The sequence below is a fragment of the Stenotrophomonas sp. WED208 genome, assembly GCF_040984485.1.
GTDB lineage: Bacteria > Pseudomonadota > Gammaproteobacteria > Xanthomonadales > Xanthomonadaceae > Stenotrophomonas > Stenotrophomonas riyadhensis.
This window is the reverse complement of record NZ_JAZARB010000001.1, coordinates 171663-285794: the sequence shown is the minus strand read 5'-3', so window position 1 is coordinate 285794 and position 114132 is coordinate 171663. Positions and strand designations below refer to the sequence as shown.

The window sequence follows — 114132 nt, the reverse complement described above, 5'->3', positions numbered from 1 at the left end:
TGGGCGTTGCCCTTGATCGGGTACACCGTGTCGCCCACCACGAAATCGCTGTCGTAGTACGAACGGGCCACGGCCACGCCCTGGTAGAACTGCAGGTGGTCGGTCAGGTCGGCGGTGATGCCGAGGTCAGCACCGATCACGTGCATCTTCGGCATCAATCGCACGGTGTTGATCTGCGCGAACTGGGTACCGATGGCGGCCGACAGCAGACGGTTGCGGATGTCGTTGTAGAACACGTCGCCGGTGATCGTCAGCCGGTCGAAGCGATGCGATGCGCCGACGGTCAGGTTCCAGTTCTTCTCCGGGCGCAGCGTGCCGGCCACGCGGTCGAACTCCTCCTGGTCGGTGATGGTCCACGCCGAGGCGGTGTAGCCGATGTTGCCGCGCTGGGCCACGCGGTAGCCGTTCATGGTGTTGGCCAGGTCGATGAAGGCATCGGTGGATTCGGTCGGGCTCCAGAACAGCGAGACGTGCGGCAGGAAGTTGCTTTTCGCGCGCAGCGTTCCGTTCACCGGCCGGTCCTTGGCATCACCCAGGCCGCCACCGCTGGTGCGGAAGTCCACGGCCTTGAAGCCGACACCCAGCTTCAGCGTGTCGTTCAACACGATGTCGTCCTGCAGGTAGAACTGGCGCGAGCGGGTCACCCAGCTCGATGCGTTGTCGGTCTTGAACGCGGGGCCATACACATCGAACGGACCGGTGGCCTTCAGCGGCGGGCCCTCGCCCAGCAGCGGCTGCTGGTACCACTCGGTCTTGGCCGCGGCCTTGCTCTTCTCCTGCCAGAAGCCGGCGGTGAAGGTGTGCGCGCCGGTCTCGAACTGCAGGTTGAACATGCCACCCAGCCGATTCACACGCGGCGTCTGCACCTGTTCGGAGAACGGTGCGCCGTTTGGCGACGGCACGGTCGGGTCGGTGAGCGTGGCCTGGGTGTGGCTGTTGGCGTTGTACAGCTGCACGTTGCCGCTCAGCGCCGGGGTGATCTGGAAACGGTGGTTGATCGACGACACGCGATCGCGGGTGATCTGGCCGGTGTCGTACGGGATCAGTTCGGACAGCTCACCGCAGGTGTAGGCGCCGCAGGATTTGTCCGCATTCTCCGGCGAGGCCACGTACCAGGCCCACGCATAATCGGGATAGAAGATGTCGGCCTTCCAGCCCAGCTTGCGGATCATGTCGAAGGAGATGTTGTTGTAGCCCCAGACCTTGGCCTTGCTGTCGGACAGGAACACGGTGAAGTCACCCCAGGCGACATCCTGCTGCAGCTTCAGGTCGCCGCGCAGGAAGTTCTGGGTGCCCTCGCCCTGGTACTTGTCGGCAGACACACGCTGCAGGTCGACCAGCACTTTCGGGCCATGCTCGCCGAGCTGGCCAGTCTGCCCGGACACGGTGGTGACCAGCGTGTTGTTGCTGCCCACGCCCTGTTTCACGCGCAGGCTGGGTGTGTCCTGCAGCTCGCGCAGGCGGTATTCCAGGCTGCCGCCGTTGACGCTGCTGGAGAACACGCTGACCGGTGCGCCACCGGGGCTGACCGTGATCGCGCCGATGCCATCGGGCACGCCCACGTTCACCACGCTGGTGCCGGTGAGCGAGAGGAAGCCGTTGTCGTTCAGCGGCACGCCCTCGAAGGTGATGCCCATTTCGTTCATGCGGAAGCCGCGCACGAACAGGCTCGTGGCCGAGATATCCAGGCCAAGCCCGTCGGTGGCGGTGTAGCTGGCGCCCGGTACCTGCTTCAGCATGGCCAGACCGTTGTTGCCGGTGACCATCGCGTCGAGGTCTTCGGCCTTGATGACGTAGCGGTTTGGACCAACCACCTGGGTGGGCGCAACGGCCGCGCCGCGCGGCGTGGCGATGACCTGCAGCGCATTCAAGGTGGTGGGGGTGTCATGCGCTGCGTCGTGAGTCTCGGCGGCATACGCAGGTGCGGCGATGGCCGCGATGATGGCCAAGGCGAGGCGCGTCGTGGGTGGGGTGTTCATGGGCAGATCCAGGTGCAGGGAGAGAGCGGCGCAGGCGCACGCCCGGCGCGTTGCAGCACCGGTGTCGGCGCCCTGGCTGGCGATGCGATTGCGTTTGGGGAGTGACGGCGCGGGGCGCGCCGGTCAGCAGACGAAGGCGATCATCTGCCGTGGGATTTGGTGGGGTGATTTCGACGTGCGAAATTCTTGCATCGCACTGCCGCATTCGCCATTGCACCGTGGTACAGCGCGAATGGCCATGGGGATGGGTGGGCTATACGTGGGTATAGCCTGGCGCTTGCCGTCTGCGTGCGCCAACCAAGGTTGGCGCCTACCGGGGTCTGCGAGGCATGGTAGAGGCCGACCTTGGTCGGCGCTTACGGTCTGCGTGTGCCAACCAAGGTTGGCACCTACCGGGGCCCGCGAGACATGGTAGAGGATGACCTTGGTCGGCGCTTGCCGTCTGCGTGTGCCAACCGAGGTTGGCACCTACCAGGGCATAGGGACGCGCGGTTACTGCAGGACGAAACGCTCAATGGCGCGCGCCACGCCTTCGTCTGCATTGCTGGTGGTCTCGAACCGCGCCACCGCCTTCACCGCGTCGATGGCATTGCCCATCGCCACGCTGGTACCGGCGTACTGCAGCATGGTCAGGTCGTTCTCCTGGTCACCGATGGCCATCACGTTGGCGCGGTCGATGCCCAGGTGCTCGGCCAGCTTCTGCAGGCTCGGCCCCTTGCCGGCGCGGTGGTCGAATACTTCCAGGAAGAACGGTGCGCTCTTCAGCACCGCGAAGCGCTCGGTCAGTTCGCTGGGCAGGCGCGCGATGGCGGCATCCAGCACGTCGGGCTCGTCGATCATCATCAGCTTGATGAACGACATGGACGGGTCCATGTCGGCCACGCGGCGGTAGGACAGCGGCATCCGCGAGAGATGCGAGTCGGCCACGGTGTAGTAGCTGATGTCCTGGTTGGGCGTATACATGCGCCGGCTGTCCAGCGCCTGGAAGTGCACGCCCAGGTCGCGGGCCACCTGCTCGCAGAACAGGAAGTCGTCGAAGCTGAGCGGATACTCGACCACGGTTTCGCGTGTGCCGATGCGCTGCACCAGGCCGCCATTGCAGGCGATGCAGTAGTCGTCGTCGCCGGTGATGCCCAGCTCGTGCAGGAACGGTGCCAGGCCGGGAACCGGGCGGCCACTGGTCAGCACGATGTGCACGCCCAGCGCGCGCGCCTGCGCGATCGCCTGCTTGGCCCGCGCGGTGAGCGTGTGGGTGGGATCCAGCAGGGTGCCATCCATGTCGATGGCGACCAGTTCGATGGTCGATTGCCGGCGGCCCATGTCCATTGCGTTCAACTCGTGCGGGGCACGCCAGTTTACCCCCTCATGCCCGGTTCACCTCTTTGCCCACGTTGGCCGGGATACTGCAGGAGCCTGTGCGTCCCCCACCGCAGGACGGCCCCTTGACCGCCCTTCCCTGGAGAACCTTGCGACGCATGACCTACCGTGCCCCCGAAACCAACGACAGCGCGCCCCTGGCCCAGCAGATCGAGCAGATGATCGACGAGCTGCCCGGCGACCAGGTGAGCGTCGGCACCCTGCTCAGCGCGCTGGGCGATGAGGGCCTGCTGCTGATCGTGATCCTGCTCTCGGCCATCTTCATCATTCCGGTGTCGATTCCCGGGCTGAGTACGGTATTTGGTGCCTCGATCCTGCTGATCGGCCTGAGCCGCGTGCGCAACCGCCCGCTGTGGGTGCCGCAGAAACTGGCGCGCCGCGAGATCGCCACCGACAAGCTGAAGGCCAACCTGGGCCGTGCGCTGAAGTGGGTGCACCGCATGGAGCGGCTGTCGCGGCCGATGCGGCTGGCGGTGATGGTGCGCTCGAAGAAGATGATGCGCCTGAACAACCTGATGCTGGTGTTCGCGACCCTGCTGCTGATGGCGCCGGCCGGGCCGATTCCGTTCAGCAATACCTTGCCGGCGCTGGCGCTGATGTCGTTCGCGATTGGCTTCATCCAGCGCGATGGTGCGGCGGTGGCGGCTGGGTACGGCTTTGTTGTGGCCACGGTGGTGTATTTCGGCGTGCTGCTGGGTGGCGTGGGGTTCGCTGCCGAATCGGTGTTCAGCGGGTTCCGCAGCAGTACCGCGGAACTGTAGAGCCGAGCCCATGCTCGGCTGCTCTTCGTTCGGTGCACGGAAACCCGCGCTGCGCGCGTAAGCCGAGCATGGGCTCGGCTCTACAGAATTACTTGGCCGATACCCGCCACACCACGTCGCCCACGTCGTCGGCGACCAGCAGTGCGCCTTCGGCGTCCATCGCCATGCCTACCGGTGCGCCCATCAAGGTCTTCTCGTCCTTCGAGGCGAAACCGCTGACCACGGTCTGCGGCCGCCCGGTCGGCTTGCCGTCCTTGAACGGTACGTAGACCACTTCGTAGCCGCTCAGCGGTGAACGATCCCAGCTGCCGTGCTCGCCGATGAAGGCGCCGCCGTGGTACTGCGCCGGCAGTGCCTGGCCGGTGTAGAACAACAGGCCCAGCGGTGCCACGTGCGAGCCGATGGCGTAGTCCGGCACGATCGCCTTGGCCACCAGGTCCGGCCGCTGCGGCTGCACGCGCTCGTCCACGTGCTTGCCGTAGTAGCTGTAGGGCCACCCGTAGAAGCCATCCTCCTTCACCGAGGTGAGGTAGTCCGGCACGAGGTCGGCACCGATCTCATCGCGTTCGTTCGCGACTGCCCACAGCTGGCCGGTGCTCGGCTCCCAGTCCAGTCCGGTCGGGTTGCGGATGCCCGACGCAAAGATACGGCTGCCACGGGTGGCGACGTCCACTTCCAGCACCACCGCGCGGCGGTACTCGACGGCCAGGCCGTTCTCGGTGATGTTGCTGTTGGAGCCCACGCCCACGTACAGCTTGCGGCCATCGCGGCTGGCCAGCAGTTCCTTGGTCCAGTGGTGGTTGATGGTGCTGGGCAGGTCGGTGAACTCACGGCCCTTGTCGGACATGCGGGTTTCACCAGGCACGTAGTGGTACTGCACGATGTTGCCGGTGTTGGCCACGTACAGCGTGTCGCCGATCAGCTGGATGCCGAACGGCGAATGCAGGCCTTCGATGTAAACGTGTTGGGCCCAGGTGTTCGTCCCCGGCGTGCGGCGCAGCAGGGTGACCCGATTGCCGCCCTTGCCGGCCTTGCCCGAGCGCGCCTTGACCTTGCCGGCGATCCACTGCTTGGGCGTGGTGACCGGTTCTTCGCCGGGGCCATTGCCCTCCACCACCAGCACATCGCCGTTGGGCAGGGTCAACAATCGCCGCGGATGCAGCAGGTTGGCGGCGATGCGTTCGATCTTCAGGCCCTCGGCCACCGTGGGTGACTGGCCCTCGGCCCAGCCCACGCCCCGCGGCACCTGCATCGGCGGCATCAGGAAGTTCTTCGGTGCCGGCAGCGGCGGCTGCGCACCGGACTGGTCGGCGGGATGGTATTCGGCCTTGCCGGCACAGGCCGACAGCATCACGGCCAGCGCCAGGGCGCCGACGGTGGGCAGGATGTGCTTAGCCATGACGGCCTCCCTGCAGCACCGGCGGCTGCAACGACAGCAGGATCAGGCCCAGTGCGATCAACGCCACGGTCAGCGCCGACAGGATCGTGCCGGGCACCGCAACGGCATAGGCATCGCGGCTGTGCACGAAGGCGTTCCAGATGGCCAGCACCACCGCGACCAGGTTGAGGAAGAAGTCGATGCGGTCGATGCGCGTGGCGGTGCCGTTGCGGCGCCAGACCGTGAACAGGTTGATCAGCCGCGGCACGATGGCGATCAGCAGGCCGAAGGTGATCAGCCAGGCGGCGGCCTTGCCCCACATCACCTCGGCACTGTTGAGATAGATCGCGTCGAAGATCAGCGCGCCGACGAAGAAGCCGAAGGGTATCGGGTTCAGCAGGCTGAACAGCGTGGTGCCAAGGCCGCGATACGCCTGGGCCAGGGGGTTGACCATCATCGTGCTCCGTGCGGAAGGGTGCACGGGCTGTAGTAGCACAGCGTGATGTGAGGGCGCGCGATGATGCCGGGGGGATCCACGCCATGCGTGGATGCGGATGCCAACCAAGGTTGGCACCCACCAGATGCGGGCCGCTGCAGTCGTCATTACCCCACGGCATAAGCGTTTGTGACGCAATTGGCACATCTGCAGATTGCTTGTGTGAAGAGGTAGGGGGTTGTTCGTTGTGTCGCGTTTGGCTCGTTGCGATGGGGCAGTTCCGCCCCGCCGTCCTGCCATGCCGATTCACAACAGAAGGATTCGTGTATGAAGCGACACACGCAACGCTCCGCGCCACCGCGCTCCACGCGCCTGGCCCTGGCCACTGCCCTGGTACTGGGCAGCCTGGCCGTCACCGCCCAGGCCCAGCAGGCCGATCCGCTGGCCGGAATCCAGTGGCACCTGCGCAATACCGGGCAGACGGTACCGGCCGATACACTGCCGGTGGCCGGCAACGATCTGAACGTGGATGGCCTGTACCGCAATGGCATCCGCGGCCAGGGCGTCACCATCGCCATCGTCGACGACGGCCTGCAGATCGCTCACCCGGACCTGGCCGCCAATGTGGCGGCAGTGGCCGGCAAGAACTTCGCCAATGGTTCGAACAATCCCACCCCGTCCAATCCGGACGCCGACAACCACGGCACCATGGTCGGCGGCATCGCCGGCGCGGTGGGCGCCAACAACCTGGGCGTGCGAGGTGTGGCTCCGGCGGCAACGCTGAAGGGCTTCAACCCCATTTCACGCTCCGCGCAGGGCAACCAGCAGAGCAACATCGAGTACGCCTGGTGGGACGGCGCAGAATCGGCCGACGTGCAGGTGTTCAACAACAGCTGGGGCGCCGGCCCTGGCAATCCCAACCTGCCGTTGGCGTACAGCGAGAACACGATACGTTCGTATGAGCAGGCGCTGTCGGGTACGCGCGGTGGCCGCGGCGGCATCTACGTGAAGTCGGCCGGCAACAACTTCAACAACGGGTACTGGCAGGACAACCTCGGCAACACCTTCGATGTCTGCACGAATGACACCAAGAACCGCAACACCGGTTGCGTGCCGGCCGGCCGCGATCCGCGCAACAACCTGTTCAACGTGATCACCGTTGCCGCCGTGCGCGCCGATGGCGTTCGCTCGTCGTACTCCTCCACCGGCTCGGCCCTGTGGGTCTCGGCCTTTGGCGGTGAATACGGCCTGCAGGCCCAGTACGCACCCGGCCTGGTGGCACGCGCGTACGACCCGGCCATCGTCACCACCGATGTGACCGGCTGCGCGCAGGGCAGCAACAAGAACACCAACCGCGAGAACACACTGGACAGCAACCTGTCGGCCATCGACAGCACCTGCAACTACACCGCCAAGATGAACGGCACGTCGGCGTCAGCACCGATGGTGTCGGGCGTGGCCGCGCTGGTGCTGGAAGCCAATCCGAACCTGTCCTATCGCGATGTGAAGTACATCCTGGCCACCACCGCCACCCGCAACCACCCGAACCAGCCGGCGGTGACACTGGCCGACGGGCGCACGCTGGTGCCGGGCTGGACGGTGAATGCCGCCGGCCGTGCCTACAGCAACTGGTACGGTTTCGGTGTGGTCAATGCGGCCCGTGCAGTAGAGGTCGCCGAGAACTTCCAGTCGCTGGGACCGCTAGTTGATACCGGCTGGCGCACCACCACGCGCACCGTGGCCATCGGCAACACCTCGGCCGCTGCCGCACGCTTGACCTTCCAGGTCGCCAACGGTGCACGCAACATCGAAAGCGTGCAGCTCGGCTTCCGGGTCAACCACAGAAGCACCCGCCAGCTGCAGTTCGTGCTGGTCTCGCCCAGTGGCACGCGCAGCGTGGTGCAGCCGGCGTTCACCGCGATCGGTTCGGGCACGGGTAACGCGCAGAGCAATTTCACCAGCTGGGACCTGCTGTCCAGCAATGCATTCCTGGATGAGAATGCCACCGGCACCTGGACGCTGGAAGTGACCGACATGGGGCAGGCCGCGGCCGCTGCATCGCGTGGCAACCTCGAATCCTTCAAGATCCGCGTTCTGGGGCACTGATGATGAAGAAGACCATTCTGTTGAGCACGCTCGCCTTCACGGCGATCACCTCCTCTGCCTGGGCACAGACCTCGGGGCAGACTCCTCCGGCCAGGACACCGTCAACCGTGGATGCGCAGGAACTGAAGGCGTCCGCTACCGGCCGCTCGTTCGATGTGGGCGGCACGCGTTTCCAGCTGTCTCCCTCGACCACGGTAAAGCAGGTCAGCGGCGGTCGGTTCACGATCACCCAGCAGGCAGCGGCGACCACCAGCTCGCGGACGAAGCGTTCGCTGGATGGTGCAGCGGCCGCGGCTGTTGATGCCGGCACCGGCAAGTTCGCGGCGGCGGTATCCCATGATGGAGCGCCGGTGGTGGCGACGTCGCGGGTCAAGGTGTTCTTCACCGATGCGGCCTCAGCGCAGCGTGCAGCCACCGCCACCGGTGGCACCGTGGTGAAGGTATCGAAGGCTTCGGGCCAGGCCATCGTGGAGTACCCGTCGGTGAACGCGGCACTGGATGCGAGCACCAGGCTGCTGTCCACCGCCGGTATCCGCGCGACCGAGCCGGACGTGGTTCAGTGGGAAGAAACCAAGTAAGGCGTTGAGTGGTGCCCCCGGCCGGTTGGCTCTCCTGGCCGGCCGGGGGATTGGTGTGTGGGGGTGTATCGACCAAGGTCGACACCTACCGGGGCAGCCGGCGCGACGAACGGTCGGTATCAGTCGGGCATGGCCCGGGACTACCGGGCAGCGAGCGTGTCGCTGTGCTTGAGGTGGCAGCTGGCCAGCACGTCATTGCCTGCGGCCGGGTGGCCGGGCTCCAGCAGCAGGCGCTGCACGTCGGAGAACAGCTTGTCCACCGGCATGCCATAGGGCGCGAACAGACGCAGGCGGCCCTGGCGGTCGAACACGTAGCCACCGGCGATGTGGCTCATGGTGTAGGTCTCCGGTATCTGACCGGGTTCCTTTTCGTAGAACGCCTTGAAGTCGCTGGCCATCGCGGCCAGTTGTGCTTCGTTGCCGACCAGTGCGATCGCCTTGGGGTCGAAGGCTTCCACATAGGTGCGGGCGACTTCGGGCGTGTCGCGTGCGGGATCGACGCTGACGAACACCACCTGCAGCTGGTCGGCATCCTTGCCCATCAGGTGCTTGACCTGGCTGAGCTCGACCATGGTGGTCGGGCACACGTCCGGGCAGCTGGTGAAGCCGAAGAACAGATAGGTCACCTGCCCCTGCAGATCCTTGGGCCCGCGCACGGCGCCGTGGCTGTCAGGCATCGACCAGTGCTGGCCGAGCTCTTCGCAGGCAATGTCCTTGGAGTAGAAATCCATGCGCGACTGCGCGCTGCAGCCAGCCAGCAGGCCGATGGCCAGGCCTGCCAGCAGCGGCAGGCGGAATCGGGGAGAGAACAACGAACGGACAACAGCAGCAGGACGCTTCACGGGTACCACCAACGCAGACGCGGGCGGGGTCTCGGTCAGGCCTGCCCTTGGGGGGGAAAGAGGACGGAGGTGCCGGGGTGATCGCGCGGTCCATGCCGATCACCCCGGCCACGGTCAGTTGATCATCATGTGGTAGTGCATGCTCCAGATGATCCAGACCGACAGTGCGACGACGATGAACAGGATCACCAGGGTGAACACGAAGCTGGCCAGGTTCCAGCCGCCTTCGGACTTGCGGTCCATGTGCAGGAAATAGACCAGCTGCACCAGGATCTGCGCCACCGCGAAGCCGACCAGCAGGAACAGCGTGAGCGGCCGCGACAGCACCGGGTTCATCACCAGCGCGAACGGCACCACGGTCAGCAGCGCGCACAGCACGAAGCCAATCAGGTAGGACTTGGTGGAGCCGTGCGCATTGCCGGCGCGCGAGGTTTCGACGTGGGCCATGTCAGAAGGCTCCGATCAGGTAGACGAAGGTGAAGACGCAGATCCACACCAGGTCCAGGAAGTGCCAGAACAGGCTCAGGCACGACACGCGGGTGATGTTGGTCGGGGTCAGGCCGCGGCGGTAGACCTGGTGCATGACCACCGCCATCCAGATCAGGCCGCTGGCCACGTGCAGGCCGTGGGTGGCGACCAGGGCGAAGAACGCCGACAGGTAGGCACTGGTGCTCGGGCCCGCGCCTTCGTGGATCAGGTGCGAGAACTCGTAGATCTCCATGCCGATGAACGAGGCACCGAGCACGAAGGTCACGCCCAGCCAGCGCAGCACCGCCGAGGTGTCGTGGCGATGCATCGCCAGCACGGCCTGGCCGTAGGTGATGCTGGAGACCAGCAGCAGGAAGGTCTCGGCCATCACGAACGGCAGCGAGAACAGATCCTTGCCGGTGGGGCCGCCGGCGTAGGCGGTGCTGAGCACCGCGTACGAGGCGAACAGCGAACCGAACAGCACCAGGTCGGACATGAGGTAGACCCACATGCCGAACACCTTCATGCCGCCCTGCTCGTGGCCATGGTCGTGTTCGTGGTGGTCCTCGTGCGCCTGCGTGTCGCTGGCCAGCTCCGGGCGGGTCAACAGGTTCATGCGCGTACCTCCTTCAGCTTGGCAAGGTTGGCTGCTTCGGTGCGCGCCACCTCTTCGGAACTGACGTAGTAGTCCACGTCCTCGTCATAGGACCGCACGATCAGGGTGACGATCATCGCGATGAAGCTGGCTGCAGCCATCCACCAGATGTGCCAGACCAGGGCGAAGCACAGCACCAGGATCCAGATGTTGAGGATCAACGGCACGCCGGTGTTCTTCGGCATGTGGATCGGTGCGTACTTCTTCGGCGGCGGCGGCAGGCCACGCTTCTTCGCTTCGTGGAAGGCATCCAGCTCATCGGCCTTGGGCACCACGGCGAAGTTGTAGAACGGCGGCGGCGACGGCGTGGCCCATTCCAGCGTGCGTGCATTCCACGGGTCGCCGGTCAGGTCCAGGTTGCGCTTGCGGTCGCGCACGCTCACGTAGATCTGCACCAGCATCAGGATGATGCCCGCGAACACGAACAGTGCACCGATGAAGGCGGCGATCAGGTACGGCGTCCACGCCGGGTTGTCGTACTGGTTCATGCGGCGGGTCATGCCCATGAAGCCGAGCATGTACAGCGGCATGAAGGCCAGGTAGAAACCGATCACCCAGCAGGCGAACGACCATTTGCCCAGGCGCTCGTTGAGGGTGAAGCCGAACACCTTCGGGAACCAGTAGGCGAAGCCGGCCAGGTAGCCGAACAGCGCGCCGCCGATGATGGTGTTGTGGAAGTGCGCGACCAGGAACAGGCTGTTGTGCAGCAGGAAGTCCGCGCCCGGGATGGCCAGCAGCACGCCGGTCATGCCACCGATGGTGAAGGTGACCAGGAAGGCGATGGTCCACAGCATCGGCACGCTGAACTCGACGCGGCCGCCGTACATGGTGAACAGCCAGGTGAAGATCTTCACGCCAGTGGGGATGGCGATGATCATCGTCATGATGCCGAAGAAGGCATTGACGCTGGCACCGGAACCCATGGTGAAGAAGTGGTGCAGCCAGACGATGAACGACAGGATGCCGATCGCCAGCGTGGCGCCCACCATCGACTTGTAGCCGAACAGCTTCTTGCGCGCGAACGTGGCGGTCACTTCAGAGAAGATGCCGAACGCCGGCAGCACCAGGATGTACACCTCCGGGTGGCCCCAGGCCCACACCAGGTTCACGTACATCATCGGGTTGCCACCCAACGTGTTGGTGTAGAAGTTGAAGTCCAGGTAGCGGTCCAGGGTGAGCGCACCCAGCGCCACGGTCAGGATCGGGAAGGCGGCGATGATGATCACGCTGGTGACCAGCACGGTCCAGGTGAACACCGGCATCTTCATCAGGGTCATGCCCGGCGCACGCATGCGCAGGATGGTGATGAACAGGTTGACGCCGGTCAGCAATGTGCCGATGCCCGAAGCCTGCAACGCCCAGATGTAGTAATCGACACCGACCCCTGGACTGAACTCGATGCCCGACAGCGGCGGATACGCCACCCAGCCGGTCATGGCGAATTCGCCGACACCCAGCGAGATCATCATCAGCGCGGCGCCGACCACGAAGATCCAGAAGCTGAAGGCGTTGAGGAACGGGAACGCCATGTCGCGCGCACCGATCTGCAGCGGCACGATGATGTTCATCAGGCCGACCACGAACGGGGTGGCCACGAAGAAGATCATGATCACGCCATGTGCGGTGAATATCTGGTCGTAGTGCTCCGGCGGCAGGAAGCCGTCACTGCCCGGGCCAGCCGCGGCCAGCTGCGCGCGCATCATCAGCGCATCGGCAAAGCCACGCACCAGCATGACCAGCGCCACCACCACGTACATGATGCCGATCTTCTTGTGGTCCACGGTGGTGAACCAGTCACGCCACAGCGGGCCCCACAGCTTGAAGTACGTCACCGCGCCGAGCAGCGCGAGGCCACCCAGCACCATGGCCGCCAATGTGACTACGACGATCGGCTCGTGCAGCGGCACGGCCTCCCACGTCAATTTACCCAACATGTTCGTTACTCCTGGGAAACCTGGACACCACCGGCAGCGCCCGCCGGGGTAGCAGCAGCGGTGTTCTCGCCGACGCCGATGAACTGGTCGATGACCCTCTTGAACAGCAGTGGTTCAACACTGGAGAAGTGCTGCACCGGTGCGTTCTTCGACGGCGCGGCCAGCGCCTTGAACTGCGTGAAACTGAGTGCGTCGGGCGCGCTGCGCACCTCGGCCACCCAGCGCTCGAAGTCTTCATTGCTGCTGGCGGTGGCGATGAACTTCATGTTCGAGAAGCCATGCCCGCTGTAGTTGCCGGACATGCCTCGGAACTGGCCGGGCTCGTTGGCGATCAGGTGCAGCTGCGTGCGCATGCCGGCCATCGCGTAGATCTGCCCACCCAGCTGCGGGATGAAGAAGGTATTCATCGTCGAGTTGGAGGTGATGTTGAACGCCAGCGGGCGGTTGGCCGGGAAGTTGAGCTGGTTGACCGTGGCGATGCCCAGGTCCGGGTACACGAACACCCATTTCCAGTCGGTCGCGATCACGTCCACGTGCAGCGGTTCACCGGCCACGTCCAGCGGCTTGTACGGGTCCAGCTCGTGGGTCGACTTCCACACGATCACCGCCAGGCCGGCAATGATCAGCAGCGGCACGCCCCAGACCACGATCTCCACCTTGGTGGAGTGCGACCAGTCCGGCGTGTATTTCGCTTTGGTGTTGCCGGCACGGAAGCGCCAGGCGAACACGAAGGTCAGCACGATGGCCGGTATCACCACGATCAGCATCAGGCCGATGCAGATCAGGATCAGGTCGCGCTGGGCGAGCCCGACCATGCCCTTCGAATCCAGCAGCACCCAGTCACAGCCCGACAGGCCGACGCAGGCCAGGGCGACCAGCGCCAGGCGGATGCGGTTCCAGCAGATATTCATTGGAGGTCAACCCTGTTGAAAAAGCGCGCTTGACCGGCTCGCCTGCGCGCAGCGCCCGGGCGTGGAGCGGCTACACTGTGGGTACGAGGTCGCCTACAAGCAGGCGAACCACTCCAATCAAGCCCATACAAGATACAGCATTGTATGGACTTGTGCATCTGTACGTATGGAAAAAACTGACCGATGACGCCACCTGCCGCCGGCCGCCGCCTGAAACACCCCAATCGCACCTGGGTTCGCCCCTTCCGCGAGGGCGCCGGCCCGCTGTACCTGCAGATTGCCCAGCAGGTGCGCGAGGCGGTGGATGACGGGGTGCTGCGCCCGGGCGACCGCCTGCCGCCGCAGCGCGACCTCGCCCAGCAGGTGGGGGTGGACCTGACCACGGTCACCCGTGCCTTCGCCGAGCTGCGCCAGGCCGGCCTGCTCGACGCCCAGGGCGCCGGCGGTACCTTCATCGCGCTGTCGGCCGGCAACCGCAGCACCTCGGTCGACCTGAGCATGAACATCCCGCCGCTGCTGGGCAGCGCGCCGTTCGCGCAGGGCATGGAGGCCGGCTTCCAGCACGTGGGCCAGCAGCTGGGCCAGGGCGAACTGATGAGCTACCACGTCGGCGCCGGCACCCGCGAGGACCGCGCCGCTGCGGTGCAGTGGCTGGCGCCGATGCTGGGCACGGTGGGTGCCGACCAGGTGGTGATCTGCCCCGGCGCGCAGACCGCGCTGTGCGCGCTGATCCTGGCCCGCACCCAGCCGGGCGAGCTGATCGCCGCCGAGCAGCTGACCTATCCGGGCCTGCTGGCTGCCGCGCGCGTGCTGCAGCGGGGCGTGGTGCCGGTGGCGATGGACACCGAGGGCATGCTGCCGGAGGCGCTGGAGGAGGCCTGCCAGCTGCGCCGCCCGCGCCTGCTGTACCTGGTGCCGACCATCCAGAACCCGACCACGGCAACGATGTCGGCACAGCGCCGGCAGGCGCTGCTGGCGGTCGCCAAGCGTCACGATCTGACCGTGATCGAAGACGATCCGTACTGGTTGCTGGCCGGAGACGCCGCGCCGCCGCTGGCCGCCCACCGCGATGCCGGCTGCCCGGTCTATTACATCTCCACGCTGTCCAAGTGCCTGGCCCCGGGCCTGCGCACCGCCTACCTGGTGGTGCCGGCCGGCGAGCCGATGGAACCGGTGCTGGATGCGCTGCGCGCAATCGCGCTGATGCCGACCCAGTCGATGGTGGCGGTGGCCTCGCAGTGGATCCGCAGCGGCCAGGCCCAGGACATGGTGCAGCGCTTCCAGCAGGAACTGCGCGAGCGCCAGGCCATTGCCGCCCGTTACCTGCCGGCCCGCGCCCAGGCGCATCCGGCCGGCCTGCATGTGTGGCTGCCGCTGCCGCCGCGGCTCGACCAGTACCGGTTGATCCAGGCCGCACAGGAGCAGGGGCTGGGCATTGCCAGCTCCGATGCCTTCAGCGTGGAAGAACCGCCACCGGGCAATGCGATCCGCCTGTCGTTGGGCGGCGCAGTCGACCAGGGCGCGCTGGCCGGGGCGCTGGCCAAGCTGAACGAGATCCTGTCCGAGGCCCCCGAGGCACGCCACAACGCCATCGTCTGAACGGGGCGCATGGCGTTTTATCCATACAAGATGATATTTTGTATGCAATGTATGGATGAAGGGACGTGCATCGATGCGCGCCGAGAAACTGAAGTTCCACCTGGTGATGGCCGGGTGCGGCGGCTTTGTGGTGTTGATGCTGGCCGCGCTGGCCTGGGTCTGCCTGCAGCCGCAGACCGTGGATGTGCAGGCCGCCGAACGCCACGCCATCGAGCAGTGCGTGCAGCGCAGCGAGGATCCGTCGCGTAGCGAGATCCAGCGCCGCGCGCAGGCCGATTCCTGCCGTGAGATGCGCAAGCAGTACGTGCACAAGTTCGGCCGGGAAGATTCCTGATGGGCGCAGCCGCGCCGCGTCGCCGCTGGCTGCTGCCGACGATGATCGCCCTCGCCTGCCTGTTCATGGCCGGCGTCGCGGCTGCGCTGTGGCAGTACTTCGGCTACAGCGCGCAGTCCACCTTCACCGAACAGGCCATCGTCTTCGACGATTCGCAGCTGCGCCTGCCGGCCGATCTGGCCGGTGATACCGGCCGCATCCGCGTGGTGCATTTCTGGGACCCGGCCTGCGGCGTGTGCAACCGCGAAACCGGTGCGCACCTGAGCTACCTGATCAGCATGTACCGCCGCGCCGGCATCGACTTCTATGCGATCCGCCGCCCGGGTACGCAGGGCGAGCTGCCCGAGCCGCTGCGCAGCAAGGTGATCAACCTGCCGACCATCGATGGCATCGAACACATCCCGGCCAGCCCCGCCGTAGCCATCTGGGATCGCCAGGGCCACCTCGCCTACGCCGGCCCGTACAGCATCGGCATGGTCTGCAACTCGGCCAACAGCTTCGTCGAACCGCTGCTGGACAAACTGGTGCGCGGCGAAACCGTGCGCCCGAAAGGACTGCTTGCCGTGGGCTGCTACTGCCCCTGGCAGGCCCAGCGCTGAGGACGCGCAATGACATCACTGACGCTGGCCGGCATGGCCGCTGCAAACAACAACGGCGGTCACCTGTCCGAACCGACCGATGGTTATGGACAGGCTCCCGCCGTTGGAAGCAACGATACGCCCCGACATGCTCCGTACATGCCGCGACCGGATGTCGCAGCCCGCGAATGGGTGCAGGACGTGCTCGCGCACAACGGGCCGATCTACCTGCGCATCGTCAACTCGCTGGAACGCACGGTGCGCCGCGGTGGTCTCGCACCGGGGCAGCGCCTGCCTTCGCAGCGCGCGCTGGCGCAGCAGCTCGGCATCGACCTGACCACGGTGACACGGGCATTCGATGAAGCACGCAAGCGCGGCCTGATCGAAGCGCGTGGACCACAGGGCAGCTTCATCGCACCGCCCAAGGCCGGCTTCGACCAGGTGGTGGACCTGAGCATGAACGTGCCGCCGGTGCCCGACGCCGATGCGCTGGCCGAGACGCTGCGCCGTGGCGCCGCCGCCGTGCTTGCACGCAGCAACGCACCGAACCTGATGACCTATCACCTGGGCGGCGGCAACCTGACCGATCGCCACGCGGCGGCGCGCTGGCTGCAGCCGATGCTGGGAAAGGTGGACGATGCCTGCCTGCTGCTGACCGAAGGTGCACAGGTGGCGCTGGCCGCGATCCTGGTCAGCCAGGGCCGCGACAACGACGCGATCCTCTGCGATGCGCTGGTCTATCCGGGCCTGCTGCAGGCCGCCGCCGCACTGGGCCGGCGCCTGCTGCCGGTGGACAGCGACGAACACGGCATGTGCCCCGATGCACTGGCCCGGCTGGCACGCGAAAGCGGCGCGCAGTTGGTCTATCTCAATCCCACCTGCCAGAACCCGACCGCGCTGACCCTGCCGCAGCAGCGGCGCGAAGCGCTGGCACGCGTGCTGGAGCGCGAAGGCCTGCTGGCGATCGAAGACGATCCGTACTGGCACCTCGCCGAGGATGCACCGACACCGCTGGCGGCGCTGGCACCGCGCCATGTGTTCTACGTGGCGACGCTGTCGAAGGTGATCAGCCCCGGCCTGCGCACCGCCTTCGTGCGCTGCCCGAGCGCGGCGCATGCCGAGGCGATGACAGCTGCACTGCGGGCAACGCGGTTGATGGGCCATCCGCTGGTCTCGGCGCTGGCCAGCCAGCTGCTGCTGGATGGTTCGGCGCAGTCACTGCTGGCGCAGGTGCGCACCGAGGCGCGCGAGCGCATGCGCATGGCCCGCTACCTGCTGGCGCCATCGCTGCTGCAGCGGGCTGAAGGCCTGCATGCCTGGTGCCGCGTGCCGGCGCCGTGGACCGATGCCACACTGGTGCGCACCGCGCAACTGCAGGGGCTGGCGATTGCACCGTCATCGGCGTTCTGCCCGCCGGGGGTACAGCATCAGAACGGGGTGCGGTTGTCGCTGGGGCTGGCGGCGGACCGTCGGCAGCTGGAAAGTGCGTTGCGGCGGATTGATCGGTTGTTGTTGTCGGATGCGTTGCCGGCGATCGAGCGGTAGGCCTGGTAGTGCCGGCCGCTGGCCGGCAACGGCGTGCACGGATCATGAGGTTGCCGGCCAGCGGCCGGCACTACCCCAATGCCACCAGCGCCTGCACCAGCGCATCGATCTGCTCCGGCCGGGTGAACACCGACGGCGTCACCCGCACGCAGGCGCCGGAGTCCAAACCATCGCGATGGGTGGTGAACACGCGATGCTCATCCAGCAGTCGTTTCTGCAGCGCGAGGTTGTCAGCCACGCTGGTGCGCCCGCGCAGGCGGAAGCTGGCCAGCGCACTGGCCAGCCCCGGGTCCGGCGAGGACAGCACTTCGATATGCGCCATCTGCCGCGCTGGCACGGTCCAGCGCTCACGCAGGTAGCGCAGCCGCGCCTGCTTGTTGGCCACGCCGATGCGCTGGTGCAGGGCAATGGCATCCGGCAGTGCCAGGTAGGCGGCGAAGTTGACCGTACCGGTATGCACGCGGCTGCCCACGCGGCCATCGTCGGTTTCGCCCATGTAGGGATCCAGGTCGGTCACGCGCCCCTTGCGCACGTACATCGCGCCGACGCCCACCGGCGCACCGATCCACTTGTGCAGATTGATGCCGACGAAATCGGCCTTCAGCTGCGGCACCGCGTAGTCGATCTGGCCAAACCCATGCGCGGCATCGACGATCACATCGATACCGCGTGCTCGCGCGCGTTCGGCGATCTCCGCCACCGGCAGCACCAGCCCATGGCGATGGCTGACCTGAGTCAGCAGCACCAGCTTCAGGCGCGGCAACCGCGCGAATGCGTCCTCATACGCCTGCAGGACCTGCGCGTGGTCCGGCACCGCCGGCAGCGCGATACGCTCGACCTGCACGCCGCGACGCTGCTGCAGCCAGCGCATCGCGCCGATCATGCTGTCGTAGTCGATGTCGGCATACAGCACCTGGTCGCCAGGCTGCAGGCGGTTGTAGCCGCCGATCAGCGCCAGCATCGCCTCGGTGGCGCCACGGGTCAGTGCAATCTCGTCGGCACCCACGCCCAGCAGCTCGGCCACCTGCCGCTGCACCGCCATGTACTGCGCCGGAAACTCGCGACGGCCATACCACGCGTTGCCACGGTTCACCTCGGCGGTGTGGCGCTGGTAGCTGGCCAGCGTCTCGCGGCCCATCGCGCCCCAGTAGCCGTTCTCCAGATGGTTCACTTCGTCGGTGATGTCGAAGTGGCTGGCCACGGCGGCCCAGTAGCCTTCATCGCGGGCCAGCACGTCCGGCGCCACGGTCGTTGCGGGAATCTGCATGGGCGCAGCGTAACGCGCGGCGGCCATGGCGGGCAGTGACGACAATGCGGCTGCGGCGGGCAGCAAGGTGCCGGCACGCAGCAGGGAGCGGCGAGTACGGTCCATCAGAAGCTCAACCGGTACTGCGCGTACAGGTTGGCGCCATCGGTGTCGTACGGTGCGTTGCGCGAGTAAACCAGGCCGCGGCTGGCCTGGAAGACCGCCTCATCCGGATAGCGGTCGAGCACGTTGTCGGCACCCACGCGCAGGCTGTGGTGCTCGTTGATGCGGTACCCCACGGCGAGGTCGAGGAAGCTCATCGCGCCGAAGCGCTGGTAGATGTCGCCCACCGCATTGCCGCTGGCGTCGGTCCAGGCACCGTAGTAGCGCATGCGCGCCATCAACGACCAGGCACCGATGTCCCAGCTGCCGGTCAGGCTGCCCTTGTGCTCGGGCAGGCGGTCTTCGAACAGCACGCGCTGGGTTTCGTTGGTGGCCACCGAGGTGCTGCCGTTGTCCACCCGCGTACGGTTGTAGTTGTAGGCCAGGGTCAGCGTCATGCGACCCGCGCCGAGGTCGCGCAGGTAGTTGCCGACCACGTCCACGCCGGTGGTGGTGGTATCGAAGTCGTTGGTGAAGTAGTTCACCGAGGTATAGCCCAGCGGATTCGGCGTGCCGGCCGGAATGGCGAAGCTGGCCGACTGGCTGAAGCGGTCGGTGAGCTTGATCTGGTAGACATCCACCGAGCCGGACAGCCCCAGGTCGGTGCGCCAGGTCAGGCCCAGCGACGCGGTACGCGATTCCTCCGGCTTCAGCGGCCTGGCACCGAGCAGCTGGGCCAGCGGATCGTTCGGCGACAAGCGGCCACTGGTGAAGATCTGCAGCGTGCGCGTATCCAGGCCCTGGGTGGTGCTGGTGGTATTGAGCTGCGCCGGTGTCGGTGCGCGGAAGCCGGTGGACACCGTGCCGCGCAGGGCCACGTCCGGGGTGATCGCGAAGCGTGCCGACAGTTTGCCGTCCAGCGTGCTGCCAAAGCTGGAGAAGTCCTCGTAGCGGCTGGCCGCACCGATGCTCCAGCGCTCGCCCAGCGGCACTTCCATATCCACGTAGGCGGCCTTGCTGCGCTGGCTCCACTGCCCGGCCTGGCTGGCCGAGAAGCCCGGCGCACCGTTGGAGTTGGCTTCCAGGCCAGCGGCAGCGCCCGGGCCCACTGCGTACGAAGCCGGATCACCGGCACGCACCTGGTAGGTCTCCTGGCGGAACTCGCCACCGAAGGCGACGTTGATCGGCTTGGACAGCGCAGCCACATCCCACTCGTAGTTGAAGTCGGCGTTGGCGTTCTTCTCGGTCTGGGTCAGGCGGCCGAGATCGAATGCGGTCGGGCTGACCGGGCCGAGCGAGGCGTTGATCGAATTCTTCAGGCTGTAGTCGATGGCGTTGCGGCCATACGACGCGCTGACATCCCAGCGCAGCTTCGGGGTGATCTCGCCACGCAGGCCACCGACCAGTTGCAGGTCGTTCTGGACGTTGCCGTACTGCGGACTGAACCCCACTGGATAGATCGAACGCAGGTTCCAGCCGGGGAAGATCGCCGTGGTGCGGTAGGCACCGGTGGTGGTGTCCGGATTGCGCCAGTTGAAATCGCTGACGCCATCGCTGTGGCTGTACAGGCCGAACGCATACAACTCCAGCGTGTCGCTGGCATTGGCCTTCACGTTGAAGCCGACACGGCGGCTTTCCAGTTCCGGCTGGCCCCAGCGCTGTACCGGGTTGGGCACGTCCAGATCCGGATGCGCGGCCTGGAAGGCGATCGCATCCGGGCGCTGGCGGGTGCGGGAGGTGGCGTCGGAGTTGGACGATTCGGCGAACAGCACCAGGCTGCCATAGTCACCCAGCGACCAGCCGGTGCGTGCGCTGAAATCGCGCGAGGCGCCATCGCCCTGCGCATACTGCGAATAGCCGGCGGTGATCTCGGTACCGGGGCCATCCTCCAGAATGATGTTGATGACGCCGGCGATGGCATCCGAGCCGTACTGCGCCGACGCACCATCGCGCAGCACTTCGATGCGCTTGATCGCACTGGTCGGAATCTGTGCCAGGTCGGCCGCCTGCGCGCCACGGTTGCCGAGCAGCGCGCTGCGGTGGAAGCGACGACCGTTGACCAGCACCAACGTCTGATCCGGCGACAGGCCACGCAGCGTGGCCGGGCGCACGAACACCTGACCGTCCGCCATCGGCAGGCGCTGCACCACGAACGACGGCACCAGCTGCGCCAGCACGTCCTTCAGGTCGGTGGATTCAACGGACTTGATGTCTTCCTTGGTGAACACGTCCACCGGCGCCAACGTTTCGAACTGGGTGCGGTTGGAGGCGCGGGTGCCGGTGACCAGCATCGCGTCGAGCTGGGTGGGCGCCGCACGGCTGCCCGCCGGGGCATCGACCGCATCGGCCTCCGCTGCGATCGCGCCTCCTGCGCTGGCCATGGAAAGGGCGAGGAGGATGGAACGCGAAAGCTTCGAACGATGCACGGCAGGGCTCCGGGAGGACGCGACAGGGCCAGCACCTGCTCGGACACAACAGGCGTGGACAAGGCGCGCAGTCTCGGCGCGATCTGTGAAGGAGCCATGACGTCAGTGCGACAGCTTGATGCCGCTGCAGCGCAAGAACTGCTAAACGCGGCGCCTGCCGATCCGCTACTGTGCCGGCATTGGATTCGGGGAACGGCAGGATGAGCGCGGCAGGCAAGGCGTTGTGGTACATCGAAACCCATGCGGACCGGCCATTGGCACTGGCCGATATTGCAGCCGCAGCGGGGCTTTCGCCGTTCCATCTGTCACGCCTGTTCCAGGCCCGTACCGGCACGTCGGTGGTGCGTTATCTGCGGGGACGGCGCCTGACCGCTGCCGCGCAGCGGCTGGCCAACGGGGCGGGCGACATCCTGCAGGTGGCACTGGGCGCGGGCTACACCACCCATGCCGCGTTCACCCGCGCCTTCAGCGAGCAGTTCGGGCAGACCCCGGAACGGGTACGCGAACAAGGTACCGATGGACTGGCACTGGTGCAGGCGATCCGCGTGGACGATGCGCCGGCTGCCTGCGGTGAAGCGCCGCGCCTGCTCGATACCCCTGCCTTCCAGGTCGCGGGTATCGGCATGCGGCATACCCGCGACAGCGGCGGTGCGATTCCCAGGCAGTGGGCACAGCTCAACCGGGAATGGCTGGCGCCGGCGCCGATCAGCTTCGGCGTGTGCTGCAACAGCGATGACGACGGCGGCTTCGACTACATCGCCGCGCTGCCGCTCAGCGCGCTGTCCACCGTGCCCGCGCATTGGCAGCGGATCGACGTACCGGCACGTCGCTACCTGGTGGCATGGCACGGTCGGCATATCTCGACCATCCGCTCGACCTGGTTCTGGCTGCTGGACCACTACCTTCCCGGCTCCGGGCTCAGCCTGGCCGATGCACCGGACCTGGAACGCTACGACTCCCGCTTCGATGAGCATACCGGCAACGGCGGCGTGGAGATCTGGCTGCCGGTGGACGAGCGCCCACGCTGACAAGGAATCGACGATGCGCATGACAGCCACTGTGCTGGGACTGATGCTGATGGCCTCCGTGGGGGCCGCAAACGCCGCCGGGACCAGGATGGCAGGCGAACGCCACGGCACCACCACAGTGGCCAGCGCCGCGGTGCGCGATGCGCAGCACCGCGACGCCCTGCGCTACACGGTCTGGTATCCGGCGCCCGCTGGCAGCACGGAAGCCGCCCTGACCATCGGTCCGCCCGATGCACCGCTGTTCGACGTCGGCCGCTCAGCCATGGATGCGCCGATCGCGGGCAAGCGCCTGCCGACCCTGCTGCTCTCCCACGGCAACGGCGGCAGCGCGCGCATGATGGGCTGGCTGGGCACGGCATTGGCGCGCGCCGGGTATCTGGTGATCGCGGTCGATCATCCCGGCAACAACGGCGTGGACGAGATGACCCTGCCCGGCAGCGTACTGAGCTGGTTGCGTGCGGATGACCTGCGCGCGGCACTCGCTGCAGTACAGGCCGATCCGCTGCTGGGTGCGCATGTCGATCCTGAACGACTGGGTGTGGCCGGGTTCTCGGCCGGAGGCTACACCGCGCTGCTGGCCGCCGGTGCACGCCCCGACCTGCAGCGGCTGTTGGCCTTCTGCCGCGCGCACCCGGATGACGGCGTCTGCCGGCCACAACAGGAAACCGCCACGCACACGATGGAGGCGCGTGTTGCCGCTGCGGGCTCACCCGCGCTGTCCTCCTGGATCTCCCACGCCGACGACTCGCGCGCGATCCCTGGCGTGCGCGCGGTATTCCTGCTGGCGCCCGCGATCGTGCAGGCGTTCGCGCCCGAGCAGCTGTCCTCGCTGAGGCAGCCAGTGTCGATCATGCTCGGCGAGGCTGACACGGTTGCGCCACCGCAGAGCAATGGCGAGGCTGCACAGGCACTGATTCCGGGCGCTGCGCTGCAGCGTCTGCCGGATGTCGGTCACTACGACTTCCTGGCGGGCTGTACAGCGGTCGGTGTGCAGAGGCTGCCCGAGCTCTGCAGCAGTTCAGTTCCGAAGACGGGCACCCACGCGCAGGCAGTGGATGCCGCGGTGCGATTCTTCGCCGGAGCACTGCGGTAGTGGCCGCCGAGCGCGGCCCGGCGCTACAGTGGGCGCATCCAAGGAGGATCGGCCATGCGCCTGCTTCACCTCACCCTGCCGGTGTCCGACGTCACCACCGTCGCCGCGTATTTCCACGATGTGCTGCAGCAGCGCGTGGTCGGCAATCATGTGCACATCGGCTGGAGCACGATCGAACTGCAGCCGGCGGGTGATCATCCGGTCGGTGGCGTGCACCTGGCCTTCAACGTACCGGACAACCGCTTCAGCGAGGCGATGACCTGGTTGCGTGAGCGCACGCCGCTGCAACGCAATCCGGCGGGACTGGACTACTTCGCGCTGGAGAGCAGCTGGCAGTCGCAGTCGGTGTACTTCACTGGCCCTGACGGCCTGATCCTGGAACTGATCGGCCGCCGCCGTTTGCCGGCCAGCACGCGCGAAGGCGCGTTCCACGGCAGCGAACTGACCTGCCTGAGCGAAGTCGGCCTGCCCAGCCACGATGTCGACGCCGTGCGCGCGCAGTCCAACCGGAACTTTGGCCTGCAGCCGATCAGTACGGCCTCGCCGCAGTTCGCACCGATGGGCAACGACGAGGGCCTGCTGATCGTGGTTGCGGCGGATCGTCGCTGGTTCCCCGAGCAGAAGGACCTGCCGAATGCGCGCGGCCTGCAGCTGCAGGTCGGCGATGTGGCCGGCCCGGGCGTTGTGGAGGACGCCGCGCTCGGATGGCGGGTGCAGGCGGCCTGAGAACTACCAGCTGCCCGATGCGCCGCCGCCACCGCTGCGGCCGCCGCCTCCAGACCAGCTGCTGGAACTGCTCGACGACGAACTCGACGAGGACGGCGAACGGGACGACGTGCGTTCGCGGGATGAAGAAGCCCGGCCACGTGCGCGCTCGCCCGGCAGCATGGTGAACAACCACACGAAGTACAACAGTACGCCGCACACCCCGGACACGATCATCGCCAGCAATCGTGGATCGTCACCTTCGGCACGATGGATGGCCAGCAACGCGCCCACACCGTAGCCCAGGGTGAGCAGGACCAGCGCCGCCATGCGCACGGCGAAGCTGCTGCGGTTTTTCTTCCAGCGCGTGCGGCAAGCCTGCACCAGCAGGAACACCATCAGGGTGAGAACGCCCGCGGCGGCCTGCAGCAGCAGGTGCCGGGCCAGGCTCGGTGGCAGCTGGCCACGAAGCAGCGCCTGCGCAAGGAAGACCACGCTGAGCACCAGCATGCCGCACAGCACGATGCGCACACCTCGGCTGCGGCGCCAGCACCAGCCCAGCAGGGCCGCCACCGGCACGCCCAGCGCCAGCACGAAGCACAGGCCCGGCAGCACATGGCGTGGCAGCAGCAGCGCCACGCAGAGCACGCCCGCACCCACAACAGCGGTCACCAGCATCGGGCGGCCCCAGGCCGGCAAGGTCGGCCAGGTTGGTTTTGGTGCCGATGCATTGGCGGCCAGCGCCTTGCGTCGGCGCTCGCGACGGCTGCCGCTGAAATCGGCCTCGGTCTTCGCCGGTGGGAAGGGCGGCGGCGAGCGCCACAGCCCGGCCAGGAAACCGGCCAGCAGGGTCAATGCCACCACCGAATCGGCGCGGCGCCAGTCTGCGGGCAGCACGTTGCTGGCCGTCGGTTCTTCCCATGCCGGCAGGTCCTCGCCATCGATCAGCGCCACCATGATCTTCGTGCCATCGAGCACGCCCTGGTCGACATCGCCCTCACGGAAGCGCGGCACGATCGCGTTATCGATGATGCGAGCGGCGTACGCGTCGGGCAGCGCACCTTCCAGGCCATAGCCGGTCTGGATGCGCACGCGGCGGTCCTGCACCGCCACCAACAGCAGCACACCGTCATCGACACCGATCCGGCCCAGCTGCCACTGATCGAACACCCGCTGTGCGTAGGCCTCGATGCCCTCGCTGCCAACACTGGGCACCATCAGCACCTGCAGCTGCGCTCCTTTCCGCGCCTGCAGCTGCAGCGCCTGCGTGCGCAACGTGGCGCGGGTGTCGGCGGACAGCGCGTTGGCGGCATCCACCACCGGATCGTCCAGCGCAGGTATCGGGGTGACCGCCGTCGCTGCCATCGGCAGCAGGCACAGCAGCAACAGCAGCCACACGGTGGCGATCGCCTGCTGCATGGGGCGCGCCGGGTTCACGTACCCTGCCCTGCCTCGATCCGCGCATGCAGTGCCTGCAGCTGTGCCGCCGTCTGGTTGAACACCTGCAGATCGGCATCCACCAGGGCCGCCCAGTCAGGCGCGTGCCCCAGCAGTTGCGCCACCTGCTCGCTCGGCGCGCGGTCGAAGCCCTCGCCAAGCACGGCAAGATAGCGCTCACGGAACCCTTCGGGGTCGCGCTGGTCCTGCACGTACAGCTGCACGGCCAACAGCCCCGCATACAGGTAGTTCACCAGATAGTTCGGGTCTTCATACATCAGGCGCTTGGCGATCCAGCTGTTGCGCAGCTGCGGATAGCGCTCCGGCTGCTGGCCGAAGCGCGCCAGCACCTGGCCGGTCAGCGCATCCAGATCATCGGCGGTGCCCAAGGTGCCCGCGGCCACGCCCCGATAGATCGACTGCTCCAGCTGCGCTTCCTCGGAAGAGGTGAACAGCTGCAGCACCATGTCGTCCAGCAGCGATTTCAGGTAATAGGCTTTGGCGCGCGGATCCTCTGCCTGCTGGTACAGCTGGTCGCGGAAGCGCAGCTCGTTGTAGATCGCGAATGCCTCGGTCAACCACTGGCTGCCATTGCGCTGCAGCGGCGACGCATGACCGCGCTGCATCCACTCGCCGTGCACGGCATGACCGGCTTCATGGGCGATCTCGACGTCGCTTTCCAGATCACCACGGCGCACGCCAACGAACAGCATTGCCGGCACACCGGGAGCGCTCACCGGGAACGCGTCCTGGCTGCGGTCACCACGTTCGGTGGCCAGATCCATGCGCCGGTTGGCCGGATCGAGCAGCGCGCGCAGTTCCGCGACGTACGCCGGCCCCAGGTGCTGCATGGCATCGGCGGCGTTGTCGCGCAGCTGCGCCAGCGTCAGCACCGGTGGCGTGTATCCCGCATCGGGCAGCGTGGTATCCCAGAGCTGCGGCGCGTCGATGCCGGATCGCGCAGCGTGGCGCAGCAGCATGTCCTGATAGGCGCGGCGATCCCCGGCGTGCTGTTCGATCGCCACCAGCGTTGCATCCACTGCGGCAGTATCCAGGCCCATGCGCTGGTAGCCATATGCCGGCGCCGAGCCGTCACCCTGCAGGCGTGCGGCGGCGTCATTCACCTGCACCAGCCCCAGCAGCACCGAGGCCATCGGCTCACGGCGCGAGTGCAGCCCCTGCCAGTAGCCCTTCCAGCCGGCCTCGCGCAGGGCGCGGTCGGGCTGCTGGGCCAGCACCTGCTTGTCGCGCCCCGTGTCCCAGTGCCGACCGCCGTGCTCGATCTGCGGGTACTCGGCGCTGCGCAGGATCTGCCCGCGCAGGCGCGCGAAGCTGTCCAGCGCTGGATCGGCCAGTGCCTCCACGGCCTCATCCAACGCGGCGTTGGCCGGGGTGGCAGCCTCCTTCAGCGCCCGTGCGCGCAGGAAGCCATACGGTGCTGCCCACGCCGCATCTGCGGGCGCCTCGCGCAGTGCGGCGCGACCACTGCGAGCGATGCGGCTGCACAGCCCCGCTGCCTGCTCCATCGCCTGTGCCGGGCGAAGATCGCGCGCGTTGCGGGCGGACTGCAGGTGCAGGTAGGCGAGATGCCGCAGGCACTGCGCCTCCAGTGCCTCGGCCTGCTGGAAGCGTTCCGCCGGTGCGAGGGTGGACGCCTGTTGCAGGGCCTCGACGCGCTTGCCCAGCGCGTCGCGCGCGGTCTGTTCGGACGCGGCGCTGGCGAAGTAGGTGCGGTCATCGGCATGCACCGACTGTGCTTGCGCGCCGCTGAAGGGGGCTATCGCCAATACGGCGGCAATGGCGGCGGTGGTGGTGCGCTTCCTGAAAGCCTGCATCGGCGTCTCCCTGCCTGGACCAGGGATCGAGCCTAGCAGCCGCTGGCCCGCCGCGCCTGTGCCGGATCAGCCATCAGATCGACTCATCCTCACGCTTGACCAGCGTCCAGCAGGGCGCCTGCGCGAAGGTGTAGGTCTGCTGGTCGCTGCTGTCCGGCGTACGGATCTGCACCTGCCGCTGTCCATCGGCCAGAGGGCTGACCTGCATTTCGCGGCCCTGCCCGGCCAGTGCGGCGGGATCAGGCATCACCGGCCACTCGACATCGGCCAGCGCCAGCCGGCTTTCCACCTTGCGCGGTTCCGGCTCGGCCTCGGCATCGATGTAGCTGTCCAGCAGCGGATCGGCGGTGGCCTTTTCCTGCAACGCGATCTCGTTGCCGAAATGCTTCAGGAACGCATCGAAGTCCGGGTAGGGGCACTCACTGCGTGCAGCCACAGCCGTGGGCTCGATAGCGGCGGTCGCCGGTACAGCTGCGGCAGGCACGGTTTCGGCCGCGGTCTGCGGTGCCTGCGGCGCTGGCGTGCAGGCAACCAGCACCACGCCGCAGGCAAGCGTCAGCAGTGCGGCAGAACGGTAACGACGCATGGGCTCATCCTGAATCCGGCCCGGTCGCTCCATGCTACCGCGCACCCTACAATTCCGGCATTCCGCCTGTCCGAGAGTCCTCATGCATCGCCTCCTGCTCCTGATCGGCCTGCTGCTGCCCGCCCTGTGGCCGGCGGTGGCGAGGGCCGTCGATGTCCACGAGGGCGACCTGCTGTTCGTCACCGCCGGCCGCAGCGGTCTCAGTGCGGCCATCGACGATGCCACCGGCAAGCAGGGCGCACCCAGCTTCGATCACGTCGCGCTGGTCGCTTCCGCGCCGAAGGGCTGGGAGGTATTGCATGCAGACGAGAAAGGATCGCGCCGGCAATCGCTGGTCGAATTCCGCCAGGAGGCGCGCGCCAAGCAGCGGCAGATCGTGGTCTATCGCCTGCGCGCGCCGCAGCAGGCGGCGATCAGGGATGCGATCGCCACCGCGCGCACGATGCTGGACAAGCCGTACAACACGTCGTATGTGTTGAACGAGGACAGCTACTACTGTTCCGACTTCATCGAACGTGCGTTTCGTGCGCACCATGTATTCGCGTTGCAGCCGATGAACTTCCGCAATCCGCAGACCGGGCAGATCGCCCAGCACTGGATTGATCTGTACCGCGGCATGGGCATGGACGTGCCGCAGGATCAGCCTGGCACCAATCCGAACGACATGTCGGCGGCACCGGTCCTGCAGCGCATCGGGGTGCTGGAATAAGCGAAGCCCCGCGCAAGGCGGGGCTTCACCGGTCACTCCGCATGCGCGGCGCGGTCATTCTTCTTCGTCGTGGCCGCCCTGCTGCTGGTTGCGCTCTTTGCGCTGCTGATCCTGCTGTTGTTGCTGCTGTTGCTGTTGGTCACGACGCCCCTGCTGCTGATCCTGCTGGTTCTGCTGGCCTTGCTGCTTCTGGTTCGGGTTCTGGTTCTGCTGTGCCATGTCCGTTCTCCGAAAGCCACGCGCGGAATGCGGTGGACGGGGCCATCGTCTGCAGCGAAGAGTTAATCGCGCGTTGGCGGGCGGCTACACCTGTGTGTACGCCTGTGAATGAACGCGCAGAGCCCCTTGCAGCACAAGCCGCTGAAGGATTCATGCAGGTTCGGCATGTGCTCATGCAGGCGGCGCGGGTCCGCGCATTCATGGCGTGCTCCGCTGGAAACACGCGCTGAACGAGGCTGGCGTCCTGTTCGGGCACGGACGCCAGCCTTGCATTCAGGGCATCACCGGTGGCACATACGCCAGGGTCATGCCCAGCAGCCACAGCAGGCCCAGCACCAGCGGAATGTGCACCAGCAACTGGATGAAGGTGAAGCCGACGATGTCGCGTGCCTTCAGGCCCAGCACGCCCAGCAGCGGCAGCATCCAGAACGGGTTGATCAGGTTCGGCAGCGCTTCGGCCGCGTTGTAGACCTGCACCGCCCAGCCCAGGTGCGCTTTCAGTTCATTGGCGGCCTGCATCACGTACGGCGCCTCGATGATCCACTTGCCACCACCGGACGGCACGAAGAAGCCCAGCACCGCCGAGTAGACGCCCATCACCAGCGCAAACGAATCGGTGCTGGCCACGTGCACGAACAGGCTCGACAACCGGTGCGCCAACGTCTGCCCATCGCCGCCGGCAGCGTGGGTGAGGATCATCGCGATGCCACCGTACAGCGGGAACTGGATCAGTACGCCGGTGGTGCTCGGTACCGCCTTGGCCACCGCGTTGAGGAAACTGCGCGGCCGCCAGTGCAACAGCAGGCCCAGCGAAATGAATAGGAAGTTGTAGGTATTGAGGTTGGCGATGGCGGTGATCACCGGCTTGTTGGCGAACTCGTTGAACAGCCAGCCGAACGCCAGCAGCGAGAGCAGCACGGTCAGCAGCGGGCTGTACTCCAGCCATTCGCCCGGGCGCGTGCGTCGCTGCAGCGGCTCCGGCTCGGCCTGCGCAGCGCCGGGGAACTCCTCGGCGGTGCGGGCGCTGGCGGCGGCGGGTGCGGTCAACCAGGCAATCAGCAGCGAGACCAGGATCAGCACCGAGGTCAGCGCGATCGACTGCCACAGGAAGATGGTTTCGGTGAACGGCAATACGCCGGTGATCTCGACCAGTCCCGGCGGCATGCTGGCCGGGTTGGCCTGCAGCTGTGCGGCCGAGGAACTCAGCCCCATCGCCCACACCGCACCGAGGCCGAGATACGCCGAAGCACCGGCCGCGCGGTAGTCCATGCGCAGTTCGGTACGGCGGGCCAGCGCGCGCACCAGCAGTCCGCCGAACACCAGCGAGAAACCCCAGCTGAGCAGCGAGGCCAGCATGCTGACCAGGCCCACGTACACTACCGCACCACGGCCAGTGCGCGGCACCCGGGCGAGGAAGTCGATGAAGCGTGCGACCACCGGCGCGGTGGCCACGGCGTAGCCGCCGATGACCACGAAGGCCATCTGCATGGTGAAGGGAATCAGGCTCCAGAAGCCGTCACCGAAGGCGCTGGCGGTAGCCTGCGGGGTCGAGCCGAAGCCCATCGCGGCCAGCGCGACGATGACCACGCCCAGCACCGCGAACACGTACGCATCGGGGAACCACTTTTCCGCCCAGGCGGCCGAGCGCAGCGCAGCGCGCGCCATCCAGCCGTCCTGTACTGCTGCCGTCGAGGCCATCGCCTACCCTCCCAGGTTCGATGGACCGATTCTGGGCGGTGGGGTGCGGGCTGTCTGCCACCTATTGGTCGTAGGTGGCGGGGTCGGATCCCTCTCCACAGGAGAGGGCTCTGACCCCGAGCCGGGTATCGGCGCGGCAGAAGGGTCAGAGCCCTTTCCCACAGGAAAAGGGATCCGACCCTGGGCTCAACGCAGCGCCAGGTCCACGGCAATGCCGGCAAACAGCGCGGCGCCCACCCAGTTGTTGTGCAGGAACGCCTTGAAGCACGGGCCGCGTTCGCGGTTGCGGCAGATCCAGAATTCGTACACCACCAGCGCAGTGGCCACGGCCACGCCGGCCAGGTAGTACCCACCCAGCCCGCCGCGTACGCCTACCAGCGCCATGGTGGCCAGGAACAGTGCATACAACACGCCCTGGATGACCAGATCAAGGTCGCCGAACAGGATCGCGGTGGAGTGCGAGCCCATCTTCAGGTCGTCCTCGCGGTCGACCATGGCGTACCAGGTGTCGTAGGCGGTGGACCACAGGATGTTGCCGGCATACAGCAGCCAGCCCAGCATCGGCACCTCGCCCTGCACGGCGGCGAACGCCATCGGGATGCCCCAGCCGAACGACATGCCCAGGTAGACCTGCGGCAGATGGGTGTAGCGCTTCAGGTACGGGTAGCTGGCGGCCAGGAACACGCCGATGAAGCTGAGGCCGATGGTCAGCCCGTTCAGGGTCAGCACCAGGCCGAATGCCACCAGCATCAACACCGCGAACAACGCCAGCGCAGCGCGGCCACTGATCGCACCGGTGGCCAGCGGACGCGCCTTGGTACGCTCCACATGCGGGTCGAGCCAGCGGTCGGCGTAGTCGTTGATGACGCAACCGGCCGAACGGGTCAGCCACACGCCGGCGGTGAACACGAACAGCGTCCACAGCGGCGGCAGGCCGCCCGCGGCCAGCCACAACGCCCACCAGGTGGGCCACAGCAGCAGCAACGTGCCGATCGGGCGATCAGCGCGCATCAGACTCCAGTAATGCCGCCAACGCGGCGTCGCCGGCGACTGCGGCGAAGTGAGGGGGGTATCAGCCATGGCGATAGGATACTCCTGCCCCTCTGGCAGGGCTTTGCCCGTGGGGGGAGATTTGTTCGGCGAAACTGGATAGAATGCCGGTCCCGCACCGCTTCATGGCGCTGCGATGCCCGCCCCGGCACCGGCCGACGGCGCGGCGGTTCTACAACGCGCCCGTAGCTCAGCCGGATAGAGTAGTGGCTTCCGAAGCCATTGGTCGGGGGTTCGAATCCCTCCGGGCGCGCCATCTCCCCCCGCTTGTTGCCTGCACGCTGCTATCCGCGCTGGACGTTGCCGCGCGCATCATCAACACTGCGCGCATGACGCCACCGGATCTGCTGCAGCTGGCGGCAGGCGCTGCGATTCTGGGCCTGGCCGCCTTGTCCACCGGAGTGAGCTTCGGCCGCGCTCGGCGTGGCAGTCATCTGCTCACCACCTTCTTCGCCTGTTTCGCCGCCGCCAATCTGTTCGGGCTGGTGCTGTTGGGTGGCCAGGCGTGGCTGTCGGCCGACGCGGTGCGCTGGCTGCGGGTCATCGAGGTGCCGCTGGTCTATCTGCTGGGCCCGTTGCTGTACGGCCATGCACGTGCACTGCTGGCGCCCGCGCGGGAGCATACGTCGCCGTTGCCGCTCGCGCATCTGCTGCCGGCCGTTCTCGCGTTCGTCATTTCCCTGCTGAACGCAGTCGCGCCTTTCAAGGCCTCGCCACTGGGCAATGCGCTGTTCCAGCTCAGCTTCCATGGCTGGCTGCTGCAGGGTGCACCCTACCTGCTGGCCACGCTGTGGCTCTCGCTGCGTACGTCGTCGGCCCCGCGCGGAGCCGCCATCCAGCACAGCGGGCTGCGCGGGCTGGCGATCGTGATGGCGGGGTGCTGGCTTGCCAGCACGATGAACCGGTGGCCGCCGGATACCGCTCCGCTGCTGGCCAGCATCGGGCTCAGTCTGCTGACCACCGCCGGCATGTATCTGCTGGCCTGCCGTGTGGTGCGGCAGCAGCTGCGCGCGTCTGTGAGCGCCGCAGTACCGGACATGGGGAACCTTGTCCCCGCGCCCACCGAGGACGTCGCCGTCGCACGCTACCAGCGCTCGGGCATCGACGCGGCGCAATGCGCGGCCATCGCCAGCGCGCTGACCGCATTGATGCAGGACCAACGCCTGCATGAAGCCCCCGGACTCGATCTCCAGGGCTTGAGCCAGCATAGCGGCTGGTCACCGAACCAGGTCTCGCAGGCGCTCAACCAGGGCCTGGGCCAGAGCTTCTCCGAGTTCGTGACCGGTTTCCGCATCACGGCGGCGAAATCCTGCCTCTCCGACCCGGCTGACCCACGCAGCGTGCTGGACATCGGCCTTGCCGCCGGCTTCGGCAGCAAGTCCACGTTCAACAGCGCGTTCAAGCGCGCCACCGGGCAGACCCCCAGCGAATACCGCCGCAGCTGCACCACGTCCGGCTGAACGTCCAATCCTTCACGCCCGGTCGAACAGCGCCCGCCGCTGCGTTGCCATCAGCGCTCGACCCGACGAAGAAGGTGATGCGATGCGATGGCAACGGATGATGTTCGGCCTGCTGTGGATGCTGGCGGTTCCCGTGCAGGCTGCGGTGGGGGATGCGGCGGGTGTGCTGGCCCGGGCCCGTGCAGCCAGTGGCGGCGAGCCGTGGCTGTCGGTACAGCGCCTGCAGGCTGAAGGCGAGCAGTCGGTCGGTGGCTTTCAGGGCCGCTGGCAGCTCAACCAGGACCTGCGCGCCGGTCGCTATGCCGAACAGGCGCAGCTGGGGGCCTTCACTGTTGCCCAGGGTTTCGACGGCCAGCGGTCCTGGCGGCGTGACTACGGCGGTGAGGTCGGCCTGCTGGACGGCACCGTGCCACGCCGCACCGCGCGCACGCAGGCGTGGCTGGCCACCCGCGCCTATTGGTCCAGCGCCTATCCTGCCTCCCGCTTCGCGGGCCCACGCACCGAGGTCCACGACGGGCAGCGCTTTGACGTGCTGTCGACGACGCCGGAGGGCGCGGACCCGATCGAGCTCTGGTTCGACACCCGCAGCGGCCAGCTCGGCCGGGTGATCATCGCCTCCGCGCGCACACCCACCGCCACCACGCTGGAAGACTACCGGGCGGTCGATGGCCTGCTGCTGCCCCATCGCATCGTCACCGATACGCTCGATTCCCAGGGCCGTGCCGACCCGCGCCTGCGCAGCGACGTGCAGGTGCAGCGCTACCAGGTGGATGGGCCGGTAGCGGACACCGTGTATGCGCCGCCGGTGATGGCCCACGACAGCTACATCGAAGATGCCAGCGGCACCACCCGCATTCCGTTCGACCTGGTCAACAACCATGTCTACATCGAAGCCGAAGTGGACGGCCAGCCGGCGCGATTCCTGGTGGATACCGGCGCCATCAACCTGCTGACGCCCACCGGCGCCAAGCGCCTGGGGCTGACCACCACAGGCCGCCTGAGCGTGCATGGTGCCGGTGACAACGCCAGCGACCTGGGCCTGACACAGGCCCGCCACCTGCGCATCGGTGGCGCGCACCTTGCAAACCCGGTGTTCCACATCATCGACCTCGGCCAGCAGATCAACTCGATGGGCGTGCCGCATGATGGCTTCATCGGCTACGAGACCTTCCTGCGCTTCGTCACCACCTTCGACTATGGCGCGCGCGTGCTCAGCTTCACCCGGCCGGGCCACTACCAGCCGCCCGCCAACGCGGTGGTGCTGCCGTTCGAACAGGACGACCGCGCGCCGGTACTGAATGGCGAGTTGGACGGCATTCCACTGCGCTTGTGGCTGGACACCGGCTCACGCAACTCGCTGAGCCTGAGCAGCCCGTTCGTGCGCACCCATCGTTTGTTGGAGAAGTACCACGCCAGCGAGGAGGCCGTGCTTGGATGGGGCCTCGGTGGCCCAGGCCGCGCGCGACCGGCCCGGCTCGGTGTGCTGCGCATGGGCGACATCAAGGTCACCGGCCTGGTGGGTGATCTGTCCAGCACCGACAAGGGCGCGCTGGCCCTGGCCGACTATGGCGCGATCCTGGGCGGCGGCGTGCTGCGGCGCTTCTCCATGGGCATCGACTACGGCACCAAGCGCCTTTATCTGGTGCCCAACACTGAAAGCACGCAGTCCGATGCCTTCGACCGCAGCGGACTGTGGCTGCAGGCCGAGGACGGTGCACTGCGCGTAACCGATGTAGCGCCGACCAGCGCCGGTGCACGCGCCGGCCTGCGCAGGGATGACTGCATCGTCATGATTGCGGGAGAGCCGATTGCCGCACGGATACTGGGGGACTGGCGTGCGCTGCTGCGCGAGCGTCCGGTGGGAACGCGCGTTGGCATCCGCTATCTACGCGATGGCCGGCAGATGGATACCGAACTGGTGCTGGCGGACCGGGTGGCAGCAGGTTGGCCTGCCGATTGAGCTGGGACCGACGCGAATACCGTAGGACATCCATCGATAGCCATCATGGAATGCGGCTGCGCGGCGCCGGTTCTGCGGTGCCGCCGGTGGATGGTGCGCAAGGCCCGCGCGCGTAGCTGTAATCGGGATCCCGGCAGGCGCGCACGATCGGACTTCGTGCGTGCCTGATCACGCCGGGGAACCAGGACAACACCAACACCACGGCCCAGATCGCAGCCAACCAGAACCATCGACCCGAGGCATAGGCCCAGATCATGGGCAATGCAGCGAGCAGCACGACGATCTGCGTATACAGCAGGTAGAGCGTATGCAGGCCCAAACGGGGATCCGAGCGCAGCACCACGCCACATCCCCTGCATGCCGTCTTCGCCTGCCGTCTCGATGCGGAAAGCAGCGGGAATCGCTGCCCGGCAGCGCCGCACAGTGGACAGGTGAAGGTCAGCACGCGCATCCGGAAGCTCCTCTCCACCGATTGGCGTCATCTGCCAGGTACGTATCCGAGCCTAGCATGGGCGTGGCAGGGGGGGCCCCACATACAGCAACGCCGGGCAGTGCCCGGCGCTGTGTTCAAAACAGTCGAGCATGGCCCGACGCTACAAAGAGCGGATCAGTACCTGCCGTCGAACGCGAAGATCGGCTTGCGCTGCTTCCACGCGCCAGCGGTGAAGTCCGGGAACTCCAGCGTCTGGAAGCTGTTGGCAATCGACTGCTCGCTCAGCGGGGTGATCGCGCTCCAGGTCACCGCGTCATAGATGTCGATCGGCATCGGCGCCTTGGCCTTCAATGCTTCCACGAAGGCGTGGATGACGAACCAGTCCATGCCGCCGTGGCCGGCGCTGGCGGCGGTGTCGGCATTATGCTTCCACAGCGGGTGCTCGTACTCATCCTGGTACTTCTTGAACTCTTCCCACTGGTGCGGCGGGCTGCGGCCTTCGATGTGGATCGAATGGTTCACGTCCATCCACAGGCCCTTGGTGCCCTGCACGCGGAAACCCATCGAATACGGACGCGGCAGCGAGGTGTCATGCTGCAGCAGGATGGTCTCGCCGTTCTCGCAGGCCAGCGTGGTGGTCACGATGTCGCCCAGCTTGAACTTCACCCTGGTGCTGGGATGCGTGGTACCGCCACTCTTGGCCACGGTGTATTCGTGCAGGCCGCGCGCCTTGGTCGCGAACGCGTTGATGTGGGTGAAGCGGTTGCCACGGTTGATGCCGGTGTACATCGCGCACGGGCCAATACCGTGGCTGGGATACAGCTCGCCGTTGCGCTCCACCGAATGCTCGGTGCGCCAGCGTGCTTCGCTCCAGCCCTTGGGGCCGAACTCCACGCCACTGTCGTAGGGCTGGTTCGGGTCGCCGGAATTGAACTTCACGCCGCGCAGGTCGTGCTGGTAGCCGGCCTGCAGGTGCACCAGCTCGCCGAACAGGCCCTGGCGCACCATCTGCAGCGCAGCCATCACGTCGCGGCGGTAGCAGACGTTCTCCAGCAGCATGTAGGGCGTGCCGGTGCTCAGCTGGGTCTTCAGCACGTCCCAGTGGTCCTGCAGGGTGATGCCGGCCACCACTTCGCAGCCCACCGCCACGCCGGCCTGCATCGCGGCAATCGCCATCGGCGCGTGGTACTCCCACGGCGTGGCGATGATCACGCCATCGATGCCCTTCTGTTCCAGCAGGCGCTTCCAGGCATTGGTATCGCGGTCCTGGCCATAGGTCTTCGGCGCCGGCTTGCCCGCCTTGGCCACCATCTCGGTGGCGCGGCCGAGCATGATCGGCTCGATGTCGCACAGGGCGACCACTTCGACGTCGTCGCGGCGCACCAGTTCCTTCAGCAGCACCAGGCCGCGCATGCCGGTACCGATCATGGCCAGGCGCACCTTGCGCCCGCGTGCCCAGGCCGGGGTCTGCGGCAGCAGGCTGCTGGCGGCGACAGCGGCGCTGGCCGCGATGAATTCCCTACGCTTCATGGCAAACATCTCTCCTCTTGGCAGCGTGCCGGCCGCAGCCGGCACGCCAGGTCACGCAAACGGAATTACTTGAACCGGTAGCCGATGGTCACACTGTAACCACGACCGAAGATCGTTGCGTAGTCACTGGAGTCACCCAGGAAGCTGTTCGGATCGTAGAACGGCAGGCGGTTGAACAGGTTCTTGACCGTGAAGCTCAGGTTCCACGCATCATCCGGGCGCCAGGTGACGCTCATGTTGGCGGTCCACCACGATGGTGCACCGTCGCACTTGCTCTTCTGCAGGGCCAGGTAGCCGCCGGTGCAGGCTTCCTTGTTGTTGCTCTTTTCGTCGACCTGGTCGGTAGCCCACTTGGTACCACCCACGTAGTTGACGAACATGCTGGTGGTGACCTGCTTGTAGGTCCAGTCGGCATTGAGCGTGGCACGCAGGCGCGGGTTGTTGTAATAGCCCACCACGTCGCCGTAGTACCAGCCGTTCTCCGCGTCCATGTAGAAGCGGTTGCGGTTGGCGATGGTGGCGGCCAGGCCGATGTTCAGGTTGCCCCAGTCACCCAGCGAGAAGCGGCTGCGCGCATCGATGTCGAAGCCGTCGATCAGGGTCTTGCCACGGTTCTTGTACTGGCCCACCACGCTGGCCACGTTGCCGGCGGAGTAGCCCGGCAGCACCGACGGGCAGCTCACGCCACTGGCCGGGTCGGCACACATCGCCGCCAGCTGCGCCAGGTTGGCGCGGTCACTGTCGGTGATCGGCGAGCGCGACGAGGAGATGATGTCTTCCATGCGGCGGTAGTCCGGCGCGACGATTTCATTGTCGCGATAGATGAACCAGTAGTCGGCCGACACCGACAGCCAGGTTGCCGGCTCGTAGACGAAGCCGAGGGTGGCGATCTTCGCCTTCTCCGGCTTCAGGTCCTTGTTCGGCTGGGTCATGCGGGCCACGGTGCGACTGCAATCGACGTTCAGCATCGTCTTGCCCAGATCGACATCACCCGGCCGCTGCGACTTCAGCAGCAGGTTGGCAATGGCGTTGGTCTCGTTGCAGCGCAGCTCGTCACGGTAGCCGCCCAGCTGCGCGAACACGCCGCCGTTGCCGGATTCGGCCAGGCTCGGTGCACGGAAACCGGTCGAGTAGGTGCCGCGCAGCATCAGCTGGTCGAACGCCTGGTACTTGAAGCCGATCTTCGGCGCGACGTTGGCGCTGAAGTTCGGGTACTTGTCCACGCGCACCGCCGCATCCAGTTCCAGCTTGTCGGTGATCGGTGCCACGGTCTCGGCGAACAGCGCGTAGGTGTTGCGCTTGCCGTCGAACCAGGAGCCACCCTGCTGGGAGATCAGGCCATTGGCCGCATCGGCATTGCCCGGGGTGTAGAAGGTTTCGCGGCTGGCGTTGAAGCCGAACGCGGCGCGCATTTCACCGGCCGGCAGCTGGAACAGCGGGCCTTCGATCTTGCCGTCGAGGGTATGCAGGCGGGTCCACGACTGGATGTCGAAGGTCGGGAACGCCTCACGGATCAGCGCAGCATTGGCTTCGCTGATCTCGCCGAATTTGTACGCCGGGTGGTCGGAGATGATCACCCGACCGGTGCGCGGGTCCACCGAGTAGGGGCCGAAGGCCTTCTCGAAGCCCTTGATGTTGACGTTGATGGTCTGGTACGTGGTGGAATGGGTGCCGGCACTGGCGAAGGCGGTCTCCCAGTTCCAGTCACCCCGGTTGCCACGCGCACCGGCCAGCACGCGGTAGCTCTTGTCGGTGTTGCGCTGGCCGAAGTAGTTCGGGCCGGCATCCTGCAGCAGGTAATTCAAGCCGACCACGCCGCCCATCATCGCCTTCATCTGCGGGCTGGCGTGGTTGTACTCGTTGTTCGGGCCCAGGAACGGGTACAGGAACTGGTTGACGGTGTTGCCGGTGTTGCGCGAGAACCAGCTGGTCGGGTTGCCGGTGGTGGTGCCGTAGGTGCGCGGTGTGCCGCCGTTGGCGCGCAGGTCGATGTCGGTGTAGGTCGCCTCGGCGAAGATCTCGGTGCTGTCGCCCACCAGGAACGTGCCGTTGAGGTAGGCAGTGTTGCGCTCAGACTTGGCGCCGGCATCGATCTCGTTGTTCATCCAGGTTTCCCAGACGCAACGCGGACCAGCCGCTTCACTGGTCAGCACGTTCTTGCAGCCCGGCGCAGCTTCCTGCACGCGGCGGCCGGTGACCGGATCGAAGGCGAAGTAGGTGCCCGGGTTGAACTCGCCCGGCTTGCTGCCCACGCCCAGGCGCAGGTCGTTGAGGTAGTTCGGCTTGTTGACGTAGTACTGGTCGGGCCGCTTGTCGTAGAAATCGCTCAGCGGGATCGCGTCGCGGCGGTACATGTTCACCGCGCCGTAGATGTTGAAACGGTTCTCGGCCAGGTCTCCGAAGCCGGCGGTGATGCTGGCCTGGCGCTCGCCATAGGAGTCGATACGGGAGGAGGTGTCGTTGGTGAAGCTGATCTCGGCGCCCTGGAAGTTGCGCTTGGTGATCACATTGATCACGCCGGCCACCGCGTCGGTGCCATACACCGCCGAAGCGCCGTCGGTCAGCACTTCCATGCGCTCAATGGCCGCGGCCGGGATCGCATCGATGTTGACGAACTGGGTCTGGAAGCCGGCCGGTGCACCGTAGTACGACAGGCGACGACCGTTCAGCAGCACCAGCGTGCCCTGGGCACCGAGGCCACGCAGGTTGGCCTGCGAGGCACCATCGGAGCCGGTGAACAGCGAACGCGCGTCCTGCTGCGCCGGGCGCGCGGCCGGCAGGTTGTCCAGCACCTGCAGCAGCGTGCGTGCACCCATGTTCTGGATGTCCTGCTTGCTGATCACCTGCACCGGCGAGGCGGTTTCAACGTCGGTGCGGCGGATGTTGGAGCCGGTGACCTCGATGCGGGCCAGGTCGGTGGCCTTGTCCTTGCTCTCCTGGGCGAAGGCAGGAACGGCGACCGACAGCAGCACGCCGGCGATGGCCAGCGACAGCGGAGCGATCGAACGACAGGGGGGGCGGTGGTGGCGTGCGGGCAACATCGGGGTTCTCTCCTGGCAGGGGTGCGGCGCAAAAAGTGAGCGCGTGGGCGTTCGGCGGGCAAAACGCTCCCGGGCCACGGCCATGAGGGCCGTAGTCGGAATGGGCGGGGGGAGGAGCGGTGTTACGAGGGAGTCATGGGGCGACGATGCTGGCGGAGTCGCCCTCCTGGCCGATCAGCACGGCATTGGCCCAGTTGGCGCAGACCTGGGCGGGTTGGCTGCCCTGCGCACCCAGCGTGCGCAGGCTCAGGGTGGAAAGGCCACGGATGTCCAGCTCCGGCTTGACGACGCCGGGCGCCTTCACCAGGCCGCTGTCGTACAGCAGGCGGTTGTCACCCCAGACCTGGAACTGCAGGCCACCGGCGCTGCGGCAGGCGTCGTCGATGCCGAGGTCGGCGCGCAGCAGGTGCCAGCCACCCTGCAGGCGCAGGTCGATGCGGCTGTTGGCGCCGACGCCCAGGCCACGACGGAACTGCAGGCCGTTCATGCGCATGCCGGCATCGCCACGGAACGACTGGTCGGTGCGCAGCTGGCTGGCCAGCGCGGCCGGCACCGGCAGCTCGGAGAGATAGTGCTGCCGGGCCGGTCGCTCCGGTTCCTGGTGTTCAAGAATGTGGAAGGTGGACAAGGCGATCGGGCCGACATCGCGCGGCTGCAATGCATCGAACGCGCGGGCGCTGCCCTGTGCGGCGGTGACCATCGGGTCGGCGCTGCTGGCGCCGTCGCCTTCGGGGTTTTGCACGCTCAGCACGCGGAAACGCAGCAGGCGGCCGGCGTGGGCCGGGAAGTCGATGCGCTGCACGCCTTCCTTCAGCTGCAGGCGGCCGCGGGCGATCGGCTCGCCCCACTCGCCATTGCTGTCACCCAGGTACACCTCGTAGTCGCGGACCTGGCCGTGCTTCCAGTTCTTGTCGTTGCGCGGCGCGATGTCGATGCCATCTATCATCTTCCGCTCGCCGAAGCCGATCACCCACTCATGCGCGCCGGTGCGCACGGCCTGGTTGCGCACGCTGCGGAACCAGGTGCCCGGATCATCATCGAAGGCATTTTCCAGCGCATGGCCGGGCTCTTCGGCCGGGCGGTTGACCACCAGCAGGCTGTCGGCCGGCAGTTCGCGGCCCAGCACCGGCGCGGCCGGATAGGCATCGTCGGCGGCTGCGGCAGCGACGGCGAAGTCCAGCTGCAGCTGCAGCGGCTGGCGGATGTCCTGTGTGGCGGTGCGCACATGCAGCGTGCCGCGGCGCTCCTGGGCATCGAAGTACCAACCTTCGTTGGCGCTGTTGAAGGCGGCGGCATCGGCCAGCGCCGGCAGCGCGCGACCACCGGCCTGCACCGCGCGTGGCGCCTGGCGGCTGAGCACGCGCAGGCCGTAGCGGCGCTGCGCCAGCTGGCCGTTGTACTGGCCCTGTACTGCGTCGATCTGCACCTGCACCGGGCCACTGCCCTGTGCAGGCGCCTGCACGCGGATCTGCTGCGTGCTCGATTCGCCCTGCTGGTAGCGGCGGGTGTTGCCGTCGTCTTCGTACAGCGTGTACTGCGAATCGCCCTGCGGGTACAGGTCGAACGTCACTTCATCGAGAGGCTTCTCGCCGTCGAACAGCATCGACGGGTACATCGGCAGGATCGCGCCGGCACGCACGAACACCGGCAGCGTGGCCAGGTCGACCTGGCGGTCGAGCTGGCGGCCATCGGCGGCGGCCTGCACGCGGCGGCCATCCCAGTAGTCGATCCAGCCGCCGGCCGGCAGATGGATGTCGCGGCGCCAGCCACGGCTGGCCGCCTGGCTGCGGTACACCGGCGCCACCAGCAGGTCGCGGCCGAGCAGGAACTGGTACTTGTAGGTTTCATCCTGCGCATGCGGATCGCGCGGGTTGTCCCACATCAGGCCCCGCACCGGCGGTGCACCGGTCTGCGCAGCCTCGTGCACCAGCCCGTACATGTACGGGGTCAGGCGCATCTTCAACTTCAGGTAATCGCGGTTGATGCTGCGGTAGGGCTCGTCGTACCACCACGGGTGCTTGCGCGCGTTCGACGACCAGCCGCTCATGCCCATCAGCACCGGGGTGAACGCCTTCCACTGCAGGTCGCGGGTGAAGGTCTCGGCGCTGCCGCCGAAGATCGCATCGACGTCGCCGCTGGCGTAGGCCATGCCGGACAGCCCCGAACCGACCAGGGTCGGCACGTGCCAGCGGATGTAATCCCAGCTGCTGCTCTGGTCCCCGGTCCATGCCACGGCATAGCGCTGGATGCCGGCCCAGCCCATCACCGTCCACAGGAACGGGCGCGAATCGGAATTGTCGAGGATGCCGTTGAAGGCCTGGCGGTTGGCGTCCATCGCGAACTGGTAGCCCTTGCCGGTCCAGGCCACGTCCAGCTTCTGCACGCGGCTGCCGGCCTTGCCCACTTCCCAGGCGATCTTGTCGACGCCGTTCTCGGTCCACAGGCCGGTGCGGAAGCCGTACTTGGCCAGGCCCTTCACCGTTTCCGGCAACTGCTTGTAGCCGCAGCCGTAACCGTCATTGGGCAGGATCCAGCCACCGGGCATGTCGTTGGCGCGGTACTGCCTGGCCACGCTGTCGATCACATCCGGGGTGGTGCCGGTCGGGCCGTCGCTCCAGCCTTCCGGCACGGTGCCGGGCTTCTTGCTGTTGTCGCCGTCGTTGTAGCAATCGGCATCGCCGTAGGACAGCGCCCAGCGCGCGACCATGTTGGGGCGGCCGGTCAGCTGGGTGTAGCGCTCGATCAGTTTCGGCAGGTCGGCGCCGACGAAGTAATACGCATCGAAGCGGTCTTCGCGGTGCAGCAGCGTGGCCTGGTCGGCCTCGCGTAGATCGTAGCTGCCATCGCTCCAGGTATTGCGCAGCATGCCCCAGCCGCGGCTGCTCAGCAGCATCGGCGCCGGGCTGGGGCGGTCGCCCTCTTCCCAGCCACCGGAGTAGGACACTTCCAGCTCGCGGCCCTTGAACTGGTAACGGCCGTTCTGCTGGCCGCCACCGAAGTAGCCTTCATCGGCCTGCGAGGACAGCACCTGCACGCTCTGCGTGGCATCCAGGTCCAGCGGCTGCAGTTCCTGCCACAGCGCGGTGGGCTGGCCGTTGTCCAGCCGTTCCAGGCGCATGCGCAGCGGCTGCCGCTGCACATGCAGCACCAGTGACTCGGTGCGCACGCGGATTTCCTGTGCGTCTTCTTCCAGCCGCGCCTGCACGTTCGCCTTGGGCTGCGGCAGCACGATCGGCGCGGCCTTGTCGCCTGCACCGGTGAGCGTGCCGTTGCGGCCGGCCTGCACGCGGATGATGTCGGTGGCCGGCAGTTCGATGCGGATGCGCGCGCCCTTGTCGGTCTGCAGGTCCCAGCCCTGCACGCCGTCGCGGCTGGCGCTGGCGCTGACCGAACGCAGGTTGCCGATGGGCTCGGCCCGGGCCGGCATGGACGCCAGCATCAATGCCGGCAACAGGGCCAGCATCAGCGGCAAGCGACGAACGCAGTTTTCCACGCGGACTCCCAACCCGTTCACCGGGCGTTTCGAAAGCGATTGGGCCGACTCTAGGGCAGCGATTCGAAAGATGTCAACAAATTGAAAGGAAAAAGGAAGATATATTCCACTGAAACGAAAGTTGTTGCACCGCAATACTTTGTGTAAGCGCTTGCAGGCGCCTGTTAAGCATTGTGCGATACGGCATCCAGCCCGTTCTTTCGTTTTCCCGAGCACACCCGGGCGGGAAAAGTCACCACGCCATTTTCTTTCTTTTTACTTTCGCTATTTGACATTTCGAAAGAAAACACAGATGGTGCGCTGGCCCAACTGGAACCTCCGAATGGACGTCACCCTGCTTTCCGATGTGTCCGCCTGGCAGCGCCTTGGCGGAGCCGATACCGCTACCGAAATCGCCCAGCAGCCTGCGCTGTGGGACGCCCTCGCACAGGACCTGTCGCGTGCCCGCGACCGCCTGCAGGCCTTCCTCGGCGACAGCCTCAACGATCCCAACCAGCGCGTGCTGTTCACCGGCGCCGGCAGCTCCGGCTTCATCGCCGAAATGGTGGCCGATGCAATCAACGCGCAATGGCCGGCCGATGTGCGCGTGGTGCACACCACCAGCCTGCTGACCCACCCGGCGCTGTACCTGCAGCGCGACCGTCCGACCCTGCTGGTCTCGTTCGGCCGCAGCGGCTCCAGCCCGGAAAGCGTGGCGGCGGTGGACCGCGTGCGCAGCGACGTGGATGACGCGCGCTTCCTCGACATCACCTGCAATGCCGATGGCGAACTGGCCCGTCGTGGCGCCGGCCGTGCCGACACCTGCACCCTGCTGATGCCGTCGGCCAGCTGCGACCGTGCCTTCGCCATGACCAGCAGCCTGACCTGCATGCTGCTGGCCGCACTGACCGTGTTCGATCGTTCGCCGTGGGATGCGCGTGTGGCGCGCCTGAAGCAGATCGCCACGCTGGCCCGCGAAGGCCAGGCGCAATGGGATGCACCGGTGGCGGCGCTGGCACAGCGCCCGTTCAACCGCATCATCTACCTCGGCAGCGGCCCGCTGGAAGCGCTGGCACGCGAGTGCGCGCTGAAGGTGCTGGAACTGACCGCCGGCCGCGTGCTGGCGCTGGCCAACACCCCGCTGGGCTTCCGCCATGGCCCGAAATCGACGCTGGACGGCAACACCCTGGTGGTGGTGCTGCGCAGCGTGCAGCCACTGGCGCGCCGCTACGAACAGGACCTGCTGGAAGAACTGCGCCGCGATGGCGTGGCCGGCCAGGTGCTGGCGATCGGCCCGCATTCGGACATCGGTGCGGACGACGAGTACACCCTCACCGTACCGGCACTGGATGATCCGTGGCTGGCACCGGTGTGGCTGGGCTTCGCGCAGCTGTTCGCGCTGCAGCGCTCGGCTGCGCTGGGCCTGACTCCGGACAATCCGTTCCCGGATGGCACCGTCAACCGCGTGGTCAAGGGCGTCACCATCCACCATGGCTGAGCTGATCGCCCACGCCTGCTACGGCATCGACATCGGCGGCACCAAGATCGAGCTGGTGGCGTGCGATGCGGCGATGCAGGTCACCTGGCGTCGCCGGGTGGCCACGCCGCAGGGCGACTACGACGGTTTCCTGCAGGCGGTGGTGACCCTGGTCGCCGAGGCCGATGCCGCGCTGGGCCGCAGTGATGCGGCGATCGGCATCGCTCTACCCGGCGTGCGCGACCGCCGCAGCGGCCGCCAGCTGAGCGCGAACGTGCCTGCGTTGACCGGCCACAGCGTGGCGGCCGACCTGCAGGCGCGCCTGCAGCGGCCGCTGCATTTCGGCAACGACCTGCAGTGTTTTGCCCTGTCTGAAGCACACGGCGGTGCCGCCGACGGCTATCCCAGCATGTTCGGCGCCATCCTCGGCACCGGCGCTGGCGGTGGTTTCTGCCTGCAGGGCCGTCTGCTGTCCGGTTTCAACGGGCTGGCCGGCGAATGGGGCCACTGGAGCGTGCCCGGTCATCTGCTGCAGCGCCACGGCCTGCCGCTGATCGACTGCGCCTGCGGCCTGCAGGGCTGCGTGGAGCGTTATGTCTCCGGTAGTGGCGTGGCGATGATCGAGCGTCACCTCGGTGGCAGCGCCGCCGACGCCAGCGCGGTGATCGCCCTGGCCGACGCCGGTGATGCGCGCGCGCGCAAGGCGCTGGACATCCATCGCGACCTGCTCGGCCACAGCCTGGCCGCGCTGGTGCTGGCGCTGGACCCGCACGTGATCGTGCTCGGTGGCGGCCTTTCGCAGTACGCGCCGCTGTACGAGCACCTGCCCGCCGCCATCGCCGCCCATCTGTTCAAGGGTGTGCAGGTGCCACCGATCGTGCCACCACGCTTCGGCGATGCCGGTGGCGCACGTGGTGCTGCCCTGCTCGCCTGCCAACCCTCGTTTTCCTGATGTCCGGAGCCTGACCATGTCCCCGTTGCAGACCCTGCTTGCCTCCCACCGCGCCGGTGCCAACGTCGGCCTGTACAGCGTCTGCTGCAGCAACGAGCAGGTGCTGCGCGCGGCCATGCACGTGGCGCTGGCACACGGCACCGTGCTGCTGATCGAGGCCACCTCCAACCAGGTCGACCAGTTCGGCGGCTACACCGGCATGACCCCGCCGCAGTACCGCGATTACGTGGGCACGCTGGCCGATGAGGAAGGCTTCCCGCGCGAACGGCTGATCCTGGGCGGTGACCACCTCGGCCCGAATGCCTGGCAGAAGCGCCCGGCTGCCGAAGCGATGACTCACGCGCGCGTGCTGATCGAGGCCTACGTCGCTGCCGGCTTCCACAAGATCCACCTGGACTGCAGCATGTCCTGTTCCGATGACCCGGTGCCGCTGCCCGATGCCATCGTCGCCGCGCGTTCGGCCGAGCTGGCCGAGATCGCCGAACGCACCGCCGCCGAACACGGCCTGCCGCCGCCGGTCTACGTAATCGGTACCGAAGTGCCGATTCCCGGTGGCGAAGCCTCGCTGGCCGAAGGCCTGCAGGTAACCACGCCGGCCGCCGCCGCGCAGACCCTGGCCATCCACCAGCAGGCGTTCGACACGCCGCAGCTGCGCGATGCGTGGCAGCGCGTGATCGCGATGGTGGTGCAGCCGGGCGTGGACTTCGACCACAGCAGCGTGCACGAGTACGACGCGGCCGCTGCCAACACGCTGGCTGGCTTCCTCGAACAGCAGCCGCGCATCGTGTTCGAAGCGCATTCCACTGACTACCAGCGCGAAAGCGGCCTGCATGCACTGGTGCGCGACCACTTCGCCATCCTGAAGGTCGGCCCGGCGGCGACTTTCGCCTATCGCGAAGCGCTGTTCGCGCTGGCCGCGATCGAGGCTGAGCTGCTGCCGCCCGCGCAGTGCTCGCGCCTGCCGCAGGTGCTGGACGAGGTGATGGTGGCGCAGCCGAAGTACTGGCAGTCCTATTACCAGGGCGATGAGGCGGCGCTGCGCCTGCTGCGCAGTTACTCCTTCAGCGACCGCTGCCGCTACTACTGGGGCGAACCGGCGCTGGTACAGGCGGTGCAGACCCTGTTCGCCAACCTGGAGCAGCACGCGCCGCCGCTGGTACTGCTCAGCCAGTACCTGCCGGAGCAGTACCGCGCCGTGCGCGAAGGCAACCTGGCTAACACCCCCACCGCACTGGTGCAGCACCGCATCGGCCTGTGCCTGGGCGAATACGCCCGCGCCTGCAGCGCCAACCAGGCCGGCCCCCGCACGCAGAATGCGGGCTCGGCTGCCGGCGTTCCTGCGAACGGCTAATCTCTACCTTTTCCCGCGAAACCGAGAATGGCCATGCGCAACACCCGCTCCCGCCGGCAACAGATCCTGCAGCTGCTGATCGAGCATGGCTCGGTGCAGGTGGCCGATCTGGTCGAGCGCTTCGGCGTGTCGGCGGTGACCATCCGTGCCGATCTGACCCACTTCGAGTCGCAGGGCCTGGCCACCCGTACCCACGGCGGTGCCACGCTGGTGCGCACGCCGCCGCAGGAACAGGACATCCACGAGAAGGACGCGCTGAACCTGCCGCTGAAGGAATCGATCGGTGCGCGCGCCGCGCGCCTGGTGCAGCCCGGCGACAACATCATCATCGACTCCGGCTCGACCACGATGACCCTGGCCCGCCATCTGCGCGCGCATCGCGACGTGACGGTGATGACCAACGGCCTGAACATCGCCTGGGAACTGGCCAATGCCGCGGGCATCACCGTGCTGCTGACCGGTGGCCTGCTGCGTCAGCAGTCGCTGTCGCTGCAGGGCAGCCAGGCCGAGGCCAGCCTCAATTCGTACAGCTTCGACACCCTGTTCCTGGGTGTGGACGGCCTGGACCTGCAGTTCGGCCTGACCACCCACGACGAGGCCGAAGCCCGCCTCAACCACCGCATGGTCGAGCGTGCGCGCCGCATCGTGGTGCTGACCGACGCCTCCAAGTTCGGCCGCGTCAGCCTGCACCGCATCGCCCTGCTGGATCAGATCCACGCCATCATCACCGACGCCGGTATTGACGACGCAACCCGTGAGGGGCTGCAGCGGCTGGGCATCGAAGTGATCATCGCCGAGCCCACCGCATGACCGACACCCGCGCCCTGCATGGCCGCATCCTCACCCCGCTGGGTTGGCGGCGTGGCCACGTCCACTTCGATTCGCACGTGCGCCAGTTGCAGGTGGATGACCACAGCGGCGCTGACGACCTGCAGCTGCCGGTGATCCTGCCCGGCTTCATCGACCTGCATGTGCATGGCGCGGCCGGCGTGGACCTGATGCAGGGCGGCGACGTGGCGCGAACCATCGCCCGCACCCATCTGCGCTTCGGTACCACCACGCTGCTGGCGACCACCATGACCGCCGGGCTGGACGAGATCGAGCACGCGCTGCAGGGTGTGGCCGCCACCATGACGGCGCCCGATGCCGACGCCGCCAGTATTGCCGGTGTGCATCTGGAAGGACCGTTCATCAGCCCGCAGCGGCTGGGCGCGCAGCCCAACCGCACGATCGAGGCGACCGTTGCACTGGTGCAGCAGCTGCATGCGCTGGCACCGATCCGGGTAATGACGCTGGCCCCGGAAATCGGTGAGCACACCGCGCTGATTCCCGCGCTCTCGGCGATGGGCATCCGCGTGCAGCTCGGTCACAGCGCCGGTACCTACGAGGAAGGCGTGGCGGCGCTGCAAGCCGGTGCCTCCGGCTTCACCCACCTGTTCAACGGCATGACCGGCGTCGATCACTATCGCCCGGGCATTGCAGCGGCGGCGTTGGCACATGCGCAGTACGCCGAGATCATTCCCGACCTGCAGCACATCCACCCCGGCGTGATCCGCCTGGCCGCGCGCGCGATCCCACGCCTGTACGCAGTGACCGACGCCACCGCCGCCACGGGCATGCCCGATGGCGAGTACGCCCTGGGCGAACAGCGCGTTCACAAGTGCGGCGGCTGCGTGCGCCTGGCGACCGGTTCGCTGGCCGGCAGCGCGCTGACCATGGACCAGGCACTGCGCAATCTGGTGCGTGTGGGCCTGGACTTGGCCGACGCCTCGCAGCGTGTTTCCACGTTCCCGGCCGATTACCTGGGCCTGGACGATCGCGGCCGCATCGCGCCCGACGCCCGTGCCGACCTGGTGGTGCTCGACGCCGAGCTGCGCCTGCAGCAGGTGGTGGTGGGCGGGCGGGTAGTCGATTTGAACGCCGCAAACGCCTGATATCTGCGTTTTTGTAGAGCCGAAGGCAATGGCAGGAGCCATTGCCAACGTCGCTTGCGACGGCCCGGAGGATGCCGATCAGGACGATCGGCATAGCCATGCTCGGCTGCTTTTCATACCGACATCGATGACGTCCGTGCCGCGCTTCGCGCGGCAAGCCGAGCATGGCTCGGCTCTACATGAAGCGCGCAAGCGCAATGCCTCAGCCACGCACCATCCCCGTTATTCCAGGAATACGCCGATGACCGCAGCCGCCGCACCTGCCGTACCCGCTTCCACCGCCCCGCGCTGGTCCGTACGCTACCTGCTCTTCATCGGCGGCCTCGGTGGCCTGCTGTATGGGATCGACATCGGCATCATCGCCGGCGCCCTGCCCTATCTTGAAGCCACCGCCAGCCACGCCTGGCAGCTCAGCAGCCAGCAACTCGGCTTCGTCGTCGCGGCAGTGCTGCTGGGCAGCGTGCTGTCCTCGCTGTTCGCCGGCATGGTCGCCGATCTGATCGGCCGCCGCGGTGCGATGCTGCTGGCCGGCCTGCTGTTCACCGCCTCGATCCCGATCATGGCACTGGCCTCCGGCTACACGCCCCTGCTGCTCGGCCGGCTGCTGCAGGGCATCAGTGGCGGCCTGATCGGCGTGGTGATTCCGCTGTACCTGGCCGAAGTGCTCAGCCCCGAACGACGCGGGCGTGGCGCGGCGATGTTCCAGCTGCTGCTGACCATCGGCCTGGTGCTGGCGGCACTGATCGGCCTGTACCACGCCCACGCCGTGGATGCCGCCGCCGAAGCCGTGCGCTCACTGCCGGTCGCGCAGCAGGCGCAGGAGCTGTTTGCGGTGAAGGACCACGCCTGGCGCACCATCTTCTGGACCTGCCTGGCGCCGGGCCTGCTGTTCTGCGCCGGCATCTTCTGGCTGTCCGAATCGCCGCGCTGGCTGGTGCGCCGCGGTCGCATCGATGATGCGCGCCGCAGCCTGCAGCGCGTACTGCCGGCTTCGGAGGTGGAACCGACGCTTGCACAGATCCAGGCACCGGAATCGAGCGGCAGCAGCGGCAAGCGCGACCCGCTGCTCAGTCGCCGCTACGTGGTGCCGTTCCTGCTCGCCTGCGTGGTGCTGGCCTGCACCCAGGCCACCGGCATCAACTCGGTGCTGGCCTACGCGGTGAACATCCTCAACCAGGCCGGCCTGTCCGGCTCGGTGGCCAATGGCGCCGACGTGGCGATCAAGCTGCTCAATGCGGTGATGACCGTGGTTGCGCTGCTGCTGGTCGACCGCAAGGGCCGCAAGTTCCTGCTGATGCTCGGCAGCGGCGGCATCTGCGTGGCCCTGCTGGCCGCCGCCACCCTCTTCTTCCAGGCCGAACGCGGCCGCACCGACGTGCAGCCGCAGCTGCAGGCGGCTGTCAGCGGCGATGGGCTGCAACTGGTACTGGATGATGCGCAGTGGCAGCGCCTTGGCGCTGGCATCGACAGCGAAGGCCGGCCGCTGCAGCTGACCGTGTCGTATGCCTATGGCGACTTCACCAATGTGCGCGCCCTGCGCAGCGACAACCTGACCGACCGCGAGCTGCGCATCGAGCGTGCGGGCACCGTGCAGCCGGACAGCGTGATCGGCGCGTTCTTCCGCAAACTGCACCTGAACCCGTTCGCCGATCCGGCCGCTGCAGCGCAGGCACCGCTGCGCATCGAACAGGCCCGCATCGGCCCGGTGCCGCCACCGGCACACGGCTGGGCAGTGGCCGCCTGCATCCTGGTGTTCGTCGCATTTTTCGCGGTTGGCCCCGGCGTCTGCGTGTGGCTGGCACTGTCGGAGCTGATGCCGAACCGCATCCGCTCCAACGGCATGAGCATCGCGCTGCTGATCAACCAGTTCGTGTCCACCACCATCGCCGCGATCTTCCTGCCCACGGTGGGCCACTACGGCTACGCCAGCATGTTCGTGTTCTGGGCGGCGTGCACCTTCGTGTTCTTCCTGGTGGCCGCGTTCTGGCTGCCGGAGACCAAGGGCAAATCCCTGGAAGAGATCGAGGCCCGCTTCGCCCGGTAGCGGTCGACCTTGGTCGACCTCCGCGCGCAGCGCGGGTTCATGGCGCGCCCGTCATTCGCCAGTGATGTGCTTCGCCAGCTCCCGCGCCTCGGCAACGCTGGACAATCCGCTCAGCATCATCGATTCGCCGAACGGCCCCTGCACCGTCGCCACCATCAGCACGCGGCCATCCACGCTGATCGCCATGCGCTGGCCGACCATGGCCGCCGTGCCATCGTGGATGCGCTGATGCGCCTCCGGCCGATAGCGGATCTGCAGGCCCGGCTGCTTGCCTTCATCCAGCACATAGCGCACATCGGCAATATCCGCGCTGCCGGCAATCGGTGGCTCGCGCAGCGCCAGGGTCTGGCCCTGCCACTGCACCGGCGTGCCCTTGCCGGCTGCATCGACCGCGCTCAGGCGCACATCCACGCCGGGGCGTGGCGCATGATCCTTGCCTGCCAGCGCGCCGGGCGTGGCGCCCGGCATGCATCCGGTCAGCACCAGCGCCGCCCCTAGCAGGAGCAGACGCGCGCCCCTCACTTCAGCTTCCGCAGCTTGAACGCCACCAGCACCTGCAACAGCCCGTACAGCAGGCTGCCGATGCCGATCCACAACGTGGTCACCGCCACGCCCGCATACGGATTGGCCGCAAACAGCAGGCCCAGCACCACCGCCAGCACGCCACTGAGGATCAGCAGCCACTCGCCCTGGATCTGCTTGCGCACGCGGATCGCGAACACGATGCGATAGATGCCGGCCACCAGCAGCCACGCTGCCAGGAACAGCACCAGCACGCTGGCGGTGGCCAGCGGATTGATCACCGCCAGGATGCCGAAACCCAACGAGGCGATGGCATACAGCGCCAGCCAGCCACGCGAGGCACCGCTGCCGCCGCTGACCAGTGCGAACAGGCTGATGACACCTTCAACGATGGCCATCATACCCAGCGTCCATGCCAATGCCATGGCTGCAGACAGCGGCCAGCCGATGGCGACGATGCCAAAGCCAAGCGCAACCAGCCCATACAGCAGCAGGATCCACCAGCTGCGCCCAACCGCCGACAACAAGGGAGACAAGGGGGAATTCATGGCCACTCCTTCGATCCGGAACCGGGCTCATCCTAGCCCCTGGTGATGAAGAGGACGATCACGGCGCCCGCGCGCAGACCCATACCCGCACCTCGTCCGCTCCCACCCACCGCAGCGTCTCCGCAACCTCCATCACCGTGCTGCCGGTGGTCATCACATCGTCCACCACGGTCAGTCGCGGCGGCACCGGACCACGTACATCGAACGCATCGAACAGGTTTTCCCTGCGCTGTTCGGCCGTACGCTCGGACTGCGGCGCGGTATGCCGCCGCCGGTACAGCCCCTGCCAGACCGGCATCGACAGCAGGCGGCACAGTTCTGCGGCCTGGTTGTAGCCGCGCTGGCGCAGGCGACGGGTGTGCAGCGGCACCGGCACCAGTAGAGGGCATGACCAGGGCGGCGGTGCGCGCTGCATCAACTGCGCGAGCAGGCGACCCGCTGCGAGATCCTGATGGAACTTGTAACGCACCAGCAGCTGGTCGACCGGTGGCAGGTACAACAAGCTGGCATGGGTAGCGGCCTGCGGCGGCGCTTCCTCACGGCAGCTGCCGCAGACGATCAGTGCGTTGTCCGGCAACGGCAGTGCGCAGCGCAGGCAGGCGCGGCCCGACCACGGAAGTTCCGCATAGCACGCGGCGCACAGATCCAGCCCATCGTGGCCGGGGTCGTTGCAGACCAGGCAACGCAGTGGCAGCAGGACGCGAAGCAGCGCGTGAGGGACAGTGCTTGCCGTGTGCAGGAAGTTGATGCGCATGCGCCAGCCTTCCATCGCTGCGTCAGCTTCACCATCAGCGGACCGCGTGCTGCAGTGTCAGCGCTATCTGTCACCGCGCCGCCCTTCAGGGCGTGCGTTCGCGATCCCCGGCATCCGACGGCGCCACGGCGGGCATCATCAACACCTCCGCCAGCCCGCGATAGATCGGCACCCGGCACACGAGCCCGGACACGCCACGCGCGATCAGCACCGTGGCCAGGATCGGCAGCAGCAGATCACCACTGTCGGTCAGCTCCAGCGAGATCACCGCCGAAGTCAGCGGTGCCTGGGTGACGCCGGTCAGATAGGCGCACATGCCCAACAGCACGAACGCGCGCGGGTCCACGCCCGGCATCAGGACCGCCAGGTTGTGGCCCAGTCCGGCACCGACCGCCAGCGCCGGCGAGAACAGGCCACCGGGAATGCCCGCCACATAGGACGCCAGGTTCGCGAGCAGCTTCATCAACCCGAACTCGTGGCCGACCATCGCCTGCCCCTGCACCAGGCTGCGCGCCTGCTCGTAGCCGGTGCCGAACGCGCCTTCACCGAAGACCAGGGCGAGCAGTACCACCACCAGGCCGCAGCCTGCGGCCAACAGAACCGGATGCCGCTGGCGCAGTTGCCCGAGCCAGCGCGGGCGGCCCGCCGCACTGGCCAGCACCGCACGCGCGAACAGGCCTCCCAGCAAGCCCGCCACCACGCCGCACAGCAGGATCGCCAGCCAGCCCTGGCCCAGCGGCAGGCGTGCGCTCACATGGCCGAAGTAGGTGTAGTTGCCCAGCAGACCAAGCGACACCACGCCACCGACGATCACCGCGGTCAGCAGGGTGCCGGAGAAGCGATGCTCGAAACGGCCGCTGAGCTCCTCGATGGCAAAGACGATACCGGCCAGCGGCGTGTTGAATGCCGCCGCGATGCCGGCCGCGCCACCGGCCAGCAGGAAGTGCGAGAGCTCGCGTGGATCCTTGAAGCCGAACCAGCGGCCGAACAGGTACATCAGGCTGGCACCCACATGCACCGTCGGGCCTTCACGGCCAACGGACGCGCCGCCGAGCAGCGACAACGAGGTCAGCAGCAGCTTGCCGGCCGAGACCGCGGGCGAAAGATTGGTCTTCCGGAACGGCTCATCCGGCTTGTCCAACGCGGCAATGACCTGCGGAATACCGCTGCCCCGCGTGGGCTTCAGCACGCCCGCGGTCAACCAGGCCAACAGCGCGAAGATGCCCGGCGTGAGCAGCAGGGCCCACCACGGCGAGTGCGAGATGATGCGCTGGAACAGCTGGAAAGCCGCGTCACTGGCCTTGGCGAACAGGATCGCCACCAGCGCCACGGCCACGGCGCCGCCCCAGAGCGCGGCGCGGCGGCGCCAAGCCTCGCTGAGGACCAGCGCAGTGATGCGGCCGCGGAGGCGATGGAGATCGGTCATGCGGGGCAGTCTGGACGCTGCGGGGGAAGGCGGACAGCGGCTACTGTGGCTGAAGGCCTTGCAGGATGCGGTGAAATGCCCGGCCATGGATCCTCCCGACAGCCTGCCGCGTGCGTGCACTACTGGGCGGGCAATCGCTCCCGCCACCGGCGCTTTTCCACGCTGCGCACGTTGGGCTGCTGCCGCAGCCATTCCAGATAGAGCGGCAGATGTGCCAACTCATCATCGCTCGCATCACCGGTGAACTCGCGCACCTCGACCAGGTTTCCGTAGTTTCTGGCGTACTTGCCGGGCGTGTCGTCGATACCAATCATCTGCTCCAACCGGAAGCCGTGTCGCTTCAGCTTGCCCAACCGTTTCTGCGACGCATAGCCGCCAGTGTCCCAGTCACGCGCCGTGCTGCATCGCTGCGCGGACCACAGGAATGCGAGCGGGCGGCCCGGCATCAGGCGGGCCACCAGCGGCTCCGCATACAACTGCCCGGAAGACGTCCACACCCCCACCGTGAAATGGGCGAAGGCATAGTCGAGGAACGCCTGCAGGTGAGGCCGCAGGTAGACGTGGTAGCCGACAAGGCGGAAGTCCGCCGGCCGCTCCAGTTCGCGCTCGCTTGCGTGCACCAACGTCTCGTCCAGGTCGAGTACCAGCAGTTTTCCACCTGGCGGCATTGCATCCGGTTTCATACTCATTCCTCTTCCAAAGCCTCCGGCACCGCTACCTTCCGGATCAGCTTCAACGCATGCCCTTCCAGCACATAGAAGTAGGCGTAGTGACCGGTCCTGTCGTAGTTGCTGTCGTACTCGGTGCCTTCGGCCACCACCAGCGCGCTGTGCGGATCGATCCGGACGATGTTCGGGCCGAGTTCCCCACCCAGGCTCTGCGGCAGCGGCTTGCCGGTGCGCAGGCTGATGAAGGTCTGCGAGAAGCACCCCGTGCCGCAGCCCCAGCCGGCCACGGTGTACTCGCCGGCGAACTCGACCTTGCCGTCCTTCAATGCGGCGGACATCCGCGTCTTGAACATGCGCGCCTCATGCGTACTCATGTCCAGCCCAGCGGCAGGTCCGCCGTAGACCTTCGCCACAGGGTAATCAGTGAGCTGCGGGCCGCCCTGCTCGCCACGGAAGATCGCCTCACGGACGCGGGAGTTTTCGTCAATCTCCGCAGCAGTCGGCTCGGCCGCGCAGGCAGCCGCTGCTGCCAGTCCCAGGGCAAGGGCCACTACGGCAACCGCAGCGCGCGTGATCGATGCAGCGTTCATGGCCGTCCTTTGCGTTGGGGCCCCATTCTAGGCACGAACTCCGTAAACCAATTTAAATCAACAATGGTTGACAGCCCAGGCACACCCACCCACACTGCCGCCCTCGCTCCACTCGTACCCAAGGTCCCGCCATGGCTGCTGCCATCCGCCACGACTGGCAACACGACGAACTGCAGGCACTGTTCGATCTGCCGTTCCCCGAGCTGCTGTTCCGCGCCGCAGCGGTCCACCGCGAGCATTTCGACCCATCGCGGGTGCAGGTCTCCACGTTGCTGTCGGTGAAGACCGGCGGCTGCCCGGAAGACTGCGCGTACTGCCCGCAGGCGCAGCGCTACAACACCGGGGTGAACGCGCAGAAACTGATGGAGACCGACGCAGTGCTGGCCAAGGCACGCCAGGCCAAGGCCGCCGGTGCCTCGCGCTTCTGCATGGGTGCCGCGTGGCGTTCGCCGAAGGACCGCGACATTCCGAAGGTGGCGGCAATGATCGCCGGGGTGAAGGCACTGGGCCTGGAGACCTGTGCCACGCTGGGCATGCTCAGTGGCGAACAGGCACGTGCGCTCAAGGACGCCGGCCTGGACTACTACAACCACAACCTCGACACCGCGCCGGACTACTACGATTCGATCATCCACACGCGCCAGTACCAGGACCGCCTGGATACGCTGGAGCACGTGCGCGATGCCGGCCTGAAGACCTGTTGCGGTGGCATCGTCGGCATGGGCGAGACACGCGCGCAGCGCGTCGGCCTGCTGCTGGCGCTGGCCACGCTGCCGGCACATCCCGATTCGGTGCCGATCAACAAGCTGGTGCAGGTGGCGGGCACGCCGCTGCATGGCAGTGCCGAGCTGGACCCGTTCGAGTTCGTGCGCATGATCGCGGTGGCGCGCATCGCCATGCCGCGCTCGATGGTGCGGCTGTCGGCCGGGCGCGAAGCGATGAGCGACGAACTGCAGGCGCTGTGTTTCCTGGCCGGTGCCAATTCGATCTTCTACGGCGACAAGCTGCTGACCACCGGCAACCCGGAGAGCGAGCGCGACCTGGCCTTGTTCGCACGCCTGGGCCTGCAACCGATGGCGGTGCAGGTGGATGCCGAGGGCCACGACCACGGCGGCACCGTGCACGCCGATATCAGTGCCGATACGCCCGGCTGTGGCTGCGCTCACGCGGCCTGAGACGGGCCGCAAGCAGGCGCCGCGGCAACGCGCTACCCTAGCCGCCCCGTCGACGCATTCAGCCACCATGGCCCGCCCCGACCTGACCGCCCGCCTCCACGCCCAGCGCGCCCTGCGCGATGCCCAAGGCCGTCGCCGCCCGCGACGCACGGTCAGCCGTCGTGATGGCGTGCGCCTGGAAGTGGACGGCCAGTGGCTGACCGGCTTCTGCAGCAATGATTACCTGGGCCTGGCCCAGCAGTTCAGCGTGGTCAATGCGCTGCAGGATGCTGCCGCGCGCGAAGGTGCTGGCGCCGGTGCCTCGCACCTGGTCTGTGGTCACCACGCCCTGCACGAAGCGCTTGAACGCGAAGTGGCCGAGTGGCTGGGCTATCCGCGTGCGCTGCTGTTCGGCAGTGGCTTCGCCGCCAACCTGGCGGTGCAGCAGGCATTGCTGAGCGAAGAGAACGATGTCTGCGTACAGGACAAGCTCAACCACGCCAGCCTGCTGGATGCGACGCGGTTGGCCGGTGCACGCCTGCGCCGCTATCCGCATCTGGATGCGGAAGGCGCGATGCGTCAGCTCAAGCACGCGCCCGATGGCGCGGCGATGCTGGCCACCGATGGTGTCTTCAGCATGGATGGCGACATCGCACCGCTGCGCGCATTGTCGCTTGTGGCACGCCTGCAGCAGGCGCTGTTCTACGTCGATGACGCGCACGGCGTGGGCGTGGTCGCTGATGGCCGTGGTGCCGTGGCCGCCGCCGGGCTGGGCGTGGACGACGTGCCGCTGCAACTGGTCACGCTGGGCAAGGCATTGGGCGGTTCCGGCGCACTGGTGCTGGGCCGCGACGACCTGATCGAGCACCTGGCCGAAACCGCACGTCCCTACATCTACACCACGGCGGTGCCGCCGGCGATGGCAGCGGCGGCCCTGGAAGCAGTACGCCTGGCGCGCCGCGACCACTGGCGCCGCTCCAAGCTGACCGACCTGATCGCGCTGTTCCGCAGCGAAGCGCGCCGCCATGGGCTGGACCTGATGGCCTCGGAGACACCGATCCAGCCGCTGCTGTGCGGCGATGACCATACCGCCGTGGCGATGTCCACGGCGCTGGAACAGGCCGGCTGGCTGGTCGGCGCGATCCGCCCACCGACGGTGCCGGAAGGCAAGGCACGCTTGCGCGTGACGCTGTCCGCGCTGCATACGCCGGAACAGGTGCGTGGCCTGGTCGAGGCCATCGCCAACGCGCGCGATCGCGTGACCCTGGCCGTGCGTGAAGCCGCGCCACCGCCGTTGCCCGCCTTTGCCTGAGTTCCGTGTCGTTGCCCATGCATATTGAAGTGACCGGCCGTGGGCCGGACCTGGTACTGATCCACGGCTGGGCCCTGCAGGGCGGTGTGTTCGCGCCGCTGGTGCAGCGCCTGGCGGACCAGTTCACCCTGCATCTGGTTGATCTGCCGGGCCATGGCCACAGCCGCGAGGACAGCACGCCGCTGCGCCTGCCGTTCGTGGTCAACGCCATTGCCGCGGCCACGCCGCCGGCGGTGTGGTGCGGCTGGTCGCTGGGTGGCCTGTTCGCGCTGCATGCGGCGGCCACCCTGCCGAAGGTGCGCGGGCTCGCGATGATCGCGGCCACGCCGCGCTTCGTGCGTGGTGAAGACTGGCCGCATGCGGTGGAACCGGCAGTGTTCGAACAGTTCGGGCGCGAGCTGGCCAGCGACTTCGGTGGCACGCTGGAACGCTTCCTGGCGCTGGACGTGATGGGCTCGGCGCACGCCCGCGAAGAGCTGCGCACCCTGCGCCAGCGCCTGGTCGAGCGCGGTGCGCCCACCGAACGCGCGCTGCTGGAAGGCCTGCGCCTGCTGGAAAGCACCGATCTGCGCGGCGCACTGCCGACGCTGGGCAAACCCAGTCTGTGGATCGCCGGCCAACGTGACCGGCTGGTGTCGCCGACGGCGATGCAGGCCGCCGCGGCAATGGCCCCGGACGCGCAGATGCTGACCATCGCCCACGGCGGCCATGCGCCCTTCCTCGGCCATGCCGACGAGGTCGCCGCCGCCCTGCAACACTTCGTTGCCGGCCTGTCACCGGCCGATGGCGGACAATGAGCGCCTTCCGAATTCCGCAGGATTGACGCATGGATCTGGGTATCAATGGCCGCTGGGCACTGGTCTGCGGCGCAAGCAAGGGGCTGGGCCTGGGCTGCGCGCGGGCGCTGGTGCGTGAAGGCGTCAACGTGGTGATCGTGGCCCGCGGCGAAGCCGCCCTGCAGGCCGCCGCTGAAGAGCTGCGCGCGCTGGCCGGTGCCGCCGAGGTGCGCGCGGTCGCCGCCGACGTCACCACCGAAGCCGGCCGCGTCGCCGCGCTGGCCGCGTGCCCGCAGGTGGACATCCTGGTCAACAACGCCGGTGGCCCGCCGCCCGGTGATTTCCGCAATTTCGAGCGCGATGACTGGATTGCCGCGCTGGACGCCAACATGCTGGCGCCGATCGCGCTGATCCGCGCCACCGTCGACGCGATGATCGCGCGCGGCTTCGGCCGTATCGTCAACATCACCTCGTCGGCGGTGAAAGCCCCGATCGACATCCTGGCGCTGTCCAACGGCGCGCGCAGTGGCCTGACCGGTTTCGTCGCCGGCCTGTCGCGCCGCACCGTGGCCCACAACGTCACCATCAACAACCTGCTGCCCGGCCAGTTCGACACCGACCGCCTGCGCGCCAACTTCGCCCACAGTGCGGGCAAGGACGGCGACGCCGGCGAAGTGGCCGAACGCCGCCGCCAGCAGATCCCCGCCGGCCGCTTCGGCACACCCGACGAATTCGGCGCCGCCTGCGCCTTCCTGTGCAGTGCACAGGCCGGTTACCTCACCGGGCAGAACCTGCTGATCGACGGCGGCGCCTACCCCGGTACGTTCTAAGAGACTTTCGCAATGCCGTCCCACTTCGATGCCCGCCATGTCCGCCGCGCGTTCGCCCGTGCCGCCAACAGCTACGACGCCGCCGCCGCCCTGCAGCGCGAGGTGCAGTCGCGGCTGATCGAATCGCTGGACTACCTGGAGGCGCGCAAGCCCGAGGTGGTGCTGGACATCGGTGCCGGCACCGGCCATGCCAGCGCGTTGATGAAGAAGCGCTGGCCGAAGGCGCAGGTGATCGCGCTGGATGTGGCGCTGCCGATGCTGGACCAGGCCAAGCGCCAGGCCGGCTGGTGGAAGCCGTTCCAGCGCCTGTGCGGCGACGCCGCCGCGCTGCCGCTGGCCGACAACAGCGTGGACGTGATCTTCAGCAACCTGTGCCTGCAGTGGGTGGACGACCTGCCGGCGGTGTTTGCCGGGTTCCGCCGTGTGCTCAAGCCCGGTGGCCTGCTGCTGTGCTCGACCTTCGGCCCGGAAACGCTGGTTGAACTCAATGAAGCGTTCGCGGCCGCCGATGACCGCCCGCACGTGAGCCGCTTCGCGCAGATCGCCCAGTTCGGCGATGCGCTGATGATGGCCGGCTTCCGCGACCCGGTGCTGGACCGCGATCTGTTCACCCTGACCTACGACGACCTGCCCTCGCTGATGCGCGAGCTGCGCGCGATGGGCGCGACCAATGCACGGGTGGACCGCCGCCATACGCTGACCGGGCGCGGCCGTTTCGCCGCTGCGGCGGCGGCGTATGAACCGATGCGCCGTGCCGACGGCAAGCTGCCCAGCAGCTGGGAAGTGATCTATGCCCACGCCTGGGCACCGGACCCGGGCGCGCCGATCCGCGAAGGCGGGCATGACGTGGCCGCGGTGCCGGTGTCGGCGATTCCGATCCGGCGCAAGCAGACCTGATCGTCCGGTAGTGCCGGCCACTGGCCGGCAACCTCACGATTCCATGGTGGGCATCTGCCGGCCAGCGGCCGGCACTACCGCATTCCACACCGCACGCGAATCGCTCTGGTAGTTGCCAACCTTGGTTGGCACAACCCATCAGATCGCGGTGCCGCCAGCAGTGTGCCGACCAAGGTCGGCACCTACCAAAGGCAGGTATGGGCCGGCATTGTGCCAACCAAGGCAGGCTTCCGCCTCAGGTATTGGCCGGCGAACTCAGCGGCGGGCGCACCAGGTCGCGGTGGAAGAAATAGATCTCCTGCACCAGGAAGCGCCAACTCGTATGGAAGCTGCGGAAGCGCGTGCTGGGCGTGGACGAAGCCAGCGCATCGATGCCCAGCGCCCTGCTCAGGCGCAGCGCGCGCGCCATGTGCAGCGGGTCGCTGACGATGATCACCCGATGCAGGTTGCGCTGGTCCATCAGCCGCTTGGCTTCGACCAGGTTCTGCACGGTGTTGCGCGAAGCGGTTTCGATCAGGATCGCATCGTCCGGCACGCCATGCTTGAGCGCATAACGCCGCGCCACCTGCGATTCGGAGAAGCGCGCGCCGGTGCCGCCATAGCCACCGGTGAAGATCAGCAGTGGTGCGTACTGGGCCTCATACAGATCCAGGCCATGGCGGATGCGCTCTTCGAACACCGGTGACGGTTTGGCGTCATAGGCCGCCGCGCCGAGCACGATGATGGCGTCGGCCTTGGCGGCCTGGTCACGTTCACCGACCCAGACGATCCACGCAGTCACGCCCAGCAGCCAGATCACCAGCACCACGAACAGCCGCCACAGCCAGCCCAGCAGGCCGGTGCGATGCCGGTTGCGCTCGCGGCTCAAGGCGCCCCCCAGCGAAGCGCTGGCAGGTCGACATTGCCACCGGACAGGACCAGGCCCACGCGCAGGCCGGCAAAACGCGGCGGCTGCGCCAGCACCGCAGCCAGCACGGTGGCCGAGGACGGCTCGACCACCTGCTTGAGGACCTCCCACAGCAGGCGCATCGCGGCCATCGTCGCCGCGTCATCGACCACGATCACCTCGGCACCGGCCGCACGCAGCAGTTCGAAATTGGGCGCGCCGATCAGGGTACGCAGTCCATCGCAGATCGTGTCCGGAGTGAACGCCCCCTGGCGCTCGCCTGCGGCCAGCGAACGTGCGGTGTCATCGGCGCCGGCCGGTTCGGCCAGCACCAGCCGGGTCTGCGGGCTGGCGTGCTGCAGGGCCAGTGCGGTACCGCTGGCCAGGCCACCGCCGCCCACCGGCACCACCAGCACGTCAAACGGGCCGTCGCTGTGCAGCAGTTCCAGGGCCGCGGTGCCCTGCCCGGCCATTACCACCGGGTCCGCATAGGGATGGACCAGGGTTGCGCCGGTATCGGCCTGCACCTTGGCGCAGGTGGCCTCACGGTCGGCAATGGTCGGCGGGCAGCGCCAGAGCGTCGCACCATGGCGGGCAATGTTGGCCAGCTTCGCCGCGACCGCGCCTTCGGGCACCACCACGTGGCAGGGAATGCCACGGGTCCGTGCGGCCAGGGCCAGGGCGGCACCGTGGTTGCCGGACGAATGGGTCACCACACCGGCACGGGCGCGATCGGCGTCCAGTGACCACACCGCATTGCAGGCGCCGCGGAACTTGAATGCACCACCACGCTGCAGGTGCTCGGCCTTGAAGGCCAGCTGTGCCCCGGCCATCGCATCCAGCGTGTGCGAGCGCAGCACCGGGGTCACGCTGGCATGCGGGGCGATCCTCGCGGCAGCAAGCAGGACGTCATCGGCGCGGGGCAACAGTGAATCGCTCATGACGCAAGATTAACGTAAGGCTCCCCGCTGGCGACCGGGGCACAGGTCATGCCAGCATGCGGGCCTTCACCTCCATTCATCCTGGCCGGTGGAATTAAGGGCCGATTCAATGCCGGCGCACGAAGCTGACTGCACACCCGTCCTCTGGGGGGACCCACCATGAAAACGCGCCTGATGCTTGCCGGTGGCCTGTTGCTGGCCCTGACCGGCTGCACCACCTACGACTATGTCGGCGGCGGCCGCAGTGGCAGCTACTACCACGGTGCGCCGTCGGTGGAGTACCGCTACCCGGCCGGCTATCCCTACAACTACGGCCCCTACTACGGTGGCTATGGCGGCTACTACGGCGGCTACGGCAACCCGTATTACTCGCGTCCGATCTACCGTCCGCCGCACAACCACCGCCCGCCACCGCGCCCGGGCAATGGCGGCGAGAACCGTCCGCCGCCGTCGCGGCCGTCGTACAACGGCGGTTCGCCATGGCGGAACATGGACTCGATGCGGCGCCCGCCGCAGTCGAACATCCAGCCGTCGGCACCACCGCCACAGGCCCGTCCGGCCCCCGCGCCGAGTGCGCCGAGGATGAACGGTTCCCCCTGGCGCAACATGGATCGTGGGACGCAGCGCACAGTTGAGCGCTGAACCGTCTTGCATTTCACACGGTCCAAGCCGCACTCTACGGGACCAGTGACGGCCCGCGTCACAATGTGACAAAAACGACACGGGCCGCCGCAAAAAGCTCTACGTCGATATCCGACAGGAACATCTGGATCCCCCCTGTTCCGGCCCTGTCGGATGTCGGCACCTCTGAAGGCAGACGGCCCCGCAATGCGGGGCCGTTTGTTTTGCCGGGCCGCCAACCGGCGAGAGCCCCAGCGTCAGTAGATCCACGCCATGCGTGGATGGGGCCTTTCCCGCCGCCCCAAAAAACAGGGCCGGACAGTCCCCCGACTGCCGGCCCTCTGCTCCCCCACCGTGCGCCTGTACCGGCCCCTGTTCCAATTCCGGTCACGGGCGCCTACGGCGCCAGCCACGATGGGTGCTATTGGGTTATCTGCAAAAATCCTGCCAACTTTAGGGCTGATTTCGACGCCGGCCGGCCGGCACCGACGTCCCGCCCCCGAATGGCGCTAAAATCGCCACCCCGGCGCCGCCCCCCGGTCCGCGCCCGCCCCCAGCTGAACAGCCCCCCATGAACCCGTCCTTCCATCGTTACGACGTCATCGTCATCGGCGGTGGCCACGCCGGCACCGAAGCCGCGCTGGCCGCGGCCCGCACCGGCGTGCGCACCCTGCTGCTGACCCACAACATCGAAACGGTGGGCGCGATGAGCTGCAACCCGGCCATCGGCGGCATCGGCAAGGGCCACCTGGTCAAGGAAATCGACGCTCTCGGCGGTGCGATGGCGCATGCCGCGGACCGCGCCGGCATCCAGTGGCGCACGCTCAACGCCTCCAAGGGCCCGGCCGTGCGCGCCACCCGCTGCCAGGCCGACCGCAACCTGTACCGCATGGCGATCCGCGCCATCGTCGAAGGCCAGGCCAACCTGACCGTGTTCCAGGCCGCCGTCGATGACCTGGTCATCGAAGGCGACGCCGTGCGCGGCGTGATCACCCAGACCGGCCTGCGCTTTGACGCCGAGGCCGTGGTGCTGACCGCCGGCACCTTCCTGGCCGGCAAGATCCATGTTGGCCCAACCCAATACGCCGCCGGCCGCATGGGCGACCCGCCGGCCACCACGTTGGCCGCGCGCCTGCGCGAACGCCCGTTCCAGGTGGACCGCCTGAAGACCGGCACGCCGCCGCGCATCGACGGCCGCTCGCTGGACTACAGCGTGATGGACGAGCAGCCCGGCGATTCGCCGCGCCCGGTGATGTCCTTCCTCGGCTCGGTGGACGAGCATCCGCAGCAGGTCAGCTGCTGGATCACCCACACCACCGAACAGACCCACCAGATCATCCGCGACGCACTGCATCGCTCGCCGCTGTACAGCGGCCAGATCGAAGGCATCGGCCCGCGCTACTGCCCGTCCATCGAAGACAAGGTGGTGCGCTTCGCCGAAAAGGCCAGCCACCAGATCTTTGTCGAACCCGAAGGCCTGGGCATCGTCGAGATCTACCCCAACGGCATCTCCACCTCGCTGCCGTTCGACGTGCAGCTGGAGATGGTGCGCAGCATCCGCGGCTTCGAGAACGCGCACATCACCCGCCCCGGCTACGCGATCGAGTACGACTTCTTCGACCCACGCGGGCTAAAGGCCTCGCTGGAAACCAAGCTGGTCAACGGCCTGTTCTTCGCCGGCCAGATCAACGGCACCACCGGCTATGAAGAAGCCGCCGCGCAGGGCCTGCTGGCCGGCCTCAACGCCGCACGCCAGGTGCGTGGGCTGGACGGCTGGTGCCCGCGTCGCGACGAAGCCTACCTGGGCGTGCTGGTGGATGACCTGATCACCCACGGCACCAACGAGCCCTACCGCATGTTCACCAGCCGCGCCGAGTACCGCCTGCAGCTGCGCGAGGACAATGCCGACCAGCGCCTGACCCCGGCCGGCCGCGAAATGGGCCTGGTGGATGACCGCCGCTGGAACGCATTCGAGACCAAGCAGGCCGCCGTCGCCGCCGAACGCGCGCGCCTGGGTGCGCTGTGGGCAACCCCGGCCAATGCGCTGGGCCGCGAGGTGCAGGACACGCTGGGCGTAGCGGTCAGCCGCGAAACCAACGTGCTGGACCTGATCAAGCGCCCCGAGCTGGATTACGCGCAGCTGATGCAGGTGCCATCGCTTGGCCCGGCCGTGGCCGACGGCAAGGTGGCCGAGCAGGTCGAGATCGGTGTGAAGTACGCCGGCTACCTGGACCGGCAGCGGGAGGAGATCGAGCGCCAGCAGCGGCATGAAGCCACGCCGATCGCTGAAGCCTTCGACTACGCGACGGTGCGCGGGCTGTCGGCCGAAGCGCTGCAGAAGCTGGAGCGCGTGCGGCCGCAGACCATCGGCCAGGCGCAGCGCATCCCGGGCATGACCCCGGCCGCGATCTCGCTGCTGCTGGTGCACCTGGAGCGCGCACGCCGCGGCCTCGTGGCGTAACGCGGTCGAACCTGCTTCTGGTGGGTGCCGACCTTGGTCGGCACATGACTCTGCCCTGGTGGGTGCCGACCTTGGTCGGCACGAATCATCTGATCGCGACGCTGCATGCTTCCGTGCCGACCAAGGTCGGCACCCACCGGAGCGGAAGACGCACACACCCGCGCAAGCGAGTTACCGTGCGTCCGCGCCGCCGCCGAGCACCTTGAACAACGTCACCCGGTTGCCCGCCTCCTGCTGCTGCAACGCGATCAGGTCCTGCTGCGCGGCATACAGGCTGCGCTGCGCATCCAGCGCCTGCAGATAGCCGTCCAGCCCGGTGCGGTAACGCGCATCGGCCAGCGTGTAGCTGCGCTGGCTGGCGGCGACCAGCGCACGCTGGGCCTCCATCTGCGCGGTCAGGTGATCGCGCGTGGCCAACGCATCGGCCACTTCGCTGAAGGCCTGCTGGATTGCCTTCTCATACTGGGCGATGCCGATGTCCTTGCCGATCTTCGAGGCATCCAGCGAGGCCTTCAACGCACCGGCGTGGAAAATCGGCGCGGTGATGCTGGGCGCGAACGACCAGCCGCGGGTGCCGGCCGAGAACAGCGTCGACAACGCGGTGGAGCTGTGGCCGTAGTTGGCAGTCAGCGTCAGCGTCGGGAAGAACGCGGCGCGCGCGGCACCGATATCGGCATTGGCCGCCTGCAGCGCGTGTTCGGCGGACAGCACGTCCGGGCGCTGCAGCAGCACGCTTGAGGGCAGGTTGGAAGGCAACGGCGCCAGCGCCACGGTGCCGTCCAGTGCCTGTGTGCTGGGCAGCATCGCCGCCTCCAGCGGCGCGCCCACCAGCAACTGCAGCGCATCGCGATCCTGCGCCTGCTGGGTCTGAAGCTTGGCCAGCGCACCGCGCGCAGCTTCCACGCTGGTCTGCACCTGCGACAGGTCCAGACCCGAGGCCAGGCCTTGTGCATGGCGGGCCTCGGTGCGCTGCAGGGTCTGCTGCTGGCTGTCCAGCGTCTGCCGGGTGAACGCCAGCGACTGCTCGTCGGCCGCCAGCGCCAACCACGCCGTCGCCACTTCGGCCACCAGGCTGGTGCGCGCGGCGCGCTGGTTCTCGGCGCTGGCCAGCCAGTTCTGCAGGGCCTCGTTCTTAAGGCTGCGGACGCGCCCGAACAGGTCCAGTTCCCAGCTGCTGATGCCCACCTGCACCGCATCGGATTCGGTCACCTGGCTGACGCCGATCTCGCTGTTGGCATCACTCACCCGCGAGCGGGTGACACTGCCACTGGCATCCACCGACGGCAGCAGCGCCGCGCGCTGGATGCGGTACTGCGCGCGTTCCTTCTCCACCTGCAGCACCGCCACGCGCAGGTCGCGGTTGTTCTGCAGCGCCAGCGCGATCACCTGCTGCAGGCGCGGTTCCAGGAACACCTCACGCCAGGCCGGCATCGTCAGTGCCGGCCCGGCCTCGCCGGTGGCGGCATTGCCGAACTGTGCCGGCACCGGCGCCTCGGGGCGCTGGTAGTGCGGTGCCATGCTCACGCAGCCGCCCAGTACGGTGGTCATCGTTGCGGCCGCCAGGGCGCGCAGCAGCATCGGCTTCATGGGCTTGCCTCCGGGGCAGTGGCTTCGGCCGGCGCGCGGCCCGGGAACATGCGGCGCACCAGCAGGTAGAACAACGGCACGAAGAACATGCCCAGCACCATCGAGGCGACCGTACCACCGGCCACGCCGGTACCCAGCGAACGGCGCGCGGCCGAACCGGCGCCGGTGGCGAACACCAGCGGCAGCACGCCCATCAGGAACGCCAGCGAGGTCATCACGATCGGCCGGAGCCGCAGATAGACCGCCTGCAGGATCGCTTCGCGGGTGCGCTTGCCCTGCTGTTCGAGGATGCGCGCGAATTCGACGATCAGGATGCCGTTCTTTGCTGCCAGGCCAATCGTGGTCAGCAGGCCGACCTGGAAGTACACGTCGTTGTTGAGGCCACGCAGGTTCATCATCAGCACCGCACCGAACACGCCCACCGGCACCGCCAGCATCACCGCGAACGGCACCGCCCAGCTTTCATACAACGCCGCCAGGCACAGGAACACGAACAGCAGCGAGATGGCATACAGCATCGGCGCCTGGTTGCCCGAGAGCTGCTCCTGGTAGGCCATGTCCGACCAGGCATGGCTGAAGCCTTCCGGCAGTGTGTCGGCCAGCCGCGCGATCTCGGCCATCGCCTCGCCGGAGCTGACACCCGGCGCCGGCTGACCGGTGATCTCCATGGCTGATATGCCGTTGTAGCGCTGCAATGCAGCCGGCGCACTGGTCCAATGCGTGCTGATCAGCGACGACAGCGGCACCATCTGGCCGGCCTGGTTGCGCACGCTCCAGCGCTCGATGTCCTGTGGCTGCATGCGTGCTTCGGCGGTGCCCTGGATGAACACCTTCTTGATGCGGCCCTTGTAGATGAAGTTGTTGACGAAGTCGCCGCCCAACGCCGCGTTCAAGGTGTCATTGACGTCCTGCGGGTTCACGCCCATGGCCTGCGCCTTGGCGTCGTCCACCTTCACCGCGTATACCGGCGCGTCTTCCAGGCTGGCGTAGCGCACGTTGACCAGCTTCGGGTCCTTGGCGGCTTCCTTCAGAAGCGTGTTGCGCGCGGCCACGGCGGCGGCATGGCCGGCACCGCCTTCGTCCTGCAGTTCCAGGGTGAAACCGCCCGCATCGCCCAGGCCGAGGATGGCCGGTGGCGAGGTGATGAATACCTGCGCATCGGGCACGCTGGCCATCGCCGCGGTCAAGCGCGCGGCGATGGTATCGGCATCGTCCTTGCGGTCATCCCAGTCCTTCAGGCGGATGAAGGCCTGGCCGACGTTCTGGCCGCTGCCGGTGACGCTGAAACCAGCGATGGCCTGGATCGAGAGCACGCTGTCGTCCTTCACCGCAGCGGCACTGAGGCGATCCATCACTGCACGGGTCTGCTCCAGGGTGGAGCCGGCTGGCAGCTTCACCAGCGCGTTGAGCATGCCCTGGTCCTCATCGGGCAGGAATGCGCCGGGCAGGTGCCACAGCAGCAGGCCGGTGGCCACGCTCAGCACCAGGTAGAACAGTACGCCCAGCGTACGCCGGCCGAGGAAACCATCCACGCGATGGCGCAGGCCGTTGGAGGTGCGCTCGAAGCGGTGGTTGAACCAGATGAAGAACTTGCCCAGCAGGCTCGGCTCGCCGCCGTGATCGCCATGCGGGTGGCCGCCCTTGGGAATCTGATGCAGGATGCTGCCGCACAGCGCTGGGGTGATGGTCATCGCCACCAGCACCGACAGGATCATCGCGGCGGCGATCGTCACCGAGAACTGGCGATAGATCACGCCGGTGACACCACTGAAGAACGCCATCGGCAGGAACACCGCGGTCAGCACCAGCACGATGCCGACCAGCGCGCCGGTGATCTGGCCCATCGCCTTCAGCGTGGCCGGCTTCGGTGCCAGCCCTTCGAAGGTCATCACCCGCTCCACGTTCTCCACCACCACGATGGCATCGTCCACCAGCAGGCCGATGGCCAGCACCAGCGCGAACATGGTCAGCGTGTTGATCGAGTACCCGAAGGCCGCCAGCACGCCGAACGTGCCCAGCAGCACCACCGGCACCGCGATGGTCGGGATCAGCGTGGCCCGCCAGTTCTGCAGGAACAGGTACATCACCAGCACCACCAGCGCGATCGCCTCGATCAGGGTGATCACCACTTCCTTCAGCGAGATGGTCACGAACGGCGTGGTGGTGAATGCCACGTGGGCGGTGTAGCCATGCGGCCAGTACTTCTGCAGCTGCTGAAGCCGCGCATCGATGGCCTTGGACACGGCGATCGCGTTCGCACCGGCATTGAGCTCGATGCCCAGCGAGGCCGACGGCTTGCCGTTGAAGGTGCTGATGCTGTCGTAGCTCTCCGGCCCCAGGCCGATCGTCGCCACGTCACCCAGGTGCACCACGCTGCCATTGGCATCGGCCTTGAGCACCACCTGCGCGAACTGCTCGGGGGTGTGCAGGCGGCTGCGCGCGGTCACGGTCGCGTCCAGCTGCTGGCCCTTCAGCGCCGGCTGGCCACCGAGTTCACCCGCCGACACATCGGTGTTCTGCGCCTGCAGTGCGCTCTCGATGTCCGACGGCATCAGCGCGTACTGGCGCATCTTTTCCGGGTCCAGCCAGATGCGCATGGCGTATTCCTGGCCGATCGGCTGGATGTTGCCGACGCCGCTGACACGGCTGATCTGGTCGTCGATGCGCGCTTCCATGAAGTTGGCGACATCGAAGTTGTCCATGCTGCCGTCTTCGCTGGTGAACGACAGCACCTCGAAGATCGAACCACTGGACTTGGTGATGGTCAGGCCGTTCTGCTGCACCGCCTGCGGCAGCGTCGCCATGGCCGCCTGCAGCTGGTTCTGCACCTGCACCTGCGCAGTGTCCGGATTGGTACCGGTAGCGAACACCAGGTTGACCTGCGCCGAGCCGTCGGAGGCACTGGTCGAGGTCATGTACATCAGGTGGTCCAGGCTCTGCTGGGACTGCTCGATGACCTGCGTGACCGCGTTCTCCACGGTCTGCGACGAGGCGCCGGTGTAGGTGGCACGGATGGTGATGGTGGGCGGGGCGATCTGCGGGTAGCGGTCCACCGGCAGAATCAGGATCGCGAGCAGGCCGAGCAGGCTGACCGCGATGGCGATCACCCAGGCGAAGATCGGCCGGTCGATGAAGAAACGAACCATGCGCGGCGGGCCTCAGTGCGACTTTTCGTCGGTGTTGCCGTTCGGGTCGACCGCCGGCATCGCCGCCAGCTGCGCCGTGCTGGCCGCCACCGCCTTCACCTGCTGGCCGAGCGATACCGCACTGCCATTGCTGACGATCACCCGCTCGCCGGCCTTCAGGCCCTGCGTGATCTGCCACTGGTTGCCCACCACCTGGCCGGTGCTGACCCGGCGTTCCACCACATGGTCCTTGGCATCGAGCAGGCGCAGCAGCGGCTCGCCACGCTCGTTGCGCAGCACCGCCTTCTGCGGCACCAGCAGGGCGCGCGCGTTGGTGGCCATCGGCAGCACCGCCTTCAGGTACATGCCCGGCAGCAGCAGGCCGTCCGGGTTCGGGATGACCGCGCGCAGCACCACGTTGCCGGTGCCCGGGTCGACCGCACTGCCAACAAACTCCAGCGTGCCTTCATGGGCATAGCTGCTGCCGTCCTCCAGCAGCACCTTCACCTGCGCCTTGCCATCGATGGCCTTCACCAGGCCGGCATCGAGCTGCTTGCGCAGCGCCAGCATCTGCGTGCTGGACTGGGTCACGTCCAGATAGACCGGGTCCAACCGCTGGATGGTGGCCAGCGCCGCGTCCTGGCCGGCGGCGACCAGCGCGCCGGCGGTGACGCTGGAGGTGCCGATGCGGCCGTCGATCGGTGCGGTCACCCGGGTGTAGTCGAGGTTGATGCGCGCGGCCTGCAGCGCGGCGCGCGCGGCGATCACATTGGCCTGCGCCTGCTTCAGCGCCGAGGTGGCATCGTCGGCATCCTGCTTGCTGGCCGCATCCATGCCCAGCAGCGCGCGCGTGCGCTCGGCCTTGGGCTGCGCCGACAGCACGGTGGCCTCGGCCTGGGCCAGCTGGCCACGGGCGGTATCGAAGGCCGCCTGGTACGGTGCCGGATCGACCTGGTACAGCAGCTGGCCGGCCTTGACCTGCTGGCCTTCAGTAAACAGCCGCTGGCGGATCAGCCCACCGATCTGTGGCCGCACCTCGGACACCTCGAACGGCACCGCGCGGCCGGGCAGGGTCTGCTGCAGCGCCAGTGGCTGTGCGCTGGCGGTGATGATGCCCACTTCAGGCGTGGCCGGGACGTCGGTCCTGCCCGCCGAGCAGGCGGCCAGGGCCAGCAGCAGGGGCAACAGCAGCGGACGGGGGGAACGGGACAGCGGGCGCGGGAGTGACATGGGGGGCGTGGAGGCCTTGCGTTGACCCGTGCACGCTGCCGTGGAACTGTGCAGAGAATATGGAGATTGTGCGACCGGCTCAGCTGACGCTTGCTTTCAGCGCCGCATGCGCCGCTAATGGCCCCCGCGATGGCGAAGATTCGACTCAAATTCGGCCTGACCGCGAAGACCTTCCTCGCGATCTTCACCGCCTGCCTGCTGGTGCTGGCAGTGAACGGCATTGCCAGCCGCGTGGCGTTCCAGACCGGCTTCCTGGACTACCTCAACGACCAGGGCGACCTGCGCATGCAGCGCCTGATACCCCACCTGCAGCGCGAGTACAGCGCCCACGGCGGCTGGGAGCATCTGCGCGGCGACAGTGACCGCTGGGCGCGGCTGCTGCGCCCGGACCTGGCCCATGGGCACGAAGGCCCGGTGCCGCCGCTGTCCGACCAGACCGGCGTTCCCTCACGGCTGGGCCTGTTCGATGCGCAGCATCGGTTCGTGGCCGGCAACCCCGATGCCACCAGTGATGACGATCCGCATCCGGTGCAGCTGGATGGGCACACCGTGGGCTGGCTGGGCATGGTGCCGTTCCAGACCGTCATCGCCACCAACGATCTGAATTTCTACAACACCCAGATGCGCGCATGGTGGGTGATCGGCATCTCGCTGCTGCTGGTGACGGTACTGCTGGCCTGGCTGGTGTCACGCGCGCTGCGCCAGCGCCTGGCCAAACTCGCCGCGGCCACCCATCGGCTCGCCGCCGGCGACTACGCCACCCGCATCGAGCGCACCAGCGATGACGAGCTGGACGCACTGGTCAACGACTTCAACCGGATGGCACAAGCGCTGGATGATACCGAGCGCAACCGCCGCGCCTTCATCGCCGACATCTCGCACGAACTGCGTACGCCACTGGCGGTGGTACGCGCCGAACTGGAGGCGATCGAAGACGGCATCCGCCCGCTGGACCGCGCCAACCTCGGTGCCCTGCAGGGCGAGATCCGCCAGCTGGGCAAACTGATCGACGACCTGCACGACCTGTCGATGACCCAGTCCGGGGGCCTGGCCTACCGCTTCGCGCCGCTGGACCTGGTGGCACTGCTGCGCAGCGAGCTCAATGGCATGCGCGTGCGCTTCGCCAATGCGGGCCTGGCGCTGGAAGAAGACCTGCCGGCCGGCCCGCTGCCGGTCTCCGGCGATGAGCGGCGCCTGCAGCAGGTCCTGGCCAACCTGCTGGAAAACGCGCTGCGCTATACCCATACCGGCGGCCGCGTACGTGTGCAGGCCGCGCGCGTGCCCGCCGGCGTGCAGCTGGTCGTGGAAGACACCGCTCCGGGCGTACCGGCCGACAAATGCGCGCTGCTGTTCGAGCGCTTCTACCGGGTGGAGAGCTCGCGCAACCGTGCCAGCGGCGGCAGCGGGCTGGGCCTGGCCATCAGCCACAACATCATCCTCGCCCACCACGGCCACATCCACGCCGAGCCTTCGGTGCTGGGTGGCCTGCGCGTGGTCATCACCCTGCCGGAGCCTGCATGAGTACGTCCCCCGCTGCGTCCGCGAAGATTCTGATCGTCGAGGATGAGCCACGCCTGGCCTCGGTCCTGCGCGACTACCTGGCCGCCGCCGGCATGGCCAGCGAATGGGTGGACGATGGCGGCCAGGTGATCGACGCCTTCGCGCGCTACCAGCCTGATCTGGTGCTGTTGGACCTGATGCTGCCACAGCGCGACGGCGTCGACCTGTGCCGCGAACTGCGTGCCAGCAGTGACGTGCCGGTGATCATGGTCACCGCGCGGGTGGAAGAGATCGATCGCCTGCTGGGCCTGGAGATCGGCGCCGACGACTACATCTGCAAGCCGTTCAGTCCGCGCGAAGTGGTCGCGCGGGTGATGGCAGTGCTGCGCCGCTACCGCCCGGACCCCGCTGCACGCGCCAACAGCGGCCTGCACATCGATGAGCCTGCGGCACGCGCCACCTGGAACGGCAAAGGCCTGGACCTGACGCCGGTGGAGTACCGCCTGCTGCGCACCCTGCTGGCCACGCCGGGCCGGATCTGGGCCCGCGATGAGTTGCTCGACCGCCTCTATCTGGACCATCGCGTGGTGGTCGACCGTACCGTCGACAGCCACGTGCGCAACCTGCGCCGCAAGCTGGCCGACGCCGGCATGGAAGGCGAGCCGATCCGCTCGGTATACGGGATGGGTTACAGCTACGAACCCTAGCCGGTAGTGCCGGCCGCTGGCCGGCAACCGCAGAATTCCAGGTGCGCCCATGAGGTTGCCGGCCAGCGGCCGGCACTACCCGTGCGCACCTGCGTTACAGTCGAGCACGCTCGACATTGCGAACACGACTGCATGGACGATATCCACCCGATCGCGCCGGACAAGCGCGCCGCCATCCTTTCCACCCTCGCCGCGATCGAACAGCGCCACGATGTGCGTGTGCTGCTGGCCTGCGAATCGGGCAGCCGCGGCTGGGGCTTCTCCTCGCCGGACAGTGACTACGACGCGCGCTTCATCTACGTGCATCGCCAGCCGTGGTACCTCAGCGTCAACGAGAGCACCGGTCCCGGCGAAGCGCAGCGTGATGTGATCGAGCTGCCGATCGATGAGGAGCTCGACGTCAGTGGCTGGGACCTGCGCAAGGCACTGCGGCTGGTCTCCAAGTCCAATCCAACGCTGATCGAGTGGCTGCGTTCGCCGATCGTGTACCAGCAGGATGACGCTGCGGTGGCGCAGCTGTGGGAGGCAGCGAAGGGGTTCTATTCGCCGCTGGGCAGCTGGTGGCACTACATGAGCATGGCGAAGACCACGTACAGCCGCCATCTGGGCGAGCCCACCGTCAGTACCAAGAAGTACCTGTATGTGCTGCGTGCCCTGCTTGCCTGCCAGTGGATCGAAAGCGAATCCACGCCGCCGCCGATGGCCTTCGAGGACCTGCTGGACCGGCTGCTGCCTGACGGTCCCGTGCGCAACGCCATCGACGCCCTGCTGGTGGTCAAGCGAGCCAGCGCCGAAGTCACCGCCCGTCCGCGCGTCGTCATCATCAGCGACTACATCGACCATGCAATGGCCGTGCGCACCGCGCAGGTCCCGCAGCTGGCGGCCGGACAGGGCGACAACGGCTGGCTGGACGCACTGTTCCGGGAGATGCTGGCCGAACTCGCGCCTGCATAGGCGACCGCGCCGGCTTCTGGTAGTGCCGGCCGCTGGCCGGCAACCACGGAAATCCAGGTGCGCCCATGAGGTTGCCGGCCAGCGGCCGGCACTACCCCGCGGCAGGCACGCGGCGTGCGGACCACGCGGGTATCATCGCAGTGAACGCCCTGATTTCCGGAGACACCGATGAACCCGCTGCGCCCCTTCCGCGACAAGATGCCCGTCCTCGGCGAGCGCGTGTACATCGATCCGGCCTGCACCCTCATCGGCGACGTGGAAGTGGCCGATGACGTGTCGGTGTGGCCGGGCACGATCATCCGCGGTGACGTCAACTACGTGCGCATCGGTGCGCGCACCAATGTGCAGGACGGCACGATCATCCACGTCAGCCACCACAGCCCGTACAACAAGGCCGGCTACCCGACCCTGATCGGCGAAGGCGTGACGGTCGGCCATGGCTGCATCATCCACGCCTGCACCATTGGTGATTACAGCCTGATCGGCATGGGCGCCTGCATCCTCGATGGCGCCCGCGTGGAGCGCCATGGCTTCGTCGGTGCCGGTGCGGTGGTCGGCCCGGGCAAGGTGGTGGGCGAAGGCGAGCTCTGGGTCGGCAACCCGGCCCGCCCGGCCCGCACGCTGAGCGACAAGGAAATCGAGTCGCTGCACTACTCGGCCGACCACTACGTGCGGCTGAAGGATGAATACCTGGGCTGAGCAGCCAACGCCGCCATGCGGCTCTGCTAAAGTCTGGGCCCGACCAGGACCTGTCGAGACCCCCATGCCTGTGGACGCCTGCCGGAGAGGACTCCGGCGCCCACAACGAAGGCCATCGCACTGATGGCCGCACCGATGCTCGATACCTACCGCGAGGTGGTGACGCCGGAGGGTGTGCTGCTGCAGTTGCCGGCAGCCGGCCCGCTGCCGCGGGCGATGGCCTGGCTGATCGACCTGGGCGTACGCATCGCGGTGCTGGTACTGATGTCGATTCCGCTGGCGCTGCTGGACAAGTTCGGCTCCGGCCTCTACCTGGTGCTGATGTTCCTGGTCTACTGGGCCTACCCGATCGTCTGCGAGGCACTGTGGGGCCGTACCCTTGGCAAGCGCGCACTGGGCCTGCGGGTGCTGTCGCGCGATGGCGCACCGGTGGGCTGGATGGCGTCGATCACCCGCAATCTGCTGCGTACCGTGGACATGCTGCCGTTCGGCTATGCATTGGGCCTGATCAGCAGCCTGTTCGACCCGCATGGCCGGCGCCTGGGTGACCTGGTGGCCGGCACCGTGGTGGTGCACGCGCCTGCGCTGTATCTGCCGCCGCCACCCACCATCGACAGCGTACTGGCCCCGCCACAGCCGCTGCGCCCGGAAGAGCAGGCCGCGCTGATGGCCTTTGCCGAGCGCGCGCCACGGCTGTCGGCGGCACGCCAGCAGGAGCTGGCCGGCATTGCCGAGCCCCTGACCGGTACCCACGGCCAGGTCGCCGTGCTGCGCCTGTACGCCATGGCCAACTGGCTGCTGGGGCGGCGATGAAGCAGGAACAGTTCGTCGCCCGCTATCAACAGGAGTGGCAGGACCTGGAGCAGTGGCTGCTGCTGCGCGCCGGTGCCTCGCGTCGCACGCGCCGCAAGGCCAGCGGCCTGGCACTGGACGACACTGCCTTCCCGCAGCGCTACCGGCGCCTGTGCCAGCAGCTGGCGCTGGCCCGCGAGCGCGGCTACAGCCCACAGCTGGTGCAGCGCCTGCAGCAGCTGATGCAGCAGGGCCACAGCGTGCTGTACCGCACGCGGCCGACGCGCTGGCGCGCGGTACTGGAGTTCCTGGTGGCCGACTTTCCGCTGCTGGTCCGCAGCCAGGCACGCAGCATGTGGGTGGCACTGGCGATGTTCGCGTTGCCGGCGGTGGCCTGTTTCGTGCTGGCGCAGGCCTATCCGGACCTGATCCACATGCTGATGGACAACCGCCAGATTGCCGAGATGGAGCGCATGTACGACCCTGCGGCCGAACGCCTGGGCCGCGACAGCGGCACCGACTGGATGATGTTCGGCCACTACGTCATGAACAACATCAGCATCGCCCTGCGCACCTTCGCCAGCGGCCTGCTGGCCGGGCTGGGCACGCTGCTGGTACTGCTGTTCAACGGCGTGACCATCGGTGCGGTGGCCGGCCACCTGCAGCACATCGGCCACGGCGGCCCGTTCTGGCGCTTCGTGGTCGGCCATGGTGCCTTCGAGCTGACCGCGATCGTGATCGCCGGCGGCGCCGGGCTGCAGTTGGGCATGAAGCTGCTGGCACCGGGCCGGCGCAGCCGCCTGGATGCACTGGTCGACGGCGGCCGCATCGGCGCACGGCTGTGCCTCGGCGTCGCCTTCATGCTGCTGGTCGCGGCCTTCATCGAGGCCTTCTGGTCATCGATCGCCGAAGTACCCGCATGGGGCAAGTTCAGCGTGGCCGGCGTGCTGTGGGCCGGCGTGCTGTTGTGGCTGTGGCGCGGCGGACGTGGAGGCGGCGATGCGCATTGACCGCCTGGACGTGGTGCTGCGCGCGCGCAGCGGCTGGGAAGCCATGGAGCTGGGCAGCGCCCTCGCCCGCCGCCACGCACGTGCGGTCTGGGGCAGCTGGCTGCTGGCCAGCGCCCCGCTGTTCGTGATCTTCAACGCACTGGGCTGGTGGCTGGATGCGTTCGGCTGGGCCTGGCTGGCGATGTGGTGGTGCAAACCACTGTTCGAACGAGCGCCGTTGTACGTGCTGTCGCGCGGCATCTTCGGCGAGCCGGTCGGCACGCTGGCAGCGCTGCGCGCACAGGGTGCGTGGGGCAACAGCGGCTTCTGGGGCTACCTGGGCTGGCGCCGCTTCAGCGTGCTGCGCAGCCTGTGCCTGCCGGTGAACCTGCTGGAAGGCAACACGCCGGGCCAACGCGGTCCACGCCGTCGGGCGGTGGCAGCTGGCGCAGCGGGCGCGGCACTGGTGCTCACCGTGACCTGCATGGCGTTCGAAGCGGTGCTCGTGTCCGGCGCGATCGGCGCGGTGTTCATGTTCATGCCGCTGGAGCTGATGTCCGAATCGTGGCGCACCGCATGGGACATGATTGGCCAGGACACGCCCGCATGGGCGCGGCTGGGCTTCAACCTGGCATGCTGGCTGGCGTCGGTGCTGATCGGGCCCTTCTACGTTGGTGCCGGCTTCGGCCTGTATCTGAACCGGCGTACGCAGATGGAAGCCTGGGACGTGGAAATCGCCCTGCGGCGCCTGCGCGACCGCCTGCTGCCGGCGGCATCGACGCTGGCGCTGCTGCTGTGCCTGGCACTGCCGCTGCTCTCCACACCGGTGCATGCGCAGGACGCGGACACCGGGCCCGAACGTGCCATGGGCAAGCCCAACGACCGTGGCATCGACGCCGAGGAAGGCGACGAAGGACCGACCATCGACCCGGCCAACACGCCGGCAATGATCTTCGGCGGTACGCCGGTGGACACCGCCGGTTTCCGTCAGGCGGTGAACCGCGCCTATGAGGACCCGCTGCAGCGCCCGACCCGCGAGGTCACCCGCTGGAAGCCGATCGAGCAGGCCGAGGAAAAAAAGAAGGAAGACAAGCAGCTGCAGCGTGACGCCAACAGCAAAGGTGAACGCAAAGCGCGCAAGGACGGCATCGCCTGGCTGGCACGGCTGGCCGAATGGGGCCTGTGGGGCCTGCTCGGCATCCTGCTGCTGGTGCTGCTGCTGACCGCGCGGCTGTGGCTGCCGTGGCTGCGTGGCAGTGGCCGCCGCAAGGCCGACGCTGCACCGAAGGTGCTGGAGGAGCAGGTGGAGTTGCCGGTGGTGCTGCCGCCGGACGTGGCCACCCAGGCTGGCCTGCTGTGGGACCAGGGCCGGCCGCGGCAGGCGCTGGCCCTGCTGTACCGCGCCAGTGTGCGCACGGTGGGCGAGCGCAGCGGTATCGCGCTTCCACCCGGTGCCACCGAAGCGCAATGCCTGCGCGCATCGCGGCGCATGCCCCAGGCCAGCGACCGTGACCTGTTCGCGCGCATCGTGCGCATGTGGCAGTACGCCGCCTACGGTGGCCGCCTGCCCAGCCGCGCCGATTTCGATGCATTGGCCGGCACCCTGCGCCAGCAGTACGGGTGGCAGGCATGAGTCCGCGCCTGTTCTGGTCGTTGCTGCTGGGGGTGCTGGTGCTGCTCGGTGTGCCGCTGACCATCCTCTACCTGCGCACGCACGAGCGGGTGACCGAGACGATCCGGCTGCCGCCACAGGGCGAGGCCGCTTACAACCCGCTGTACGTACTCGGCCAGGCCCTGCGCGCCGATGGCATTGACGTGCATTCGCGACCGCGGCTGGAGTTGCAGCAGATGACGCTGGGGCGCCACGACACGGTGGTGCTGCTGCAGGACAGCAGCGAACTGCCGGCGCCGGCGGTGAAACAGCTGCTGGACTGGGTCGACCAGGGCGGCCACTTGCTGGTGCGTACACCGCCACCGGCCGAGGACGATGCCAGCAGCACGCAGGGTCCCCTGCTGGACCAGTTGGGCGTGGACAGCCTGTTCCAGCGCAGCGACTGCCAGGCCTTCCATGTCGACGACGATCCGGGCCACGTCGAATTCTGTGGTGGCCGCCGCTTCACCCTTGGGTTTGCGGCCAGTGCGCAGGCCGAACGCCGCTGGGGCACTGATCGCGACCTGGTGTTCGCGCGCCTGCGCCACGGCCAGGGCAGAGTGAGCGTGCTGGCCGACATGGAGTTCATGCGCAGCGAAGTGGACTCACCGGCAGCGCGCCTGGCCTCTGCCGCAGGCAAGGCCAGCGACGGCCTGCACGATCCTGCCCATCGCGACCTGACCCGCTACCTGCTCGATCCGAACTACGGCAAGGGTGCGGTCTGGCTGGTCTATGCCAGCCGCCCGCCGTCGTTGTGGTCGCGCATGTTCTATCAGGGCTGGCCGCTGTGGGCACCGTTGCTGCTGGCCCTGCTGGGTTGGCTGTGGGGCCGCTCGCAGCGCTTCGGCAGCCTGCTGCCGTCACCGGTGCTGGAACGCCGTTCGCTGCTGGAGCACGTGCGCGCCAGTGGCGAACTGCTGCTGCGCTTCGGTCACGGCATACGCCTGTACGAGGCCGTGCTCGCCCTGTTCCTGCACCGCCTGCGCCTGCGCGCACCGATTGCCGCCGCACTGGATGGTGCGCCGCGCGATCAGGCCATCGCCGAGCTGCTGAAGTGGCCGCAGGGCCGCGTCGCCAGCGCGCTCACGCCCCCACCGCCGCACGATTCCTCCGCCCTGCGCGAGCGCATCCGCTTGCTGCTCCAGATGAGATCCCTGCTATGACTGAAGTCCCCGAGCTGCCGGCGGCCGCCAACGCCCGCCTGATCGAACGCGTCGATGCCATCCGCGATGCCGTCGGCCACGCCTTCATCGGCCAGGCCGATGTGCTGGACCAGATCCTGGTGGCCCTGCTCGCCGGTGGTCACGTGCTGATCGAGGGCGTGCCCGGGCTGGGCAAGACCCTGCTGGTGCGCGCACTGGCACAGGCCCTGGAACTGGATTACGGCCGCGTACAGTTCACCCCCGACCTGATGCCCAGCGACGTCAGTGGCCACGCGGTGTACGACCCGAAGAGCGAGAGCTTCAAGATCCGTCGCGGCCCGGTGTTCACCAACCTGCTGCTGGCCGACGAGATCAACCGCGCACCGGCCAAGACCCAGTCGGCGCTGCTGGAAGTGATGCAGGAAGGCCAGGTGACCATCGAAGGCAAGGCCTTCACCCTGGCGCCGCCGTTCATGGCGCTGGCCACGCAGAACCCGCTGGAGCAGGAAGGCACCTACCCGCTGCCGGAAGCACAGCTGGACCGCTTCCTGCTGAAGGTGCTGATCGACTACCCGCAGCTGGAGGACGAGAAGCGCATGGTGACCGCAATCACCAGCGGCCGCGCCGCCAGCGATTTCGACCTGAGCCAGGTGCCGCGTGTGCTCGGCGCCGGCGAGCTGCTGGAACTGCAGCGCGCCACTGCGGCGATCACGGTCGATGACGAAGTGATCGATTACGCGGTACGCATCGTCGCGGCGACCCGGCAGTGGCCGGGTATCGCGGTCGGCGCTGGCCCGCGTGGCAGCATCGCGCTGGTGCGTGCCTCGCGTGCACAGGCGGTGCTGGCCGGTCGTGATTTCGTCACCCCGGATGATGTGCGCGACATCGCACGCCCGGCGCTGCGCCACCGCATCGCGCTGGCACCGGAACTGCAGATTGAAGGCCAGGACGCCGACGACGTGCTGGGCGCGCTGCTGGCCAAGGTGGAAGCGCCGCGCCGATGAGGCCGGCCCCGCTGCTGCTGGCGCTGCTGCTGGCCTGGGCTGTCCTGGGCGGCCTGGTGCTGGGCGGGTTGCTGCCGCGCTGGAGCTGGGCGCTGGCGGCGCTGGCGATTGCCGTGCCGGCGCTGGTGGATCTATGGCGCCAGTGGCGGCGTCCGTCGCCGCAGGTGCAGCGCGAACTGCCCGAAGCGCTGGCACTGGGCGTGCGCCGCGAGGCTGCACTGCGGCTGCAGGCGGACGCACCGATGACGGTGCAGGTGTTCGATCTGGTCCCCGGCGGCTGGCCGCTGGAGTCACTGCCGCAGCGCGTGCACCTGCAGGCCGGCAGTGCCTCCACCCTGCACTATCATCTGCAGCCGCTGCAGCGTGGGCATTTCCGCTTCGAAGGCGTGCACCTGCGCATGCGTTCACCGTGGCGCCTGTGGTGGCAGCAACGCACGCTGCCGCCAGCACTGGACGTGCGGGTCTATCCGAACTTCGTACCGCTCACCCGCTTCGCCCTGTTCAGTGCCGACCAGGCCTCGCGGCTGGTCGGCGCACACGTGAAGCGTCGCCGTGGTGAAGGCACCGACTTCCACCAGATGCGCGAGTACCGCATCGGCGACAGCCTGCGCCAGCTCGACTGGAAGGCCACCGCGCGTGCGCGCAAGCTGATCTCGCGCGAGTACCAGGACGAGAAGAACCAGCAGCTGCTGCTGATGCTCGACAGTGGCCGCCGCATGCTGGCCAGCGAAGGCGGGCTCTCGCACTTCGATCATGCATTGAACGCCTCGCTGGTGGTGGCCTACCTGGCGCTGCGCCAGGGCGATGCCGCCGGCCTGTTCGCCACCGGTGGCGAGCGCCGCTGGGTGGCACCGCAGCGCGGGATGGGCACCGTCGAGCACCTGCTGCGCGCCAGCTACGATCTGCAGCCTCGCGCGGTGGCCACCGACTATCTGGCCGCCGCTACCGAAGTGTCGCTGCGCCAGCGCCGGCGCGCGCTGGTGATGCTGGTCAGCAACGTGCGCGACGAAGACATCGAAGACCTGCTGGCGGCGGTGCGCCTGCTGCAGCAGCGCCATCTGGTATGCGTGGCCAGCCTGCGCGAGCGTGAGCTGGACGGCGTGCTGGACAGCGAAGTGCAGACACTGGAAGACGCCACCCAGGCCGGTGCAGCGGCGCTGTATCTGCAGCAGCGCGCGAAGGCGCATGAGGCGCTGCGCAGCGAGAAGGTGATGGTGCTGGACGTGACCGCCGATGCCCTGCCCGGTGCGCTGGTGGAACGCTACCTGGCGGTGAAGCGCGAAGGGCTGCTCTGATACCAGCGATCGCTCCGGTAGGTGCCAACCTTGGTTGGCACGAAACCCACAGCGCCGACCAAGGTCGGCATCTACCAACGGCGGTTGCCGGCCAGCGGCCGGCACTACCCCAGCAACGACCGACGCACCGCTCTGGTAGGTGCCAACCTTGGTTGGCACGGAATCCACAGTGCCGACCAAGGTCGGCATCTACCAACACCGATTGCCGGCCAGCGGCCGGCACTACCCCTGCAACAACCGCCGCACCGCCCTGGTAGGTGCCAACCTTGGTTGGCACGGAATCAACAGCACCGACCAAGGTCGGCCTCTACCTACAGGGGTTGTTCTACGACCGGCGTCGGTTGCCCACGCCGGCCCGGTTGCGCCGTACCGTCATCAGACGTAGATCCGCGTCGGCGCCTCATCAACGATCGCGTGCGGCACGAAGCGCGCACTGTCGCGGGTGATCGCGCTGTCGTCTTCGCGGATGCCGATGCCGCAGGCGTGGTCACCCACCACCCAGCTGCCGATCAGCGGGTAGCCGCCTTCGAAGCGGGTCAGCGGATGCGCACGCTGGATGATCGCCGGGCCGTCGTAAGGCCCGTCGCTGCGCTGGGTGCTGCCATCGGCCAGGTGCATCTCGATGTTCGCGCCTTCGCGCGAGAACAGCGGCTTGCGCACCCAGCCCGAGGCCAGCGTGCTGCCGTCATCGAAATGCGCTTCCAGCAGGTTCGGATGGCCCACGTTGCGCTGCCACAGCAGCGGCAGGATGCCCTTGTTGCTCAGCACCGCCTTCCACGCCGGTTCCAGCAGCTGCACGCCCGAGCCGGGCAACGCGCGGCCGAACTCCTCGGCCATCAGGTCTTCCAGCGGGTACAGCTTGAACAGCGTGCCGATCACCGAATCGTCCAGCGCGGTGAAGCGACCGTCCTCGGATAGGCCGATATCTTCGATGGCGATGGCCTGGCCATGCAGGCCGGCCTGCGACGCACAGTCGCGCAGGTAGTCGACGGTGCCGCGGTCTTCTTCCGAACTGCCCACGGCGCTGAAATACAGCGGCGGCGGCAACTGCGTGGCCAGTTCGCCGAAGCGTTCGACCAGCGCTTCGTGGATCGCGTTGAACTGGTCAGCATGCTGCGGCAGGCGACCCGCATTGCGCTGGTCTTCCAACCACTGCCACTGGAAAAAGCTGGCCTCGAACAGCGAGGTCGGCGTGTCGTAGTTCAACTCGTACAGCTTGGCCGGGCCGGTACCGTCGTAGGCCAGGTCCAGGCGACCGTACAGATGCGGCTGGCGCTGGCGCCAGCTGTCGGCGATCCAGTCGCGGTAATGCGACGGAATCGCCAGCTGGTCCATCAGGCGCTCGCTGCCGATGACATCACCGACCAGGTCCAGCGCCATCTGGTGCAGCTCGGCGCTGGGGTCTTCGATGTCCTGTTCGATCTGGCGCAGGGTGAAGGCGTAGTACGCGCTTTCATCCCAATACGGCTGGCCGTCGATGGTGTGGAAGCGGAAACCCGCTTCATCCGCGCGTGCCCGCCACTGGGCACGCGCGGCAATCCGGATGCGCTGCATGGGTCGATCAGCCGCCGTAGCTGCCGCTGGTGCTGCGGCGTGCGCTGGTGTTGCCGAAGCCACCACGGCTGGCGGTGACCGCACGGTTCGGCTCGCTGGTGACCGGCGCCAGGCCAGCCTTGCCGGCGCCGATGCCGCTGGCGGTGTTCAGGCCACCGGTACCGCCCGGTGCCGGACGCGCCCAACCAGCGCTCTTGTCCTGGTAGGCCGGCGACGCCGCCGGCGCCTGCGGGGCGAGGCCGCCGCGGTTGCTCAGCATCTGCGACATGAAGAAGCCCATCATCATCGGGCCGATGAACGAGGTACCGGCCGAGGTGTGCTGCTGCACGCACTGTTCCGGCTTGTAGTCCTTCTCGCAGGCTTCCTTGCTGGCGTACTTCGGCGCCGCATCGGCGGCCTGCTTCTGCGCTTCGGCGAAGGCATTGCGGCACGACGACGGATCGCCGGTGGCCTCGGTGCAGGCCTCGACCGAGGTGTACAGGCCTTCCTGCACCTTCACCTCCGGCTCCTTCTGGCAGGCGGTGAACAGCAGCGGCGCAGCGCTCATCAGCAGCAGCGCGGTGGTGCGGGAACGTTTCATGGCCTCATGCCCTGTCGACGGATCAATGCCCCAATGATGCCAAATCCGGACCAGCAACCGGAATCGGCAAAGTCCGAAAGATGAACGGACTTTCATTTTCGTCGGGCATTGGGGTCAGAGCCCATCGCGCCGCGATGGGATCCGACCCCGGGCGGCGCACCGCTCTGGCAGGTGCCAACCTTGGTTGGCACACACCCCGCGGCGCCCCGCTAGGCCCGGCGCGCGCAGCCAAGTCTCCGGCAAGAAGCCCCCTTGTTGTTCAAGGGGGCGCGCCGAAGGCGCGGGGATAAGGGGAAATGCGCGGACCACCAAGCCGCTGCAAGCGGTGAAGGTGGTTGCAGCAGCAACCGAAAAAATTGGCCATGATCGGCTGACCCCCACGTCGTACGGCCCGCCCGTTCCGCCAGCCATGCCCGAATACCGTTCCCGCACCTCCACTGCCGGCCGCAACATGGCCGGCGCCCGCGCCCTGTGGCGTGCCACCGGCATGAAGGACGGCGACTTCCACAAGCCGATCATCGCCATCGCCAACTCCTTCACCCAGTTCGTGCCCGGCCACGTGCACCTGAAGGACCTCGGCCAGCTGGTCGCGCGCGAGATCGAACAGGTCGGCGGCGTCGCCAAGGAATTCAACACCATCGCCGTGGACGACGGCATCGCGATGGGCCACGACGGCATGCTGTATTCGCTGCCCAGCCGCGAGATCATCGCCGATGCCGTGGAGTACATGGTCAACGCGCACTGCGCCGACGCGCTGGTGTGCATCAGCAACTGCGACAAGATCACCCCCGGCATGCTGATGGCCGCGCTGCGCCTCAACATCCCGGTGGTGTTCGTCTCCGGCGGGCCGATGGAAGCGGGCAAGACCAAGCTGTCCGAGCACAAGCTGGACCTGGTCGATGCGATGGTGGTGGCCGCCGATGACAGCGCCTCCGACGAGAAGGTCGCCGCGTTCGAGCGCAGCGCCTGCCCCACCTGCGGCTCCTGCTCGGGCATGTTCACCGCCAACTCGATGAACTGCCTGACCGAAGCGCTGGGCCTGTCGCTGCCGGGCAATGGCACCACGCTGGCCACCCATGCCGACCGCGAGGCGCTGTTCCGCCGCGCCGGCCGCCTGATCGTCGAACTCTGCCACCGCTGGTATGGCGGCGAAGACCCGAGCGCGCTGCCGCGCGGCATCGCCACCCAGGCCGCCTTCGCCAATGCGATGACCCTGGACATCGCCATGGGCGGCTCCACCAACACCATCCTGCACCTGCTGGCTGCCGCGCAGGAAGCCGAGGTCGACTTCGACCTGACCCACATCGACGCGCTGTCGCGGCGCGTTCCGCAGCTGTGCAAGGTGGCACCGAACACGCCGAAGTACCACATCGAAGACGTGCATCGCGCCGGCGGCGTGTTCGGCATCCTCGGTGAGCTGGACCGCGCCGGCCTGCTCGAAACCACGGTGCCGACCGTGCACAGCGCCAGCCTGGCCGAAGCACTGGAACGCTGGGACGTGGTGCGCAGTGACAACGACACCCTGCATACCTTCTTCAAGGCTGGCCCGGCCGGCATCCCCACCCAGGAAGCCTTCAGCCAGGCCACGCGCTGGCCGACGCTGGACGTGGACCGCGCCGAGGGCTGCATCCGCTCGCTGCAGCACGCGTATTCGCTGGAAGGCGGGCTGGCCGTGCTGCGCGGCAACCTGGCCGTGGATGGCTGCGTGGTGAAGACCGCCGGCGTGGACGAGTCGATCCACGTGTTCGAAGGCCCCGCGCGCGTCTACGAAAGCCAGGACGCCGCCGTTGCCGGCATCCTCGCCGACGAAGTGCAGCCGGGCGAGGTGGTGGTGATCCGCTACGAAGGCCCGAAGGGCGGCCCCGGCATGCAGGAGATGCTGTACCCGACCAGCTATCTGAAATCGAAGGGGCTGGGCAAGCAATGTGCGCTGCTCACCGATGGCCGCTTCTCCGGCGGCACCTCGGGCCTGTCGATCGGCCACGTCTCGCCGGAAGCCGCCAGCGGCGGTGTCATCGGCCTGGTGGAAAACGGCGACCGCATCCGCATCGACATCCCGGCCCGCCGCATCCACCTGCTGCTGGACGAGGCCACGCTGGCCCAGCGCCGCGCCGACGCCGATGCCCGCGGCTGGAAGCCGCGCGCACCGCGCCCGCGCAAGGTCACCAGTGCGCTGAAGGCTTACGCGCTGCTCGCCACCAGCGCCGACAAGGGTGCCGTACGCAACACCGCCCTGCTCGGCGATTGACCCCCGTGCGGTAGTGCCGGCCGCTGGCCGGCAGCCTCATCGATGTGGGCCATCGCGGTGCAGGTGCCGGCCAGCGGCCGGCACTACCCCTGCAACAACCGCCGCATCGTTCTGGTGGGTGCCAACCTTGGTTGGCACGGAACCCACAGCGCCGACCAAGGTCGGCATCTACCAACAACGGTTGCCGGCCAGCGGCCGGCGCTACCGATCCGGTACGCTGCGCGGCATGACCCACCGCCCGCCGCGCCAGCCCCTCATCGACGCCCTGCGTGGGTTCGCGCTGCTCGGCGTGTTCCTGGTCAACCTGCGCTTCTTCTCGCTCGATGCACTGATGACCGAGGCCGCGCAGCAGGCACTGCCCAGCGCGGCGCTCGACCATGCCATCCGCACCGGCATGGCGTGGTTGGTGGACATGAAGGCGATCACCCTGTTCTCGCTGCTGTTCGGCATGGGCGTAGCAATGCAGATGGACGGCAACGCCCGCGGTAGCATGGCCGCGCACCTGCGGCGGATGGCAGTACTGCTGGTGATCGGCCTGCTGCATTCGGTGCTGGTCTGGTGGGGCGACATCCTGCTGGTCTATGCGCTGGTGGGCCTGCTGCTGCCATTGTTCCGTCACCTTGGTGATCGCGCACTGCTGTTCAGTGGGATGTTCATCGCCCTGTTGCTGCCACCGCTGCTGTCGCCGTGGATCCGCGAATGGGTCGCCCTGCTCACACCGCGCGCGCAGATGAACGCCATGGCGCTCGATGCCCTTGCGCACGGCACGCTGGCGCAGGCGTGGTGGCACAACCTGCAGCTGGCCGCATGGCTGAAGCTGAGCAACTGGGCGCTGTTGTTCTTCGTGCTCGGCCGCTTCCTGCTGGGCTACTGGGCCGGCCGCCGCGGACTGCTGCAGCAGCCGCAGGCGCATCTGCCGCTGCTGCGCTCGATCGCCATCGGCAGCCTGCTGCTGACAGCGGTGTTCCTGTGGATCGATGCCCAGGCCGATGCGCTCAAACAGGCATGGCCGGCGCTGCGCGCGGGCGTGCCCGGCTACCTGCTGCGCGTGTCCTATCGCGTTGCGCCGCTGGCACTCGGCATTGCTGCGGCGGCGATCTTCACCCTGCTCTATCTGCGCCCGTGGGCCGAGCGCATGCTGCGCGTGTTCGTGCCGGCCGGGCGCATGGCACTGAGCAACTACCTGCTGCAAAGCGCGATCTGCGTGCCGCTGTTTGCCGGCTTCGGGCTGGGTATCGGCCCGCAGTACGGGCTGTGGCCGGTGCTGCTGGTGGCAGCGGTGGTGTTCCCGCTGCAACTGTGGGCGAGCGCGTGGTGGCTGCGTGGCCATCGCTTCGGGCCAGCCGAATGGCTGTGGCGCAGCGCCAGCGAAGGGCAATGGCTGCCGTTACGGCGCTAGCGACCGGAGACGGCGGTGATGAGGTCGTTTGTGCCACTTACGACTTAATTCCCTCCGTCCCCTTTTTGCCGGCCAGCGGCCGGCACTACCGGTCAGCCGATCACGCGCTTGAACGGCGGCAGCGCGTCGATGATGCGCTTGCCGTAGCGGCGGGTCAGCAGCCGCGAATCAAGAATGACCACGCGGCCGGTGTCGGTGGAGGTGCGGATCAGGCGGCCGGCGAACTGGGTCAGCGTGCGCAACGCATGCGGAATGGCGATCAGGTTGAAGGCGTTGAGCCCGCGCCCCTCGAACCACTCACTGAGCGTAGCGGTCTGCGGATCGGTCGGCACCGCGAACGGCACCTGGGTGATCACCACCGTGGTGCAGGCCTCACCGGGCAGGTCGAGGCCTTCGCCGAACGAATTCAGCCCGAACAGCACCGAGCCCTCGCCCGCGGCCACGCGCCGCAGGTGCTCGTCGATCAGGCGGGTCTTGGACATCTCGCCCTGCACCAGCACCTGCTTGCGGCGCGCGGCCGACATCAGCCCGGCCACCTTCTCCATCTTCCAGCGCGAGGTGAACAGCACCATCGAGCCCTTGGCCCAGTCCAGTTCGGTGTCCAGGTAGCGCGCCACTTCGCGCGGGTGCCCTTCGCGGTCATCCGGGGTGACCGGGAACTTCGGCACGATCAGCTCGGCCTGGTTGGGCAGGTCGAACGGCGACGACAGCGAGACCATCTCGGCCTCTTCCGGAATGCCGTTGTCGATCGCCAGCGACTGGAAATCGCCACCGCCGGTCAGCGTCGCCGAGGTCATCACCACCGAGTCCACTTCATCCCACAGCAGCTTGCGCAGCACGTGCGCGGCCGACACCGGCGAGCCATGCAGCACCAGGTCGCCGTCGCGGGTGGCGGTAACCCAGCGCGCCATCGGCGGCGCGCCGTCCTTGTCCTCGCGGCGCCACGCCTGCCACAGGTTGTACTGCTGCTCGATCATTTCCAGCGCCATGCCCAGGTTGCGCTGCAGGCGCTCGCGCGCGGCATCGTCCGGCTTGCCCTTGGCGACCTGCGCGGTGGCGGCATGCGCCCAGTTGTAGAGGCTGCGGGTGTCGTCGGCCAGCGCTTCGATCGGCTCGCGCCAGGCGTCGGGCAGGCGCCCATTGGCCGCGCGCCACATCGGCTCTTCGTCGGCCGGCGCCGGCATCCACACCCGTTCGATGTGGTCACGGAACGCACGCAGCTGCTTGGCGACGTTGCTGGCCACCTCGATCGCTTCGTTGGGCAGCAGGTTGCCGAGGCGGTCCTTGTCGACCGCACGATAGGCACCGGCGATCAGGATCTGCAGGCGGCCGGTACGCTTGGCCATCTCATCCAGCGCGAGGCTGGCCGCACCCTGGTCGATCGCCACGTTGCCGATGTGATGGCCTTCGTCCAGCACCAGCAGCATGTCCGACGGCGGCGCGATCAATGGCTGGCCGTTGTCGCTGTCACCGATCGACAGTGCCGACAGCAGCAGCGCGTGGTTGGTGACCACGATCTGTGCATCGCGCACCGTGTTGCGCGAACGCAGCACCGCGCACTGCGCCGAATAGGCACAGCGGCGCCCGGCGCAGCCCGAGGCCGGCGTGGTGATGCGGCTGCGCAGGCCGGGGCTGATGGTCTCCGGTGCGTTGTCGATGTCGCCATCCCAGCTGCCGCCGGTGAAGGCGTCGGTCAGGCGCTTGGCGATGTCCATCTCGATCGGCGCCAGCGGCCGGTCGAACAGCGGCGCGTCATCCTCGAACATGCCGCCCTGCGAGCCCTCGCCCTGCGCTTCGGCAGCATTGCGCGTGCACAGGTAGCGGGTACGGCCCTTGGCCAGCGCCACGGTCGCTTCCAGGCCGGTGGCCTTGAGGAAATTCGGGATATCGCGCTCGACCAGCTGCGACTGCAGCGCCACGGTGCCGGTGCTGATCACCAGCTTCTTCTTGCTGGCCAGCGCGATCGGCACGCCTGCGGTGAGGTAGCCCAGGCTCTTGCCGACGCCGGTGGGCGCCTCGACCACGCCGACGCCACCGCTTTTGGACAGCGCGCGCGACACCACGCCGATCATCTGGCTCTGCGAGCGACGGGTGGAGAAGCCGGGGGTATTGGCCTGCAGCGTCGTGTACGCCTTGCGGATCGCGTCCTTCAAGGTGTCATCGAGCGTGCGCGGAGCGGCGACGGTTTCGGTCACGCCGGGAACTACCGTGGCTGGATCAGGCCGGTCATTGTCGCATGGCCGGCCACCTCCGCCGCCGCTGGCTGCCTGAACGGGGCAGCGGCGACGCCCGGTGGCTGGATGAACACACCAGGCAGGACAGGTGACGGCCCGAGGCCGTCACCGGCGTGTCATTGCGCTGCGTTGCCGCGCAATCGCAGCAGACGCACGAGGGCCCAGACCAGCAGGACCACACCGATGGCCTCGATCATCGCCAGCGCGAAATGCAGCACGCCGAGGATGGCGCTCAGGCTCGACACGGCACTGAAATCACCACTGCGGACCATCCACATCGGCAGGATGCCCGCCGCCATTCCACCGAGGCTGGTCAGCAGCAACAGCAGCAGGCCGACCAGGGCGCCGGTACGGGTGGCGTCGCGCGGTGCCCCGACCACCCAGACCAGGCCCACGCACAGCGCGATCAGCACCGGCAGGCGTACGCCGACCATGCTCAGCACGGTTACCAGCAGGGTTGTGCTGTCCATCGGTCAGTCCTCGCCGGCCAGTACCGCCGAGCCCTGGCGCAGCGACTGGTAGACCTCGTCGGTCTGCGGGCGCACACCGTGCCACTGCAGGAAGCTCTCGGCCGCCTGCTCCACCAGCATGCCCAGGCCGTCCACGGTATTGCGGCACTGCGCCGCACGGGCCCAGGCCAGGAAGGCGATGGCGGCCTCGCCGTAGTTCAGGTCGACGGCGGTGGTCATCGAGTTGACCAGCGACAATGGCAGCTTGAACTCAACGGCGCGGTCGCGCCCGGCCGAGGTGGCGTTGACGATCAGTTCGAAGTCGCCGAGGTCGCGCAGGTCTTCCCAGTAGCGGCTGATCGCGCGGCCCGGTTCGCCCATCGCGTCGATCAGCTCATCGGCTCGTTCCGGCGTGCGGTTGACCACCACCAGCTCGGTGATGCCGGCATCAAGCAGCGCCGGGGCGACGCTGCGCGCCGAACCGCCGGCGCCGATCAGCAGCATGCGGCGGCCGCGCAGGTCCAGGCCGTGGCGATCGGTCAGGTCGCGCACCAGGCCGATGCCATCGGTGGTGTCACCATGCCAGCGGTCGCCCTTGCGCAGCAGCGTGTTGACCGAGCCCGCGCGACGCGCCCGTGCGGTCAGCGTGGTGCACACCGAGAAGGCGGATTCCTTGTGCGGCAGGGTGACGTTGGCACCGACACCGCCCTCGGCGGCGAAGGCCTCCAGGCCGGCCAGGAACGCATCCGGGGCCAGGTCGATCGCGCGGTAATCCACTGCGATGCCTTCCTGGCGACCGAACGTCGCGTGGATCTGCGGCGACTTCGAGTGGGCAACGGGGTGTCCGAAGACGGCGTAACGGTCGGTCATGGAATCCTCAAGCTGGCTAGACTGATGCTCTTTCGTGCACGGACCCGGATGATGCGCATCACCCCGCCCCTGCTGGTGCTCGCCGCCAGTCTACTCTCTGCCCCCGTGGCGATGGCGTTGAACGAGTACGGCATCGAAGGCATGGGCGTGGTCTCGACCCGCGCCGACGAGGGCCGCGCCACGATCAGCGCCGATGGCCAGCGCATCGTTTTCGCCCGCCGTGGCGAGGCCGGTTGGGGCCTGTGGGAGGCGCGCTTGGTGGACGGCCGCTGGCAGCAGGCGCAGGCACTGCCGGTAGGCGTGGCCGGTGAAGCCCGCGATCCCTACTTCAGCCGTGACGGCCGCTGGCTGCTGTTCGCGGCCGGTCGCGAGGGCGCGCTGGCGCTGTACCGTGCCGCGTTGGCCGCCGACGGCCAGCTGGGCCCGGCGCAGCCGCTGGCCGGTGACGGCGGGCGCCGGGAAGAGCGTGGGCCGGCCCTGAGCGCGGATGGCAGGCAGCTGATGTTTGCCCGCCAGCAGGGCCGTGGCGCCGGCTGGGACCTGTTCGTGTCGACACTGGATGCCCAGGGCCTGCGTGGCCCGGCCACCGCACTGAGCGCGTTGAACAGCGCCGACGACGAGACCGATGGCGACTGGCTGGGCCATGACGGCGCCGTGGCGTTCAGCCGCGGCAGCGGCACGACCGCGCAGGTATGGAGCAGCGGCTGTGCGTGGACCGGCGCGGCGCTGCAGCCGTTGGGGTTGTCGTTCAACCAGACCGGCGGCTGGACCGGCGCGCCGGTGATCGACAACGCCAAGCCGGGCGAGATGATCGTTGCCAGCAGTGCGGCGAAGGCGCCGCGTGCCGGTGGCGTGGACGTGTACCGGTTGGCGGTGCCGAAGGTGGCGGCGGTTGCGGGGTGCGTGCCTGCCGCTCGGTAACGGCAAACGCCAACCGGGGTTGGCGGCCACCCGTAGATCCACGCCATGCGTGGATGATCGTTTGGTAGATGCCAACCTTGGTTGGCATGCGGGAAAGCGCCAACCAAGGTTGGCGGCTACCAGAACTGAGAGTCAGCGCGACAACACCTTGGCGCGCAACTGCTCGTACTCCACCTCGCTCAGCTGGCCGTTGTCCTTGCGCTGGTTCAACGCGGCCAGCTCGGCCTGCACGCTGTCCGGCAGCGCCTGCTCACGGGCCACGTGACGGGCGGCAGAGAGCTGCTCCGGCGGGCGCTTGCCGGCCCGCCAGGCCGCGATGAAGACACCGACGATGATGGCGCCGAACACCAGCGTACCGATGCCCCAGATCAGCCATTGCATCCATCCCAGTTCGGGTCCCATCGCGTAGTCCTCCGTCTATCCTGGCGCTATTGTCAGCGCTCGCGCAGCCATCGCGCCACCTGCGGCGCGAAATAGGTCAGCACACCATCGGCACCGGCCCGCTTGAAGCCCAGCAGCGACTCCAGCACGCATGCGCGTTCGTCCAGCCAACCGTTGGCGAAGGCGGCCTTCATCATCGCGTACTCGCCGCTCACCTGATAGGCAAAGGTCGGCACGCCGAATTTTTCCTTCACCCGGCGCACCAGGTCCAGGTAGGGCATGCCCGGCTTGACCATCACCATGTCGGCGCCCTCTTCCAGGTCCAGCGCGATCTCGCGCAGGGCCTCGTCGCCGTTGGCAGGGTCCATCTGGTAGGTCTTCTTGTCGGCCTTGCCGAGGCTGGCGGCGCTGCCCACCGCATCACGGAACGGACCGTAGAACGCCGAGGCGTACTTGGCCGAGTAGGCCATGATGCGCACGTTGATGTGGTTGTCGGCATCCAGCGCACGGCGGATCGCGCCGATGCGGCCGTCCATCATGTCCGACGGCGAGACGATGTCCACGCCCGCTTCGGCATGCGAGACAGACTGCTTGACCAGCGCTTCGACGGTGACGTCGTTGAGCACATAGCCCTTGTCGTCGATGATGCCGTCCTGGCCGTGGGTGGTGTATGGGTCCAGCGCTACGTCGGTCATCACCCCCAGCTCCGGGAAGCGCGACTTCAGCGCGCGGATCGCGCGCTGCGCCAGACCGTCCTCGGCCCATGCCGCCGATGCATCCAGCGACTTCAGCGAGGGGTCGATCACCGGGAACAGGTCGATCACCGGGATGCCCAGCTCCAGCGCCTCTTCGGCCACCTTCAGCAGTTCTTCGATCGACAGCCGCTCCACGCCCGGCATCGACGGTACCGCGGTGCGGCCGGCAAGCTCGTGCACGAACACCGGGTAGATCAAATCGTCGGTGGTCAGCGTGTTCTCGCGCATCAGGCGGCGCGAGAACTCGTCGTGGCGCATGCGGCGCGGGCGGTAAAGCGGGTGGGACATGGCAGGCTCCGAGGAGTGGCTATTGCAACAGGTAACCCTGCGGCAGCAGGGGTTCGGGCAAGGGGCGTTCGCCGAGCGCATCGAGCTGGTCGATCTCGATGGTGCGCACCAGCGCGTCCAGCGGCAGGTCGTTCGGCTCCAGGCCGAACGGGTCTTCCATTTCTTCGCCCAGCTGGTCCAGGCCGAAGAAGGCATAGGCCAGCACCGCCGACAGCACCGGCGTGCCCCAGCCCAGCGAACTGGCCAGGCCGAACGGCAGCAGCACGCAGAACATCCACGCGCAGCGGTGCAGCAGCAGGGTGTAGGCGAACGGCAGCGGCGTGGTGAGGATGCGCTCGCAGCCGGCCTGGATCGACGACATCGCGTGCAGACGGTCCTCCAGCTGGGCGTAGAGGATCGGGTCGAGGTCACCGGCACGCAGGGCCTGGGCCAGCTCGGCGGCGACCATCGACAACAGCGCGTCCGGCACGTTCTCGCGCTGGCCGAGTTGTTCGCGCTGGCGCTTGTCCAGCCACGGCAGGGCCATCAGCGCCACGATGCGCCCGCGCAGGCGACCGGCCAGGGCATGGGCGAAGGCGGTGGTGAGGTAGGCGATGCGGCGACGGCGGCCCGCGTCATCGGCCAGCAGCAGGTTGACCTGGCGGGCCAGCGAGCGCGATTCGTAGACCAGCTGACCCCACAGCTTGCGGCCTTCCCACCAGCGATCATAGCAAGCGCTGTTGCGGAAGCTGAGGAAGATCGACAGCACCAGGCCAAGCAGGGTGAACGGCGTGACCGAGACACGCTCGATGCCGGTCGGTGGCGCCAGTTCCACCACTGCGGCCACCGCAATGGACAGGATCAGGATGGCCAGCACCTTGGGCGCGATCGCTTTGACGATCGAGCCGCGAAGGATGTAGAGCAGTTGCCAGCCGTGGGGACGGGGTCGGATGATCATGGGGCTGCCGCGCCGGGCGCGGATTCACAGGCACGCGGGGGGCTCGCGCAGCCATCCATTGTACGCCCCTGCCCGGCCATGGACCGTGCGCCTGCGACGCCCTGTCGCACCCGGGTGCGGGCTCAGATCACGCCGCCACCCAGGCCAAGGCGCAGGATGCCGACCACCACCACGATGCCGTTCAGCACCAGCCCGGCCCAGGCCCGGCCACGCTTGCTCGGATGGGTGAACAGGATGCCCAGCGCGGCGATCACCGCGCCCACTGCAGCGAACGGGATCAGGAACCAGTTGCCCCAGCCGAGCAGTGGAATCAGCGCCAGGATCATCCACAACAGCGCCAGTACGCCCCACAACAGACTGATCACACCCATGCCGCTCTCCCGCAGTTGGTTCCTGCCCCAACCATAGACGTTCCCGCTGCCGCCGCCTACTGCCATTGGCGGGGCTGTCACCCGCCCCGTGCTAGCGTGCTGTCGTGCGTGCCGTGGCCCGGGTGTTGGCGCCGATTCAGAGTGGCCCGCCGATGATCGCAACCAGTCCTACAGGGGTCGTGCCATGAATATCCGTTGGGCCGCGTTGGCGGCCATCCTGCTGGTCGCCGCTGGCTGTGCCAGTACCTCCAAGGTGATGCTGGGCCGCGCCCGCGCACCGATCGATCCGGCGCTGGTGCAGATCTATTCGACGCCGCCGGCCGGCTCCCAGGAAATCGCGCAGCTGGAATCGGCTTCGGCCGTGGGCTTCGGCACCCAGGGCCAGACCGACGCCGCCGTGGCACGCCTGAAGCGTGAGGCCGCCGCGCTCGGCGCCAATGGCGTGGTACTGATGGGCGTGGGCAGCAGTGGTTCGCCGGTGGGCATGTCGGTCGGCGCCGGCACGTTCGGCTCGCATGTGGGCGGTGGCGTCGGCATCGGCATTCCGACCACGCAGAAACGCGCCGCCGGCGTCGCAATCTGGGTGCCGAATCCGGCACCGCCGGCGCGGTTGCCGACACAGGTGATCACACCGCAGCCGCAGCGGTGACGCGGCAGCGTCACCGCGGGTAGTGCCGGCCGCTGGCCGGCAACCTCAGGAATCCTCTCTGCCCAAGGGGAATGCCGGCCAGCCGCCGGCACTCCCCCTGCAACCACCGACGCATCGTTCTGGTAGGCGCCGACCAAGGTCGGCATCTACCAACGGCGATTGCCGGCCAGCGGCCGGCACTACCCGGTGATGCTCAGCGCTTGTACTTCGGCACGAACACCTTGTTCACCGCATCGGCCAGCTGGTCCGGCGGCAGCAGGCCCTGGTCTAGCAGGAAGTTGTTGAACGCCAGGCGGTCGAACTTCGCGCCCAGTGCCAGCTCGGTCTGCATGCGCAGTTCGAGGATGCGGGTGTAGCCGTAGAAATAGCTGCCGGCCTGGCCCGGCATGCGCACCATGTAGCGGTCCAGTTCCTGGGTGGCCATCGCCTTGGACAGGCCGACCTGCTCCATCAGCACGCGCTCGCCGTTGGCACGGTCGGTCAGGCCAAGGTTGAGCATCGGGTCCAGCATCGCGCGTGCGGCGCGCAGCAGGCGGAACTGCAGGGCGATCATCTGCCCGTCCAGCGGCTCGTACGGCACCATCTCGGCTTCGGCATACAGCGCCCAGCCCTCCACGTTCACCGAATTGAACGCGAACATGGTGCGTGCCAGCGACACGCCGCGCTCGACCATGGCGGTGAACTGCAGCTCGTGACCCGGGCGGCCCTCATGCGCGCTCAGCGTCCACGCCGCCGCACCGAAGTTGAAGTCGTCGTACTGCGCACCCGGGCCCGCGGCCGGGTTGCCCAGCGGCAGCACGAAGGTGCCCTGCTGCCCGGTGTTGTTGACCAGCGGCGCCGGCAGGAAATGCGGCGCCGGGCTCGCAGCACTCTCGGCGGCCGAGCCCAGGCGCATCTGCATCGCGCGCTTGGGCACGTCGACGATGGCGTGCTCGCGGATCAACGGGTCGATCGCATCGATCACCTTGCGGTAGTGGCCTTCCAGATGATCGTCGGCGATCTTGTCGGCCTTCAGCGCGCGGATCACCGCCACCGGGTCGCTCGGGTCAGCCACCTTCAGGCCCTTGTCCTTCACCACCAGCGGCGCCAGCTGCTGCATCGCCGAGCGGGTTTCCATGAATTCCAGCTGGGCGCGCTGCATCAACAGCTTCGGGTCGATGTCGATGCCGACCTGCTTGAGCTGGTAGGCGTACAGCGGCGCCGGCAGACGTGCGTCGGCACGTGCCTTCGGCAGCACGGTCGTGCGCGTCCAGGCGGCGTAGTCCTTCATCTGCCCGGCCAGGGTCTTCATCGCCTCATCGGCACCGGCGATCTGGTACTTCTTCAGCAGCGACTCGATGCCGGTGATGTAGGTCTCGACGTTGTCCAGTGACTGCTGCACTTCGATCTTGGTCGGCTGCAGCAGACTGCTGTCCTTCAATCGCTCTTCGTAGCGCTGGCGGGCCAGCGTGGTGAACGCGGTGCCGCCCGGCTGCAGGCCGGCATAGGCCTTGAGGCGGTCGATCGCCTTGGCCCGGCGCTCGGCTGGCACCTGCTCGGACAGCAGCAGGTTGAGGCCGCTGAACACGGTCTGCGGCGCGTCACTCCATGGCAGCAGGTACTTCTCGTTGAGCTCGCTGCCTTCGATGTTCTGGTTGGCGGCGTGGATCATGATCTCCAGGTCCTGGCGGACATTGGGATCCTGTTCGGTGGCCAGCTTCGCCTTCAGCTCGTCGCGGGCCTTGGCCATCGCGGCACGGTAGCGCTTGCCGTTGTCGGGGCCGAGATCGGCGACCTTTTCGTCATAGCCAGGCACGCCGAAGAAGCCGGTTTCCTCCGGCTGGAACGGGCCCTGCGCATCCAGCAGGATCTGCGCCAGCGCATTGCTGCGGGCGACCCAGGCCGGGCTGGCGGGAGTCGCGGCCTTGGCAGCGGGTGCCGCCAGCGCCGGCGGCGCAGACAGCAGCGGGGCGGCAGTCAGGGCCAGGGCAACGGCCAACGCGATCGGCTTCATGGGACACTCCAGCAAAGGGTTGACCGCACCCTACGCGCTCAGCGCGGTGGCGACAATCGGCCGGAGGTCACAGCGCCACGGTCAGCGGGCATTCGCCGCGATCACGGCAGTCCTGCAGTTCGCATTCCTGTGCCGCCTCGTCGTCATCCAACGCGGTCAGGTCGAAGGTCTGCTTGTCCTCGGCCAGCACGTACATCACCGGGTAATCCCACACGTCATCGCTGCGGGTGCCCTTCACGAACAGCCGGCCGTGCGCGTGGGGTCCTTCCAGGGCCACGGTCAGGCCAACATCACGCTGGCCGTTGATCGCGGTCTGCATGCTGCCCAGCGGCATCGATTCGGTGCGCAGCGGCTCGCCGAAGGCTTCCACCAGTTCGATGCTGCATCCCGCGCGACGCATTGCCTCGCGCATCGGCGGGCTCTCGCGTGCCGCCTCGCTCCAGCGCAGCACGCTCCAGGTCACCACGCCCCCCACCGCGCCCAGCACCAGCACCACCGTCAACGGCATTGCCCAGCGCCAGTGTCGGCACCACCAGCTGGCAGGCCTCTGGCCATGGGCAGGAATCGGCGGTGGCAGGGTCATCGGCGGGCTCCTTCCCGGCTGTGGATCAAGGTTTCAGGCAGCGTCCCAGGAAGGCTTCGGCCACGCGGTAGCGATGCAGGGCATCGGCGCCGGACAGGCCATGCTTGGCACCCGGGTAGGTCATCAGCTCGAACGGCTGTGCACGCTTCTGCAACGCGCTCATCAGGCTGGTCGAATTGGTGAACAAGACGTTGTCGTCGGCCATGCCGTGGATCAGCAGCAGCGGCGAACGCAGGCCGTCGATATGGGTCAGCACGCGCGCTTCGCGGTAACCCGCTTCGTTGCGCGCCGGCAGATCCATGTAGCGTTCGGTGTAGTGGCTGTCGTACAGGCCCCAATCGGTCACCGGCGCACCGGCCACGCCGCAGGCGTACTGGTTCGAGGCCTTGGCCAGCAGCATCAGGGTCATGTAGCCGCCGTTGGACCAGCCCTGCACGCCGATGCGCGCCGGGTCCACCCACGGTTGCTGCTTCAGCCAGGTCACGCCACGCAGCTGGTCGGTCACTTCCACCGTGCCCTGCTTGCCATACAACGCGCCACCGAAGTCACGGCCACGTCGCGGGGTGCCACGGTTGTCCAGCGAGAACACCACGTAGCCCTGCTGGGCCAGGTACTGGTTGAACAGGTGGTCGCCACGGCCGGGCCAGCTGTCGGTAACGGTCTGGCTGGCCGGGCCACCGTAGACGTACACCGCCACCGGGTAGCGCTTGGACGGATCGAAGCCGGCCGGCTTGATCAGGCTGTAGTTGAGCGGGGTCTTGCCGTCAGCGGCGGTCAGCGTACCGAACTCGATCGGGCGCTGCGCATCGCGGTAACGCGCATACGGATGCTTGGGATCGGCCAGGTCGTTCTCGAGCAGGGTGGCGATCTTCTCGCCATTGGCGCGGAACAGTTCGATCTGCGGCGGCGTGGTGCTGTTGGACCAGCTGTCCACATAGACGCTGGCATTGCGGGCGAAGCTGGCGCTGTGCATGCCCGGAGCCTTGGACAGCCGCTGCGGCTCACCGCCCTGCAGCGACACCGCGTAGATCTGGCTTTCGCGCGAGGTCTCGATGCCGGCACGGAAGTAGGCCTTGCCGGCCTTTTCATCGACCGCCAGCAGCTCGTCCACCGGCCAGTTGCCGTGGGTCAACGCGGTGGCCTTGCCCTTGCTGTCGATGCGGTACAGGTGCTGGAAACCGGTGCGCTCGGACGACCACAGCACGCTGCCGTCGTCGAGGAAACGCAGGCTGTTGTGCAGCGGCACCCAGGTCGGGCTGGTTTCGTGCGCGAGCACGCGCTGGCGGTTGGAGTCGAGCGCCACTTCCACCAGGTCCAGCTGCTTCTGGTCACGCGACTGGCGCTGGAAGCTCAGGTGCTGGGCATCGCGCCAGTCGACGCGGGCCAGATAGATGTCCTGTTCCTTGCCGAGGTCGACCCAGCGCGGCTGCGCATCGGCGGCCGGTGCGATCACGCCCAGCTGCACGCGCACGTTGGCGTCGCCGGCGGCCGGGTAACGCTGCTCGATCACGTCGGTGCGGTCGGCGTAGACCTCGTAGCGCTTCTGCACCGGCACCGGTGCTTCATCGATGCGCGCGAAAGCGATCGCCGAATCATCCGGCGCCCACCAGTAACCGGTGTGGCGGTCCATTTCCTCGTCGGCGACGAACTCGGCCACGCCGTTGCCGATGGTGGTGCTGCCGTCGCGGGTGAGCTGCAACTGCTTGCCGCTGGCCAGGTCGATCACCCACAGGTTGCGGCCACGGATGAAGCTGACGAAACCGCCCTTGGGCGACAGCTTGGCGTCGGTAGCGAAGCCCTCGCCGTGGGTCAGCTGGCGCACTGCGGCCTGGCCCTGCTGCTTGAGGTCGTACAGGTACAGCTCGCCGCCCAACGGGAACAGCAGGCGCTGCGCGTCCGGCGACCACTGGTAATCGACGATGCCGGTCATCGCAGCGATGCGCTGGCGTTCGCGGCGGGCCTTTTCCTCATCGCTGAGGGTCTCGGTGCCGGGCAGCACCACCTTCGAATCCACCAGCAGACGGGTCTGGCCGCTGCCGATGTCGTAGGTCCACAGGTCCAGCTGGTTGCGGTCGCTGTCCTTGCCGCGCAGGAAGCTGACCTGCGAACCATCGGGGGCGACCTTCGGTTTCATCAGGGTCGGGCCGGACAGCGGCAGCGGGCCGGTGATGGCTTCCAGGGTCAGCTTTTCAGCGTGGGCGGCGGTACTGGTGGCGAGCATGAGGGCGAGCGAAGCGAACAGGTGGCGCATGGAGGATCCCGGCAAACGGCAGGTCCGCCCCCGCGATGGACGCGGAGCGGTCGTCCCCCATCCTAACCAAGCCCGTGCGGGAAGGCAGCATGACCTTCTGCCCATGCCGCGGTGCTGGGGTCAGAGCCCTTTGCGCCGCAAAGGGATCCGACCCCACGAGGGTCAACGCTGGCCGAACAGGTGCTTGCGCTCTTCGTCGCTGAGCGGCTTGCCGGCGTTGGGGTTCACCTGCTGGCGCAGGGCATAGGCGCGCTGGGTGGCCGGGCGTGCGGCGATCGCTTCATGCCAGCGCTTGAGGTTCGGGAAGGTGGCGAAATCCACCGGCAGCTTGTCGTAGGCGCCGATCCACGGGTAGCTGGCCATGTCGGCGATGGTGTACTCGTCCCCGGCCAGGAAGGCGTGCTGGGCCAGGCGCTTGTCCATCACCCCGTGCAGGCGGCGCACTTCGTTGTCATAGCGCTCGATCGCATACGGGATCTTCTCCGGCGCATACACATTGAAGTGGCCCATCTGGCCGCTCATCGGACCCAGGCCGGCCATCTGCCAGAACAGCCACTCCAGGGTGGTGACGCGGCCGCGCGGGTCGCGGGGCAGGAACTGGCCGGTCTTCTCGGCCAGGTACAGCAGGATCGCACCGGACTCGAACACGCTCTGCGGAGCACCGCCATCGGCCGGGGCCTGGTCGACGATGGCCGGCATCTTGTTGTTGGGCGAGATCGCAAGGAATTCCTGCTTGAACTGGTCGCCCGAACCGATGTTGACCGGGTGGATGCGGTACTCCAGGCCGGCTTCTTCCAGCAGCAGGGTCACTTTGTGACCGTTCGGGGTGGGCCAGTAATACAGGTCGATCATGGCGGCGGCTCGGGGTGCGGAAAGGAACCTGAAGTCTAGTGCGAGAGTTGGGTTGGCACCGTCATGGCGGGCCAGTAACCTCGCCACTCCCCCGCAACGCAGCATCCCCCGCATGAGTGCAAACCGACCGCCGCTCTCCCCCCTGTCCACCCTGATCTTCGCCTCGCGCTGGCTGCAGCTGCCGCTGTACCTGGGTTTGATCGTTGCCCAGTGCGTCTACGTGTTCCTGTTCGGCAAGGAACTGTGGCACCTGATCTCGCATTCGGCCACTATGGGCGAACAGCAGATCATGCTGATCGTGCTCGGCCTGATCGACGTGGTGATGATCTCCAACCTGCTGGTGATGGTGATCGTCGGCGGCTACGAAACCTTCGTCTCGCGCCTGCGCCTGGAAGGCCACCCGGACCAGCCGGAATGGCTGAGCCACGTCAACGCCAGCGTTCTGAAAGTGAAGCTGGCGATGGCGATCATCGGCATCTCCTCGATCCACCTGCTGAAGACCTTCATCGCCAGCGGTGCACTGAACGGCATCCCGCTGTGCCCGCCGGAACGAATGGCATCGGCCGCAGCCAACATCGGCGAGCAGACCTGCTCGACCTTCACTCCGGATGGCGTGCTGTGGCAGACCATCATCCACTGCGTGTTCATCCTGTCGGCCATCGGCATCGCCTGGACCGACAAGCTGATGTCCAACAGCCACAGCAAGTCGCACGACAAGGCGCACGAACACTGATCTCGTCGCCGGCGGCGGCATGACCGCCGCTGCCGTCCCTGGCCACCGCCCCTTGTACGTGGCGGTGGCCGGGATGCTAGATTGCTCCCTCGCCGTTGCCGGCGGTGGCGTCGGGAAACGTCACCCTGCCGCGCCCGGACCGCTGGTCCCGGCCATGCATATCAATGATTTACGTCACGTCGTCTTCTAGAGGGGAGCAGGATGTCGCACGTCTCAACGATCACCGCCGCGCGCCGGTGGCTGCCGGTTGCCCTGGCACTGGCACTGGCCGCCTGCTCGGGCAAGGAAGAAACCCCGGCACCCGCACCTGCCAGTGCACCCGCCGCCGCACCGGCCGCACCGGTGGTCGCCGCCAAGGTGCAGTCGATGGGCACCGAGCAGCTGCGTGAATCGGCCAGCCAGGCGCTGCGCGAGAACCGCATGTACGCGCCGGCCGGCGACAACGCCATCGAGTACTACCTCGCCCTGCGCGACAAGACCCCGGACGACGCCTCGGTGAAGAGCGCGCTGACCGACCTGCTGCCCTACACCCTGATCGCCGCCGAACAGCACCTGGGCCGCGAGGACTACACCGAAGCGCAGCGCCTGGTGGCGCTGATCGAGAAGGTGGATGCGTCCGCGCCGGCCCTGCCGCGCCTGAAGGAAGGCCTGGCCAAGGGCGTGCAGAACGCCGCCAAGCGCACCGAAGCAGAGGCAGAGAAGGCGAAGAAGGACGCCGAGGACCGCAGCAAGCAGCAGACCGAGCAGCAGCGCCTGGCCGAACAGCGTGCCAAGGAGGCCGATGCGGCCAAGCAGATTGCCGCGCAACAGGACGCCGCGCGCCGCGACAACGAGCGTCAGGAAGCCGAGCGCCAGGCCGCTGCCCGCCGCGAGGCCGAGCAGAAGCAGCAGCAGGCCGCCGCGCAGCAGGCCAGCGCCGCGCGCCAGGCTGCCGCCACCGCCGCGCCGACCCTGCGACCGGTCAGCACGCCGGCGCCGCGTTATCCGGCCGAAGCGCTGCGTGCCGGCACCTCCGGCGAAGTGCTGGTGGAAATCACCGTCGGCACTGACGGCTCGGTAGTCAACGCTCGCGTGCTGCGCGCGACACCGTCACGCATCTTCGATCGTGAAGCGATGAACGCGGTCAAGCGCTGGCGCTTCGAGCCGGTCAGCGCACCGGTCACCACCCGCCGCACGCTGGTATTCGCACCGGGCGGCTGACCGCAAAAAAGGGGACGGAGGGGATTAAGTCGTTTCTGCCACCTCCATGACGCCAAGGCCCGGTCCGTCCGGGCCTTGTCCGTTTCAGGCCGCGCCATCAATCAGGCGCTGCAGGGCCGGATCGCGCGCGGCCAACACCTGGAACAGGCCCAGCGCATGCAGGCCGGGCAGCAACGCACGCAGGTCGGCTTCGGCAGTGGCGCGGGTGGCATCATCGCTGGCGGGATCCTGCCAGGCACGGACGCTGGCCAGGAAGGCACCGACGCTGCCCTTGCGCACGGTGAGGCCATTTACCTGCACGTCGTTCTGATGGTCGGGAAGAATGTCCTGTGGCTGCATGGGGATGCGCTCCGTTGAAGTGGGCTCCAGTGTCGGAGCCCGGACGCGACGTTTCTGCCGTATAACTGCCAATCGATATGGCAGATCAGACATCCATCGTATTGATCGACCCGGCACTGGCCAATGCCAGCGACGGACCGGCGCTGCTGGCAGCCCAGCTACGCCTGCGCCGTCCGCGACGGACAGCCCGTCATCAGCACGCCCGTGGCCAGCTGCTGGGTGCACACCAGGGCCTGCTGCGGATCGAAGTGGGCGATCTGCACTGGCTGCTGCCGGCGGGGCATGTCGCCTGGATTCCACCCTTGCTGCCCCATGCACTGGCCAGCACCAGTGCGTTCGATGGCTGGAGCCTGTACTTCAGTGCGCCCGCCTGTGCCGATCTGCCAGCGACCCCTCGCATCTTCCAGGCCGATGCGTTGCTGCAGGCGAGCGTCATGCGCGCACTGCAATGGCCACACGCGGCACTGGATGCCGCACAGACGCGGCTGGCAGGAGTGATCGCCGATGAGATTGCCGCCAGCACGCCTCTGCCGCTTGCCCTGCCGCAACCGCGTGACCGGCGACTGCAGAAGATTGCCGCCGCACTGGCGCGCGCACCGCACGACAACCGCAGCATCGAGGACTGGGCCACCCGCACCGGTCTGTCCAGCCGCAGTCTCGCCCGCCACTGGCTGGCCGAGACCCAGATGACGCTGAGCCAGTGGCGGCAACGCCTGCGGGTGCTGCTGGCACTGCCACGCCTGCTGTCCGGCGAGCCGGTGATCAGCGTCGCGCTGTCGATGGGCTACGACACACCCAGTGCCTTCATCGCCGTGTTCAAGCGCGAGATGAGGGTGACGCCTGCGCGGTATGCCGGCGGATGACGCATTCAACGCTCCCGCTGTCTACCCTCGCGACCTAAGCTACTTTCCAAACTCAGGAGGAGAACCGATGAAGTACGACGACGCCAGCTGGCATTCCGGGGGTGACTTCCCTTCGGATCTTCCGGCTGAGGCCGGTGCCACTCACATCGGCATGTACCTGGCATGGCTGCTGTTACAGGGCATGGCAAGCGAAGAGCTCGCCGAGGACGCAGAAGAAGACCTGCAGGCGCTGCGGGAACGTAGTACGACGCCAGGCCTGCTCCTGCTTCAATGCAGCGACGGCAAATTCGTCGATGACCTGATCAGTGATGAAGCCAACGCGTTCACTGCTGCGTACTACGACCTCGAAAATGGCCAGTATCTCGAAGACTATGAGGAACAGCTGGGGGCCGAGGTCCCGTCGCTGTACCACGTCGCCGATACCTGGGAAAACTTTGATCGATTGGCACCGGTGATCGCCCAACGCTTCGCCGCTTGGCAGGCAACGCAATCCTGAAAACAACGAGGCCCGGAATGACCGGGCCTCGTTTCAAATCCGCCGGGCATGGCCCGGCGCTACCAGTGGCGGTCAGCCGGAGATCGCCAGACGCTCGTTGTGGTAACGGCGCACGGCGGCGAACCACAGCAGTGCGGCCAGGCCGAGGCTGGCACCGAGATAGATGGCCCAGACCGACGGCGTGATGGTCTCGTGGCGGATCACCTTCAACAGCATCTGGTTCTGCGACAGGAACGGCACGGCGTACTGCCACAGCTCGCTCTTCAGCGGATAGGCCACCAGCGCGTAGCCGGGCATCATCGGCAGCAGCATCAGCCAGGTCATGTGGCTCTGCGCTTCCTTCATGCTCTTGGCCGCCGCCGACAGGAAGGTCAGCAGCGAGGTGCCGATCATCAGCATCGGCAGCATCACCAGCAGCATCTGCAGCATCGAGGCGACGTTCATGTTGAACTGGCGGCCGATGTTGCCGGGCGCGATCTGTGCGCTCACCTTGAACGCCACCAGGGTCAGCAGCAGCGATACGAACCCGACCACGCAGGCAGCCGCGATCTTGCCGCTGACGATCGCGCTGCGCGAGCCGGGCGTGGCCAGCAGCGGTTCCAGTGACTGCCGCTCGCGCTCGCCGGCGGTGGCATCCATCACCAGATAGGCGCCGCCGATGAACGAGGTCAGCGTGAGCAGCACCGGCAGCAGCATCGACAGGATCATGCCGCGCTTGGCTTCGGCACTGGCCAGGTCCTGGCGTGCCACGTCCAGCGGCCGCGCCACCTGCGCGTCGATGCCACGCGCCATCAATCGCAGCGCGCCCACTTGGCCGTTGTAGGTCGCCAGCGCCGCCTCCAGACGCGCACTGGGCACTTCAGCGGCACGGCGGGTACTGTCCTTGATCACCTCCACCAGCGCCGGCTTGCCATCGGCCCAGTCCTTGCCGAAGTCCTCGCTGATGCGCAGCGCCACGTCGATCTCCTGGCTGCGGATGGCCTCGGCCAGGTCCTTCGGTGCCGGCGCGGTATTCAGCCCCTGCGCGGCGAGGAAGCGCACCAGGTTGGGGGCGTTCTCCGCACCGATGGTCGGAATCTGCAGCGGCTGTTCGATCTGGGTGCGTACCCGGCTCTCGGCCAGCTTGCCCATGCCCAGCAGCAGCACCGGGTACAGCAGCGGACCGAACAGCAGGGTCAGCAGCAGCGTGCGGCGATCACGGGAAAGATCGCGCAGCTCCTTGCGCATCACCGTCATCAGGGTCGACATCATGCTCATGCGTGCAGGCCCTCTTCGCTGCCGATCAGTTTCACGAACGCGTCTTCCAGGTTGGATTCGCCGGCCTGCGCACGCAGTTCATCGGCGCTGCCGGCGGCCATCACCGTACCCTTGGCGATGATCACGATGTGATCGCACAGCGCGGCCACCTCCTGCATGATGTGGCTGGACAGGATCACGCAGCGGCCCTCTTCGCGCAGGCCCAGCAGGAAGCGGCGCAGTGCGCGTGTGGTCATCACGTCCAGGCCGTTGGTCGGTTCGTCGAGAATCACGTTGCGCGGGTCGTGCACCAGCGCGCGGGCGATGGCGGTCTTGGTGCGCTGGCCCTGCGAGAAACCATCGGTCTGGCGGTCGAGGATATCGCCCATGTCGAGTGCATGTGACAGCACCTCGATGCGTTCGCGGATGCGCTCGGCTGTCAGGCCATGCAGCTCGCCGAAGTAGGCGATGTTCTCGCGCGCGGTCAGGCGCTTGTAGACGCCACGCGCATCGGGCAACACGCCAAGGTGGCGGCGTACTTCCACAGGGTTGCGTGCGGCATCGACACCATCGACGCTGATGCTGCCCTGGTCCGGGGTCATCAGCGTGTACAGCATGCGCATGGTGGTGGTCTTGCCGGCACCATTGGGGCCCAGCAGGCCGGTGATGCGGCCGTCCTCGGCGCGGAAGCCGACGTTGGAGACCGCCTGGATGCGGCCGGTGCGGGTGTCGAAAGCCTTGTGCAGGTTGTCGGTGACGATCATGGTTCCCATCCGTTGAACGAGGTGAACGCCGGCACGTAGCTCAGCGTGTCCAGGCAGCCGGCATCCAGCGCCTTGGCATCGGTCTTGTCGATGAACTGGCCGAGCAGGCGCGGCATGCAGCCGGCACTCAGCGTGCCGTGGCCCTGGCCGCGGGCGACCAGCGCGCGGCCATTCGGCAGGCCCTTGAGGACCTGTTCGGCATAGCGTGGTGGCGTCACCGGGTCGAGTTCACCGGACAGCAGCAGCGCCGGTACGTCGCTGCGCAGCGGCACGGCATTGGCCGCTGGCGCCGGCTGGTGCGGCCATACCGGGCAGGCCGCGAAGAAGGCACTGGCCACGTCGTTGCCGAACAGTCGCTCCGGGTCCTCGGCCGGCGCCTTGTAACGCGGCGCATCCTCGCTGCAGATCACCGACCACTGCATGCCTCGGTTGATCTGGAAATCCATGCTGCGGTTCGCGCCGCGTGCCAGCGATGCCAGCGGTGCATAGCGACCCTGTGCGGCCTCATCGAGGACCAGCGGCAGCAGCGAGGAATACTGCGGCACGTAGGAAAACGCGAACGCCAGGCCGACCACGCTGTCCGGGGTCAGTACGTCTTTCCGGATGTCGTAGGTGCCGGGGTCGCGGTACTCGACCGAGACCGGCGCACGGCGCAGGGTCTCCACCACGCTGCGCAGCTGCGCGCGGGTGTCGGTCGGGAAGCGTTTGCTGCAGGCGGCATCCTTGCGGCACTGCGCCGACTGCAGGGCGATCGCATCCTCGAACGTCGTGGCGAAGTCGCCGCCCACCACCAGTTCATTGGGCACTACGCCATCGATGACGATGCTGCGGGTGTGCTGCGGATAGGCACCGGCATAGCGCTGGGCCACGCGGGTACCGTAGGAGCCGCCGACCAGGTTGATCCGGTCCACGCCCAAGGCCTGGCGTACCGCATCCAGGTCGGCGATGGCTTCGGTGGTCGTGTAGAAGCGGGCATCGGCACGCCCCTGCAGCGAGGCCGCGCAGCGCCGCGCGTAGTCGCGCAGCGACGCCTCGGTGGGAGCGGCGTCCTCGTCCATCTGCAGGTCCTTGCCGTCCGCGCCGAGGCAGCTGAGCGGGTTGGAGTCGCCGGTACCCCGCTGGTCGACAAGGAAGATGTCGCGCTGCTTGCGTACCTGGCGCAGCGCGGTATCGACGATGACCGCCACTTCGCTGGCCGCCTGGCCGGGGCCACCGGCCAGGAAGAACACCGGATCGGGCTGGCTGGAGCCGCTGCTGCCCGATTCCAGCCAGGCGATGCGCAGGCCAATGCGTCGGCCATCGGGCTGGGCCCGGTCTTCCGGCACCTGCAGGGTGGCGCACTGCGCTTCCACGTTGGCGCTGGCGCCTTCGGTGGACAGCGTGCAGGGCTGGAAGTCGATCGTGCCGAAACGGCGGCTGGGTGCATCACTGGCGCTTTCGGCGCCGGGTGACGGTGACTGGCTGCAACCGGCAAGCATCAGGCTGGCCAACGCTGCGGCCAACGCGAGGTGGTGTCTTTGCATCGTGCTCGTTTCCCCTGGAGGACGTTCCTGGCAACCACGACGGGCTGCCGCGGAAGATGTGACTCAACTTACACGGGCACGGCGTCGTCGGCGATGGGCAGACGCGAAATCTCCGCCGGCGTGGCGCAGGCCAGGCGGTCGCGGCCTGCGGCCTTGGCCCGGTACAGCGCCGCATCCGCCGCTGCCAGCAGCGTGGACAGGTCGCCATGGCCGTCGTCCATGGCCAGGCCGATGCTGGCGGTGACCGTCACCGGCCCGGTGCCCAGCCGCGCCGGCTTCTGCTGCAGAGCGGTACGGATCGCGGCGGCCCACGCCATCGCTTCACCCTGTGTGCTGCCGGCCAGCACCAGCACGAACTCCTCGCCACCGTAGCGGCCCAGCAGCGCGTCGTGGCCCTGCAAACCATGCTGCAGCAGCGCAGCGAAGTGACGCAGTACCTGGTCACCGGCCAGGTGGCCCCAGCGGTCGTTGATCTGCTTGAAGTGGTCGACATCGACCAGCAGCAGGGCCAGCGGACGGCCCTGCCGGCGCGACCGCTGCAACTGCACCTGGCCATCGGCCAGCACCGCGCTGCGGTTGAGCAGGCCGGTCAGGCCATCGGTGCGCGCGGCATGCCGCAGATCGACCAGCATGCGCTCGACCAGCAGCAGCACCATCGCGAAACATCGCGCCAGTTCCAGCATTACCCCGGCGATGTAGGTGGCGAACATCGGCGATCCGGTGCGCATGATGTCCTCGTCTGCATCCGGTGCCACCGGCAGCAACAGACGCACGGCATACAGCGCGGCTTCGGCCAGGAACACCGCCGCCGCCAATCGGCAGCTGGTGCGCTGCTGCACCGGCGCATGGCGCAGCAGCAACCAGGCGATCCAGCCATCGACGATCAGCGCGAACACACTGAACACCTGCAGGCGCAGGTGCAGGTTCGGCCAGAGCACCAGGAACGCGAAGATGCAGGCCATGAACGCCGCCGCGATCAGCAGCGGCCGCCACAGCGGCAGCGGCTGCTCCAGGTGCAGTGCCACCCCGCGCAGCATCATCAGGCCACAACCGGCCATCGCCGCGTTGCCGGCCAGCACGGCCGGGGCCAGCGGCAGATAGGGCCGCAGTGCCAGCAGGGTCACGCCCAGGGTCAGCAGCCACAGGCTGATGGTCCACTGGCGCAGCACCGGTTGCCCGCGCAGCACGACCAGCAGCAGCGAGAACCCCACGGCGATGCCGATGCAGAGCAGGAAGCCAAGCACGGTGATGGTGGGGAAATCCAGGGACATGCGGCGCTCGTCGGCCGGGGCGGCGCGCGCATCTTAGCGCCTTGTGGTGCAGTCGCCACGGCGTTGTCCGGCCCGGCGTGATGCGAGGTCGGAAAACGGCGAGCATCGCCGCCGATGCCCACGCAGACTCCGCGGGAAACCAAAGGAGACGCTCATGCATGCGTGGTACCTCGGTGGCCTGGACCACCGTCCCTTCCAGCACCTGTTCGAGAAAAGCGAGCGCGAACTCGCCGCGCTGGGCATCCAGCGTCGCTGGGCCGGCGAAAATGGCGGCCATCCCTGCCGGATCAGTCTGAGCGACCCACCCAGCGGCAGCGAGCTGCTCCTGCTGTCCCATGTGCACCTGCCCCTGCATTCCCCGTATCACGCCTCCGGTCCGATTTTCGTGCAGCGCGGCGTGACCCGATGCGTGCTGCCGCCGGGTGAGGTACCCGCCTATGTACAGCGCCGTGCGATCTCGTTGCGCGCCTATGACCAGGCTGCATTGATGCTGGCCGCAGAGATCAGCGCGGGCACTGATGTTGCTGCCCGGCTGGACACGCTGTTTGCCGACCCTGCCGTGGCCTTCGTGCAGCTGCACAACGCGGCCCACGGCTGCTTCTCGTGCCAGGCAGATCGAGTGGGTATGGCGCCGACGTAGCAGGATCTCCACGACGTGATCGATGCCACGCCGATCCCGTGACCGCCAACGCATCCGTTCAGCCCCACGTGAAGCCTGCGGGAAGGGCTTCACACCCCCAGTCACGGATCGGCGCTTCGGTGGTTCCTCAGCCTGCATCGCGACTCGATACTCGCCGTGGTGCCGCCGAAAGTCCGCCGTGCAGCGCAGCTCCTGCGGTCACCGTTCTCTTTCGACGACCACAAGGAAGCGCCATGTCATTCCGATCCACACCGCTGTTGCTGGCCACCTCGTTCGCCGCTGCGGGCCTGTGCCTGGCCGGCAACGCATTCGCCCACGGCACCATGACCACACCGGTCAGCCGCGTCTATGCCTGTTTCCAGGGCAATCCGGAGAACCCGACCAACCCGGCCTGCGCCGCCGCGAAAGCGGTGGGCGGTTCGCAGGCGTTCTACGACTGGAATGGCATCAACCAGGCCAATGCCAACGGCAACCACCAGGCCGTGGTGCCCGACGGCAAGCTGTGCAGCGGCAACAACCCGACCTTCCGCGGGCTGGATGTAAACCGCAGCGACTGGCAGACCACACCGATCCAGCCAGACGCCAACGGCAAGTTCACCTTCGTGTTCAAGGCGACCGCACCGCACGCCACGCGCGACTGGCGCTTCTTCGTCACCCGCGACGGCTGGCAACCGGGCAGCCCGCTGCGCTGGGCCGACCTGCAGGAGTTCTGCACGCTGGGCAACACGCCGCTGTCGGCCGATGGCACCTACAAGCTGCAATGCACGCTGCCACAGCGCAGCGGCCAGCATGTGATCTACAACACCTGGCAGCGCTCGGATTCGACCGAGGCGTTCTACACCTGCATGGACGTGCGCTTTGAAGGAGGCGGTGGCAGCACCCCGCCCGCAGCGCAGTGGCAGGATGCCGGCCCGGTCACCGCGCGCGGCGAGCTACCGGTCGGCACCACCCTGGCGTTGCGCGTGTTCAACGCCAACGGCAATGATGTCGAACGCGTGGAAGCGACCCTCGCCAGTGGCCAGACCGCGGCCGCACAGTGGCCGTTGGCGCTGGCCCGCAAGGTCAATGCCAGCGCCCAGCACGCACGCGTGGGCGTGCTCAACAACGGCGTGATCACACCGACGGCCTCGGCCACCGCCAACCGCGTGTACCTGAAGGATGGCAACCGCTTCCAGCTCGATACCCAGGTGCCCGACCCCGGCACGCCATCACCGGGCGGTGATTTCGACCACGTGTATCCCGCCGGTATCGGCAGCTACGTGCCGGGCCAGACCGTGGTGAAGGGCGGCGACGGCAAGCTGTATGCCTGCCGCCCGTTCCCGGAAGGTGCATGGTGCAACGTCAACGCCGAAGCCTATCGGCCGGGTGCCGGCGCGGCTTGGCGTGATGCGTGGATCGCGTACTGAGGCAGTGATGCGGGAGGCGGTGCACAGTGCGCCGCCTTCTGCCTGGAGTGCGGCACAGTGAGCACCGTGTTGCAGATCGATCACCGCCTTCATCGATTTCAAACTTGTCCGATGTTGCCGACGGCCCTGCATGTGAAGACTGCGCGAGGTTTCCCACACTTCGCAAAGGAGTTCCTGCATGCACCTGTCCCACCGGGCAGTCCTCGCTCTGTCCGTCGTTGCCGGCCTGGCCCTGTCCGGCAGCGCCCTCGCCCACGGCACCATGTCCAAGCCGCTCAGCCGCGTGAAGCAGTGCCACGAAGGCAATCCGGAAAACCCGACCAACCCGGCCTGTGCCGCGGCCAAGGCCATCGGCGGCGCGCAGCCGTTCTATGACTGGAGTGCAATCGCCCACGGCAACGCCAATGGCAACCACCGCGACCTGGTGCGTGATGGCGAACTGTGCAGCGCCAGCATCCCCAAGTACCGCGGCCTCGATCTGAATCGCAGCGACTGGCCGACCACGCCGGTGCGCGCCGATTCGCGTGGCCGCTACACCTTCGAGTTCAAGGCACCGGCACCGCACGCCACCCGCGAGTGGAAGTTCTATGTCACCCGTGACGGCTGGCAACCGGGCAGCCCGCTGCGCTGGGCCGACCTGCAGGAATTCTGCACCCTGGGCAACGTGCCGCTGTCCGAAGGCGGTGTCTACAAGCTGGACTGCCCGCTGCCCAAGCGCAGTGGCCAGCACATCATCTACAACACCTGGCAGCGCTCGGATTCGCAGGAGGCGTTCTACACCTGCATGGACGTGCGCTTCGAAGGTGGCGGTGGCGTGGTTCCGCCGCCGCAGTGGCAGGATGCCGGCGCGGTGACCGCCAACGGCGCACTGGACGTGGACAGCACCGTGACCCTGCGCGTGTTCAATGCCAACGGCAACGACCTGGAGCGTGTGGAAACCCAGCTGGCCGCTGGCCAGACCAGCCCGACACAGTGGCCGCTGGCCCTGGCCCGCAAGGTCAACGCCAGCGCACAGCATGCGCGCGTGGGTGTGATGAAGAACGGCGTGATCACGCCGGTCGCCTCGGCCACCGACAACCGCGTGTACCTGAAGCCGGGCAACCGCTTCCAGCTGGAAACCCAGGTACCGGGTCCGGGCCCGATCGATCCGGTCGATCCGCCGGGCGGCGACTTCGACTTCGTCTACCCGGCCGGCCTCGGCAGCTACACGCCGGGCGAGACCGTGGTGAAGGGCACCGACGGCAAGCTGTATGCCTGCCGCCCGTTCCCGGAAGGCGCCTGGTGCAACATCAATGCCGATGCCTATCGTCCGGGCACCGGTTTCGCCTGGCGCGACGCCTGGATCGCGTACTGAGACAGGACACCGGGGGCGGCGTGATGCCGCCTCCGGTGGGCATTTCAAGGCGTCATGGGGTTGCCGGCCAGCGGCCGGCATTACCCTGGCTTACTTGCTGCTGACGTACTTCTCGCGGCGGATCTGCGGGTTGCCCAGCCCCGCGCCCTTCAGCAGTTCGGCACAGGCGTCGACCATGTCCGGGTTGCCGCACAGGTAGGCGATGTCGGTGGCCGGGTCCGGGGTGAAGCCGGCCAGCGCCTGCTGCACGTAGCCGTGCTGCACGTCTGGATGCGGATCGGCCGGCAGTTCGCGCGACAGGCATGGAACATAACGGAAGTTCGGGTGCTTTTCGGCGAAGCTGTAGAAATCTTCGCTGTACAGCAGCTCACCCTTGCTGCGCGCGCCCTGCAGCAGCACGATCTGCACGCCGCGCTCGGCCATGGCCTTTTCCAGCAGCGGCAGCATCGAGCGGTACGGGGTAACGCCGGTGCCGGTGGCGATCAGCAGGTAGCGGGCATTGTGGTCACCGGGATTCAGGCAGAACCGGCCATAGGGGCCGGACGCACTGATCTGGCCGCCCTGCTCCAGCGCCTCGAACAGGGCCGTGGCGGCGCCACCGGGGACGAAACTGACCGCGATATCCACCGCCTCGCCCGGGCCCAGCGCGTGGTCGTGGATGG

General features: G+C 67.6%; 98 protein-coding genes and 1 tRNA gene (2 of these 99 running past the window's edge). 48 read left to right on the top strand and 51 right to left on the bottom strand.

The window, feature by feature from the left end:
• Positions 1-1979, bottom strand: the 5' portion of a protein-coding gene (locus tag VPH47_RS01185; RefSeq protein ID WP_368849947.1) for a TonB-dependent receptor. 340 nt of this gene lie to the left of the window's left edge; only the first 1979 of its 2319 coding nucleotides appear in the window; its start codon is at positions 1977-1979; its stop codon lies beyond the left edge, outside the window.
• A gap of 492 nt (positions 1980-2471) precedes the next feature.
• The gene (yidA, locus tag VPH47_RS01180; protein WP_107431813.1) at positions 2472-3305 is read right to left on the bottom strand and encodes a sugar-phosphatase; all 834 of its coding nucleotides are present in this window, start codon (positions 3303-3305) and stop codon (positions 2472-2474) included.
• 149 nt (positions 3306-3454) lie between these two features.
• Between yidA and VPH47_RS01175 the strand changes: the two genes are divergently transcribed.
• On the top strand, positions 3455-4117 hold the full coding sequence (locus VPH47_RS01175; RefSeq protein ID WP_049444347.1) for an exopolysaccharide biosynthesis protein: 663 nt from the start codon (positions 3455-3457) through the stop codon (positions 4115-4117).
• Between the two features lie 88 nt (positions 4118-4205).
• On the opposite strand, the gene VPH47_RS01170 is transcribed toward VPH47_RS01175, so the two are convergent.
• Both VPH47_RS01170 and VPH47_RS01165 read right to left on the bottom strand, forming a co-directional pair.
• Positions 4206-5516 carry a sorbosone dehydrogenase family protein gene (locus tag VPH47_RS01170; RefSeq protein ID WP_368849946.1) on the bottom strand — a complete coding sequence of 437 codons (1311 nt, stop codon included), beginning with the start codon at positions 5514-5516 and terminating at the stop codon, positions 4206-4208.
• Positions 5509-5949, bottom strand: a complete 441-nt coding sequence (locus VPH47_RS01165; protein ID WP_368851558.1) for a DUF2231 domain-containing protein — start codon at positions 5947-5949, stop codon at positions 5509-5511. The genes VPH47_RS01170 and VPH47_RS01165 overlap by 8 nt, the downstream gene beginning before the upstream one ends.
• A 309-nt stretch (positions 5950-6258) precedes the next feature.
• On the opposite strand from VPH47_RS01165, the gene VPH47_RS01160 reads away from it, so the two are divergent.
• Together VPH47_RS01160 and VPH47_RS01155 are read left to right on the top strand one after the other, a co-directional pair.
• Positions 6259-8037, top strand: a complete 1779-nt coding sequence (locus tag VPH47_RS01160) for a S8 family serine peptidase (RefSeq protein ID WP_180854533.1) — start codon at positions 6259-6261, stop codon at positions 8035-8037.
• Positions 8037-8615, top strand: coding sequence for a DNA breaking-rejoining protein (locus VPH47_RS01155; RefSeq protein WP_368849945.1), 579 nt, complete (start codon positions 8037-8039; stop codon positions 8613-8615). Before VPH47_RS01160 ends, VPH47_RS01155 begins: the two co-directional genes overlap by 1 nt.
• A gap of 140 nt (positions 8616-8755) precedes the next feature.
• On the opposite strand, the gene VPH47_RS01150 is transcribed toward VPH47_RS01155, so the two are convergent.
• The 5 genes from VPH47_RS01150 to cyoA form a co-directional block, all read right to left on the bottom strand.
• Positions 8756-9427, bottom strand: coding sequence for an SCO family protein (locus VPH47_RS01150; protein ID WP_368851557.1), 672 nt, complete (start codon positions 9425-9427; stop codon positions 8756-8758).
• A gap of 144 nt (positions 9428-9571) precedes the next feature.
• A complete protein-coding gene (cyoD, locus tag VPH47_RS01145; RefSeq protein WP_006399830.1) occupies positions 9572-9904 on the bottom strand; it encodes a cytochrome o ubiquinol oxidase subunit IV in 333 nt (110 codons plus the stop codon).
• A 1-nt stretch (position 9905) separates the two neighbouring features.
• Positions 9906-10541 carry a cytochrome o ubiquinol oxidase subunit III gene (gene cyoC / locus VPH47_RS01140; protein WP_080281857.1) on the bottom strand — a complete coding sequence of 212 codons (636 nt, stop codon included), beginning with the start codon at positions 10539-10541 and terminating at the stop codon, positions 9906-9908.
• Positions 10538-12514: a cytochrome o ubiquinol oxidase subunit I gene (gene cyoB, locus VPH47_RS01135; protein ID WP_006474876.1), complete on the bottom strand. Its 1977-nt coding sequence runs from the start codon at positions 12512-12514 to the stop codon at positions 10538-10540. Before cyoB ends, cyoC begins: the two co-directional genes overlap by 4 nt.
• A 5-nt stretch (positions 12515-12519) precedes the next feature.
• On the bottom strand, positions 12520-13425 hold the full coding sequence (gene cyoA, locus VPH47_RS01130; protein WP_368849944.1) for a ubiquinol oxidase subunit II: 906 nt from the start codon (positions 13423-13425) through the stop codon (positions 12520-12522).
• A 183-nt stretch (positions 13426-13608) separates the two neighbouring features.
• On the opposite strand from cyoA, the gene VPH47_RS01125 reads away from it, so the two are divergent.
• The 4 genes from VPH47_RS01125 to VPH47_RS01110 are packed head-to-tail and all read left to right on the top strand — an operon-like array spanning position 13609 to position 17481.
• Positions 13609-15024 (top strand): PLP-dependent aminotransferase family protein, encoded by a 1416-nt coding sequence (locus VPH47_RS01125; RefSeq protein WP_368849943.1) that lies wholly within the window; start codon positions 13609-13611, stop codon positions 15022-15024.
• Between the two features lie 55 nt (positions 15025-15079).
• Positions 15080-15358 (top strand): hypothetical protein, encoded by a 279-nt coding sequence (locus VPH47_RS01120; protein WP_005414763.1) that lies wholly within the window; start codon positions 15080-15082, stop codon positions 15356-15358.
• Entirely contained in the window at positions 15358-15957 is a 600-nt protein-coding gene (locus VPH47_RS01115; protein WP_368849942.1) for a DUF6436 domain-containing protein, read from the top strand. Before VPH47_RS01120 ends, VPH47_RS01115 begins: the two co-directional genes overlap by 1 nt.
• Positions 15958-15966: 9 nt before the next feature.
• Entirely contained in the window at positions 15967-17481 is a 1515-nt protein-coding gene (locus tag VPH47_RS01110; RefSeq protein WP_368849941.1) for a PLP-dependent aminotransferase family protein, read from the top strand.
• A gap of 70 nt (positions 17482-17551) precedes the next feature.
• On the opposite strand, the gene VPH47_RS01105 is transcribed toward VPH47_RS01110, so the two are convergent.
• Together VPH47_RS01105 and VPH47_RS01100 are read right to left on the bottom strand one after the other, a co-directional pair.
• Positions 17552-18853 (bottom strand): aminotransferase class V-fold PLP-dependent enzyme, encoded by a 1302-nt coding sequence (locus VPH47_RS01105; RefSeq protein WP_368849940.1) that lies wholly within the window; start codon positions 18851-18853, stop codon positions 17552-17554.
• Positions 18853-21255: a TonB-dependent receptor plug domain-containing protein gene (locus VPH47_RS01100; RefSeq protein WP_368849939.1), complete on the bottom strand. Its 2403-nt coding sequence runs from the start codon at positions 21253-21255 to the stop codon at positions 18853-18855. The genes VPH47_RS01105 and VPH47_RS01100 overlap by 1 nt, the downstream gene beginning before the upstream one ends.
• 200 nt (positions 21256-21455) lie before the next feature.
• On the opposite strand from VPH47_RS01100, the gene VPH47_RS01095 reads away from it, so the two are divergent.
• Genes VPH47_RS01095 through VPH47_RS01085 form a run of 3 tightly spaced genes read left to right on the top strand, consistent with a single transcriptional unit; the run spans position 21456 to position 24102 of the window.
• Entirely contained in the window at positions 21456-22283 is an 828-nt protein-coding gene (locus tag VPH47_RS01095; protein WP_368849938.1) for a helix-turn-helix domain-containing protein, read from the top strand.
• A gap of 13 nt (positions 22284-22296) precedes the next feature.
• Entirely contained in the window at positions 22297-23376 is a 1080-nt protein-coding gene (locus VPH47_RS01090; protein WP_368849937.1) for an alpha/beta hydrolase family protein, read from the top strand.
• Positions 23377-23430: 54 nt separating this feature from the next.
• Positions 23431-24102 (top strand): VOC family protein, encoded by a 672-nt coding sequence (locus VPH47_RS01085; RefSeq protein ID WP_368849936.1) that lies wholly within the window; start codon positions 23431-23433, stop codon positions 24100-24102.
• Between the two features lie 3 nt (positions 24103-24105).
• On the opposite strand, the gene VPH47_RS01080 is transcribed toward VPH47_RS01085, so the two are convergent.
• From VPH47_RS01080 to VPH47_RS01070, 3 genes are all read right to left on the bottom strand, one after another.
• Positions 24106-25500 (bottom strand): YgcG family protein, encoded by a 1395-nt coding sequence (locus VPH47_RS01080; RefSeq protein ID WP_368849935.1) that lies wholly within the window; start codon positions 25498-25500, stop codon positions 24106-24108.
• Between the two features lie 14 nt (positions 25501-25514).
• Positions 25515-27353: a M3 family metallopeptidase gene (locus tag VPH47_RS01075; RefSeq protein WP_368849934.1), complete on the bottom strand. Its 1839-nt coding sequence runs from the start codon at positions 27351-27353 to the stop codon at positions 25515-25517.
• 73 nt (positions 27354-27426) lie between these two features.
• On the bottom strand, positions 27427-27939 hold the full coding sequence (locus VPH47_RS01070) for a hypothetical protein (protein ID WP_164161947.1): 513 nt from the start codon (positions 27937-27939) through the stop codon (positions 27427-27429).
• A gap of 82 nt (positions 27940-28021) precedes the next feature.
• Between VPH47_RS01070 and VPH47_RS01065 the strand changes: the two genes are divergently transcribed.
• Entirely contained in the window at positions 28022-28648 is a 627-nt protein-coding gene (locus VPH47_RS01065) for a YiiX/YebB-like N1pC/P60 family cysteine hydrolase (RefSeq protein WP_368849933.1), read from the top strand.
• Positions 28649-28702: 54 nt separating this feature from the next.
• Here the strand turns inward: VPH47_RS01065 and VPH47_RS01060 are convergent, their stop codons facing one another.
• The 3 genes from VPH47_RS01060 to ubiA form a co-directional block, all read right to left on the bottom strand.
• Positions 28703-28867 carry a hypothetical protein gene (locus VPH47_RS01060; protein WP_180848063.1) on the bottom strand — a complete coding sequence of 55 codons (165 nt, stop codon included), beginning with the start codon at positions 28865-28867 and terminating at the stop codon, positions 28703-28705.
• A 273-nt stretch (positions 28868-29140) separates the two neighbouring features.
• Positions 29141-30565: a short-chain fatty acid transporter gene (locus VPH47_RS01055; protein ID WP_180854520.1), complete on the bottom strand. Its 1425-nt coding sequence runs from the start codon at positions 30563-30565 to the stop codon at positions 29141-29143.
• A 186-nt stretch (positions 30566-30751) separates the two neighbouring features.
• Positions 30752-31645, bottom strand: a complete 894-nt coding sequence (ubiA, locus tag VPH47_RS01050) for a 4-hydroxybenzoate octaprenyltransferase (RefSeq protein ID WP_005411493.1) — start codon at positions 31643-31645, stop codon at positions 30752-30754.
• Between the two features lie 149 nt (positions 31646-31794).
• On the opposite strand from ubiA, the gene VPH47_RS01045 reads away from it, so the two are divergent.
• The 3 genes from VPH47_RS01045 (at position 31795) to VPH47_RS01035 (ending at position 35035) form a co-directional block, all read left to right on the top strand.
• A tRNA-Arg gene (locus VPH47_RS01045) sits at positions 31795-31871 on the top strand.
• Positions 31872-31944: 73 nt separating this feature from the next.
• Positions 31945-33075: a helix-turn-helix transcriptional regulator gene (locus VPH47_RS01040; RefSeq protein WP_368849932.1), complete on the top strand. Its 1131-nt coding sequence runs from the start codon at positions 31945-31947 to the stop codon at positions 33073-33075.
• A gap of 82 nt (positions 33076-33157) precedes the next feature.
• The gene (locus VPH47_RS01035; RefSeq protein ID WP_368849931.1) at positions 33158-35035 is read left to right on the top strand and encodes an aspartyl protease family protein; all 1878 of its coding nucleotides are present in this window, start codon (positions 33158-33160) and stop codon (positions 35033-35035) included.
• A 43-nt stretch (positions 35036-35078) separates the two neighbouring features.
• Here the strand turns inward: VPH47_RS01035 and VPH47_RS01030 are convergent, their stop codons facing one another.
• The 4 genes from VPH47_RS01030 to VPH47_RS01015 all read right to left on the bottom strand — a co-directional run bounded on the left by VPH47_RS01030 (position 35079) and on the right by VPH47_RS01015 (position 43532).
• The gene (locus VPH47_RS01030; RefSeq protein WP_368849930.1) at positions 35079-35486 is read right to left on the bottom strand and encodes a hypothetical protein; all 408 of its coding nucleotides are present in this window, start codon (positions 35484-35486) and stop codon (positions 35079-35081) included.
• A 156-nt stretch (positions 35487-35642) separates the two neighbouring features.
• On the bottom strand, positions 35643-36998 hold the full coding sequence (locus tag VPH47_RS01025) for a Gfo/Idh/MocA family protein (protein ID WP_368849929.1): 1356 nt from the start codon (positions 36996-36998) through the stop codon (positions 35643-35645).
• A gap of 65 nt (positions 36999-37063) precedes the next feature.
• A complete protein-coding gene (locus VPH47_RS01020; protein ID WP_368849928.1) occupies positions 37064-40039 on the bottom strand; it encodes a TonB-dependent receptor in 2976 nt (991 codons plus the stop codon).
• A gap of 133 nt (positions 40040-40172) precedes the next feature.
• Complete coding sequence (locus tag VPH47_RS01015) at positions 40173-43532, bottom strand: TIM-barrel domain-containing protein (RefSeq protein ID WP_368849927.1); 3360 nt, start codon at positions 43530-43532, stop codon at positions 40173-40175.
• Positions 43533-43854: 322 nt separating this feature from the next.
• On the opposite strand from VPH47_RS01015, the gene VPH47_RS01010 reads away from it, so the two are divergent.
• The 6 genes from VPH47_RS01010 (at position 43855) to VPH47_RS00985 (ending at position 51269) form a co-directional block, all read left to right on the top strand.
• Positions 43855-45009: an SIS domain-containing protein gene (locus VPH47_RS01010; RefSeq protein WP_110714035.1), complete on the top strand. Its 1155-nt coding sequence runs from the start codon at positions 43855-43857 to the stop codon at positions 45007-45009.
• The gene (locus VPH47_RS01005; protein WP_164161940.1) at positions 45002-45940 is read left to right on the top strand and encodes an ROK family protein; all 939 of its coding nucleotides are present in this window, start codon (positions 45002-45004) and stop codon (positions 45938-45940) included. The genes VPH47_RS01010 and VPH47_RS01005 overlap by 8 nt, the downstream gene beginning before the upstream one ends.
• Before the next feature lie 16 nt (positions 45941-45956).
• Complete coding sequence (locus tag VPH47_RS01000; protein WP_368849926.1) at positions 45957-47291, top strand: D-tagatose-bisphosphate aldolase, class II, non-catalytic subunit; 1335 nt, start codon at positions 45957-45959, stop codon at positions 47289-47291.
• Between the two features lie 33 nt (positions 47292-47324).
• Positions 47325-48101, top strand: coding sequence for a DeoR family transcriptional regulator (locus VPH47_RS00995; protein WP_071227660.1), 777 nt, complete (start codon positions 47325-47327; stop codon positions 48099-48101).
• Positions 48098-49225, top strand: coding sequence for an N-acetylglucosamine-6-phosphate deacetylase (gene nagA, locus VPH47_RS00990; protein ID WP_368849925.1), 1128 nt, complete (start codon positions 48098-48100; stop codon positions 49223-49225). The genes VPH47_RS00995 and nagA overlap by 4 nt, the downstream gene beginning before the upstream one ends.
• Positions 49226-49466: 241 nt before the next feature.
• Positions 49467-51269 (top strand): MFS transporter, encoded by a 1803-nt coding sequence (locus VPH47_RS00985; RefSeq protein ID WP_368849924.1) that lies wholly within the window; start codon positions 49467-49469, stop codon positions 51267-51269.
• A 51-nt stretch (positions 51270-51320) separates the two neighbouring features.
• Here the strand turns inward: VPH47_RS00985 and VPH47_RS00980 are convergent, their stop codons facing one another.
• From VPH47_RS00980 to VPH47_RS00955, 6 genes are all read right to left on the bottom strand, one after another.
• Positions 51321-51791 carry a hypothetical protein gene (locus VPH47_RS00980; protein WP_368849923.1) on the bottom strand — a complete coding sequence of 157 codons (471 nt, stop codon included), beginning with the start codon at positions 51789-51791 and terminating at the stop codon, positions 51321-51323.
• On the bottom strand, positions 51788-52339 hold the full coding sequence (locus VPH47_RS00975) for an HdeD family acid-resistance protein (protein WP_368849922.1): 552 nt from the start codon (positions 52337-52339) through the stop codon (positions 51788-51790). Before VPH47_RS00975 ends, VPH47_RS00980 begins: the two co-directional genes overlap by 4 nt.
• 58 nt (positions 52340-52397) lie before the next feature.
• A complete protein-coding gene (locus VPH47_RS00970) occupies positions 52398-53093 on the bottom strand; it encodes a ComF family protein (protein WP_368849921.1) in 696 nt (231 codons plus the stop codon).
• Between the two features lie 85 nt (positions 53094-53178).
• Complete coding sequence (locus VPH47_RS00965) at positions 53179-54519, bottom strand: chloride channel protein (protein ID WP_368849920.1); 1341 nt, start codon at positions 54517-54519, stop codon at positions 53179-53181.
• 119 nt (positions 54520-54638) lie between these two features.
• Entirely contained in the window at positions 54639-55208 is a 570-nt protein-coding gene (locus VPH47_RS00960) for an NIF family HAD-type phosphatase (protein ID WP_368849919.1), read from the bottom strand.
• Complete coding sequence (locus VPH47_RS00955) at positions 55205-55777, bottom strand: hypothetical protein (protein WP_180848052.1); 573 nt, start codon at positions 55775-55777, stop codon at positions 55205-55207. The genes VPH47_RS00960 and VPH47_RS00955 overlap by 4 nt, the downstream gene beginning before the upstream one ends.
• Before the next feature lie 131 nt (positions 55778-55908).
• On the opposite strand from VPH47_RS00955, the gene bioB reads away from it, so the two are divergent.
• From bioB to bioC, 5 genes are all read left to right on the top strand, one after another.
• Positions 55909-56952 carry a biotin synthase BioB gene (bioB, locus tag VPH47_RS00950; RefSeq protein ID WP_368849918.1) on the top strand — a complete coding sequence of 348 codons (1044 nt, stop codon included), beginning with the start codon at positions 55909-55911 and terminating at the stop codon, positions 56950-56952.
• 67 nt (positions 56953-57019) lie between these two features.
• On the top strand, positions 57020-58243 hold the full coding sequence (gene bioF, locus VPH47_RS00945; protein WP_368849917.1) for an 8-amino-7-oxononanoate synthase: 1224 nt from the start codon (positions 57020-57022) through the stop codon (positions 58241-58243).
• Positions 58244-58260: 17 nt separating this feature from the next.
• On the top strand, positions 58261-59040 hold the full coding sequence (gene bioH, locus VPH47_RS00940; RefSeq protein ID WP_368849916.1) for a pimeloyl-ACP methyl ester esterase BioH: 780 nt from the start codon (positions 58261-58263) through the stop codon (positions 59038-59040).
• Between the two features lie 29 nt (positions 59041-59069).
• Positions 59070-59849 (top strand): SDR family oxidoreductase, encoded by a 780-nt coding sequence (locus VPH47_RS00935; RefSeq protein ID WP_248858433.1) that lies wholly within the window; start codon positions 59070-59072, stop codon positions 59847-59849.
• 12 nt (positions 59850-59861) lie between these two features.
• On the top strand, positions 59862-60746 hold the full coding sequence (bioC, locus tag VPH47_RS00930) for a malonyl-ACP O-methyltransferase BioC (protein ID WP_153854759.1): 885 nt from the start codon (positions 59862-59864) through the stop codon (positions 60744-60746).
• A gap of 235 nt (positions 60747-60981) precedes the next feature.
• Here the strand turns inward: bioC and VPH47_RS00925 are convergent, their stop codons facing one another.
• Together VPH47_RS00925 and VPH47_RS00920 are read right to left on the bottom strand one after the other, a co-directional pair.
• Positions 60982-61626, bottom strand: coding sequence for a YdcF family protein (locus VPH47_RS00925; protein ID WP_180848222.1), 645 nt, complete (start codon positions 61624-61626; stop codon positions 60982-60984).
• Positions 61611-62573, bottom strand: a complete 963-nt coding sequence (locus VPH47_RS00920; protein ID WP_368849915.1) for a pyridoxal-phosphate dependent enzyme — start codon at positions 62571-62573, stop codon at positions 61611-61613. The genes VPH47_RS00925 and VPH47_RS00920 overlap by 16 nt, the downstream gene beginning before the upstream one ends.
• A 159-nt stretch (positions 62574-62732) precedes the next feature.
• Here VPH47_RS00920 and VPH47_RS00915 point away from each other — a divergent pair, with 159 nt between their 5' ends.
• Together VPH47_RS00915 and mnmG are read left to right on the top strand one after the other, a co-directional pair.
• Positions 62733-63215 carry a hypothetical protein gene (locus VPH47_RS00915; protein ID WP_110714050.1) on the top strand — a complete coding sequence of 161 codons (483 nt, stop codon included), beginning with the start codon at positions 62733-62735 and terminating at the stop codon, positions 63213-63215.
• Between the two features lie 550 nt (positions 63216-63765).
• A complete protein-coding gene (mnmG, locus tag VPH47_RS00910) occupies positions 63766-65655 on the top strand; it encodes a tRNA uridine-5-carboxymethylaminomethyl(34) synthesis enzyme MnmG (RefSeq protein WP_368849914.1) in 1890 nt (629 codons plus the stop codon).
• 171 nt (positions 65656-65826) lie between these two features.
• Here the strand turns inward: mnmG and smeC are convergent, their stop codons facing one another.
• The 3 genes from smeC to smeA are packed head-to-tail and all read right to left on the bottom strand — an operon-like array spanning position 65827 to position 71597.
• Positions 65827-67242, bottom strand: coding sequence for a multidrug efflux transporter outer membrane subunit SmeC (smeC, locus tag VPH47_RS00905; protein WP_368849913.1), 1416 nt, complete (start codon positions 67240-67242; stop codon positions 65827-65829).
• Positions 67239-70388: a multidrug efflux RND transporter permease subunit SmeB gene (gene smeB / locus VPH47_RS00900; protein ID WP_368849912.1), complete on the bottom strand. Its 3150-nt coding sequence runs from the start codon at positions 70386-70388 to the stop codon at positions 67239-67241. Before smeB ends, smeC begins: the two co-directional genes overlap by 4 nt.
• A 12-nt stretch (positions 70389-70400) precedes the next feature.
• Positions 70401-71597 carry a multidrug efflux RND transporter periplasmic adaptor subunit SmeA gene (smeA, locus tag VPH47_RS00895; RefSeq protein WP_368849911.1) on the bottom strand — a complete coding sequence of 399 codons (1197 nt, stop codon included), beginning with the start codon at positions 71595-71597 and terminating at the stop codon, positions 70401-70403.
• A gap of 117 nt (positions 71598-71714) precedes the next feature.
• Here smeA and baeS point away from each other — a divergent pair, with 117 nt between their 5' ends.
• The 10 genes from baeS to VPH47_RS00845 all read left to right on the top strand — a co-directional run bounded on the left by baeS (position 71715) and on the right by VPH47_RS00845 (position 82330).
• Complete coding sequence (gene baeS, locus VPH47_RS00890) at positions 71715-73118, top strand: sensor histidine kinase efflux regulator BaeS (protein WP_368849910.1); 1404 nt, start codon at positions 71715-71717, stop codon at positions 73116-73118.
• Positions 73115-73804, top strand: a complete 690-nt coding sequence (locus VPH47_RS00885) for a response regulator (protein ID WP_110714055.1) — start codon at positions 73115-73117, stop codon at positions 73802-73804. Before baeS ends, VPH47_RS00885 begins: the two co-directional genes overlap by 4 nt.
• Before the next feature lie 132 nt (positions 73805-73936).
• Entirely contained in the window at positions 73937-74758 is an 822-nt protein-coding gene (locus VPH47_RS00880) for a nucleotidyltransferase domain-containing protein (RefSeq protein WP_368849909.1), read from the top strand.
• A 168-nt stretch (positions 74759-74926) separates the two neighbouring features.
• Positions 74927-75457, top strand: a complete 531-nt coding sequence (locus VPH47_RS00875; protein ID WP_197611795.1) for a gamma carbonic anhydrase family protein — start codon at positions 74927-74929, stop codon at positions 75455-75457.
• 123 nt (positions 75458-75580) lie between these two features.
• Positions 75581-76270: an RDD family protein gene (locus VPH47_RS00870; protein ID WP_110714058.1), complete on the top strand. Its 690-nt coding sequence runs from the start codon at positions 75581-75583 to the stop codon at positions 76268-76270.
• Positions 76267-77259 (top strand): stage II sporulation protein M, encoded by a 993-nt coding sequence (locus VPH47_RS00865; protein ID WP_368849908.1) that lies wholly within the window; start codon positions 76267-76269, stop codon positions 77257-77259. The genes VPH47_RS00870 and VPH47_RS00865 overlap by 4 nt, the downstream gene beginning before the upstream one ends.
• Positions 77249-78871, top strand: coding sequence for a DUF4129 domain-containing protein (locus tag VPH47_RS00860; RefSeq protein WP_153854767.1), 1623 nt, complete (start codon positions 77249-77251; stop codon positions 78869-78871). The genes VPH47_RS00865 and VPH47_RS00860 overlap by 11 nt, the downstream gene beginning before the upstream one ends.
• On the top strand, positions 78868-80052 hold the full coding sequence (locus tag VPH47_RS00855) for a DUF4350 domain-containing protein (protein ID WP_110714061.1): 1185 nt from the start codon (positions 78868-78870) through the stop codon (positions 80050-80052). Before VPH47_RS00860 ends, VPH47_RS00855 begins: the two co-directional genes overlap by 4 nt.
• Positions 80049-81035 (top strand): MoxR family ATPase, encoded by a 987-nt coding sequence (locus VPH47_RS00850; protein ID WP_005411535.1) that lies wholly within the window; start codon positions 80049-80051, stop codon positions 81033-81035. Before VPH47_RS00855 ends, VPH47_RS00850 begins: the two co-directional genes overlap by 4 nt.
• Positions 81032-82330, top strand: coding sequence for a DUF58 domain-containing protein (locus VPH47_RS00845; protein ID WP_153854769.1), 1299 nt, complete (start codon positions 81032-81034; stop codon positions 82328-82330). Before VPH47_RS00850 ends, VPH47_RS00845 begins: the two co-directional genes overlap by 4 nt.
• Before the next feature lie 375 nt (positions 82331-82705).
• Here VPH47_RS00845 and VPH47_RS00840 read toward each other — a convergent pair whose 3' ends face one another.
• Both VPH47_RS00840 and VPH47_RS00835 read right to left on the bottom strand, forming a co-directional pair.
• Positions 82706-83884, bottom strand: coding sequence for a glutathionylspermidine synthase family protein (locus VPH47_RS00840; RefSeq protein WP_153854770.1), 1179 nt, complete (start codon positions 83882-83884; stop codon positions 82706-82708).
• Between the two features lie 7 nt (positions 83885-83891).
• On the bottom strand, positions 83892-84464 hold the full coding sequence (locus tag VPH47_RS00835; RefSeq protein WP_071228542.1) for a DUF1190 domain-containing protein: 573 nt from the start codon (positions 84462-84464) through the stop codon (positions 83892-83894).
• A 409-nt stretch (positions 84465-84873) separates the two neighbouring features.
• Here VPH47_RS00835 and ilvD point away from each other — a divergent pair, with 409 nt between their 5' ends.
• Together ilvD and VPH47_RS00825 are read left to right on the top strand one after the other, a co-directional pair.
• Entirely contained in the window at positions 84874-86712 is a 1839-nt protein-coding gene (gene ilvD / locus VPH47_RS00830) for a dihydroxy-acid dehydratase (protein ID WP_368849907.1), read from the top strand.
• 226 nt (positions 86713-86938) lie between these two features.
• The gene (locus tag VPH47_RS00825) at positions 86939-88111 is read left to right on the top strand and encodes a DUF418 domain-containing protein (RefSeq protein ID WP_368849906.1); all 1173 of its coding nucleotides are present in this window, start codon (positions 86939-86941) and stop codon (positions 88109-88111) included.
• Positions 88112-88203: 92 nt separating this feature from the next.
• Here VPH47_RS00825 and dinG read toward each other — a convergent pair whose 3' ends face one another.
• The 3 genes from dinG to aroE form a co-directional block, all read right to left on the bottom strand.
• A complete protein-coding gene (gene dinG, locus VPH47_RS00820; RefSeq protein ID WP_094001302.1) occupies positions 88204-90306 on the bottom strand; it encodes an ATP-dependent DNA helicase DinG in 2103 nt (700 codons plus the stop codon).
• Positions 90307-90461: 155 nt separating this feature from the next.
• A complete protein-coding gene (locus VPH47_RS00815) occupies positions 90462-90815 on the bottom strand; it encodes a hypothetical protein (protein WP_110714067.1) in 354 nt (117 codons plus the stop codon).
• 3 nt (positions 90816-90818) lie between these two features.
• Positions 90819-91664, bottom strand: coding sequence for a shikimate dehydrogenase (aroE, locus tag VPH47_RS00810; protein WP_110714068.1), 846 nt, complete (start codon positions 91662-91664; stop codon positions 90819-90821).
• Positions 91665-91712: 48 nt separating this feature from the next.
• Between aroE and VPH47_RS00805 the strand changes: the two genes are divergently transcribed.
• On the top strand, positions 91713-92585 hold the full coding sequence (locus VPH47_RS00805; RefSeq protein WP_368849905.1) for a TolB family protein: 873 nt from the start codon (positions 91713-91715) through the stop codon (positions 92583-92585).
• Positions 92586-92717: 132 nt separating this feature from the next.
• On the opposite strand, the gene VPH47_RS00800 is transcribed toward VPH47_RS00805, so the two are convergent.
• From VPH47_RS00800 to VPH47_RS00785, 4 genes are all read right to left on the bottom strand, one after another.
• Entirely contained in the window at positions 92718-92987 is a 270-nt protein-coding gene (locus VPH47_RS00800) for an SHOCT domain-containing protein (protein WP_049424121.1), read from the bottom strand.
• A 32-nt stretch (positions 92988-93019) separates the two neighbouring features.
• A complete protein-coding gene (gene hemB, locus VPH47_RS00795) occupies positions 93020-94009 on the bottom strand; it encodes a porphobilinogen synthase (protein ID WP_180847848.1) in 990 nt (329 codons plus the stop codon).
• Positions 94010-94028: 19 nt separating this feature from the next.
• On the bottom strand, positions 94029-94946 hold the full coding sequence (locus tag VPH47_RS00790) for a bestrophin family protein (protein ID WP_153854776.1): 918 nt from the start codon (positions 94944-94946) through the stop codon (positions 94029-94031).
• A gap of 122 nt (positions 94947-95068) precedes the next feature.
• Positions 95069-95317, bottom strand: a complete 249-nt coding sequence (locus VPH47_RS00785; RefSeq protein WP_006475755.1) for a hypothetical protein — start codon at positions 95315-95317, stop codon at positions 95069-95071.
• 184 nt (positions 95318-95501) lie between these two features.
• Here VPH47_RS00785 and VPH47_RS00780 point away from each other — a divergent pair, with 184 nt between their 5' ends.
• Entirely contained in the window at positions 95502-95966 is a 465-nt protein-coding gene (locus VPH47_RS00780) for a hypothetical protein (protein WP_014038879.1), read from the top strand.
• A 193-nt stretch (positions 95967-96159) separates the two neighbouring features.
• Here VPH47_RS00780 and VPH47_RS00775 read toward each other — a convergent pair whose 3' ends face one another.
• From VPH47_RS00775 to VPH47_RS00760, 4 genes are all read right to left on the bottom strand, one after another.
• Positions 96160-97959 carry a DUF885 domain-containing protein gene (locus VPH47_RS00775; protein ID WP_368849904.1) on the bottom strand — a complete coding sequence of 600 codons (1800 nt, stop codon included), beginning with the start codon at positions 97957-97959 and terminating at the stop codon, positions 96160-96162.
• Positions 97960-98026: 67 nt separating this feature from the next.
• Positions 98027-98542, bottom strand: a complete 516-nt coding sequence (locus tag VPH47_RS00770; protein ID WP_368849903.1) for a cytochrome c oxidase assembly factor Coa1 family protein — start codon at positions 98540-98542, stop codon at positions 98027-98029.
• Between the two features lie 25 nt (positions 98543-98567).
• On the bottom strand, positions 98568-100793 hold the full coding sequence (locus VPH47_RS00765; RefSeq protein WP_153854779.1) for a S9 family peptidase: 2226 nt from the start codon (positions 100791-100793) through the stop codon (positions 98568-98570).
• Between the two features lie 162 nt (positions 100794-100955).
• Positions 100956-101645, bottom strand: coding sequence for a glutathione binding-like protein (locus tag VPH47_RS00760; protein WP_368849902.1), 690 nt, complete (start codon positions 101643-101645; stop codon positions 100956-100958).
• A gap of 112 nt (positions 101646-101757) precedes the next feature.
• Between VPH47_RS00760 and VPH47_RS00755 the strand changes: the two genes are divergently transcribed.
• Positions 101758-102378 carry a TIGR00645 family protein gene (locus tag VPH47_RS00755; RefSeq protein WP_110714074.1) on the top strand — a complete coding sequence of 207 codons (621 nt, stop codon included), beginning with the start codon at positions 101758-101760 and terminating at the stop codon, positions 102376-102378.
• Positions 102379-102579: 201 nt separating this feature from the next.
• Positions 102580-103578 carry an energy transducer TonB gene (locus tag VPH47_RS00750; protein ID WP_110714075.1) on the top strand — a complete coding sequence of 333 codons (999 nt, stop codon included), beginning with the start codon at positions 102580-102582 and terminating at the stop codon, positions 103576-103578.
• 84 nt (positions 103579-103662) lie between these two features.
• Here VPH47_RS00750 and VPH47_RS00745 read toward each other — a convergent pair whose 3' ends face one another.
• Entirely contained in the window at positions 103663-103917 is a 255-nt protein-coding gene (locus tag VPH47_RS00745) for a hypothetical protein (protein ID WP_110714076.1), read from the bottom strand.
• Between the two features lie 77 nt (positions 103918-103994).
• Here VPH47_RS00745 and VPH47_RS00740 point away from each other — a divergent pair, with 77 nt between their 5' ends.
• Together VPH47_RS00740 and VPH47_RS00735 are read left to right on the top strand one after the other, a co-directional pair.
• Complete coding sequence (locus VPH47_RS00740) at positions 103995-104780, top strand: helix-turn-helix domain-containing protein (RefSeq protein ID WP_110714077.1); 786 nt, start codon at positions 103995-103997, stop codon at positions 104778-104780.
• Positions 104781-104847: 67 nt separating this feature from the next.
• Entirely contained in the window at positions 104848-105276 is a 429-nt protein-coding gene (locus VPH47_RS00735) for a hypothetical protein (RefSeq protein WP_032129133.1), read from the top strand.
• A 72-nt stretch (positions 105277-105348) separates the two neighbouring features.
• Here VPH47_RS00735 and VPH47_RS00730 read toward each other — a convergent pair whose 3' ends face one another.
• From VPH47_RS00730 to VPH47_RS00715, 4 genes are all read right to left on the bottom strand, one after another.
• Positions 105349-106533: an ABC transporter permease gene (locus VPH47_RS00730; protein ID WP_197611809.1), complete on the bottom strand. Its 1185-nt coding sequence runs from the start codon at positions 106531-106533 to the stop codon at positions 105349-105351.
• Positions 106530-107276 carry an ATP-binding cassette domain-containing protein gene (locus VPH47_RS00725; protein WP_368849901.1) on the bottom strand — a complete coding sequence of 249 codons (747 nt, stop codon included), beginning with the start codon at positions 107274-107276 and terminating at the stop codon, positions 106530-106532. The genes VPH47_RS00730 and VPH47_RS00725 overlap by 4 nt, the downstream gene beginning before the upstream one ends.
• Positions 107273-108799 carry an alpha/beta fold hydrolase gene (locus VPH47_RS00720; RefSeq protein WP_368849900.1) on the bottom strand — a complete coding sequence of 509 codons (1527 nt, stop codon included), beginning with the start codon at positions 108797-108799 and terminating at the stop codon, positions 107273-107275. Before VPH47_RS00720 ends, VPH47_RS00725 begins: the two co-directional genes overlap by 4 nt.
• Before the next feature lie 68 nt (positions 108800-108867).
• Positions 108868-110070: a GGDEF domain-containing protein gene (locus VPH47_RS00715; protein WP_368849899.1), complete on the bottom strand. Its 1203-nt coding sequence runs from the start codon at positions 110068-110070 to the stop codon at positions 108868-108870.
• 154 nt (positions 110071-110224) lie between these two features.
• On the opposite strand from VPH47_RS00715, the gene VPH47_RS00710 reads away from it, so the two are divergent.
• The 3 genes from VPH47_RS00710 (at position 110225) to VPH47_RS00700 (ending at position 113470) form a co-directional block, all read left to right on the top strand.
• Positions 110225-110710, top strand: coding sequence for a DUF1203 domain-containing protein (locus tag VPH47_RS00710; RefSeq protein WP_368849898.1), 486 nt, complete (start codon positions 110225-110227; stop codon positions 110708-110710).
• A 233-nt stretch (positions 110711-110943) separates the two neighbouring features.
• Positions 110944-112116, top strand: a complete 1173-nt coding sequence (locus tag VPH47_RS00705) for a lytic polysaccharide monooxygenase (RefSeq protein ID WP_110714082.1) — start codon at positions 110944-110946, stop codon at positions 112114-112116.
• Positions 112117-112294: 178 nt separating this feature from the next.
• A complete protein-coding gene (locus VPH47_RS00700) occupies positions 112295-113470 on the top strand; it encodes a lytic polysaccharide monooxygenase (protein WP_180847837.1) in 1176 nt (391 codons plus the stop codon).
• Between the two features lie 90 nt (positions 113471-113560).
• Here VPH47_RS00700 and VPH47_RS00695 read toward each other — a convergent pair whose 3' ends face one another.
• Positions 113561-114132: the 3' portion of a ferredoxin--NADP reductase gene (locus tag VPH47_RS00695; protein ID WP_368849897.1), read on the bottom strand. 178 nt of this gene lie beyond the right edge of the window; the window shows 572 of its 750 coding nt (coding positions 179-750); the start codon falls outside the window, past its right edge — the gene reads right to left on this strand; it ends in the stop codon at positions 113561-113563.

Bases quoted from the DNA above. Each gene is read 5' to 3' on its own strand.
- yidA (WP_107431813.1), bottom strand. From the start codon at position 3,305: ATGGACATGGGCCGCCGGCAATCGACCATCGAACTGGTCGCCATCGAC.
- VPH47_RS01175 (WP_049444347.1), top strand. From the start codon at position 3,455: ATGACCTACCGTGCCCCCGAAACCAACGACAGCGCGCCCCTGGCCCAG.
- VPH47_RS01170 (WP_368849946.1), bottom strand. From the start codon at position 5,516: ATGGCTAAGCACATCCTGCCCACCGTCGGCGCCCTGGCGCTGGCCGTG.
- VPH47_RS01165 (WP_368851558.1), bottom strand. From the start codon at position 5,949: ATGGTCAACCCCCTGGCCCAGGCGTATCGCGGCCTTGGCACCACGCTG.
- VPH47_RS01160 (WP_180854533.1), top strand. From the start codon at position 6,259: ATGAAGCGACACACGCAACGCTCCGCGCCACCGCGCTCCACGCGCCTG.
- VPH47_RS01155 (WP_368849945.1), top strand. From the start codon at position 8,037: ATGATGAAGAAGACCATTCTGTTGAGCACGCTCGCCTTCACGGCGATC.
- cyoD (WP_006399830.1), bottom strand. From the start codon at position 9,904: ATGGCCCACGTCGAAACCTCGCGCGCCGGCAATGCGCACGGCTCCACC.
- cyoC (WP_080281857.1), bottom strand. From the start codon at position 10,541: ATGAACCTGTTGACCCGCCCGGAGCTGGCCAGCGACACGCAGGCGCAC.
- cyoB (WP_006474876.1), bottom strand. From the start codon at position 12,514: ATGTTGGGTAAATTGACGTGGGAGGCCGTGCCGCTGCACGAGCCGATC.
- cyoA (WP_368849944.1), bottom strand. From the start codon at position 13,425: ATGAATATCTGCTGGAACCGCATCCGCCTGGCGCTGGTCGCCCTGGCC.
- VPH47_RS01125 (WP_368849943.1), top strand. From the start codon at position 13,609: ATGACGCCACCTGCCGCCGGCCGCCGCCTGAAACACCCCAATCGCACC.
- VPH47_RS01120 (WP_005414763.1), top strand. From the start codon at position 15,080: ATGAAGGGACGTGCATCGATGCGCGCCGAGAAACTGAAGTTCCACCTG.
- VPH47_RS01115 (WP_368849942.1), top strand. From the start codon at position 15,358: ATGGGCGCAGCCGCGCCGCGTCGCCGCTGGCTGCTGCCGACGATGATC.
- VPH47_RS01110 (WP_368849941.1), top strand. From the start codon at position 15,967: ATGACATCACTGACGCTGGCCGGCATGGCCGCTGCAAACAACAACGGC.
- VPH47_RS01105 (WP_368849940.1), bottom strand. From the start codon at position 18,853: ATGGACCGTACTCGCCGCTCCCTGCTGCGTGCCGGCACCTTGCTGCCC.
- VPH47_RS01095 (WP_368849938.1), top strand. From the start codon at position 21,456: ATGAGCGCGGCAGGCAAGGCGTTGTGGTACATCGAAACCCATGCGGAC.
- VPH47_RS01090 (WP_368849937.1), top strand. From the start codon at position 22,297: ATGCGCATGACAGCCACTGTGCTGGGACTGATGCTGATGGCCTCCGTG.
- VPH47_RS01085 (WP_368849936.1), top strand. From the start codon at position 23,431: ATGCGCCTGCTTCACCTCACCCTGCCGGTGTCCGACGTCACCACCGTC.
- VPH47_RS01080 (WP_368849935.1), bottom strand. From the start codon at position 25,500: ATGCAGCAGGCGATCGCCACCGTGTGGCTGCTGTTGCTGCTGTGCCTG.
- VPH47_RS01075 (WP_368849934.1), bottom strand. From the start codon at position 27,353: ATGCAGGCTTTCAGGAAGCGCACCACCACCGCCGCCATTGCCGCCGTA.
- VPH47_RS01070 (WP_164161947.1), bottom strand. From the start codon at position 27,939: ATGCGTCGTTACCGTTCTGCCGCACTGCTGACGCTTGCCTGCGGCGTG.
- VPH47_RS01065 (WP_368849933.1), top strand. From the start codon at position 28,022: ATGCATCGCCTCCTGCTCCTGATCGGCCTGCTGCTGCCCGCCCTGTGG.
- VPH47_RS01060 (WP_180848063.1), bottom strand. From the start codon at position 28,867: ATGGCACAGCAGAACCAGAACCCGAACCAGAAGCAGCAAGGCCAGCAG.
- VPH47_RS01055 (WP_180854520.1), bottom strand. From the start codon at position 30,565: ATGGCCTCGACGGCAGCAGTACAGGACGGCTGGATGGCGCGCGCTGCG.
- ubiA (WP_005411493.1), bottom strand. From the start codon at position 31,645: ATGGCTGATACCCCCCTCACTTCGCCGCAGTCGCCGGCGACGCCGCGT.
- VPH47_RS01040 (WP_368849932.1), top strand. From the start codon at position 31,945: ATGACGCCACCGGATCTGCTGCAGCTGGCGGCAGGCGCTGCGATTCTG.
- VPH47_RS01035 (WP_368849931.1), top strand. From the start codon at position 33,158: ATGCGATGGCAACGGATGATGTTCGGCCTGCTGTGGATGCTGGCGGTT.
- VPH47_RS01030 (WP_368849930.1), bottom strand. From the start codon at position 35,486: ATGCGCGTGCTGACCTTCACCTGTCCACTGTGCGGCGCTGCCGGGCAG.
- VPH47_RS01025 (WP_368849929.1), bottom strand. From the start codon at position 36,998: ATGAAGCGTAGGGAATTCATCGCGGCCAGCGCCGCTGTCGCCGCCAGC.
- VPH47_RS01020 (WP_368849928.1), bottom strand. From the start codon at position 40,039: ATGTTGCCCGCACGCCACCACCGCCCCCCCTGTCGTTCGATCGCTCCG.
- VPH47_RS01010 (WP_110714035.1), top strand. From the start codon at position 43,855: ATGGACGTCACCCTGCTTTCCGATGTGTCCGCCTGGCAGCGCCTTGGC.
- VPH47_RS01005 (WP_164161940.1), top strand. From the start codon at position 45,002: ATGGCTGAGCTGATCGCCCACGCCTGCTACGGCATCGACATCGGCGGC.
- VPH47_RS01000 (WP_368849926.1), top strand. From the start codon at position 45,957: ATGTCCCCGTTGCAGACCCTGCTTGCCTCCCACCGCGCCGGTGCCAAC.
- VPH47_RS00995 (WP_071227660.1), top strand. From the start codon at position 47,325: ATGCGCAACACCCGCTCCCGCCGGCAACAGATCCTGCAGCTGCTGATC.
- nagA (WP_368849925.1), top strand. From the start codon at position 48,098: ATGACCGACACCCGCGCCCTGCATGGCCGCATCCTCACCCCGCTGGGT.
- VPH47_RS00985 (WP_368849924.1), top strand. From the start codon at position 49,467: ATGACCGCAGCCGCCGCACCTGCCGTACCCGCTTCCACCGCCCCGCGC.
- VPH47_RS00975 (WP_368849922.1), bottom strand. From the start codon at position 52,339: ATGAATTCCCCCTTGTCTCCCTTGTTGTCGGCGGTTGGGCGCAGCTGG.
- VPH47_RS00970 (WP_368849921.1), bottom strand. From the start codon at position 53,093: ATGCGCATCAACTTCCTGCACACGGCAAGCACTGTCCCTCACGCGCTG.
- VPH47_RS00965 (WP_368849920.1), bottom strand. From the start codon at position 54,519: ATGACCGATCTCCATCGCCTCCGCGGCCGCATCACTGCGCTGGTCCTC.
- VPH47_RS00960 (WP_368849919.1), bottom strand. From the start codon at position 55,208: ATGAGTATGAAACCGGATGCAATGCCGCCAGGTGGAAAACTGCTGGTA.
- VPH47_RS00955 (WP_180848052.1), bottom strand. From the start codon at position 55,777: ATGAACGCTGCATCGATCACGCGCGCTGCGGTTGCCGTAGTGGCCCTT.
- bioB (WP_368849918.1), top strand. From the start codon at position 55,909: ATGGCTGCTGCCATCCGCCACGACTGGCAACACGACGAACTGCAGGCA.
- bioF (WP_368849917.1), top strand. From the start codon at position 57,020: ATGGCCCGCCCCGACCTGACCGCCCGCCTCCACGCCCAGCGCGCCCTG.
- bioH (WP_368849916.1), top strand. From the start codon at position 58,261: ATGCATATTGAAGTGACCGGCCGTGGGCCGGACCTGGTACTGATCCAC.
- VPH47_RS00935 (WP_248858433.1), top strand. From the start codon at position 59,070: ATGGATCTGGGTATCAATGGCCGCTGGGCACTGGTCTGCGGCGCAAGC.
- bioC (WP_153854759.1), top strand. From the start codon at position 59,862: ATGCCGTCCCACTTCGATGCCCGCCATGTCCGCCGCGCGTTCGCCCGT.
- VPH47_RS00920 (WP_368849915.1), bottom strand. From the start codon at position 62,573: ATGAGCGATTCACTGTTGCCCCGCGCCGATGACGTCCTGCTTGCTGCC.
- VPH47_RS00915 (WP_110714050.1), top strand. From the start codon at position 62,733: ATGAAAACGCGCCTGATGCTTGCCGGTGGCCTGTTGCTGGCCCTGACC.
- mnmG (WP_368849914.1), top strand. From the start codon at position 63,766: ATGAACCCGTCCTTCCATCGTTACGACGTCATCGTCATCGGCGGTGGC.
- smeC (WP_368849913.1), bottom strand. From the start codon at position 67,242: ATGAAGCCGATGCTGCTGCGCGCCCTGGCGGCCGCAACGATGACCACC.
- smeB (WP_368849912.1), bottom strand. From the start codon at position 70,388: ATGGTTCGTTTCTTCATCGACCGGCCGATCTTCGCCTGGGTGATCGCC.
- smeA (WP_368849911.1), bottom strand. From the start codon at position 71,597: ATGTCACTCCCGCGCCCGCTGTCCCGTTCCCCCCGTCCGCTGCTGTTG.
- baeS (WP_368849910.1), top strand. From the start codon at position 71,715: ATGGCCCCCGCGATGGCGAAGATTCGACTCAAATTCGGCCTGACCGCG.
- VPH47_RS00885 (WP_110714055.1), top strand. From the start codon at position 73,115: ATGAGTACGTCCCCCGCTGCGTCCGCGAAGATTCTGATCGTCGAGGAT.
- VPH47_RS00880 (WP_368849909.1), top strand. From the start codon at position 73,937: ATGGACGATATCCACCCGATCGCGCCGGACAAGCGCGCCGCCATCCTT.
- VPH47_RS00875 (WP_197611795.1), top strand. From the start codon at position 74,927: ATGAACCCGCTGCGCCCCTTCCGCGACAAGATGCCCGTCCTCGGCGAG.
- VPH47_RS00870 (WP_110714058.1), top strand. From the start codon at position 75,581: ATGGCCGCACCGATGCTCGATACCTACCGCGAGGTGGTGACGCCGGAG.
- VPH47_RS00865 (WP_368849908.1), top strand. From the start codon at position 76,267: ATGAAGCAGGAACAGTTCGTCGCCCGCTATCAACAGGAGTGGCAGGAC.
- VPH47_RS00860 (WP_153854767.1), top strand. From the start codon at position 77,249: ATGCGCATTGACCGCCTGGACGTGGTGCTGCGCGCGCGCAGCGGCTGG.
- VPH47_RS00855 (WP_110714061.1), top strand. From the start codon at position 78,868: ATGAGTCCGCGCCTGTTCTGGTCGTTGCTGCTGGGGGTGCTGGTGCTG.
- VPH47_RS00850 (WP_005411535.1), top strand. From the start codon at position 80,049: ATGACTGAAGTCCCCGAGCTGCCGGCGGCCGCCAACGCCCGCCTGATC.
- VPH47_RS00845 (WP_153854769.1), top strand. From the start codon at position 81,032: ATGAGGCCGGCCCCGCTGCTGCTGGCGCTGCTGCTGGCCTGGGCTGTC.
- VPH47_RS00840 (WP_153854770.1), bottom strand. From the start codon at position 83,884: ATGCAGCGCATCCGGATTGCCGCGCGTGCCCAGTGGCGGGCACGCGCG.
- VPH47_RS00835 (WP_071228542.1), bottom strand. From the start codon at position 84,464: ATGAAACGTTCCCGCACCACCGCGCTGCTGCTGATGAGCGCTGCGCCG.
- ilvD (WP_368849907.1), top strand. From the start codon at position 84,874: ATGCCCGAATACCGTTCCCGCACCTCCACTGCCGGCCGCAACATGGCC.
- VPH47_RS00825 (WP_368849906.1), top strand. From the start codon at position 86,939: ATGACCCACCGCCCGCCGCGCCAGCCCCTCATCGACGCCCTGCGTGGG.
- VPH47_RS00815 (WP_110714067.1), bottom strand. From the start codon at position 90,815: ATGGACAGCACAACCCTGCTGGTAACCGTGCTGAGCATGGTCGGCGTA.
- aroE (WP_110714068.1), bottom strand. From the start codon at position 91,664: ATGACCGACCGTTACGCCGTCTTCGGACACCCCGTTGCCCACTCGAAG.
- VPH47_RS00805 (WP_368849905.1), top strand. From the start codon at position 91,713: ATGATGCGCATCACCCCGCCCCTGCTGGTGCTCGCCGCCAGTCTACTC.
- VPH47_RS00800 (WP_049424121.1), bottom strand. From the start codon at position 92,987: ATGGGACCCGAACTGGGATGGATGCAATGGCTGATCTGGGGCATCGGT.
- hemB (WP_180847848.1), bottom strand. From the start codon at position 94,009: ATGTCCCACCCGCTTTACCGCCCGCGCCGCATGCGCCACGACGAGTTC.
- VPH47_RS00790 (WP_153854776.1), bottom strand. From the start codon at position 94,946: ATGATCATCCGACCCCGTCCCCACGGCTGGCAACTGCTCTACATCCTT.
- VPH47_RS00785 (WP_006475755.1), bottom strand. From the start codon at position 95,317: ATGGGTGTGATCAGTCTGTTGTGGGGCGTACTGGCGCTGTTGTGGATG.
- VPH47_RS00780 (WP_014038879.1), top strand. From the start codon at position 95,502: ATGAATATCCGTTGGGCCGCGTTGGCGGCCATCCTGCTGGTCGCCGCT.
- VPH47_RS00775 (WP_368849904.1), bottom strand. From the start codon at position 97,959: ATGAAGCCGATCGCGTTGGCCGTTGCCCTGGCCCTGACTGCCGCCCCG.
- VPH47_RS00770 (WP_368849903.1), bottom strand. From the start codon at position 98,542: ATGACCCTGCCACCGCCGATTCCTGCCCATGGCCAGAGGCCTGCCAGC.
- VPH47_RS00765 (WP_153854779.1), bottom strand. From the start codon at position 100,793: ATGCGCCACCTGTTCGCTTCGCTCGCCCTCATGCTCGCCACCAGTACC.
- VPH47_RS00760 (WP_368849902.1), bottom strand. From the start codon at position 101,645: ATGATCGACCTGTATTACTGGCCCACCCCGAACGGTCACAAAGTGACC.
- VPH47_RS00755 (WP_110714074.1), top strand. From the start codon at position 101,758: ATGAGTGCAAACCGACCGCCGCTCTCCCCCCTGTCCACCCTGATCTTC.
- VPH47_RS00750 (WP_110714075.1), top strand. From the start codon at position 102,580: ATGTCGCACGTCTCAACGATCACCGCCGCGCGCCGGTGGCTGCCGGTT.
- VPH47_RS00745 (WP_110714076.1), bottom strand. From the start codon at position 103,917: ATGCAGCCACAGGACATTCTTCCCGACCATCAGAACGACGTGCAGGTA.
- VPH47_RS00740 (WP_110714077.1), top strand. From the start codon at position 103,995: ATGGCAGATCAGACATCCATCGTATTGATCGACCCGGCACTGGCCAAT.
- VPH47_RS00735 (WP_032129133.1), top strand. From the start codon at position 104,848: ATGAAGTACGACGACGCCAGCTGGCATTCCGGGGGTGACTTCCCTTCG.
- VPH47_RS00730 (WP_197611809.1), bottom strand. From the start codon at position 106,533: ATGAGCATGATGTCGACCCTGATGACGGTGATGCGCAAGGAGCTGCGC.
- VPH47_RS00725 (WP_368849901.1), bottom strand. From the start codon at position 107,276: ATGATCGTCACCGACAACCTGCACAAGGCTTTCGACACCCGCACCGGC.
- VPH47_RS00720 (WP_368849900.1), bottom strand. From the start codon at position 108,799: ATGCAAAGACACCACCTCGCGTTGGCCGCAGCGTTGGCCAGCCTGATG.
- VPH47_RS00715 (WP_368849899.1), bottom strand. From the start codon at position 110,070: ATGTCCCTGGATTTCCCCACCATCACCGTGCTTGGCTTCCTGCTCTGC.
- VPH47_RS00710 (WP_368849898.1), top strand. From the start codon at position 110,225: ATGCATGCGTGGTACCTCGGTGGCCTGGACCACCGTCCCTTCCAGCAC.
- VPH47_RS00705 (WP_110714082.1), top strand. From the start codon at position 110,944: ATGTCATTCCGATCCACACCGCTGTTGCTGGCCACCTCGTTCGCCGCT.
- VPH47_RS00700 (WP_180847837.1), top strand. From the start codon at position 112,295: ATGCACCTGTCCCACCGGGCAGTCCTCGCTCTGTCCGTCGTTGCCGGC.